At 40.2% G+C, this 115,343-nt stretch carries 73 protein-coding genes, 1 tRNA gene and 4 pseudogenes (2 of these 78 running past the window's edge); 32 read left to right on the forward strand and 46 right to left on the reverse strand.

Annotation, left to right across the window (positions count from 1 at the left end):
• The 13 genes from VCM39_RS14515 to VCM39_RS14575 all read right to left on the reverse strand — a co-directional run.
• On the reverse strand, positions 1 to 1,357 hold the 5' portion of the coding sequence (locus tag VCM39_RS14515; RefSeq protein ID WP_322932992.1) for a glycoside hydrolase family 3 N-terminal domain-containing protein. Its footprint begins 938 nt before the window's first position; 1,357 of the gene's 2,295 nt are visible here — the first part of the coding sequence; its start codon is at positions 1,355 to 1,357; its stop codon lies off the left edge, out of view.
• A 92-nt stretch (positions 1,358 to 1,449) separates the two neighbouring features.
• Positions 1,450 to 2,778, reverse strand: coding sequence for a trehalase family glycosidase (locus VCM39_RS14520; RefSeq protein ID WP_322932991.1), 1,329 nt, complete (start codon positions 2,776 to 2,778; stop codon positions 1,450 to 1,452).
• Entirely contained in the window at positions 2,775 to 4,982 is a 2,208-nt protein-coding gene (locus VCM39_RS14525) for a glycoside hydrolase family 3 C-terminal domain-containing protein (protein WP_322932990.1), read from the reverse strand. Before VCM39_RS14525 ends, VCM39_RS14520 begins: the two co-directional genes overlap by 4 nt.
• Positions 4,983 to 4,987: 5 nt before the next feature.
• Positions 4,988 to 5,809, reverse strand: a complete 822-nt coding sequence (locus VCM39_RS14530; RefSeq protein ID WP_195449802.1) for a LamG domain-containing protein — start codon at positions 5,807 to 5,809, stop codon at positions 4,988 to 4,990.
• Between the two features lie 8 nt (positions 5,810 to 5,817).
• Positions 5,818 to 7,830, reverse strand: coding sequence for a glycoside hydrolase family 97 protein (locus tag VCM39_RS14535; protein WP_221648854.1), 2,013 nt, complete (start codon positions 7,828 to 7,830; stop codon positions 5,818 to 5,820).
• Between the two features lie 19 nt (positions 7,831 to 7,849).
• Positions 7,850 to 10,948, reverse strand: a complete 3,099-nt coding sequence (locus VCM39_RS14540; RefSeq protein WP_322932989.1) for an FAD-dependent oxidoreductase — start codon at positions 10,946 to 10,948, stop codon at positions 7,850 to 7,852.
• A gap of 60 nt (positions 10,949 to 11,008) precedes the next feature.
• Positions 11,009 to 12,271, reverse strand: a complete 1,263-nt coding sequence (locus tag VCM39_RS14545) for a polysaccharide pyruvyl transferase family protein (RefSeq protein ID WP_322932988.1) — start codon at positions 12,269 to 12,271, stop codon at positions 11,009 to 11,011.
• Between the two features lie 109 nt (positions 12,272 to 12,380).
• The gene (locus VCM39_RS14550) at positions 12,381 to 14,387 is read right to left on the reverse strand and encodes a RagB/SusD family nutrient uptake outer membrane protein (protein ID WP_221648857.1); all 2,007 of its coding nucleotides are present in this window, start codon (positions 14,385 to 14,387) and stop codon (positions 12,381 to 12,383) included.
• A gap of 28 nt (positions 14,388 to 14,415) precedes the next feature.
• Positions 14,416 to 17,928, reverse strand: coding sequence for a SusC/RagA family TonB-linked outer membrane protein (locus VCM39_RS14555; RefSeq protein WP_322932987.1), 3,513 nt, complete (start codon positions 17,926 to 17,928; stop codon positions 14,416 to 14,418).
• Between the two features lie 131 nt (positions 17,929 to 18,059).
• On the reverse strand, positions 18,060 to 19,232 hold the full coding sequence (locus VCM39_RS14560) for a FecR family protein (protein WP_195349209.1): 1,173 nt from the start codon (positions 19,230 to 19,232) through the stop codon (positions 18,060 to 18,062).
• A 189-nt stretch (positions 19,233 to 19,421) separates the two neighbouring features.
• Positions 19,422 to 20,024 carry an RNA polymerase sigma factor gene (locus tag VCM39_RS14565; protein ID WP_002561814.1) on the reverse strand — a complete coding sequence of 201 codons (603 nt, stop codon included), beginning with the start codon at positions 20,022 to 20,024 and terminating at the stop codon, positions 19,422 to 19,424.
• Between the two features lie 293 nt (positions 20,025 to 20,317).
• Positions 20,318 to 22,330, reverse strand: coding sequence for a protein-disulfide reductase DsbD family protein (locus VCM39_RS14570; RefSeq protein ID WP_221648858.1), 2,013 nt, complete (start codon positions 22,328 to 22,330; stop codon positions 20,318 to 20,320).
• Between the two features lie 55 nt (positions 22,331 to 22,385).
• Complete coding sequence (locus tag VCM39_RS14575) at positions 22,386 to 22,682, reverse strand: Dabb family protein (protein WP_322932986.1); 297 nt, start codon at positions 22,680 to 22,682, stop codon at positions 22,386 to 22,388.
• Positions 22,683 to 22,790: 108 nt separating this feature from the next.
• Here VCM39_RS14575 and udk point away from each other — a divergent pair, with 108 nt between their 5' ends.
• Together udk and VCM39_RS14585 are read left to right on the forward strand one after the other, a co-directional pair.
• Positions 22,791 to 23,399, forward strand: a complete 609-nt coding sequence (gene udk / locus VCM39_RS14580; RefSeq protein ID WP_289292908.1) for a uridine kinase — start codon at positions 22,791 to 22,793, stop codon at positions 23,397 to 23,399.
• A 2-nt stretch (positions 23,400 to 23,401) separates the two neighbouring features.
• Entirely contained in the window at positions 23,402 to 24,799 is a 1,398-nt protein-coding gene (locus VCM39_RS14585) for a transglycosylase SLT domain-containing protein (RefSeq protein WP_289292907.1), read from the forward strand.
• A gap of 76 nt (positions 24,800 to 24,875) precedes the next feature.
• On the opposite strand, the gene VCM39_RS14590 is transcribed toward VCM39_RS14585, so the two are convergent.
• The 6 genes from VCM39_RS14590 to VCM39_RS14615 all read right to left on the reverse strand — a co-directional run bounded on the left by VCM39_RS14590 (position 24,876) and on the right by VCM39_RS14615 (position 30,716).
• Positions 24,876 to 25,448: a nitroreductase family protein gene (locus tag VCM39_RS14590; RefSeq protein ID WP_370634114.1), complete on the reverse strand. Its 573-nt coding sequence runs from the start codon at positions 25,446 to 25,448 to the stop codon at positions 24,876 to 24,878.
• Between the two features lie 38 nt (positions 25,449 to 25,486).
• Positions 25,487 to 28,246 carry a methionine synthase gene (metH, locus tag VCM39_RS14595; RefSeq protein WP_322932985.1) on the reverse strand — a complete coding sequence of 920 codons (2,760 nt, stop codon included), beginning with the start codon at positions 28,244 to 28,246 and terminating at the stop codon, positions 25,487 to 25,489.
• Positions 28,247 to 28,280: 34 nt separating this feature from the next.
• Positions 28,281 to 28,733 carry an SsrA-binding protein gene (smpB, locus tag VCM39_RS14600; RefSeq protein WP_002561821.1) on the reverse strand — a complete coding sequence of 151 codons (453 nt, stop codon included), beginning with the start codon at positions 28,731 to 28,733 and terminating at the stop codon, positions 28,281 to 28,283.
• 7 nt (positions 28,734 to 28,740) lie between these two features.
• Positions 28,741 to 29,286, reverse strand: a complete 546-nt coding sequence (locus VCM39_RS14605) for a Yip1 family protein (RefSeq protein ID WP_221648864.1) — start codon at positions 29,284 to 29,286, stop codon at positions 28,741 to 28,743.
• 32 nt (positions 29,287 to 29,318) lie between these two features.
• On the reverse strand, positions 29,319 to 30,134 hold the full coding sequence (locus tag VCM39_RS14610) for a hypothetical protein (protein WP_322932984.1): 816 nt from the start codon (positions 30,132 to 30,134) through the stop codon (positions 29,319 to 29,321).
• Between the two features lie 81 nt (positions 30,135 to 30,215).
• Positions 30,216 to 30,716, reverse strand: a complete 501-nt coding sequence (locus tag VCM39_RS14615) for a DMP19 family protein (protein WP_322932983.1) — start codon at positions 30,714 to 30,716, stop codon at positions 30,216 to 30,218.
• A gap of 408 nt (positions 30,717 to 31,124) precedes the next feature.
• On the opposite strand from VCM39_RS14615, the gene VCM39_RS14620 reads away from it, so the two are divergent.
• Positions 31,125 to 32,855 (forward strand): hypothetical protein, encoded by a 1,731-nt coding sequence (locus VCM39_RS14620; protein ID WP_322932982.1) that lies wholly within the window; start codon positions 31,125 to 31,127, stop codon positions 32,853 to 32,855.
• A 395-nt stretch (positions 32,856 to 33,250) separates the two neighbouring features.
• Here VCM39_RS14620 and VCM39_RS14625 read toward each other — a convergent pair whose 3' ends face one another.
• Entirely contained in the window at positions 33,251 to 33,655 is a 405-nt protein-coding gene (locus VCM39_RS14625; protein ID WP_221648867.1) for an HsmA family protein, read from the reverse strand.
• Between the two features lie 223 nt (positions 33,656 to 33,878).
• On the opposite strand from VCM39_RS14625, the gene VCM39_RS14630 reads away from it, so the two are divergent.
• A complete protein-coding gene (locus tag VCM39_RS14630) occupies positions 33,879 to 34,580 on the forward strand; it encodes an iron-sulfur cluster assembly scaffold protein (protein ID WP_002561828.1) in 702 nt (233 codons plus the stop codon).
• A 20-nt stretch (positions 34,581 to 34,600) separates the two neighbouring features.
• Positions 34,601 to 35,611 (forward strand): GGGtGRT protein, encoded by a 1,011-nt coding sequence (locus VCM39_RS14635; RefSeq protein ID WP_221648868.1) that lies wholly within the window; start codon positions 34,601 to 34,603, stop codon positions 35,609 to 35,611.
• A 565-nt stretch (positions 35,612 to 36,176) separates the two neighbouring features.
• Here the strand turns inward: VCM39_RS14635 and VCM39_RS14640 are convergent.
• The 8 genes and pseudogenes from VCM39_RS14640 to VCM39_RS14675 form a co-directional block, all read right to left on the reverse strand.
• Entirely contained in the window at positions 36,177 to 38,333 is a 2,157-nt protein-coding gene (locus VCM39_RS14640) for a glycoside hydrolase family 31 protein (RefSeq protein ID WP_407934707.1), read from the reverse strand.
• Positions 38,334 to 38,358: 25 nt separating this feature from the next.
• Positions 38,359 to 40,845: a glycoside hydrolase family 95 protein gene (locus VCM39_RS14645; protein WP_289293415.1), complete on the reverse strand. Its 2,487-nt coding sequence runs from the start codon at positions 40,843 to 40,845 to the stop codon at positions 38,359 to 38,361.
• 26 nt (positions 40,846 to 40,871) lie between these two features.
• A complete protein-coding gene (locus VCM39_RS14650; protein WP_323673992.1) occupies positions 40,872 to 43,856 on the reverse strand; it encodes a chondroitinase family polysaccharide lyase in 2,985 nt (994 codons plus the stop codon).
• A 132-nt stretch (positions 43,857 to 43,988) separates the two neighbouring features.
• Entirely contained in the window at positions 43,989 to 46,442 is a 2,454-nt protein-coding gene (locus VCM39_RS14655; protein WP_321028835.1) for a polysaccharide lyase family 8 super-sandwich domain-containing protein, read from the reverse strand.
• 186 nt (positions 46,443 to 46,628) lie between these two features.
• Positions 46,629 to 49,364: a glycoside hydrolase family 38 C-terminal domain-containing protein gene (locus tag VCM39_RS14660; RefSeq protein ID WP_322932979.1), complete on the reverse strand. Its 2,736-nt coding sequence runs from the start codon at positions 49,362 to 49,364 to the stop codon at positions 46,629 to 46,631.
• 56 nt (positions 49,365 to 49,420) lie between these two features.
• Entirely contained in the window at positions 49,421 to 51,805 is a 2,385-nt protein-coding gene (locus tag VCM39_RS14665) for a chondroitinase family polysaccharide lyase (protein ID WP_322932978.1), read from the reverse strand.
• 23 nt (positions 51,806 to 51,828) lie between these two features.
• On the reverse strand, positions 51,829 to 53,934 hold the full coding sequence (locus VCM39_RS14670) for an alpha-galactosidase (protein WP_221648874.1): 2,106 nt from the start codon (positions 53,932 to 53,934) through the stop codon (positions 51,829 to 51,831).
• A gap of 325 nt (positions 53,935 to 54,259) precedes the next feature.
• Positions 54,260 to 54,538, reverse strand: a pseudogene (locus VCM39_RS14675) (UTRA domain-containing protein); the annotation flags it as partial.
• Positions 54,539 to 55,145: 607 nt separating this feature from the next.
• Between VCM39_RS14675 and VCM39_RS14680 the strand changes: the two are divergent.
• The 3 pseudogenes from VCM39_RS14680 to VCM39_RS14690 all read left to right on the forward strand — a co-directional run.
• Positions 55,146 to 55,232: pseudogene (locus tag VCM39_RS14680) on the forward strand (GGGtGRT protein); the annotation flags it as partial.
• A gap of 114 nt (positions 55,233 to 55,346) precedes the next feature.
• Positions 55,347 to 55,979: pseudogene (locus VCM39_RS14685) on the forward strand (hypothetical protein).
• 113 nt (positions 55,980 to 56,092) lie between these two features.
• Positions 56,093 to 56,179 (forward strand): annotated as a pseudogene (locus VCM39_RS14690) (GGGtGRT protein); the annotation flags it as partial.
• 385 nt (positions 56,180 to 56,564) lie between these two features.
• Here VCM39_RS14690 and VCM39_RS14695 read toward each other — a convergent pair.
• The gene (locus VCM39_RS14695; protein WP_322932975.1) at positions 56,565 to 59,546 is read right to left on the reverse strand and encodes a hypothetical protein; all 2,982 of its coding nucleotides are present in this window, start codon (positions 59,544 to 59,546) and stop codon (positions 56,565 to 56,567) included.
• A 518-nt stretch (positions 59,547 to 60,064) separates the two neighbouring features.
• Between VCM39_RS14695 and VCM39_RS14700 the strand changes: the two genes are divergently transcribed.
• The 5 genes from VCM39_RS14700 to VCM39_RS14720 all read left to right on the forward strand — a co-directional run bounded on the left by VCM39_RS14700 (position 60,065) and on the right by VCM39_RS14720 (position 71,662).
• Positions 60,065 to 61,813: a glycosyltransferase family 39 protein gene (locus VCM39_RS14700; RefSeq protein ID WP_322932974.1), complete on the forward strand. Its 1,749-nt coding sequence runs from the start codon at positions 60,065 to 60,067 to the stop codon at positions 61,811 to 61,813.
• 211 nt (positions 61,814 to 62,024) lie between these two features.
• On the forward strand, positions 62,025 to 67,631 hold the full coding sequence (locus VCM39_RS14705) for an alpha-2-macroglobulin family protein (RefSeq protein ID WP_322932973.1): 5,607 nt from the start codon (positions 62,025 to 62,027) through the stop codon (positions 67,629 to 67,631).
• Positions 67,632 to 67,690: 59 nt separating this feature from the next.
• Complete coding sequence (gene pbpC, locus VCM39_RS14710; protein WP_323673990.1) at positions 67,691 to 69,973, forward strand: penicillin-binding protein 1C; 2,283 nt, start codon at positions 67,691 to 67,693, stop codon at positions 69,971 to 69,973.
• Positions 69,974 to 69,997: 24 nt separating this feature from the next.
• Entirely contained in the window at positions 69,998 to 71,173 is a 1,176-nt protein-coding gene (locus VCM39_RS14715; protein ID WP_321028865.1) for an MFS transporter, read from the forward strand.
• Positions 71,174 to 71,227: 54 nt separating this feature from the next.
• Positions 71,228 to 71,662, forward strand: a complete 435-nt coding sequence (locus VCM39_RS14720; RefSeq protein ID WP_321028864.1) for a hypothetical protein — start codon at positions 71,228 to 71,230, stop codon at positions 71,660 to 71,662.
• Here VCM39_RS14720 and VCM39_RS14725 read toward each other — a convergent pair.
• Positions 71,659 to 72,699, reverse strand: coding sequence for a sugar kinase (locus tag VCM39_RS14725; protein ID WP_221648882.1), 1,041 nt, complete (start codon positions 72,697 to 72,699; stop codon positions 71,659 to 71,661). The genes VCM39_RS14720 and VCM39_RS14725 overlap by 4 nt on opposite strands.
• A 157-nt stretch (positions 72,700 to 72,856) precedes the next feature.
• On the opposite strand from VCM39_RS14725, the gene VCM39_RS14730 reads away from it, so the two are divergent.
• From VCM39_RS14730 to VCM39_RS14745, 4 genes are all read left to right on the forward strand, one after another.
• On the forward strand, positions 72,857 to 73,729 hold the full coding sequence (locus tag VCM39_RS14730) for a VIT1/CCC1 transporter family protein (RefSeq protein WP_221648883.1): 873 nt from the start codon (positions 72,857 to 72,859) through the stop codon (positions 73,727 to 73,729).
• Between the two features lie 190 nt (positions 73,730 to 73,919).
• Positions 73,920 to 74,510, forward strand: coding sequence for a DUF4251 domain-containing protein (locus VCM39_RS14735; protein WP_002561860.1), 591 nt, complete (start codon positions 73,920 to 73,922; stop codon positions 74,508 to 74,510).
• Positions 74,511 to 74,904: 394 nt separating this feature from the next.
• Entirely contained in the window at positions 74,905 to 76,464 is a 1,560-nt protein-coding gene (locus VCM39_RS14740) for an ATP-binding protein (protein ID WP_322932971.1), read from the forward strand.
• A 13-nt stretch (positions 76,465 to 76,477) separates the two neighbouring features.
• Complete coding sequence (locus tag VCM39_RS14745) at positions 76,478 to 77,143, forward strand: LuxR C-terminal-related transcriptional regulator (RefSeq protein ID WP_221648885.1); 666 nt, start codon at positions 76,478 to 76,480, stop codon at positions 77,141 to 77,143.
• Positions 77,144 to 77,231: 88 nt separating this feature from the next.
• Here the strand turns inward: VCM39_RS14745 and mnmA are convergent, their stop codons facing one another.
• Positions 77,232 to 78,299 carry a tRNA 2-thiouridine(34) synthase MnmA gene (mnmA, locus tag VCM39_RS14750; protein ID WP_221648886.1) on the reverse strand — a complete coding sequence of 356 codons (1,068 nt, stop codon included), beginning with the start codon at positions 78,297 to 78,299 and terminating at the stop codon, positions 77,232 to 77,234.
• A gap of 123 nt (positions 78,300 to 78,422) precedes the next feature.
• Here mnmA and VCM39_RS14755 point away from each other — a divergent pair, with 123 nt between their 5' ends.
• Both VCM39_RS14755 and VCM39_RS14760 read left to right on the forward strand, forming a co-directional pair.
• Positions 78,423 to 79,838, forward strand: coding sequence for a S41 family peptidase (locus VCM39_RS14755; protein WP_322932970.1), 1,416 nt, complete (start codon positions 78,423 to 78,425; stop codon positions 79,836 to 79,838).
• Positions 79,839 to 79,857: 19 nt separating this feature from the next.
• Positions 79,858 to 80,691, forward strand: a complete 834-nt coding sequence (locus tag VCM39_RS14760; RefSeq protein ID WP_322932969.1) for a DUF4595 domain-containing protein — start codon at positions 79,858 to 79,860, stop codon at positions 80,689 to 80,691.
• Between the two features lie 337 nt (positions 80,692 to 81,028).
• Here the strand turns inward: VCM39_RS14760 and VCM39_RS14765 are convergent, their stop codons facing one another.
• A complete protein-coding gene (locus VCM39_RS14765) occupies positions 81,029 to 81,865 on the reverse strand; it encodes an alpha/beta hydrolase (protein WP_221648889.1) in 837 nt (278 codons plus the stop codon).
• A 30-nt stretch (positions 81,866 to 81,895) separates the two neighbouring features.
• Entirely contained in the window at positions 81,896 to 82,327 is a 432-nt protein-coding gene (locus tag VCM39_RS14770) for a DUF2007 domain-containing protein (protein ID WP_221648890.1), read from the reverse strand.
• 113 nt (positions 82,328 to 82,440) lie between these two features.
• On the opposite strand from VCM39_RS14770, the gene VCM39_RS14775 reads away from it, so the two are divergent.
• From VCM39_RS14775 to VCM39_RS14810, 8 genes are all read left to right on the forward strand, one after another.
• Positions 82,441 to 84,816: a TonB-dependent receptor gene (locus VCM39_RS14775; protein ID WP_322932968.1), complete on the forward strand. Its 2,376-nt coding sequence runs from the start codon at positions 82,441 to 82,443 to the stop codon at positions 84,814 to 84,816.
• A gap of 43 nt (positions 84,817 to 84,859) precedes the next feature.
• Positions 84,860 to 85,654 carry a M48 family metallopeptidase gene (locus VCM39_RS14780; protein WP_221648892.1) on the forward strand — a complete coding sequence of 265 codons (795 nt, stop codon included), beginning with the start codon at positions 84,860 to 84,862 and terminating at the stop codon, positions 85,652 to 85,654.
• A gap of 323 nt (positions 85,655 to 85,977) precedes the next feature.
• On the forward strand, positions 85,978 to 87,264 hold the full coding sequence (locus tag VCM39_RS14785) for a hemolysin family protein (protein WP_321028858.1): 1,287 nt from the start codon (positions 85,978 to 85,980) through the stop codon (positions 87,262 to 87,264).
• Between the two features lie 41 nt (positions 87,265 to 87,305).
• Positions 87,306 to 87,782: a copper resistance protein NlpE N-terminal domain-containing protein gene (locus VCM39_RS14790; RefSeq protein ID WP_007484795.1), complete on the forward strand. Its 477-nt coding sequence runs from the start codon at positions 87,306 to 87,308 to the stop codon at positions 87,780 to 87,782.
• Between the two features lie 165 nt (positions 87,783 to 87,947).
• Positions 87,948 to 88,634 (forward strand): response regulator transcription factor, encoded by a 687-nt coding sequence (locus VCM39_RS14795; protein ID WP_221648894.1) that lies wholly within the window; start codon positions 87,948 to 87,950, stop codon positions 88,632 to 88,634.
• On the forward strand, positions 88,631 to 89,998 hold the full coding sequence (locus VCM39_RS14800; RefSeq protein ID WP_322932967.1) for an ATP-binding protein: 1,368 nt from the start codon (positions 88,631 to 88,633) through the stop codon (positions 89,996 to 89,998). Before VCM39_RS14795 ends, VCM39_RS14800 begins: the two co-directional genes overlap by 4 nt.
• 122 nt (positions 89,999 to 90,120) lie before the next feature.
• The gene (gene mgtA, locus VCM39_RS14805) at positions 90,121 to 92,775 is read left to right on the forward strand and encodes a magnesium-translocating P-type ATPase (protein WP_322932966.1); all 2,655 of its coding nucleotides are present in this window, start codon (positions 90,121 to 90,123) and stop codon (positions 92,773 to 92,775) included.
• A gap of 16 nt (positions 92,776 to 92,791) precedes the next feature.
• Positions 92,792 to 93,865, forward strand: coding sequence for a carbohydrate porin (locus tag VCM39_RS14810; protein WP_322932965.1), 1,074 nt, complete (start codon positions 92,792 to 92,794; stop codon positions 93,863 to 93,865).
• Between the two features lie 101 nt (positions 93,866 to 93,966).
• On the opposite strand, the gene VCM39_RS14815 is transcribed toward VCM39_RS14810, so the two are convergent.
• The 9 genes from VCM39_RS14815 to VCM39_RS14855 all read right to left on the reverse strand — a co-directional run bounded on the left by VCM39_RS14815 (position 93,967) and on the right by VCM39_RS14855 (position 106,991).
• Positions 93,967 to 96,051 carry a hypothetical protein gene (locus VCM39_RS14815; RefSeq protein WP_321028853.1) on the reverse strand — a complete coding sequence of 695 codons (2,085 nt, stop codon included), beginning with the start codon at positions 96,049 to 96,051 and terminating at the stop codon, positions 93,967 to 93,969.
• Complete coding sequence (locus VCM39_RS14820) at positions 96,052 to 96,342, reverse strand: RyR domain-containing protein (protein WP_221648899.1); 291 nt, start codon at positions 96,340 to 96,342, stop codon at positions 96,052 to 96,054.
• 393 nt (positions 96,343 to 96,735) lie between these two features.
• Positions 96,736 to 97,098: a hypothetical protein gene (locus VCM39_RS14825; protein WP_221650819.1), complete on the reverse strand. Its 363-nt coding sequence runs from the start codon at positions 97,096 to 97,098 to the stop codon at positions 96,736 to 96,738.
• Between the two features lie 230 nt (positions 97,099 to 97,328).
• A complete protein-coding gene (locus VCM39_RS14830) occupies positions 97,329 to 98,288 on the reverse strand; it encodes a FimB/Mfa2 family fimbrial subunit (protein WP_221650820.1) in 960 nt (319 codons plus the stop codon).
• Between the two features lie 236 nt (positions 98,289 to 98,524).
• Positions 98,525 to 100,165 (reverse strand): Mfa1 family fimbria major subunit, encoded by a 1,641-nt coding sequence (locus VCM39_RS14835; RefSeq protein ID WP_322932964.1) that lies wholly within the window; start codon positions 100,163 to 100,165, stop codon positions 98,525 to 98,527.
• A 38-nt stretch (positions 100,166 to 100,203) separates the two neighbouring features.
• Positions 100,204 to 101,730, reverse strand: a complete 1,527-nt coding sequence (locus tag VCM39_RS14840; protein WP_322932963.1) for a DUF3868 domain-containing protein — start codon at positions 101,728 to 101,730, stop codon at positions 100,204 to 100,206.
• Between the two features lie 7 nt (positions 101,731 to 101,737).
• Positions 101,738 to 102,310 (reverse strand): DUF3575 domain-containing protein, encoded by a 573-nt coding sequence (locus tag VCM39_RS14845; protein WP_221650823.1) that lies wholly within the window; start codon positions 102,308 to 102,310, stop codon positions 101,738 to 101,740.
• Positions 102,311 to 102,335: 25 nt separating this feature from the next.
• Positions 102,336 to 104,039, reverse strand: coding sequence for a hypothetical protein (locus VCM39_RS14850; protein WP_221650824.1), 1,704 nt, complete (start codon positions 104,037 to 104,039; stop codon positions 102,336 to 102,338).
• Positions 104,040 to 104,078: 39 nt separating this feature from the next.
• Positions 104,079 to 106,991, reverse strand: coding sequence for a fimbrial protein (locus tag VCM39_RS14855; protein ID WP_322932962.1), 2,913 nt, complete (start codon positions 106,989 to 106,991; stop codon positions 104,079 to 104,081).
• A 494-nt stretch (positions 106,992 to 107,485) separates the two neighbouring features.
• Here VCM39_RS14855 and VCM39_RS14860 point away from each other — a divergent pair, with 494 nt between their 5' ends.
• On the forward strand, positions 107,486 to 107,809 hold the full coding sequence (locus tag VCM39_RS14860) for a thioredoxin family protein (protein WP_221650826.1): 324 nt from the start codon (positions 107,486 to 107,488) through the stop codon (positions 107,807 to 107,809).
• A 197-nt stretch (positions 107,810 to 108,006) separates the two neighbouring features.
• On the opposite strand, the gene VCM39_RS14865 is transcribed toward VCM39_RS14860, so the two are convergent.
• Positions 108,007 to 108,091, reverse strand: a tRNA-Ser gene (locus VCM39_RS14865).
• A 287-nt stretch (positions 108,092 to 108,378) separates the two neighbouring features.
• Between VCM39_RS14865 and pflB the strand changes: the two genes are divergently transcribed.
• From pflB to pflA, 3 genes are all read left to right on the forward strand, one after another.
• Positions 108,379 to 110,607 (forward strand): formate C-acetyltransferase, encoded by a 2,229-nt coding sequence (gene pflB, locus VCM39_RS14870; protein ID WP_221650827.1) that lies wholly within the window; start codon positions 108,379 to 108,381, stop codon positions 110,605 to 110,607.
• Positions 110,608 to 110,644: 37 nt separating this feature from the next.
• Positions 110,645 to 111,004, forward strand: a complete 360-nt coding sequence (locus VCM39_RS14875; protein ID WP_002561881.1) for a four helix bundle protein — start codon at positions 110,645 to 110,647, stop codon at positions 111,002 to 111,004.
• Between the two features lie 62 nt (positions 111,005 to 111,066).
• Positions 111,067 to 111,765, forward strand: a complete 699-nt coding sequence (pflA, locus tag VCM39_RS14880; protein ID WP_231373139.1) for a pyruvate formate-lyase-activating protein — start codon at positions 111,067 to 111,069, stop codon at positions 111,763 to 111,765.
• 96 nt (positions 111,766 to 111,861) lie between these two features.
• On the opposite strand, the gene VCM39_RS14885 is transcribed toward pflA, so the two are convergent.
• Together VCM39_RS14885 and VCM39_RS14890 are read right to left on the reverse strand one after the other, a co-directional pair.
• Positions 111,862 to 113,109, reverse strand: coding sequence for an outer membrane beta-barrel protein (locus tag VCM39_RS14885; RefSeq protein ID WP_221650859.1), 1,248 nt, complete (start codon positions 113,107 to 113,109; stop codon positions 111,862 to 111,864).
• 11 nt (positions 113,110 to 113,120) lie between these two features.
• Entirely contained in the window at positions 113,121 to 113,672 is a 552-nt protein-coding gene (locus VCM39_RS14890; RefSeq protein WP_007484765.1) for an RNA polymerase sigma factor, read from the reverse strand.
• Between the two features lie 217 nt (positions 113,673 to 113,889).
• Here VCM39_RS14890 and VCM39_RS14895 point away from each other — a divergent pair, with 217 nt between their 5' ends.
• Positions 113,890 to 114,645, forward strand: coding sequence for a NigD-like protein (locus VCM39_RS14895; RefSeq protein ID WP_221650828.1), 756 nt, complete (start codon positions 113,890 to 113,892; stop codon positions 114,643 to 114,645).
• Between the two features lie 374 nt (positions 114,646 to 115,019).
• Here the strand turns inward: VCM39_RS14895 and VCM39_RS14900 are convergent, their stop codons facing one another.
• Positions 115,020 to 115,343: the end of a hydrogen peroxide-inducible genes activator gene (locus VCM39_RS14900; RefSeq protein ID WP_223382029.1), read on the reverse strand. The gene runs 603 nt beyond the window's last position; 324 of the gene's 927 nt are visible here — the last part of the coding sequence; its start codon lies off the right edge, out of view; its stop codon occupies positions 115,020 to 115,022.

Consider the following 115,343-nt stretch of genomic DNA (forward strand, 5'->3'; position numbering starts at 1 on the left):
TAGTCCAATCTCCCATTATCGTCGGACTATCGGCATTGGGTCCTGTAACAAGAATCTTTTTATACCGCTCTTGTTTCAACGGAAGTAAACAATTATTATTTTTCAACAAAACAATTGATTGTCTTGCTGCTTCTAATGCAGTAGCTTGATGAGCCTCTGTATAGATAAGAGAACGGGAAGCCGGAATATCAACCAAAGGATTCTCAAACAATCCCAACCGGAATTTAGTCTCTAAGATTTTATAAACCGCTAAATCTATTCTTGTTTCCGAAATATATTTATTCCTGACTGCCTCTACAATCGCTTCCAAGAAGCCATCTCCCTGCATGTGCATATCAACCCCTGCTTTCACGGCCATACGAAACGCTTCTTCTTGGGAAGGAGCATAATGATGCATCTCATGCAAACGTTCGATATCCATCCAGTCACTTATCACAAATCCTTGAAAGCCTAATTCATTTCGCAGAATTTCTTGTAACAGATAATGATTGGCATGACAAGGAATGCCATTCAATTCATTATGAGCCGGCATAACCGTAGCCACATGAGCTTTATCGATAGCCTCAGCAAAAGGGGACAAATACAAATCGCGTAATTTCTGTTCAGACATATCCATAGGTGCAGCATTGATTCCACCGGCAGGTTCTCCTCCACCTACAAAATGCTTGGCACAAGCTAATACTCCGGAACCATCAAAACCATTCTCTCCCTGTAATCCGAGAATCAGTGCCGTCCCCATCTGTGTCACCAGATAAGTATCCTCTCCAAAGGTCTCTCCTACACGCCCCCAACGGGCATCACGAGCTAATTCAATATTAGGGTTAAAAGTCCAGTGTACTCCTGAAGATCGCATTTCAACAGCAGTTTGCCGACCTATTTCTTTCAGCAAAACCGGGTTAAAAGAAGAAGCCATTCCAATGGAAGTAGGATAAACCGTACAACCTCTATGCATACAATTTCCATGAACGGCATCGATAGCTATCAATAAAGGAATTTTCAGACGGCTCTTTCGGGCTATCATTTGCAGGATATTTGCTTCTTCAACACTATATACATGTAAACATGCCCCTACTTTACCCAAAGATATATTCCGGGCTATTTCATTGGATTCCAGCAGTTTCGAAATAAGGATATCGGGATCAGCGTTTTCAAATACAATCGATTTGTCTTTGCGTCCGTATTGTAATCCTACGTATTGACACAATTGAGCAACCTTCTCTTCCAACGTCATTTGCCGCATCAGGATACATATTCGTTTATCTATCGGAAGTGACGGGTCAAAATACCGTTCATCAATCGTCTCCTGACAAAAAGAAGAAAATAGCAGCCCAACCAAAAATAATAAAGCGTGTTTCATTTTGGATAAATCTTTAAAGTGTTTTTCCCTTTATATATGTATTACAAACAATAAAGGCTTTTGTAATCAATCCGGGCAAATCATCCCGATTATCATTTGTCTGAAGCCAAATATTGAGAAACCCAGACAAATGTTCCGGCGGTCCAACCAAGCATAGCAGGTAGCTTATATTCGTTTGTAACATTCACATTACCTTCATTCACATTATATTTCTCCCACAGATTACCCGTTGTCTTATAAATATTCACAACGGCCATTTGATATTTTCGGGCAATACGGAGTGCTTCTTCTTTGTAACCATACCGATCGAGCCCATTTACTGCCAGATAATTCAGTGGTGCCCACCCATTAGGATACGACCATTGATAAACAATCCCATACTCTTTATTCTCACATGCAGATATACCATACCGAAACTCCAATAGACACAATACCGCAGGAATCATCCGGCGAGCTTCTTCATCGGACAAAACTCCATTAAATAAAAGGCTGAATACGGCAGCCGAAAGAACATCGGAACGCTTCTCATTGAGAAAATCATAATCATAATAGAGTCCGTCATTATCATCCCTACAATATTTTCGTATCAATGCCTTACGTTGTTCCGCTTTCTGATACCATTGCTGTGCCTCCTCTTTAAGGCCTAATTCTTTTGCAAAAAACTCAAAGTTCTTTTCATATCCATAAAGGTTGGCATTCAAGTCTATCGGACAAAAATGTTCACAACGTGTCTGAAAGCGGGGACTAAAATCCCATCCGGATTCACACTCAGCAATATAGTGAGAGGCCACTTCCAGACGTTCTCCATCACTCATCCGTTCTATTTTATCACGAAAGCCATCACCCAAACGCCTTTGCAAAACAGAAAGGATTCTCTTTTTATCAGAAGTGGTTGCTTCATTTGAATATCGGTTCAATCCAATAGGAGTGAGACGTCGCGTCATCCAAAAGAAATATTCTTTTTTCAAACCGGGAAGTACTTTTTTCAGCCATTCTTTATCATGGGTCTTCAGATAAATATGTTCTACCATCTTACTCAGATATGGCGGTTGAGAACGGTTTTCAAAAAAAGTCCGGTTTCCGTTCAGCATCTTCCCATAGCGCTCAACCATATAGAGCATATTCTCTACATTCGACTGAGCCAAATCGATATAACCATCCGCTATCAATCCTTCCCCCGTAAAAAAAGTATCCCAATAGTACATTTCCTGAAAAGAGTCATTCATACTCGGAACGGTATAACGATACGGTAACCCAATCAAGGTTCCCGTATCTTCAGGGCTGAAACGGACCGTTTTATTCCATGAAGCCGCAATGAAATCATGCACTTTTTTTATATCTGCCACAGAAGCACATTGCTGCGCATCAGCTTTATTTCCTAATCCAAGCAACAGCCCGATAAAACATACAAGAAATTTCATTGCCTTACTTTTACCTTTACTGTACTCTTGATATCCCTTGAAGAAGCCCCACAATATAAAGTATAGTAATCTGGTTCCACAATCCAAACCTTTTTAACATCATCGAAATAGGCAAATTCTTTCACTGGTATTGCAAGAGATACTTCCTTACTTTCTCCGGGAAGAAGCCTTATTTTATCAAACGCTTTCAGTTCTTTCACCGGACGTAAAACAGAAGGCTTATTCTGTCCTACATACAACTGAACAACTTCTGATCCTTCCGATTTACCTGTATTAGTCAAAGTAAAACAAATTCTAACCGTATCACCTGAAAAATATTCCTTCTTATCGGTTGTTACTTTTCCATATTCAAAAGTGGTATAAGACAAGCCATAACCGAATGGGAATAATGCCGGAATTCTTTTAGTATCATGCCAGCGATACCCAACCAAGATATCTTCCTGATAAACCACATTCAGTGTATCACCAGGATAAGACTTTTGCCCATAATAATGAGCGCCGTTATCTGCCAGCTTTTCGGGTATACTGAAAGGTAACTTACCTGTTGGAATTACGTTTCCTGCTATCACATCAGCAATGGCATGACCGGCTTCCGAACCAAGATACCACGATTGAATCAATGCCGGAACTTTATTAACCCAAGGCATGGCTACCGCATTGCCACTGATTATTATTACACCGACATTCTTATTGACATTCAAAAGTGCTGTTAGCAAATCATCTTGTCTATAAGGAAGATTATAATCCAAACGATCTACCTCTTCGCAGTCTTGATATTGATTCTTGTTTAACCCACCGAAAAACAACACAATATCTGCATCTTTCGCTACATTGACTGCTGCCTGAATTAACGAATCAGCCTTCTGTTGAGGTAACAGATGCGGATGGAACTTACTGGGTCCGGAAGTATACCCGACAGAATAAATAATTTTATCATCTCCATAAAGTGCCTTAAGTCCTTCTAAAGGAGATATTTCTTTTTTTACTTTTAATTCGGAAGAACCGCCTCCTAAAGTCAAAGAACGCACTGCATTATCTCCAATCACTGCTATCTTTTGATACTTCCCGACCGGTATCGGAAAGAAATCCGCTTGATTCTTTAATAAAACAATCCCTTCTTCAGCAATACGGCGTGCTACATTACGATGTTCAGGAGTACTAAAACTACCATAACCACGATTACGATTCATATTGGTACGGAAATTTAATCTTAAGACACGCCGTACTTTATCATTAAGGTCCTTCATGGGTAGCTCTCCATTCCGTAACTTTACCAGATATGGTTTTGCCAGATAATAATTATCATATGCCATTTTCTCCGTATAATTCAACCCATCGGTACGGGTTCCCATCTCAATATCCAATCCATTGGATGCTGCCTCATCCGTATCATGAGTACTTCCCCAATCGGATACAAACACTCCATCGAACCCCCACTCTCCTTTCAATACCTTATTAACCAGCCAGTCGTTGTGTGTACAATATTGATTCTCATATTTATTATAAGACCCCATTACAGACCATACATGCCCCTTTTCAACTCCCGCTTTAAAAGCGGGAAAATAAATTTCACGCAAAGCTCTTTCACTGACTATAACATTGATACGTTTACGCCAAAGTTCCTGATTATTAGCTGCAAAATGTTTCAGACAAGCTGATACCCCATTCTGTTGCACTCCATGAATATAAGGAACCACCATTTGAGAAGCCAGATATGGATCTTCACCCATATATTCAAAATTTCGTCCATTCAATGGGGTTCGGTAAATATTCACACCTGGTCCCAGTAATACTTCTTTTTTCCGAAACCGTGCTTCTTCTCCTATAGCTTTTCCATATTCTAATGATAATGCAGGATTAAAGGTTGCCGCCAGACAAGTTAACGCCGGAAATGCCGTACAAGAATCATTTGTCCAACCGGCATGCCCCCAACTGTCCCAGCTGATTTCTGCTCTTATTCCGTGAGGACCATCACTCATCCAAAGTTCCGGGATACCCAAACGCGGACAACCGGGTGTACTGAATTTAGACTGCGCATGAATCATAGCCACTTTTTCTTCCAGAGTCATCCGGGACAAAGCATCTTCTACCCGTTGTTCTATACTCTTTGAATCATCCAGATAAACAGGAAGCTTCTCTTGACTCCATACATTAAACCCATAAAAAAAAGAGATAACCAACAATAATTGAATTTTCCGTATCATAATAATTATTTATTTATATTTGAAGATAAATAGCGCATTTCTTCCTTCGTCAAAGCACGGTCATATACAGCCAGTCCACCGATTTGTCCCACAAAAAAGTTTCCCATTTCCCCGGAACGATTGACTGCACCAACCGTAAAATCACTTCCCTGATAACCTCCGTCAAATAACCCCAAGTCATACTTATAAGGATTACGTTCATTTCGTACATCCAGATATCCGTTTACATAAACGCTAACTTGTTCCGTATCATAAGTAAATCCGATACACTCCCATTCGGAATACGGAATCTTACTTTTACCAATCGCAGCGTCCATACAATATTTATATCCTTCGGTAGCACCTCCGGTTCCGGACACATGTCCTCCTACTTGCTGACTACTGCCCCATATCCGTAAATCCAGAAACAAACAATATTGTCTCTTTTTCCGGGTTTCATCCCACATTCCGGCAACCGCTTCACATTGGCTGTATTGTTTCACATCACGCTTAATCCATGCAACAACAGTCACCTCTCCTTCCTTTCCATGAATGTTCAATGCAGGACATTGAGCACGAGGTATATAAAACCATTCTCCCTCTTTTATCCGTGCAGAATATTCACCAAAAACACCCTCTTTTACTCTTTCTATAAAAGGAGTTCCTTCTTGTAAGGCATATTGACAACGTCCGGAAGAAATTCTTTCGGTCCCACTCTCTTCCATAAAACTCCAGAAGCATATCAGATTATCGACGCTTTCCGGTTTTACTTGTGTTTGTGCCAACATGGGAAATATATTAAATCCCCAAAAACCAATTAACATAGAAATAATATTAATTCCTCTCATCCGGCTTTCTAATCTTTAAATATTTTCATTATATATCCGCCACCCGGAGCCATTGTAAACGACAACTTTCGTTCAGAAGGTATATCTACTACTTCCCGTTTATAGTCTCGCGCTACTTTATCGGCATTTAATCCGTCCCGAAATATCTCAGCCTTAAAGTTGCCTTCACCTAAAAAGCTCAAATCCAGTTCTATGCTACGTGTATCCCAGTTATTAATCGATGCGACATACCAAACATTCTCTTTTTTACGGGCCAGAGTCAAAAACTTCGTTATTTCTCCATTCAAAGCGAGAGTAGTATCCCATACAACAGGAATTCCGGCAATAAAATCGGTACATTCCGTTTCCTTCATATAAGCAGAAGGTGAATCACAAAGCATACTGAAAGGAGATTCAAAAATAACATACTCAGCTAACTGCCGACATCTTGTTCCCTGACTCATAGGTTCACTGTTCACCGGACGATAATTTTGCTTGCTCGCATTACGCATTGTGCCCTGAGTATAATCCAAAGGACCTGCAACCATACGTATATACGGCATAGTCACATCATAAGTGACCTGATCGACATTGGGAGCCGCCCATTTCATGTGTTCAAGCCCCTGAACTGCTTCAAAAGTCAATACATTCGGACAGGTCCGGTTCAATCCGGTTGGTTTATAAGTCCCATGAAAATCAATGATAAGGTTATATTTTGCGGCAGTCTTTGCTGCACTATAATGAAAATTAACCATAGACTGATCATCCCGATCCATAAAATCAATTTTAAAACCCTTTATTCCAATCTCAGAATAGTGCTTACAGACTTTTTCAATATCCTGCATAAACGGGTAAGAACCCGTCCAAAGGACGATACCGACATTACGCTCTCTTCCATACTCGACCAGTTCTTTCAAGTCCAGTTCATCTACCACATCCAGGATATCAGTACCTTTATACCATCCGGCATCTATTACAATATACTCTAAATTGTTATCGGCTGCAAACTGAATATAATACTTATAAGTTTCATTATTGATACCAGCAATAAAATCTACTCCATAAAGACTACAACTATTCCACCACTCCCATGCAGCCTTACCAGGCTTTATCCAAGAAAGATCTCCCAACTGATTAGGCGTTGAAAGACGATATACCATATCACTATTTGCCAATTCAGCATCTTCTGCAGAAACAATCAGAGTACGCCACGGAAAATTCGTGTGTCCTTCACACTTTGCTATATAGTTTTCACGTGTCAATACAACTTCCTGCATATTCTCAACTCCCCCTTGTTTCACAGTACGGGGATAAGGAGCAAAAACGCCTTCCAAAGTATCAGAATCTCCTGAATTATTAAGATACATGCCCGGATAGTTCAATAAGTCAGCTTCAGTCAGGCAAACCTTCTTTCCATGCCCCAGTTCTACCAATAAAGGCATAAAAGCAAGACGTTTCGGATTCCAGTCTGATAAATTCATATAAGAGTACGTATTCACAAATGACTTAAAAAACTGCTCCTCAAAAGTTCCTTTATTCCCTCTGTTATCAGCATGGTATCCATTCTCTCTGACATAAGCCACATACGCCCTGGATTGTTTCGGAAAATTAAAAACAGCCTGTTCATTTTGTACACAAAAAGACACTTTCTTTTCAGAAATGAACCGATAAGCTACTCCATCATCATATACCCGGAATTCCAGAGCATAATCTCCTTTGAATTTAAGGAGCAATCCATTGTAAATATCCGCAACGACCTTCTTTTTATAAATCGGAGCGTCTATGTATTCTTTGACCGTCTTGATCTCGGCTTTCCTAAGAACAGGATTCACCCCAAAAACGGTTCCATCTGTCAATGACATAGACACAGGTGATTTCTCTAAAACGGTATCTTCGCCATGAGAAACTGTATATTCTACCTTATCAGTAATATACACTTTCAGAGAGATCATCTTATCCGATGATTCTATATGATAGAATTTCTTTGCCGAAAGCTGAAAAGCCACCAAGGTGAAAAAAAACACCCATATAATTCGTTTCATGTTTTTATTAGTTTGTCTATTATACTTCAATTGATTTCTTTAAGGGTGATACCTTGAACGACTTTTTATCCTTGACTAACTTACGCCATACAGCCCTATCATACCCACCATCTTTTCCGTAAACATTACACAGTTCATTTCTTGAAAAGTACCGGAAGTTTGAATGGATATCTTCCAAATAGCTAATTAGACATTCGGTTCCTTTCGTTGAACCGCAACGGATAGCAGCAGCAGCTAATAAAAGTTCCAAATTGGCTCCGTATATTCGCCAGCGTGTCTGATTGTATTCGCTTGTTTTATATCCTCTAATATTAGGATCATCCATCAGCTTCTCGAGATTCTCGATAAACTTAACATCCGGGTTACGTTCCAGATAGAAACACAGATTCACAATCCGGTTATAATATGGGATTAATTGCAAATCGATACGCCCCTTGGTATAAGCATCATCGGATACAACCATTTCTCCTCCTGACTTAGTTTCTTCCAGTATATAGTTTATCGTCTTACTGCCATCCTCTGTGGCAGGCATCATTCCCAACAAAGCTATGTCTTTATTAATTTGCCAATAAAGTAACTTATCATCATATTTTTCAAAATAACTCGAAGCATGTCCTTCTTGCTGTTCCTGTTTATAGAGTGTCTTCAATTCATCAATAATATAGTAACTTCCCGACGTGTCACCAAACCATGCCAATGCCTTTGCCAGAAATACTCCCGGTCTCTTTTCGAAAGTGGCTTGCAAAAGAGGAAGAATCAGTTTTTTTTCCTGCATGCAACATTTAAATAAAACCGTTTCGTCTCCCGTACTCAGTTTATCCACTATATCCTGTAAATCGACTTTTCTGGCAACTGTTGCATCGGCTGGTAAATAAGAGCTTGCTATTAATTCTTTTTGTACAGGAGTTATATCAAGTTCACGCGCATTACATTTCTTTTTTAAAATCTGAGCAGCAAGCATGCCAGTCACATATCCCAATACAGTTATATCAGCAGACATACGCGTAAATTGTAAAGCCTTATATGACTGTCCGATTGATTTTCCGGAAAGCAATAAACCATCAATTTTCCGTGGTACAATCGATCTATAAGGAATATTCACCATGGACATATTATCAAAATGAGGCAACATAAAACCACAACGTGATGACTCTGAACTTGAAAAATAATGAGGATCATAATCACTCCTTGCCTGTGCAATCGTATCTTCATAACATGCATCGGAAATAATATCTCTGGTACTAAGATTGTACACGGCATTTATTCTACGCGACTCACGGATAGCCAACATAGGATAAAAATCATAAAAATGAGATTCATAATGAGATAAATACAAACCACGTTGAGTCTCCAGTATCTCACAGTTATTAATAATATCATAATCACGGTTATAATCCTTTATTTTAGGTTTAAAAGGAATGTCCCAATGACTATAATTCTGGGTAATTCCCATCCGTGAATCTCCTACACTATAATTTTCTCCTGCAAAATAAGCAACATCTCCATCGCCTGTTGCATCAATAGTCAACTCGGCCAAAATCTTATATAGCCTGCCATTCTGGCAAACCGTTACGCTTTTAAGTTTAGTCTTATCAACTTCTGCCGCACATAATATGACACCATTGATGACTTTACATTTATGTTCCAAAAGCGATTGTAAATAGTAATAACTCCGCGGTAAAGTTGTCACAAAATTTGTATCAGCAGCTACAGTCTTAATTTTTTGCTCTAACTCTTTTATAAACTTATGTTCCTGATATCCCCTGTAATAACCATTTACCCCTGCTACTGTTTTGGTTCCCCCAAGTTCATTAAAATATTCAACTATAACTGTCTGAATCTGTTTTTGAGAGGCTGAAAGAGCAGCCATTGCACCTGCCGTTCCGGCTCCTGCCACCAATAATGCAGTTTTGTGTTTATCCAACTTCAGAATATCTATCGGAAAGGGAGATAACGGAGTCATAAACCCATTTTCTTTATAGCATTCGGATACTACATTGCAGTCGGCTTTCCCTCCAATATAATAAACCTGAGAGACAGAATTCATGTCAGGTGATTGCTCTATTTTTCCTACCAAAGATTTTGCCTGTTCCTTTATATCACAAACTGTCTTACAGGTATAAAATTCTGATGAATTTTCCATATAGTAGTAGTTCTTTATCCCTATCTTTCGAGAATCTATTTCCCCTTCAATATTTAAAGAACATTCTAATGCGGCATATCGCGTCCGTGCTTTAGAAAAAGCCGGGTCCGCTTCCCGGATTTGCTTACTTACCATTGCCGAGAGTAGGCGGGCCCGTTGTTCAATATGACTTAAATCATTATCTTCCGTAGCAAACCGATATTCTACGAAATATTGATCTTTGTCCTTTTTACCTGCATGTACACTTACAGTATCATTTAGCAGATTAAGCCCTGATAAATGTAGTTTGCCAAGTGAGTTTTTGTGAACAGAATCCATTTCGAGAACAAATCCGGCCTCACTTATCTGGTATTTCTGAGCAAATAATTCCCGGGTAAACAAAACCCCATCAGTAGCATCAACAAAACTCCTGCATGGAATAGAAAAAACTCCATGTTTGGAAGCAACCACCACTCCGGAAGTCTCACTCCTGTCATTCGTTAATATACCACAGACATCATTCATTAACAACACATCCACCTGGTTAACTAATAAAGAGCGAAGCATACCCTTCTTTATACTACCGGCAAACAAAAGAAGTTCGTTTCCGGAACGACTCTTACGCGGAGATTCCAAAGTATTATTCAAACTCTCTTCCTGTTCATCTGTCGGAAAAAAAAGATCAAGCAGACTCTTATCCCACTCTTCAAGCCCTTCAACTGATAACCAAAGTTTTCTTTTGGCTGCAATATCAAATCCCGGAGAAGTACGTTTATCTACAATTAATACTTTCAACCCTTTTTTTACAGCTTCCAAAGCAATAAAAAAGCCACATAAACCTGCTCCATTTATGATCATATCATATGATGACGCAGGATCGGCTTTCCGAAACACTTCCTGAGTTTCAGTAAGTACATCGGCAAAAGCAAAATTCCTCCCAACCAATACACCGCCCAAAGTCAACAAACCAATATTTAAAAATTCCCGTCTTTTCATTCCCCTTATTTTTTATTCTTCAAATTACCAATTATATATAGATGTGTTTTGTGTTATTATTCACTGATACAATAGATTGCTAATCGGTACACATGCTTTCTTATATATATCCGAGATCTCTTGCTGGCTGGTTATAACTTTTCTTTTTGCATCGGGATAATGGATTTCTATTTCAGTCAATCGATTGGCTATTTGAGTTCCGGTTGTCTCTTCTATTTCAAATATCCAATCCGAATATCCTAAATCATAATACATTTGTCCTTTAATGGTATCATCCGGTTGCCTTAAATAAAAGAAGGGTATCCCGTTGGCAGCCGCTATTATAGGAGAATGACATTCAAAACTTAATACCGCAAAAGATGCAGCATAGACAGAAGCAGCCTCATCCGGTAACCAATATCCTCTTTTCACAACATATGGTTTTACATCAGCAGGTAGAGAATCAATCAGCAATTCATCCATAAAATCAACCTGATAAGTCATTTCAGGGCAAACCAACACTTTATTTTTCGTCTCACGTACCCAACTGATAATGGCTTCTCTCAATTTTGAATGATCTTCTTCTTTATATTTATTATTATATGCTTCCACTTCGCATATTTTGGCTTCACTCCACAGATGCCTGTTTTTTATCCGGTAATAAGGTGTACGGCGTAAACGTGGTACGGCACAGATAAATTTGCCCTTTTCCAGACCATTTGCTTTCAAAAAAGCATTTCCTTTTTTCTTATCATGCAGATTAAAGAAAAATGTAGCATCCGGTACAAACCCGATATGAGTACCTGTGATACCCGCCTGCTTTAATACATCTATGGAAGCCGTCTCACGGGTATAAATAAAATCAGCCTGTTCCAAAAGATTCTTTAAACGGTTATCTACCTTGGGAATAGTTGTTCCAAAAATGCCAAAAGGTTTTCCATTCGTATATTTCACCCAGGCTTCCAAATGATACTGCCCCACAACATAAGGTCCCGAACTATGTATCATTAAATCTGCCATTTGAAATGCTTTAAGAACTTCCAGAGCATCCACTTGTGCATTCTTATCAACAGTCCCATGTACAATCCTTATTTTAGGAAAGTTTTTATATAAGAATTCTTCCACCTCTTTACCAACATTCTTTTCCCAAACAATGATATTTGCGTCCGGGAGATAGGTTTCCAATATATGTAGTAGTCCCGGAGTATGAGCAATATCACCTATATTCACATCCTGCCACCCCGAGACAACCAATATCGTCTTAGGATCACTTTTTTTTGCATTCAGGGTTATACAACTCAATCCAACAAATAGAAATATTAATATTCGTTTTAAGTAATTCATCTTCAAATATGGATATATTGGGGGATACCAATAACAGGTATCCTCCCGTTTGGCAAATAAAATCAGATAAGATAGGGCCTGATGCCCTATCTTAATTTAAAAAAAGAGATTACAGGTCTAACGGCCCTTCTCCGGCCTCTAAAGACCATCCCGGGTTTTGATAAATAACCGAGTTTGCTGCCGTTTGAGAATCCGGTGATGTCAACAAGAAGTGCTTTCTTGCAATCGGATCCAGATAATGAGCACTACAATAACGTAAACCGTCAAAGAATAAATTATTGGTTTTAGTAACAGACAATGGTATTAAGTAATCACTCAAACTTGGAGACGACATAATATTCTTACTATCAGCAGCCTGATCATGCAATAATTGTTTTGATGTATATAGCGATTGCATCGGTCCCCATACTTTACAACCTTTCAGAAGACAAGGGTTCTGATTTAATTGGTCTAATGCTCTCCAACGGATTAAATCTTCATAACGACGTCCTTCTCCTATAAATTCACAACGCCTCTCCCGACGAATATTATACAATGTCTTATCCACAAGAACTCCATGGGAATAAGCTCCCCAATCATTCTGAGCTTCAATATCCATATTAGTATGGTCAATGGTATTCTGATAATTCACATCAACTCCCGCACGTCTACGAATATCTTTCCAATATTTCTCCGCTTTAGCATCAATCCTTCCAGTCTTCTCGTAACAGGCTTCCATATAGTTCAAATAAGCCTCAACAGCACGGAATACAACGAAAGCTGTTATATCACTGGACACCATATTGAAATCGTGAGATTGTCCTTTTCCCAACAGATAACCGGTCGTTGTAGATTTCGTATAATCTTTACTATAAATCTCGGCAGGACTTGGAAACTCATCATGTTCAACCAACATATTCTCCAATACACGTACCTCTCCCGGAGCCTTCATAAACAAACGCCAACGCCAGTCACGATTTACTTTAGTATCGGCTATGTAGTCGTCGCCTTTATAATTACTGCCAGTAGCATAGTACGGAAGACCATTCTCCATTAAAAAGACATCGGCAAACTGCTGGGTATATCCTACTGAATAACCATAATAAACTCCACCATTGTATCCATGTTTCACCGGAGTTGCCAAATCAATGGAATAAGTCCGGTACATTACAGCTTCCGGATATGCTGCAGGATTTTTACTTGCAAATAAATCATAGTAAGGATTAACAGCTTGAGAAGCAGACTCTCTGATTGTCTTATTGTTGACAGTCAATGTTACTTTATCAGCTACTTGTTGAGCTGCATCCATCGCTGCTTCCAGAAAAAAATCTATTTCCGCATCAATACTGCCACTTGGGTATTGATAATCTTTCAAATACTCTTTTTGGCTACCGGGCCAATTAGGTCCCAGAGGCACATGTGCCGTTCCTTTATGATGTTTCAGCCAAGTACCTTCAAATAGTGCTACTCTGGATTTCATTATCAGAGCCGCATTTTTATTCAAACGTGTACGACCTCCTTGCGGAGCTGTATTCTTCATCATATCAATCGCCTTATCCAAATCGCTCAGAATAAACCTGGCTACTTCATTACGTGGTCTACGTTTGGAAGCTTCTGTCAATGTTTCCAAATCATCCGGCAAAGTAGTCGTTATTATAGGAAAATCTCCTAAAGCTTTCAACTTTTTAAAATATTCATAAGCTCTTAAAAAATATCCCTCACCTATATAATGCTTAACATTGGTCGGATCTCCTTTCAACTCTCCTTTCTCATAACGAGGAACAACCGTCTCCAAATAAAAATTCAAAGGTCTGATATCTGTGAAACTCCATGAACCTCCTGTTGAACCGACTTTAATCTGTCCCGGCATAAATTTGTTATCCCCATTACGTCCTACGGCATTGTCCGTACATATATCACTCCAATAAGGAGAATCAGCAGGATTACCTGTATAGCTATCCAGATTTGTATAGTATTTAATCGTATATGCAGCAAGATGCGATTCTTCCCATAAATATTTCTCGGGAGATATAGTAGATGGAGGAGTTACATCCAGGAAATCATCACATCCAACCATAGCAAACAATAAAGTATTGACTGCTATTATCTTTGCAATAGAACTATATATATTTTTCATATTTGTAAATTTTCTGGTTTATATTCTATTAAAAGGTCACACTTAAGCCAAATGAATAGGTCTTTGACAACGGATATACCATACCACCCTTAAGACCAATGCCGGCAGTTTCAGGATCCATAGTCTTAGACAGTTTAGTAAATGTAAGCAGATTCTCACCAGAGACAAATAAACGCAGATTTTGTATATATGCCCGTCTCATCCATTTTGCAGGAAAAGTATAGGATAGTTGCAAGTTTTTCAAACGCATATACGAAGCATTCTGCAAATAACGTGTCTGAGTGGATTTATTCTTATTAGCCCACAAAGGCCGTGGATAATACGCGTCATAATTAGCTCCCAAACGACTATCTTCATCACGGAAATAATTCATATGCTCATCAAAAACGACAGACCAGGATTTTCCACCTGACGTTGCTCCCCAAAATACAAAATTCAGATCAGTAGATGCAGAACCTACCTTTGCGTCCGGATAGTAATCCCGTTTTAATACTCCTTGCCAAAACATTGAAATTGCAAAACCTCTCCAGGAGGCATCCAAACTAATGCCTGTACGGAAACGCGGAGTACTATTCCCTATTTTCCTCAAATCACCCATATCATAAATTGTATTTGAGCCATTACTTACCTTTCCGTCACCGTTAGTATCGGCATACATAATATCACCGGCAGCCCACTTACTGCCTAAGGCATTTTGTCCACCATTGGGTAATGAAGCTAAATGTGCTTCCATCTCCTCATCAGTTTTTGCTATTCCAATCGTTTCATATCCAAAAATATCTCCCAGAATTTGTCCTTCATAATAAGTACTCAATGAACCTGTCAGATTCGGATATTTCAATATTTTCGTTCTACTGTCTGATAAATTGAATGACACTCCATACTGAAACTCATTAATACGATCTTTCCAGCCAATCTGCAATTCCCAACCTTTAGTTACTAAATCTGTGTTATTGGTTGCAGGGGCACTTGTTCCCAATGTTCCGGGTAAGTCTACTCCAGGTCCCATCATATCTTTTGTTGTACGGCTGTAGATATCAAAAGAACCCGTCAAACGGTTATTTAGTACTCCCCAGTCAAGACCAAAATTCAACGTTTTAATCTTTTCCCAAGTTAAAGAAGTAGATATTAATCCTGGAGCAGCCGCTGTATTAGGACGTAAACCGTCAATTAACCAATCTCCCTTTCCTGCGGCAGTTGTCATTGTGAGGTAAGTAGGGTAATAACTTTTAGCATTCTGATTGGCCAAAACACCATAAGAAGCTCTCAACTTCAACAGTTGAATATAATCAGCCGTACCCTTCATAAACTCTTCTCGCGCTATATTCCAACCTAAAGAAGCAGATGGAGAAGTTATCCAGCGTTTGTCACGACGATAACGCGAACTACCATCTCTACGCACGTTTACTTCCAGTAGATAACGCTCTTTATAATCATAATTAATACGGCCAAAGAAGCCTACCGTGCACCATTCATTATAGTTACCCTTCAATGTAGCATTCTCAACATCAGTAGTTTGATCTAAAACCGGAATATCATCGGATATTAAATCATTGCGTTGTCCGCTAAGCATGCGATTTTTATAAGACTCTAACTGAAATCCTACCATTGCTGCCAGATTATGTTCTCCTAACGCAATATTATAATTAGAATAAAAATTAGGGGTCAAGTGAGTAGCACGATATGCATACTCATATACACGACTCTTCTTCTGGCTCAGATTGGATACATAAGTCTTCAAAGGCTCTGTCGCATAATGCCCGTACACCAGATTCCAAACTTCATGTTGCCAGTCATTAGTAATACGTGCATTCATTTCCGCCATTATATTCCAATTCTTAACCGGAGTAATCGTCAGTTTCAATTGCTGATATAAATCATCATTCTGCTCCTGTCTTCTACCTCCATTCTCTAAATGCTCTGTATATGTCACATCTGCCAATCGATATCCATTCGGATCAGTTACCGGAATCAACGGAACCGAACGACGAAGTACTTCATTATAAAAATTACTTGACATCTGACTCGGACGCCCATAATCAGTACGTGAAAAACGGGTTGTATAATCCATCTTAATAAAATCTGTTACCTGAGATGAAATCTTACCTGTTGTTGCAAATCGTTTCTGATTATCAGTGCCATAACGCAAAAATCCATCTTGAGTCTGATAATTAGCCGACACATAATATGTCAGCTTATCTGTTCCACCACTTACACTCAGATTATGCTCCTGAGATGGTGACCAATCCTTATAATACTCTCTCAACCAATCCACATTGGCATAAGCTGTACCGGTATCCCACTTTCCATTACTATTCGGTTGAATGCCTCCATCATTCAATGTACCGTGCATATAATCCCAAACATTTTGTACCTGAGTATCATCATAAAGATAAGCACCGGCATTATTAAAATTGGCATCATTGAAATAATTAATATAATCCCATGAATTAGCCATCTTTGGTAACATTACAGGAGTTTTAAAACGAAAGTTATTGCTATAATTCACAGTAGACTTACCTTTCTTTCCGGATTTAGTAGTTACCAGAATTACACCAAATGGCGCTCTGGAACCATAAATTGATGAAGCAGCCGCATCCTTCAACACTGAAATATTATCAATATCCTGCGGATTGATATTCGAAAGACTACCTTCCATACCATCAATAAGCACCAATGGACTACCACTCGATGTCGAACCAATAGTTGCCGTTCCACGTATATTAATAGAAGGAGTAGCATTTAATTCGGCACCATTATTAGAGGTCGTAATATTAAGTCCCGGAAGTAACCCCTGCAAAGCCTGTACTGCATTTCCAACCGGACGAGCCTCCAATGATTTAGATTCTATTACTCCTACGGCACCTGTTAGATTCACCTTTTTCTGAGTTCCGAAACCAACAACTACAACCTCATCCATCAAATTGGTTTCCTCATCCATTACTATATCAATAACCTGTTTTTTACCGTTAAAAGATACTTCCTGTTTTTTCATGCCGACAAATGAAAATACAAGTATATCACCCGGCTGGGCTTCAATTCTATATTTACCATCTGCATCAGTTACTGTACCGGTTTGAGTACCCTGTACAGCAATGGTCACCCCAATCATAGCTTCACCGGCAATATCAACAACCGTACCACTAACCCAGGATTTCTTAGCATTACTTTGCCTGAATTGTTGTTTAGTCTTATCTACCGTAACGATAATCTGCTTCCCGTTCAAATAATATTTAATACCACGGGGAGTTAAAACTTCATTCAAAATACTTTCTACACTTTTATTCTCAGCAAATACAGATATTCTTTCTTTCACAGGAACATCTTCCTCGTACAGAATTACATAATTTGTATGTTTTTCTATGGTAGAAAATAATTCTTTAATAGTAATATCACGTACTTGCAGCGAAATATTAGTTTGAGAAAGAGTGTTTTGCGCATTCAATGTGTTTCCTATAATACTAATTACGAAACAGAGCAATTGAAATCCAATATATTTTTTAATGGAATTACATTTATAAATACTTACTTGTGTCCTCATAGTTATCTATGCTTTTATTTTATAAATTCAAATCACAGCTCTAAAAAAGCTTCCAAAGAAGCATACGATCCCCTATACTAAGGTGGTAGACGATAGTTTCTCATAATAATAAAAAATTAATTAGATGTTATTTATTTGCTATAGCGTTTCTTTTTCTGATAAACCTTCACAACATTTGTTTCTTTACTATATTCAAATGTAAAGGGCGTTGAATGTGACAAATTATGTAATACTTCACTAATAGAATCGTAAAGATTAAGATTTCCAATATATTTCTTTTTCGATACGGAACTATCAAATATAATTTTCACTCCATAGTATTTCTCTAAACGGGTAAAGATATGCTCCAACGGTTCATTCTGAATTTGCATAATACCATCTTTCCAGCAGGTATAAGCGTAGGTATCAACCTTTTTGACAACCGAAGAATTCCTTGCATAAAAGAAGCCCTCCTTGGGAATCAATTTATACTTGTTATTATCCGATCCCACTTCAACACTACCTTCTACTAATACCACAGACTTTTGAATATCCTCTTTATATGCACTCACATTAAACTTCGTTCCTAAAACAGAAACATCAAAATCTTTCGTATGTACAAAAAATGGGCGGGATTGATCTTTTTCTACTTCCAGATATGTCTCTCCTTCTATATATATATCACGTCTGTCTTCTAAAAAGGTCTTCGGATACAACAACTTACTACCGGCATTAAGCCAGGCAACCGTACCATCATTAAATCTGATAGCAGTACGTTTGCCCACCGGCACAACCAACTGAATCATCTCTCCCTGCAAATCAGAGAATTTCATTTTCTTCTCAGTTCCCACAACAAAATCCCCTTGTGCCGTCTGATTTATGACTTCATTATTGGGAATAGCAGTTCTTAAACCACCCGAAATAATAAGAATTTCACTGGATGTACTTTGTATTGAGTCAAGTAAAGCCAATACCTCTTCTTTATTATCAACATAATCTTTTCCCATTAATAATAATGACGATACTACCAATATAACAGATATACAGGCTGCACATGCCGTTGAAATCCAATATAACCTTCTTCTGTTTTTTCTACGATCAATCCGATCCCAAAAACCTTTAAGGCTACGTTCAACTTGCAAATCAGAAACAACAGTTTCTTCAACCTTTATATTCTGCAATAAAAGAAATGCATTTTCAATGACTTCACATTGCTCAGGATGAAGGTCCATCATCCACTTCAGGGCTTCTTGATCATTTTCCTTAGCAATATTGATAAGTTTCTCATCAAAAATCCAAAACTCTATGTTGTTTCTATTTTCCATTCTATCTTTATTTCTATTAGTAGTACAATTCTATCTTTATTTTGTAATCACTACACAAGACATTTTTTATAGCTATACTACAAAAATATCTTCTACAGGCACAAATATATCATTTAATCACCTTATTATCAGCAAATAAACTTAATACATAAAAAATAATATTGTTTTTTAGAAAAGATTATTTTCTCATTAGAAATGATAGTCCGAGAACAAAGCGATCATGAATAGTAATACGAAGAAATCATTATTTTCTTTCCTGATCTTTTCCATAGCTCTATATGTCAGATTGCGCGCGGCCTGTTCAGACATATCCATAATCCGGGCTATTTCTTCATATTCTTTTTGATGTAAAAATCGTAAATAAATGATTTCTTTTTGTCGAGGAGTTAAACTATTAATTATTCTATGTATCTTTTCCTTTAAAGCCTTTAATTCTTCTTCATCTTCAATTTGGGTGTTTTCAACAAAATAAGGTAGTTCAAAGTTTTCAAATTCATCCAGATACAAATACTTTTTCCTTTGTTTTTCATGATTAACAAAGGCATTTCTCACAGCTGCATAAAGAAATGCCTGAATAGTAGAAAAATCTTTTATTAATTGAGGGCGAGTATAAAGTTTAACAAATAATTCTTGTATAATATCATCTATTAATTCACTGTCCATACCTAAACTTATACCATAAGAATAGAGTTTCCTATAATTGTGACGATAGAAGACAGAAAAGGCTTCCTTATCCCCTTCAAGAAATAATTTCCATAAGTCCAATTCATTATAAGATTCAAAGGTTGACATTCTTTATATTGTTAATGCTAATCAGTAATCGTAAATCATCTGCTGATTTAATAAGTTAAAACATTATTATTCAGCTATCTCATTCATCTCTTTTAAGTGAATTGAAAGTCAATATATTAGAATAGTAAATTTACTCACTATTCTAATTTATGACTTTCAAAAAGAGCTAAAATTTAGATGGAAAAAATTACCATCATATTCATTTATCTGATCTTATCTAATAAGGAATCAGAGGAAATTACTGATTCCACTATTAATAAATTATTCAATTGGCATATCGAATAATCAGCATATTATTTTTCCTTCCGATAGTTTTCAAGCCCTGTTCTCAGGAATTCGATGTATTTAGGAATATCTTCATTATAAGCATAAGACTTATTCAAAGGTTTTCCTTCATTATCTATCAACACATAGAAGGGTTGGGCATTGGCACCAAACTTCACACGTTGCAGATAACTCCATTTATCACCTACAGTACGCAAAGTTCGTTCAGTGCCATTCTCCATAATCTTCACCGGTTCAGAAAGCGGAGTCTTGTTGTCTACATATAGAGTGATCAATACATAGTCATCATTGATGATTTTACTTACTGTCGGATCAGTCCACACAGCAAGCTCCATTTTACGGCAGTTAACACAACCATAACCCGTAAAATCAAGCATGACCGGCTTATTGTGCAATCTGGCATACTCCATCCCCAAATCATAATCATCAAATTTAGCATGTACCTCATTTGTATACAGATTGAAATCCTGCGTTTTCATAGGTGGAGCAAATGCACTAACGGCTTTCAACGGTGCTCCCCATAAACCGGGTACCATATAAACTGCAAATGCAAGTGATACGAGCGCCATAAAGAAACGGGATACGCCTATTTTAGTATCATCATCATCGTGAGGAAATTTAATTTTACCCAACAAGTAGAAACCAAGCAATGCAAATATCACAATCCATAAAGCCAGGAATGTTTCACGATCAAGAATTCTCCATCCGTAAGCCAGATCGGCAACAGATAAAAACTTCAAAGCAAAAGCCAATTCGAGAAAACCAAGTGTTACTTTTATCACATTCATCCAACCACCAGACTTCGGCATAGACTTCAACCAGGAAGGGAAAAGAGCAAACAAAGTAAACGGAAGTGCCAAAGCAATGGCAAAACCAAGCATACCGATGGCAGGAGCTACCACACTACCTGTAGTAGATACCTGTACTAATAAGAATCCAATAATAGGGCCTGTACAAGAGAAAGATACCAGTGACAGAGTGAAAGCCATCAAAAAGATACTAATCAGTCCTCCTGTAGCTTCTGCCTTACTATCCACTGCATTGCTCCACTTTGAAGGAAGCGTAATCTCAAATGCACCAAAGAAAGAAGCTGCAAATACAATCAGCATCAAGCAGAAAAGAATATTAAAGACAGCATTGGTAGACAAAGCATTCAATGCACTTGCACCAAAGATAGCCGTAATAGCAAGTCCCAATGTAACGTAAATCACAACGATAGAAGCACCATATGTCCAAGCGTCACGGATACCTTTCTTTTTATCTTTACTACGTTTCAGGAAGAAACTTACAGTCATGGGGATAATAGGCCAAACGCAAGGTGTAAACAGTGCAAGTAGTCCTCCCAGGAATCCGGTAATAAAAATATAAATCCATGACATATCTTCCTGAGAATGTTCTTCTCCATAAGCATGCAAATCATCAATAACCGGCTTCCAAAGGATGTCAGCAGAAACAGCAGGTTTTACAATTGCAGTAGTGTCTGCAGATGTAGTAACTGTTTCTGATTCAACTTCTGCGTCTTTTTGAAGCTCAGCTTTAGAGTCTCCTACCGTTTCTGTAACCTTTAAGGTAGTTTTCCCTGATAGATTAAACGGAACCTGTGTCGGTGGTAAACAACTTTCGTCATCACATGCCCCATATTCCAGATATCCTTCAATAGTATATGTACCGGCAATAAACTTTATCTTCTGAACAAACTGTGCAGTATTCTCAAAATAACGCACTTTCATTTGAAAAAGTTTATCAAATGTTGAGATTTCATTTCCTACCGGCTTCAGCTTGCCAACCAATTCCAAACCATTCTTTTTATCGACATTGAATGTTGCCGAAATAGGCCCGCCATCACCTAAGTTAGTAGAATATACATGCCATCCCGGATCAATGGCGGCAGTAAATATTATTTCACCTTCAGTATCCGACAATGCCTTTAATTCTGTCTTAAACTTTACAGGATCTTGAATCTGTGCATGAGCCGCCAAGACAACAAACATCAGCAACAAAAAAGAACATAATTTTCTCATTCTCTATTCAGTATTTTAAATTATAACAGTTATGTAAACGCTCTGGTTCACTTACTTACTCGTAGTCCACACAGGCACGGCTCTCTTTTGCCTCAGCTATAATTTTGCCGGCAGCTACATGAAGAGGATGAGTAGCATAGAACTTCACGTCGTCCAGATTATCAAATTCACTATACAACGCAATATGCCACGTCTCACCCGGATTGGTATTTAATCCCACTTCGATTTTACGAATAACAGGAATTACGGAAGGAAGAGCTTCTATCGCCTCTTTAAATTTATTCATCACAATGAGTTTCTCGGCTTCCGGTACTTCATCCTTTAACTTAAATAATACAATGTGTTTCACCATAACGTTGCTATTTTAATTTATTGTTTATATATTTGTCAGCCGAAGAAGCTGCATTATCTTTATCAATGCAAAATTACTCTATTTGTTTTAAATATACACTATGAACAGATGTTAATAATAGGAATAGCAGGCGGAACGGGTTCGGGAAAGACCACCGTCGTAAGGAAAATTGTTGAGAGTCTACCCGCCGGTGAAGTTGTATTACTTCCACAGGATTCATATTACAAAGACAGTAGCCATGTACCTGTTGAAGAACGGCAGAATATCAACTTTGACCATCCGGATGCATTTGAATGGAACCTGCTCTCAAAACATGTTTCTATGTTGAAAGAAGGTAAAAGCATAGAACAGCCCACTTATTCCTATCTTACTTGTACCCGCCAATCTGAAACCATACATATTGAACCGCGTGAAGTGGTTATTATTGAAGGGATTCTTGCCCTTTGCGATAAAAAACTGCGTAACATGATGGATCTTAAAATTTTTGTAGATGCCGACCCGGATGAACGTCTGATACGTGTAATACAACGGGATGTAGTGGAACGCGGACGTACTGCTGAAGCTGTTATGGAACGTTATACGCGCATATTAAAACCAATGCATCAGCAGTTTATCGAACCTTGCAAAAGATATGCCGATCTTATTGTACCCGAAGGAGGTAATAATAATGTGGCAATTGATATCCTGACAATGTATATTAAGAAACATTTGAAATAAGAATGACAGTCCGGCGCTCTATACTGCCTGTCTTCTTCATCATCCTCTTTTCTGTATTGGCCTGTAGACACAGACACCACCCGACAGAGAAAGTGGGAGCATATGATTTGGCACAGATTAAAGACAGCGGTGAACTGGTTGTACTGACATTATACAGCTCAACAACCTATTTTATTTACCGCGGACAGGAAATGGGGTTCCAATATGAGTTGAGCGAACAATTTGCCAAAAGCCTGGGTGTAAAGTTACGCATTGAAGTAGCACGAAATGTACCTGAATTAATTGAAAAGCTTCTCGCCGGTGAGGGTGATCTTATTGCATACAATCTTCCTATAACCAAAGAATTGAAAGATAGCCTGATTTATTGTGGAGAAGAAGTGATTACGCATCAGGTAATTGTGCAGCGAAACAATGGTAAAACAAAACCAATAACCGATGTAACGGAGCTTGTCGGCAAAGATGTATATGTAAAACCCGGTAAATACTACGACAGGCTCGTCAATCTGAACAGTGAACTGGGAGGTGGTATACAGATTCACAAGGTAACAGGCGACAGCATCACAACCGAAGATCTCATCACACAAGTAGCACAAGGAAAAATCCCCTATACAGTGGCAGATAACGATTTGGCAAAGTTAAACACAACTTATTATCCGAATCTGAATATCAAACTCTCTATCAGTTTTGATCAGCGGGCCTCATGGGCTGTACGGAAAGACTGTCCTCAACTGGCTGCTGCCGCAGACAAATGGCACGAAGATAATATGACTTCACCGGCTTATAGTGCCAGTATGAAGCGATACTTCGAAATCAGTAAAGCAGTTCCTCACTCTCCTATCCTCTCATTACGTGAAGGAAAAATTTCTCATTATGATAAACTATTTAAAAAGTATGCCAAAGAGATAGATTGGGACTGGCGTTTACTGGCATCACTGGCCTATACAGAATCTAACTTTGATACAACAGCCGTATCATGGGCAGGAGCCAAAGGCTTGATGCAGCTCATGCCTCAAACAGCACGTGCGATGGGATTGCCTCCCGGCAAAGAACAAAATCCGGAAGAAAGCATTAAAGCAGCTGTGAAATATATAGCAAGCACCGACAGGAGTCTTAGAATGATTCCCGATAAACAGGAACGTATTAAGTTCATTCTTGCATCCTACAATGCCGGATTAGGACATATATATGATGCCATTGCATTGGCTGATAAGTATGGAAAAAATAAAAATGTATGGGACAATAATGTAGAAAACTACATCCTGCTGAAAAGTAATGAAGAATACTTTACCGACCCCGTTTGTAAAAACGGTTACTTCCGTGGAATAGAAACATATAACTTTGTGAAGGATATCATGTCGAGGTATGAATCGTATAAGAAGAAAATAAAAAGTAGTGATTAGTGATGAGTGATAAGTGATTAGTGGGCTGCGCAGCTTGCTAATCACTTATCACTCATCGCTAATCACTAATCACTATTTACCACTTCTCATAATGTATTTTCTTCTCATCATATTTCTGTTTCGGTTGCTGCTGAGTAGCAGGATATCCGAAAGGAATAACACACAGTGGTAAGATATTTTCGGGCAGAGCAGTATACTTACGGACTACCTGCATACGGTCTTCATAGGGATAAGCAGCAGTCCAGACAGCACCAAGCCCCAGACTCTCAGCAGCCAAAAGTATGTTTTGCGTAGCAGCTGAACAATCCAGATACCAGTAAGAAGAACGGGTGGAATCGCCACATACAACAATGGCATAACGAGCCTCTGTTAGCATTTTAGCATAAGGCAAAGCAGCAGCCATAGAATCGAGAGAAGCCCGTTCGGTTACTACAATGAACTCCCACGGACGCTGATCTTTCCCCGAAGGAGCAGCCATACCGGCACGCAGCATCAAGTCTATCTTTTCTTCTTCTACCCCCTTATTCAGATAGGTACGTACACTTTTGCGGGCAAAAATATTATCCAAAGCCGCATTACCGGAAGCAGATGCTGCACCTTGCGGAGCAGAAGAACAGGAGACAATGATAGTCAGTAAAACAGCTGCCATCAACAACAAAGCGGAAATCCTTTTCATACTCATATCAATTAAAACAGGTTTAATTTATTTTTTTGTGCTTCTTCAAGCGATACTGTTTCTCGACGCATCATGCCACTCTTCTCACGCAATTCCTGATATTCTTTTGCCAACTCCCCAACAAGTTCCTCTTTTGCTTTCGGATTAAGTAAACGCGCTGCTACACCGGCATTCAACGAGGCATCTTTCAGATGAACCACCGGAGCATGATAAACAGGAGCAATCTTCAAAGCAGTATGCATTTTGGAAGTCGTTGCACCACCTATCAACAAAGGAATGTCCAGACCCACTTTCTCAAGTTCCATAGCTACATGAACCATTTCTTCCAAAGAAGGAGTAATCAGCCCACTCAAGCCAATCATATCTACTTTCTCCTCAATAGCTCGCTGCACAATCGTTTCAGCAGGTACCATCACCCCTAAATCTACAATGTCATATCCGTTGCAAGCCATCACTACGGCAACAATATTTTTTCCAATATCATGTACGTCCCCTTTTACAGTAGCCAATAATACTTTTCCGGCCGGAGGCGCTCCTTCCTGTTTTTCCGATTCTATAACAGGCTGCAAAACAGCCACAGCTTTCTTCATGGTACGAGCCGTTTTTACTACCTGAGGTAAAAACATCTTTCCGGCACCAAACAGTTCACCAACATGATTCATGCCCTCCATCAATGGCCCCTCAATCACATCCACTGCCTTATCATACAGTGGCAGTGCTTCCGCCAAGTCTTCTTCCAGAAAGTCACCAATACCTTTCACTAATGCATACTGCAAACGTTCCTGCACAGTCCCCTCTCTCCAGGCTAAATGGGTTGAAAGCTGAGAGTTAGAAGTTGAAAGTTCACCATTCTTTTCGGCCTTCAACGCTTCGGCAAGTTCGATCAGACGTTCGGCAGCATCAGGACGACGATTCAGAACAACATCCTCTATCTTTTCGAGCACATCGGCCGGAATATCCGTATAGAGTACGGAAGTAGCCGGATTGACAATTCCCATATCCATCCCTTGCTGAATAGCATGATAAAGAAAAACAGCATGCATTGCTTCACGGATGTAGTTGTTCCCCCGGAAAGAGAATGAAAGATTACTAATACCACCACTCACATGTGCACCGGGAAGATTTTTACGAATCCAGCCGGTTGCATTGATAAAGTCGACAGCGTAATTATTGTGCTCTTCGATACCCGTAGCTACAGCAAGAACATTCGGGTCAAAAATAATATCATGCGGATTGAATCCTATCTTATCAACCAACAAACGGTAAGCCCGCTCACAGACTTCTATTTTACGGGCAGCAGTGTCTGCCTGTCCTTTCTCATCGAAAGCCATTACCACAGTAGCAGCACCATATTGTTTAATAATGCGGGCATGCTCTAAGAACTTCTCTTCTCCTTCTTTTAAAGAGATAGAATTCACTACCGATTTACCTTGCAGGCATTTCAGTCCGGCTTCAATGACCTCCCACTTAGAAGAGTCAATCATTACAGGCACACGAGCTATATCAGGCTCCGAAGCTATCAGATTGAGGAAAGTTGTCATCTCCTGACATGCATCCAACAACCCATCATCCATATTTACGTCAATGATCAACGCACCATCTTCTACCTGCTGACGGGCTATAGAAAGTGCTTCATCATATTTCTTCTCATTAATAAGCCGCAAGAACTTACGCGAACCGGCTACATTGCAACGCTCACCGATATTTACGAAATTGATTTCCGGTTTCACCTCCAGCAATTCCAGTCCCGAAAGCCAGAGACAATCAGGCTTAGGAGCAGGTACATGAGGCTTTGCTCCTTCTATTAAGGCCGGATATTCTGCAATATAGGCGTCAGTAGTACCACAACAGCCACCAATGATATTTATCAATCCTTCATGGATGTATTCTTTTACTTCATGAGCCATATCGGCCGGGGTCTGATCATATTTACCCAGACTATTAGGAAGCCCGGCATTCGGATAAGCACTGATGTAATAAGGTGCACGGTTGGCAAGCTGCTCAAGAAATGGCTTTAATTGCTTGGCACCAAAAGAGCAATTCAGTCCCACCGAAAGTATATTGGCGTGTTGCACAGAAGCCAGGAAAGCATCCAATGTCTGCCCCGAAAGTGTACGTCCACCCGTATCGGAAACAGTAACAGATAGCATAATGGGAACTTCAATACCTGTCTTTTTCATCGCCTGCTCTGCTGCATAGATGGCCGCCTTGGCATTCAGGGTATCAAAGATTGTTTCAATCAGAATGGCATCCACTCCTCCTTCGAGCATAGCTTCCATTTGCTGCTGATAAGCGGTAGCCAATCCATCATAGCTTAATGCACGAAAGGCCGGATTATTCACATCAGGGCTCATAGAGCAGGTCTTATTGGTAGGACCTACCGAACCTGCCACAAAACGAGGTTTTTGCGGATTCTTTGCTGTATATTCATCCGCCACTTCACGTGCCAGTTTCACAGCAGCAAGGTTGATCTCACGTACATACTCTTCTACGTGATAATCGGCCATAGAAACCGTAGTCGAACTAAAAGTATTGGTTTCGATGATATCGGCACCTGCCTCCAGATATTTACGGTGAATATCCTGAATTACATCCGGACGGGTCAGGCACAACAAATCATTGTTCCCTTTCAGTTGTCCGGGAATGTGTGCAAAACGTTCGCCACGGAAATCTTCTTCCTTTAAGTTGTATTGCTGAATCATAGTTCCCATCGCCCCATCCAATATAAGGATACGCTGGGATATTAATTGTGGAATAGTCATCTTTTTCATTGGTGCATTGGCATATTAGCACATCGGCACATTATTATCTCTTAAACATCCGGTCCATATCACGACGATCATCTTTTTCCTTCAAAGACTCGCGCTTGTCATATTGCTTTTTACCTTTAGCCAAAGCCACAACAACTTTAGCTAATCCTTTTTCGTTGACGAACATACGAACGGGCACAATGGTAAATCCTGTTTCCTTCGTTCCCCGTTCCAGCTTCTTCAACTCCTTCTTATTGAGTAACAGCTTCCTGTCTCTACGGGCTGCATGATTATTGTACGAGCCATAGAAATATTCGGCAATGTGCATATTCTTTACCCACAACTCACCTTTTGCAAAGTAACAAAACGTATCTACCAGACTTGCCTTTCCTAAGCGAATAGACTTTATCTCCGTTCCGGTGAGCACAATACCCGCAGTATAAGTATCCAGTAACTCATAGTCAAATGTAGCACGTTTATTCTTTATATTTACAGGAGCCAGTTTCATTATTTTCTTAATTTAATATTGCTGTTAGTTTATTGAACACAAATTGAATCACTGCCGGACATAGTATTAACAACAAAGAGGACAAAATGGTGAATCGTAACCGGTTCTTTTCTTCAACCTGCATCACAATCGGAGCACCTTCCCATACCACATAAACGATATAGAACTGCAACAACCAGCCGATGATGCTAAAGTCAGGCAACAGTCCGGTAATTATTTTCAGCAGGAAACTGACAACCAGTGCATATCCTGCAAACTGCTGAGTCAGAGAGATATCATCTGACATCCCAAACATCTGTACCCTCAGTTGGTTGATGGCATAAGCCGCCAAAAAGTAACCACCGAACAAGGCCACAGCCACAGCACAGCATTGCGTCATGGCTATCTGAAAACTTTGCGGACCTCCCCATCCATTGGCCAATAAAGAACCAATAAAGACAGCAAGACCACATAAACCAATCATAGGATAGACAAAAGCCACAAAGACTTTTCGCCTATCCTCTTCCAAACGAATTTCCTCCCAGGCCTTGGCCGGAGAGGAAATTAATGACATTGCTATTTTAAATAACTCTTTGTAATCCAAATTTATTCTTTAGCCTTAATTTGTACTTCGTATGTTTTAGATGACGTATTATTTTTATCTTCCAGGTCTATATTAGTATTATTCACCTGTGTCTCAATAATAATTTTTGTATCTGTATCAATAGGCGTCACATTGAGCTTGCTTAGATTAAATGCCTTATAGAATACAAATGGATATTGCCCTGAGAAATTTACGCTTGTATAATTGGTAGAAGTATCCTTTCCGTTGTTATGACGCAAATACAATTTTATGGTATTCTCTTCAGCAGGTTCATTAGGATAATGAACGAGTGTAAAATAGTGAGATAATAGACCATCCACTCCCATAAAATAATCTATCTGAAGCAGTAGCGTGCTTTCGTCAAACATAAAAGGTTCATATTTATAAAAAGAACCAATTGTCCCATCTAAGCTTCTGATAGGAGCCTTTGCTATCGAATCGTTAGAAGCTCCTTCTTCTGATACAGATTCTACAGTGGCATCCAATCCCATTGCATACATCAACTGCAAATCCTTCAAAGACTCTGTATTTTCTGTAACCGTCTGTGTAGCGGAGTCATACTGATATATAATATAAGCCATATCACCTGAACTCGGATCAAAGCCATAGGTACTTTTCATCGTAGCCATAGAAGTTGCTGACGGATAATACTTAAATCCATTAGCGTCCACAAAATAAGTACTTCCAAAAGTGGAGGTATGTACTTTAACAAAAGCATCTTGTCTCACTGTAGTATCATCATCTCCATTCATACATGAAGTAAATCCAACGCCCATCAATATAACCAGGGCTAACATCAAAAATTTCACTTGTTTCATAAATCTATTATTAGAGTTTGCAAAGATATAAATTCCAATTCACAATAGGTAAATGCAGATACTTAAAAAATACTGCACCGACTACTTTATTATTTTTGCAAATAACTCCAAATGATCATCCAAATACCCTGCTACTGTCACAGTTACCTGTTCTTCCATTTCAAAATATTCTTCTTCAAGTTCGTCAAAAGCTTCATACTGCTCATACATTGCCATGAATTCATCTTCGGTTCGCTCTTTTTCAAGATCAGCACGATGAGCATCATATACCTTTTTCGCCCGGTAAATCAATTTGGAAAATTCTTCAGCCCCCCACAGACGCATCACTTTGGCAAAAGGATTATCAAAAATATATCCCCCATAACCATTCTGTATCAATTGACAAAAACCTCCCGTCATAATCTCATCACGAAAAATCTGATAGGCCAACAGCGAATGTTGTTCACCTGTAAGCAAAGCCATCGTTTCGGCAGTCAGCTCACCCCCTATCACTTCTTTATATTTATCAGTAAATACCTGGATAAACTCATCCATCCCTTCACCCGCAGCTTTTTGCAGAGCAGCATCTGTTACTTCTATCATAAATGTGTTCCTGTTTATACAATGTTGCAAAGTTACGAACTTTATCAATGAAATACCTTTTTTTGTCCATAAATTTTATATTCACATTATTATATATGCGCGCAGGCGTATTTTCTTCTTTTTTTAAAAGAAAAATCCCCGTGTAATTAATAGAGGGTAGGGTACCCTACCCTCTATTAATTACACGGGGATTTTATTATAAGAATATTCAAGTTATCGGTAATAGGATGCAGATGTAATGGCGCACATCAATATATGTAATGCTCTGCCACAGATATTGTTACGGTCCATTACATATATTGGCTTTTTGCTTACAAAAGCCAAAACTTACACATAGAAGAATAATATATCCACATACACAAAAGAAATAATGCCGATTTTTGCAGAAAACAAAAGTATTAATCAGTTATGAAACGAATCATTACTCTATTTTCCATATTAGTTATGGCAACGGTAGCCGGCTGTGGACTCCATGCACAAAACACACCTGCTTTTCCGGGAGCAGAAGGATTTGCCCGGTATACCACCACAGGTGGACGAGGAGGAACAGTTTATCGTGTTACCAATCTGAACGATAGCGGAGCAGGATCACTCCGGGAAGGACTTAAAAGTAGTAACCGTATTATTGTTTTTGATGTATCAGGAACTATCGCTCTGGAAAGTACGCTCGAAATAAAAAATAATAATATAACCATTGCCGGACAAACAGCTCCCGGAGATGGTATTTGTATCAAGAACTATTCCGTAGTAATAAAAGCCAGCAATGTGATCATCCGCTTCATTCGTTGCCGGATGGGCGATGAGAAAAAAACAGAAGATGATGCGATGTGGGGACGCAATCAGAGTAATGTAATCATAGACCATTGTACTATGAGCTGGAGTACCGACGAATGTTCTTCTTTCTACGGAAACAAAAATTTCACCATGCAATGGTGCATTTTAAGCGAGAGCCTCACTAATTCGGTACACGGTAAGGGTAGTCATGGATACGGTGGCATTTGGGGAGGCGAAGGAGCATCTTTCCACCACAACCTATTGGCACATCATAAGAGCCGTGTACCCAGACTTTGTGGTAGCCGTTATACAGGAAGACCTGATGATGAAATGGTAGATTTACGTAATAACGTATTTTATAACTGGGGACCTACCAATGGCGGATATGCCGGAGAAGGAGGTAACTATAATTTCATCAATAACTACTATAAGCCGGGGCCTTCAACAGCAACAAAAGACAACATTACTTACCGCATCTTTTCACCGAATGCCGACGACGGGACACAAACCAATGCGCCCGGTGTATGGGGAGTATTCTATGTATCAGGAAACTATTTCGATGATAGCTGTTCTAAGCTAAGCAGTAAATCAAAAACAAATATTGCCAAGACAAATGCAGACAATTGGGTAGGCATTCACCCGAACACCAATAATGGTGCATTGCCCGAAGGAAACATCGAAAATATCAAAAGTCCCGTAGAGTTTGAAACAGCTTCTACGACTACCCATACTGCAATCGCAGCCTATGAAAAAGTACTGGACTACGTGGGGGCAAGCCTGAAACGTGATGTAATAGACGCTCGTGTTATCTCTGATGTCAGAAATGGAAATTATACTTTCGAAGGTTCTAATGGGAGTAGTAACGGACTCATTGATTCACAAACTAATAGTGAAGGTTACATCACATATCATTCGACAACTAAGCCTGTGGACAGTAATAATGACGGAATTCCCGATGATTGGGCAGCGAAATATCTTCCACAAGGAAAGACCTACAAAGATATTGATCCTGAAACCGGATACTGTTATCTGGAACTATATATCAACAGCCTGGTAGACGAACTCATGAAAGCCGGATATGAAAATGCCGAATCGTCGCCAAGCAAAGATGACTTCGGGCTAACAGGAACACCAACAGGAATAGAAAAAGCGACAGACCTTCCCGGCCTGTCTCTCCATAAAGAAGGCAATAAGATTGTAATTTCAGGATTAGAAGGAAAAAGTGTCATCGAGATTTATGACTTGATGGGACGGTTTCAAAGTTCACAGACAAGTAACAGTACACTACAAGAGTTCACTCTCCTTCAGCCTGCTATTATCAGAGTAACTGATAACAGGCAAACAAAGAGTTTTAAAGTCCTTTAATGAGGGACTAAGGGATTTACGATTGGACGATTTACTATTTACGATTGAAGAGTTACTCTTAATTACAAATAAAGTAATTTCAATCGTAAATAGTAAATCGTCCAATCGTAAATCCTTTAACACTATTAATACAAGAATCTCCATTCCTATCTTTATCAAACAAGAATACGTACTTTTATATCCTAAAAATACGATAGTTTATATACATAAAGTACGCACTTAACATCCTATTAAATACGTACTTTTACACTCAAAGAATAGTATAGTTTGTAAACTAAGAATCAACGTATTACACAGAAACAGACGATAAATCATCGTTCTTCTTTATTCCATCCGACAACAGATAATTACTTTTTTGACAACTATCCGTCATCCGAAAAAGAATACACTTTAGCTTAATGATGTAGCGACATACCTAAGTACATTCCAATAAAATAAGGAATCAACCAGATGCACCATACAAAAATACTGAACCTGTTGAAATGAGCCTTCGCCGCAGCAGATCCCTTCGTATAAGTCCAGATAGCCCACATAGCGTGTACCAGCATCAACAGAATGGCAATAACACCTGTCACAGTATGTATCTCATCATGTAAATGAGTCATATGAGCAATACTCTTCATCAATCCCGTCCCCACGGTATCTGCTACCAGCCCGAAGAGAAAAAACAATATGTGCCAGAATTTAAGTTTCCCCTGCACATGTTCTCCCCACACTCCTATCGTGTAGAAAACCAAAGCAGCTGTTATAACAGAAATAGCTGCTATTAAATAGTGTATATCTATCTGATTAAGTTCCATAATTACATTTTTCAAAAAACAACAAACTCTGGGAGGAATAGTTCAGATATTAAAATGTAATCTCCACATTACAATATACGAACCCCGTCTCTTCTATTTCATTCTTTTCATAAAAAAGTAATAAAAGCCGATTTGCAAAAACCAATAAAACGAGTACCTTTGCGTGCGATTTGAGAATCGTGACTACGTATTTTTAATTATATCACTTAAAAAAGAGCTAATTATGACTTATTCACACGAAGTGGAACACATGTGTGTTGTAAAGAAGGGTCCTAACCACGGACCGGCTCCCATACCCGAAGAAGGAAAATGGGTAAAATCAAAAGAAATTGTTGATATTTCAGGTCTGACACACGGTGTAGGTTGGTGTGCTCCTCAGCAGGGTGCTTGTAAACTTACTCTGAACGTAAAAGAAGGTGTAATCCAGGAAGCTCTGGTTGAAACTATCGGATGTTCGGGTATGACTCACTCAGCCGCTATGGCTGCTGAAATTCTTCCGGGAAAAACTATCCTCGAAGCATTGAATACCGACCTTGTTTGCGACGCAATCAATACTGCTATGCGCGAACTTTTCTTACAGATTGTTTACGGACGTACTCAGTCAGCTTTCTCAGAAGGTGGTCTGATCATCGGTGCCGGTCTGGAAGATTTGGGTAAAGGTCTCCGTAGCCAGGTAGGTACTTTGTATGGTACATTGGCTAAAGGTCCTCGTTACCTTGAAATGGCTGAAGGTTATATCAAGAATATTTTCTTGGATAAGAACGATGAAATCTGCGGATACGAATTCGTACACATGGGTAAGTTCATGGACGAAATCAAAAAAGGAACCGATGCTAACGAAGCTTTGAAAAAAGTAACCGGTACATACGGACGCGTAACAGCAGAACAGGGAGCAGTTAAACACATTGATCCACGTCACGAATAATATAAGGAGGAAAAGAAACTATGATTAGAGAAGTAAAATTTGAAAGTCAAGACCGTCGTATCAAAGGTATCATTGAAGCCTTGAACGCTAACGGCATCAAAGACATCGAGGAAGCTAACGCAATCTGCGAAGCTGCCGGACTTGATCCTTATAAAACGTGTGAAGAAACCCAGCCTATCTGTTTTGAGAATGCAAAGTGGGCTTACGTAGTAGGTGTTGCTATCGCTATCAAAAAAGGTTGCAAAAATGCTGCTGATGCTGCCGAAGCTATCGGTATCGGTTTGCAGGCATTCTGTATCCCGGGTTCAGTAGCCGACGACCGTAAGGTTGGTATCGGTCATGGTAACCTGGCTGCTATGTTGCTGCGCGAAGAAACTAAATGTTTCGCATTCCTGGCAGGTCACGAATCATTCGCTGCTGCTGAAGGTGCAATCAAAATCGCTGCAAAAGCTGATAAAGTACGTAAAGAACCATTGCGTTGTATCCTGAACGGTCTTGGAAAAGACGCTGCTCAGATCATCTCTCGTATCAATGGCTTTACTTATGTTCAGACTCAGTTTGATTATTATACAAGCGAATTGAAAGTAGTTCGCGAAATCGCTTACTCTGATGGCGAACGTGCAAAAGTAAAATGCTACGGTGCTGATGATGTTCGCGAAGGTGTAGCTATCATGTGGAAAGAAGGCGTAGACGTATCTATCACAGGTAACTCTACTAACCCTACTCGTTTCCAACATCCAGTTGCAGGTACATACAAAAAAGAACGTACACTGGCAGGTAAGCCTTACTTCTCAGTAGCTTCAGGTGGTGGTACAGGTCGTACTCTTCACCCGGATAATATGGCTGCCGGTCCTGCTTCTTATGGTATGACAGACACAATGGGTCGTATGCACTCAGACGCTCAGTTCGCTGGTTCATCCTCAGTTCCTGCTCATGTAGAAATGATGGGATTCTTAGGAATTGGTAACAACCCGATGGTAGGTTGTACTGTGGCTTGTGCTGTTGACGTAGCTCAGGCTTTGAGCAAGTAATTATAACGATTACGACATATTAAATCCCTGTAACTGACAAGGTTATGGGGATTTTTCATTTTAAGTTATCTACAATATTCATCCCCTATTCCGATACTCATTTCCTCTTGCTATTCTTCTTATAATTAGCTGTGATCGGATGCTGGAGTTCTATATGCGTGGAGTCTTTTGCATTCAGTGTAAAACAATTTTTCTTTACAATCTTTTGCTAGTACATCAATCAGGCAGTCGCCTTGCAACTTCTTACCTTTCAATTTGATTTCTACAATACGTCCAGGCGTTCCATCCAGCCTGTATCCGTAAACAGGCTGGATGTTATAATTAATAGTAATCAGGTCATCTGCCCGGGTATAAGATGAAAACACCCCCAAAAAAATATAATATTACTTTTTTCCACATATAATGTAATAGATTAAACTTATCCCACTAACAAATAAAGAACTGCAGGATATAAATCATAAGTATACAACTATTCTATTATTCATTGGGATTATAACAAAATTAATGATCAATAAAATCCACACAATCAATCCATTTCACCGATTTAATACCAAATATCATTTTATCAAAAAGTATCCGTCATGAAACGCCATGTAATCTTCCCTATAGAATTCGGTCTCCCTTTCTCGGCTTTTGAAATATACCCCTTAGGTTTTCCGTTTCTATCATGTGACACGCTGATTTCTCTCCACGAATACATTCCTTTCTCATAATCAAATGTCTCTCCATCATCGTCATACAAATGGTAAGTACCATCCGCTTTACCGTAATGACGGATTTCCAAACTTATCTTTTCGCCTGGTTTCGGCGCATGAAGCCTTGGTTCCATCATCGGAATAATTGCACCGTCTTTTACATACACAGGGATACGGTCCAATCCTGGTGCAACAGTAATCGTCTCTCCGTTACCCACGTATGCACCGGTATAAAAATCATACCAATTCCCTGTCGGAAGAACAACTTTACGTTCTGTCTGTCCGGTAAATAACGGAGCAACCAACAAATATTCACCTGCCATATACTGGTCTTTTATCTCTTTGGTCACCGCCTCAAGATACGGATTATTTTCCAAACTTTTCTCTTTCAGTTCAGAGGTTATCATCCCATCCAAAGTAAACCCCGGTTCTAAACTCATCCCCCGAAAAGGAGGTATACCATCAAAATGATACCGGGCAAATTCTGTATACCAATAAGGCATCATCTGCATACGAAGCAGTGCATACTCTTTCACTTGTTCGGCCACTTCCGGAAATGTCCAAGGCTTCGTATCACTATTCCATGCATCGATCATTGCCATCGGTGAAAATACAACTGTTTGAAAACGGCGCAACCATTCTTCCGCAGAATGAGAACTACGTACTTCCGGAGTCCACAACACACCGCAATAACCAGAGTTAATCAATGCTGTTATAAAATCAGAATGGTTATAATAATCATTATACAACACATAAGGGAAAGAATTTGCTCCGGCATTGGATGCACGTACCAATCCATAAGTACGTTTATTATACTTTCTAAAAAGTTCGTTTGTTGTACGTTGTGCCAACACTCCATACGTTTGTCTCATTTGTTCAGCCGAAATTCCCGAAGGAAAGGTTGCTACATCCGGCCAAATCCAACGGTCAAATCCATCCACTTCATCTATTTTATACCCGCTGACTCCTATACCGATATGTTCTTGTATCAGTTTGTCCTGAAACAACCGTTTTGCCTTGTCATTTGCCAAATCCGGCACAATGCCGTTCCATACCGTATGAGAACCGCTAACCGGATACATATCTTTGTATAATTTTGAATCAGGTGAAATATAAGGATTGGTCCATAAATTAACACGGATACCCTTATCCATAAGCCTTTTTACAAAACCAACCGGATCGGGATAACGTACAGAATCCCACTCCAAAGTACACGGATAAGCTTTACTTTGCCAACCAGGTTCCAAACCGATAAAATCAAGCGGATAACCATGACGCTCGAACTCTTCCACTTCATTTTCCACTTGTCTCGATGTATAAAGTGTCGGTGTACGTTGTGTAAATCCCAATCCCCAACGAGGAGGCAAAGTACCGCCACCACATAAAAGGTTATAACGTCTGACCACATCCATGGGGGTAGGACCTGCAAACAAATAAATTTCGGCACCGGGAGCAGGCACCAAAATGGAAACTGCATCCGAATAAGGTTGTGCAGTCCAAGTTTTATCCGTATTACGATCTTTTGCTTTCTCTGCATTGGGGCTGTCTTTTTTAATACCATTCCCTGCATAAACGGTTAAATAACGGGCCGAATTCACCAAAATACCGTATCCTTGACTGGATATGTAAAACGGAACCGGAGCATGTGTTCGACCATTATCTCTGCCACCATAATGATCCACATGTAAATTCAAAATCTTACCCCGTTGATGTATTGTTTGAAAATTAAGTCCGAACCCATATAATTGTTCCTTTGGCTGCAAAGGAATATACAAAGCAGTTTTTCCATCTTGTACGTTCCCTCCTATTTCAAAAGCCAATGCAGGCAGTGTCATTTCCGGTAACCGATTAAAGCCATCCAATTTCGGAGCAACACCTGCCGCTTTCAATAAAGAATAATTTTCAGGGGTTCCCACCACTCCTTTCCATACACCGGGAACCACCTGCTCCCAACTGATTTGTGCAATAAGTTGTATCTCTGTCCCCAAAAGCAGCATAACAACCATCATACACTTCTTCATGATCATACATTTCTTCATGATAACACAAACTTTATTTTTTATTCAACTCAATTAAATAAGACTCATCTTTACGGGTTTTAAAACAAATCTTATCTACTCCTTCAATTCGATATTTTATAATATTTCCTTTAGTATCAGTCACAGTCACTTTCTCAAATCCCGGATAACTTATAACACAAGGATTTCCTTTCCGAGAATTAATACTTATTCTTTTCAATTGTTCTTCTTCCCAAGAGACGGATACCTCAAAATTCCCCCGGGCTACCAAACCGCTATATTTTCCTGATTTCCAAGCTTTCGGTAACGCCGGCAATGGGAAAATAGTTCCATCATGGCTTTGTAACAACATCTCCGCTATACCAGCCGTACTACCCAAATTCGCCTCAATTTGATAAGGAGAGCGCAAAACTGCAATACAGTTGGTCCACAAATTATCCAATACAGACGTTTTCAACAAATCCTGCAATATTTGATGGGCATGATTCCCGTCTTTGAGACGCGCCCATAAATTCAACTTATGGGCCAGTGACCAGCCCGTAAAATTATCACCCCGCAAATCCAATGTTGTCTTAGCAGCTTTCAACCACTCAGGAGTATTACTGTTAATTATCGTACCAGGATATAACCCGATTAGATTAGATATATGACGATGATTCTTTTCCAAGACAATATCATCATAATATTCCTCCTCACGATATTCCTTTATCTGACCGGACTTGCCTACAAGTACCGGATCCAAATACTTAATTTGCTTTTTAAGTTTACTCAAAAGCGGATCTTTATCCTTCAATATTTTGGCTGAAGCCAAAACATCTGCATAGTTTTCATAAATCATCTGCTGATCAAATGCACAACCTAATGAAGGATAAGGCTTTCCGGTAATTTTACTAAACTGTTCGGGAGAAGAAGAAGGATAAGCCAAAACATACCCCAATGTATCACAGACAGTTTTACTAAGAAAACGTGCCATACCCGATAAGGCCGGATATGAAACTTCTTTCAGAATATCGATATCGGAAGTAAATGCATAATAATCCCAAAACAACTTGGAAGTAAGACCACCAGTTCCCGGTCCTGAATGTCCACCCGGTGCTCCGATAAAAAAAGCACCTGCCCCGGCTCCGACAATCCAACCATTCCCTCCTTTTTCCGGCGAATAAGCTTCGGGATGATATTTTTTAATATAAGTTGATGCCACCTGTTCAGCCGTTTCCCGATAAGCCTTATAATAATCAACATAGCTTTCAAACAATTCGGCCAAATTGGTATTAAAGACAGGCCAGTAATTCATCTGTATATTGATATTATGAGTATAATTACCGTTCCAGGGAGCCAGCTCATACTGATTCCATACCCCTTGCAAAGTAGGTGGAAGGGTGCCTTTCCGAGAAGTACTGATTAATAAATAACGCCCATACTGAAACAATAACTCTTCCAGATAATTACTCTGTTTCCCCTTTTTGTAATCAGCCAATAACCGGTCAGTCGTTATCTGCGGCAACTCTTCACCCAAATCAAGGTAAACCCGGTCGAAAAAGGATTTATAATCTGAAAGATGATTTTCTAACAATTCCTTATATCCTTTTTCCTCTGCTTTCCTTAATGTTTTCACAATCTGTTCATGCGGATCTATACCATTAACCAGTTTCTTCGCAGGAGGATTAGAAAAAACAGCATGGTCCAATTGGTAATTCGTTCCTAACGTAAACAAAACAAGTGCCGAATCTGCGCGTTCAATACGAATCATTCCATTACCACCATCAGAATCACTGTATGAACTCAGCTTTCCTCCATAGGGAATCACCTTTATGCCTCCTTCATAAATCATACGTAAATACTCTGTTTCCCCACGCAAAGTTATTCCGTTTCCTTCCGCACAAACCTTCCCACTACGCCCGTTATTACTAAAACGGGTTTGTGTCGGGCCGCTCAAATAACCTATAGTTACAGAATCGGTACGCTGAAGCGCTCCAAAAGGTACCAAATAAGGTATCTGGGCACGGACATTAAAAGTCAGTTTTCCCGGTTGATCCGCAGTCAACCTAATAGCCAACACATTATCCGGATAGCTCGCAAAATATTCACGCTCATAAGTAACTCCATCATGTTCATAACTTACCCTGCAAATTCCGTCATTGAGTGTCAAACTCCGTTCGTACCGGGAATATGTGGTATGAAAAAAGTCCAGATACAAATCAGCAAAAGCCGTCTGTGTCTCTACTCCCCACAACCCCTTTATATGCAAGGTCTTATCAGTTATCTGTATTCTTTCAGTATCCATACGCCCAAAGATGGATGCTCCCATATACCCATTTCCGATAGGTAAAGAGGAGTTCTCCCAATCAAGGTCAATAGGACGGTCACTTTCATTCGGACGAAAAACCGCCCCATTGTTCGGGGCCGGTGAATCATACCATAGTTTATAAATCTTTCGATGAAAATCAACCGACCGGTCTCCAGCCATTGCCAAAACCGGCAGTAAACAAAATAAAACGACTATTAAAATTCTTACTTTCATACTTTACTTGAAACTAATTTCTAATTCTATTTTCGCAATACCACATCAAAACCGGCTGCATTCCGACAACTAAAACGTAATACAGTCTGTTTCTTATCAGCAGAAACAAGCTTGCAATAAGGTGTTTCAGTTACTTTCCACTGCCCTTTCAACGTAATGGTAACAGAAATTTCAGCACTTTCATTATTAATCCAAGGACGGGAGTAAATACTGCGTTCGATACGTTTTCCCTGTTCGTCGTATATATCGTCTGAAGGACCGCGATATAGTGCCAAGTCCGGTTGGCATACGGTAAGTATTGCTTCTTTTTTATTTTCACGCAACATAACGAGACAGGAAGTATCGACCTTTTGTACAAGGCCTTTCGGAAGTACATCCGGAGTTTCAAACAAGATATAAGAAGTAGTATTACTCTTCAGATCACGTACGATATGGGCATTACGGTCTTTCTGCAATACCTTATAAGATGGTTTTTTAATAAATGCTTCCATTACCGCCTGGTCGGTTTGAGGAAGAACGGCATATTCATAGGATGCTCCCTTAGGGGCTTTACCATGGTCTACTGTCAATGTAACCCAGTCACCGGAGTTTTCTTTACCAGTATTCTGCATACGGGAATATTGTGGGAAATTTTTCTCGAATTTGGTGGCTACGGGCGTATAATAACCTGTCCCGACAGGGTCTATCCAATACTTTTCATTTCCTTCATAGGCTTTCCAGAAATTACGGTCGGTATCATTCTTTACGGCAAGCTGGAAGATGGTGGTTTCCGTCGGATAATCATTGTTGGTATTTTCGATATCCGAACCGAGACACACGATTATGCCGTCGAAAAAATGGTAAGATTTACGGGCACGATGGGAACCGTTGTACTTGTCATGTTCGTGAAGTTTCATGCCGAAATTCCCGTTCATCCCTTCCTGTGACAGACCACCGGCAAAAGCCTCGTCCGAGTACAGCATTTCTTCATATCCTGAGAATACGTCTACGTTGAGAACATTGGCTTCCAATTGGTCTACAGGAAGATGAATCGCTGTAGTTCCGGGAATACGTCCCCAATCAAAGCCCTCTTCCTGCCAATCGCCACTGGTAGAGGATACTTCTTCTCCTTGGGGAGCTGTCATGATTTGCAGGCTACCATGCCCTAAGTAACGTCCGAAAAGATTTGCTCCCAGATATTGTTCGGCTGCCCATAAATAACGGGAGTGCCCACGGGCTACAGCCGACCAATTGTTCCGACGTTGCACTGATACACATGCATACCCCATTGCTTTGTTACCTTCGGGATCTTGCTCCGGGGTAAATCCTTTAGCAGACAATAAGTTTGTGAACTGCTTTTCTTGTTTACTACATTCGTAGGGCTTTTCTATCAGACGTAAATAAGCTCCGGCCATATCGGCATCTATTTCCTGTTTACGGTCGGGAGAACCCGCAAGCGCCATAATAGCATAATGTTCGGGAATCAATTCCCCTTTCCCGTTCGGATGGCGTCCGGACATGGAAAGAGGGAAGCTACGTTTGTTACAGTAGAAACGCATGGTAAGAAGTACTTCTTTAACAGTCTGATGGGCCAGTTCGGAAATGGCGAATCCAGTACGACTTAACAGATAAATCATATCGATAGCTCCGGTTAATCCGCCTGTGGCATAAGCCGGATAATTATTGCAGTGATGGAAAGCGCTCCCATCCACCTTAAAACCACCGGATAATCCATTTGATGGCCGACAAGCATAATCCATCCAACGTGAAAATGACTTCAGATATTGAACCTTTTCGGGAGTATCATTCATAATCAATATACTTGCCAAACGACCGGTAATCTGTGTATTGAGCACGTCAATATTGATACCATTGCCAACCGGTTTAGGAAATACATCATTCGTAATGGCATACCATTGAAGCATTTTCATAGCCTCGTCCAGACGTTGGTTCTCATGCAGCACCTCCTTCATCAGGAAACATGCAGTATATAAATTCCGCATCGAATACCCGTAATGATGAATATTCCCCCAACAACTGCCATAGTTTATCCCTTGATCTATAGCATGATCATACATTGCCAGAAATTTATCTTTCATCTCTGTTTTAATCAAACTGTCAGGAGCATTATTATAAGCAACCGCAACCCGTTTCATCCAATTAAAATAATCTTTTATCGCAACACCCAATTCACTTGCTTTTTGAGAAGCATCTTTTCCTGTTAAATTAAACAATCTCTCGAAAGCCTGAATAGCATTAAAAAACAAAGGTACTCCATGAATACATCCGTCCACATATTCAATTCCATATTCCTGATATTTTTTTCGGATAGCCGTTATCTCTTGTTCCGATAAATCCTGAGGTTCATATATCTTCTTTCGAAAACGGCTTTCAATCTCTTTAAAATCTTGTTTATCCGTTGCCGTAACGGGACGGAGTACAATATCCGGCCGTAATTTTGATTTATTATACAGAACCATCCAATGATTCATGGTTTTCTTGTTGACAAAAGGAACCTGTACATCCGGTGTCTGATGGCGAGGATCGACTTTTGCTGCAGTAATCAAATGGTCGATATATAGTTCACCCTTCATATCAGGGGCCGTTATACGGATTTCATTCATACCTTCTTCCGGTGTACCTTGCATATCGCGCTCATAAGCTACCCACGCAGCTCTCCATCCGGTGAAATTAATATAAAAAGGGAAAGAAGTGCAGACCTTCCCATCTTTCAAAAACTCAAACCGGACAGTCTTATCTACCGCATGTTCATTATACACCCATACAATAAAAGTAGATAAATATAAATCCTCTCCCTTGGGATCTTTTTTCTCAAAACAGAGATTTTTTTTGAAAGATAAACTTCCATTGGGTTTAAACTCCCAACGTAATGATTGCTTTCCGTCTTTATTGTGCTTAGTAGAAATAGAGAAAGTGGATTGTCGGCTTTCAATACAATCAGACACAGTATGTTCTTCAAAAGAAAACAGTCTCTCATGTTTGAGAATCTGTGCCGAAGCCATAAATGACATCCCCCACAAGAAAAAGATAAGCACTTGAATATATTTATTGATTATTTTCATAATCTGCTACATATTAATTTTATTCGTTTTATACAATAAGTTCACTGCCGAACATTTAATCCTGACAACAATATTTCTACTCTATTTACTACATATTACCGTTGAAGGTTTCCCTCCGAGTTCACCCTGAGGAACAGAAATATTAATAATGCGCCCATTAAAATACAGCGTAATTTCATTCAAGTCAGTATTCATACAAGCATCGGTCACTGTTATAATAAAGTTATCCGATTCTTCCTTTATCAATACCGCACAAGGCGCAGAAACGGTCAAAGACACATTATCAGCTTCCAGTCCCCGGTGTCCCGGATAAAATATACTTTCAATAATCTTCCCATCAACAGAACATGCCGCTTGTACCAATGTATCGTTCCGTAATACACGGAAAGGGAGTTTGTCTTCCGGCTGTCCTTTACCGGCATAAACAACATATCCATAAGTATCATTCACCGGAGTCTGTCCGTGATCTACCCACGCATGCAATATATCTATCCGCTTCGGAAGTCCTTTCTTTTTCTCATTATTATTATTCATCTGTTCCCATCTGGCTTTTATACTTTCACAAGTGACAAACGCTTTCTGCGTAAACTCCGGTAAAATACGGTAAGCAAACTGCCCTTCCTGTATTATCCACGTATTTCCATTCAGAGAGTTACTCCCCTTACCAAGCTTCTTCTTTATTCCATTCTCAAGAAGATAAACTGCCGACAGATGACTGGTCTGATCAATGGTAGTCCGTATATTTCCCTCCAGTTCCGGTTTATCATTGGTCACTCCCGCTCCAAGGGCCAAAAAATAGTCTCCAAACATAAAATATCCTTTATAAGCTTTGAAGTCGTACAATATAGCATTTTGGATTTCCCTGTTTCCCCGATCATTCACCCCATCTTTATCCGATGCATTCATCTTCTCGAAAATATATCCCCCCACTGCGTAATCTCCACCATCTGTAGCTCCGGCGGCAAAATTATGTTTACTACAATATCCACGCCAATTCTCAGCCGGATTCAGCTTTTCCATTCCTTCACGGGCCGTCACTCCGGGATATCCTGTCACATCCCAACCACCCATAATTCTAAAATACTCATCACCGGAACGTTGGAATAACGTCAGTCCGTCTGTTGTATAGAAGTTATAACAATCAGCAAAAGAAGGAGCACTCTCCAAACCGTCACAACGAATAGAAGCCATATTTACCATGATATGGTAATCCGGTGTTTTTTTTATCAAATCGTCATTATTAAAGAACCATCTTGTACCTTGATACATACCGGAACAATAATTTCCCATCCTGATATCATTCCGGTCCACCTCCTGTTTCAACTGTAACAATTCCTGTTGTTCTTCAGGAGAAAACGAGTCTTTCCAATTCATCACGACATTATTCAGCAGTCCAGCATAAGGTATAGCCCTCCTTTTCGGATCATAAACCGCTGAATATCGATCTAAGCATGGCAAACGATATCCTTTATAATAGTACCAGTTACCTCCCCGGAAAAAGTTCATTAGTGCAGCCGTATTCTCCGGTTTTAACTTCTTCTCCCATGGCGTTCCTTTCAAGGTATTCAAAATATTCAATGCAGAGCCTGTCCCGTCAATAGGATATCCCCAAATAAGGCACTGATTACCATGTCCCCATCCTGCACCGTCAGCAGTAAACCCTTCTCTCCAAAATGCTTCATAATAAGTGTTCTGTGAAGTAACGCTGATAGCACCTAAACAAACCTCGGCCACTACGTCAACCATCGGTATAGAACTAAACATAGCTGCTACCGGCAAGAGTGCACGGTATCCTAGGCCATTACCTCCAACCCACCATACATGGTTACGAAAGCGCTCTGCTGACACTACATTCTTATCCGTCTCATCTTTTCTATAAGGCTGTGTCCAAGCTTGCAGGCCTACAGTTTTTAACATTTCACAAGCTTCAGTCACCAAGCGTCCTGCTTTTCCTGCTTCCGCTTTGTCCATTTCATTAAGATAACAAAAATAAATATTGACAGCCATAGTAGGAGTGCCAAAACAAGAATCAAGAAAACGGGTGGTTTCATTAGGTCGTCCTGCCTCCAAAGCGGTATAATGAATGATTGATTTCCATACCTTATCCGAGGCAGCCACTTCAGCGGATAATTCTCCTCTACGATAAGCATCACCGATTATCCAAAGGCGGCTCAAAGCTGTACCTACTACATCGGCAGCAATATTCTGCACCTCTCTTAAAGGTCTTTGGGTCTCACTTTTCTGCTGATATTCCTGTTCCTTTTTCTTTAAATCTCCAAAAAATCCATTCGTATCAATCATATCCAAACACTGTTCAGCAGTAAGAGACTTCCCCAATTGGTGATAACGGTAAGGGTGCGTTGCAAAACCAACACGAAGTTTTTTCATTGCTTCTTTCTTTTCTTTATCACTTACTCTCAAGCCTTCATTATAGTAACGACGGCAATTATCAATAGCACTTTGCTTTTCTGCTTTTTGTCCATAGCCTGTCAAGCTAATTACCAAAAACGATAAAATCAAAAATCCCTTTTTCATTTCCGTATCTTTGCTAATATTTCTGTTTTTACTAAAAAATATCAAAGTTAAATAATAAAATTGGTTAATATTTATCCCAAAATTTAGATTGACAATTTGACACAATACACCAATATGCTGCATGGTAAGTAATATACCGGTATATTGGTGTATCGGTACTTAAGTAAACAATATACGTTTATTGTTTTACCAGATTAGATAACTATGAGGAGCAAACTTATTCAATTTTATTTTAAACGTACCTTGTTTTATTGGAATAGGCATTCCTTCAGGCACCCCTCTCAAATTGACAGGTTGCGCTATTCCATCAACAAAAGTCGGCAAAGTTACTTCACATCCTCCTGAGTTACCTGCATTTTCCCAAAGGCGGAGTAATTTTCCGTTACCATCTGGATTCTTGCCATATGCAGTTACTAACACTCCTTTTTGAGAAACCTTTATTCCTTCTCTACTTGTAGGTAACTTTCCACCAGGAGTAGTAGCAATTCCTATTTGTAGCGGTAAGCGAGCCTCCCACGCTGGAGTAATTAAGCCGGATTCATCGTTATCCTGTTCATAATTTACCCAAATACGAACCTCCGAAGTCAGATTTCCACTCCAAAAAGAAGTGAAATTGGTATTCCAACGATTATTAAACAGGTTTAAGTAAATATGAGATTGGGGATTCTCATATTTGGGAGAAAAGTGCATGAAATTCAAATTCCCCATTACAAAGGCCGGTGCGTCCAACGGACAAATACCGACTGAATAATCCGTATCTTTTATCATAATCCCGGAATTCGACCAAATGTAATTAAATTGACTACCTTCAATCAAGTCTTTTGTAGGATCAATGACAGACCCGACCCGTCCGATACGATATTCCGGATTATCCATTTTGAAAGGCAAAGACAACCATCCGGCTTCAGCTTCTTCTGTTGCAGGTTTATTCACCACATTTAGTTTTAAATCAATATACGGAAGATTTTCATACAACGTAACTACCAGACCGGCCGTATGCTGTCCTTCACCAAGGGATAAAGAAGGAATTAACATACCTTTAATGAATGATTTGTGGTTTTCCACATAGAATTCCATCTGTCGTGGAGATTTGTGACATGCTTTTGCCTGTTTGTCCAAATACGAGCTTTTACCGGTAATCGAATAATGCGATTTTTTATAACCATCAAAAATATACTCTTTCAGATATTGTAAAGACTGTTTCTGATCATATCGTTCATATATATATGAGCCGAATTTATTAGTTGATTCAGTATCGATCAGTTCCCTACGATTAATTTTGTCCCATACACTTTTAATACACCCTTCGCGAACATCAAAAGTAATCTTATACCACTTATTTTCAATATAGTTATCCCGTTCATTACCTTTCAGTGTACTGTGTGTCTTTTCGGTAGTTCTATCTGTCAGGACATAGGTTTTGTAACCATTGGCGGGAATATCTTCTGCAAAAAATGTACCCAAGCGGTTTGACGTATTTCCATACACTTTCAATTCGTATATTTTATTTGTACCAACTTCTTTTATATACTCCGCCCGAATGGATCCTTGAGTTGGCATTGCAAAATTGACCATACCACTTCTTCGCCATGGTAGAGGATTGTAAACCACGAAGCGAAGACCGTCTTGTGCCACATTGTCAGCCAAAGTATATAATTCCCGTTCCAGTTCAGGGCGTAGAACTTGTTCTGCATGATTGATGTAATTAGCATGTTCCCTCCACGATTCCTCCATATGTGCATAAGCGGGACTTAAACCGGATAAATACATTTTATTCCACTCTTTTCCAATCATACCCGGTACGAAATGCTGATTTGCCAATCCCCATGTATGTTCTCCGAACATCAAGCTTTGGTCATAAACATAAGCTAACTCTTCATCTATTTCATAGGACATAATTCCCCATTCTTTTACTTGAGTATGCAATGTTTCTAATGCCGGAATGAGAGGGCGGACACGACGGGCTATACGAGTTGCATTGGGACTGGACATAACTCCATGTACCCAACTATCAGATATATCTCCTCTAATTATTGGAAGAGTTGGATTTTCTGTAAAGATGGCTTCTGCAAAATCCGCCATTTTCCCAATATGGATTTTGGCCTTCGGATATTTTTCTTTGATATGTTTGATAGTTTGTTCCACTTTTTCAGCAGTCGGTGGACCAGCATTATCCCCTGCATGTACAAATGTTAACCAAGATTTATGTTTCCAACCTTCCGGTGGGAACATTCCTCCTCCATATCCTTTTGAAAACATAGTCAGCACTCGCGAACCATCCGGTCCTTCCCACCAAAAAAGTGTCGGAACATTTATTTCCTGATTTGTTGGATTAGCTCCCATGTGAAAGAATTTGATACCTGCATGATGCAAAATAGTTGGTAAAATCCATGTATGCCCCGGCACATCAGTCATTTTTGCGTCTATTGGAAGTGCCAACCCATACTGCCTTGCCAACATTGATGAATATCCCAGTCCACGAACCAAGTCTTCAACCTCTAAAGTTTCAGTATGGGTTGTATAAGGTAGTGCATGTGTTACCAAATTACCATTTTTCAAAGCTTTTTCAATACGCAATCTACGCTCAGGAGTTTGTTTATCCCAAAGCATTTGTTTTAATGGCCATCCGGGAATTGTCCACACAAACTGCTCGTCTTTCATTTTATGGGTATTCCTGTCTATTACATCCATTGCCTTGTCGATCATGAATGTACGGTACTCATTAATTACATCACGTGCTAAAGCCGAGTATCCTATGTCAAAATGACTCTTGAACACTAAATAAAAGTCCATTTCCTGTGTTGATACTTGTTCAACATCGTCATTTTCATGTTTCTTGTAATTGTCTGCCTGTGCATTTATATGTCCAGTATAGACACAAAAATAAGTTAATAAAAACACAAACCATTTTATTTTTCTCATAATATACAATAAATTAAGCAATACACATACATTTATATTAACAAGAATTCTAAAATTTACTCTTCAGACTTCAATGTAATGTAAAGCGGTAATCCGTCTTTCAATATTAAGACTAATTCGGTATTATTCCCTACCTTTGAACAAGATGAAACACCCTTCGGAAACGATCCGGTTAACTTCCATCCCCCCCTCAAAATCAAAGTAGAAACCGTGGGAGCAGAATGCCACTTCTTACCGTCTTCCGTCATTTCAGGCCTCAAATCCGGACTACACACGGCAAGCTTTAAAATCTCATTTTCTGGTTCTGCCCTCTCCATCAGTAAAAGTGGAGAATCTACCGAACACAACATGCCTTCCTGCAAAAATTTTGCAGGAGCAAATAACGCATAGGCCAACGTATTAGAAGCAATATGCTTTAACACATGCAGCGAATCCTGATGTTGCCTTACGTCAAAAGCACCATTTTCTTTACAAAACAATTGCCTGGCATAGGTTGACATTCTCTTTGGAGTCGCTGTAGGAACAACGGCAAAACAATACTTTTTACGTATCGGCTTTATACCATGATTAAAATATGCTTTAGTTGCACAAAGAGTACCAAAAGACGAATCCGTAATACCTTCCGGACCAGGTGTATACTGATCTTTATAAGAAACCTGCAAAGGATCATTTCCGGAAGGAATGATATATCCTGTGCTACAAGGAGTTATCAGCCAGTTATTCTTATCATTATACAAAATCAAGCTTTCTCCCTTCTTCAATTTTTTTCCATTTACAACGGGAGTTTTATTTTCTTTATAGTCTATTGCCTGAAACAGATTTGTAGCAGTAATCCAGTCATCAGAATAGTTTCCGTATGAACCGATACCACTCCCCATACTTACCAATATACCATCAAAAGCAAAAACCGATTTACAGAACGACAAATTGGTAGGCTCAAACCGTCTTCCTCCCCAATAATCACCCTGGTCGAATGAAGCGGCAAATATACCGCAGTCTCCCCACGACAAAGCACCGGAAAAATTGGTCGTTTTAGCCCACTGGTCAAAACGGGATGTATTGTCCTTATTGGGAAGCATCTCATTCCAATTGGTATAATGTACCGTTGTCGCCCCAGGAATAACGTTCCAGTCCCAACCACCTCGTTCTCCACTGAACCGTTCCCATCCATCCGGATATCCCGACTTTTTCAAAGATCCGTCGTACATAATTTCCAAGGTACCATGACTTTGATAACGACCAAAACGATTCGTACCACTATACAATTCCCCCCCCCAAAAGCGGGTCGTCGGACACCTCATAGTAGCGAGCCAGTTATCATAACGATAAACAGCTGCCGGGCTGTAATTAAATTGATAAAATCCATCCAATTTATGAGGACGAATTCCTTTATAATAATTCGTTTCAAAAAAAGCATTGTAATAAGCTGCCAAATCTTCATCTATCTCTTTTCCTTCCAAATCTCCTCCGATCTCTATCAAATTACGGAACAGTTCAGCACCAAAATCAACTTTCAAGCCCGCAAACGGATGACGACCTGCCATACTATTAGCAAAGTAATGTGCATCACCGGACGTTGGTAAAGTAGCCATCAAATACTCACTGACTACAGCCTTTTTCATCCTCCGATAAGCATCAACCTGAATCTTAAAAGACGTTCCTCTTAATCGGTACATGTATTCCACCCAAGTTTTATAAGCATACATATAACCATTATAATGTGTTCTATGATGAAAACCTGTCCCATCAACTTTGAGCCCATCCCGATCACCGCATGTGTATTGCGTACAGGCCGACAAATAATCCGAGAAAGCCTTCATGTCTCTGACAGCCAGATTTTCATCAGGCTGATACAATGCACAAAAAAACAAATGTGGCAACATATTATACATATAATCCGTATTCACATTCTGCCTAATTATAGCCTCATCTTGATGCAGACGATCAAATTCCACTACTTGTTTAATTACTTCAATCAACCGACTTTTCTGTTCGTCACTGCAAGCCGGCAAAGCTGCCAACAAATGAAAAGGAATTTGTCTCACCATTCCATAGTCGCTATATACCAATTTGGGAATACGGGTAATAACACCATTTTCCAAAATAGCATCCATATATTCATTAAAATGAGCTCCTTCGGGATGTTTTAAGATAGCGGCAGAAGCCCAGGCATGTACATACTTCGAAAAAAGGATAGCCTCTTTCTTATCCAATACTTCCGTCGCACGAACCTTAATCAGTCCAACCATACGTTCAGAGTCCTTCCAATCCAAATCTGTTACTTCGTTGCAAACCAATGGAAACTGTTTCCTCAATCGATATAAATCCCGTTTTCCCTCCGGTACATTTTCCAAAGAAGATGTAAAAGAAAAAACTGTGGAAACAGACAAAAAACAAAAACAAAGTAAAAGAAAACATCCATTTATCTGTATACGTTTCATAAATCTATTTATTTAATAATCAATTATCTACTTTCAAAGTCTATCAATACGATCTCTCCGGGATTCAATTCAATAGAAACAGTTTCTCCATAACAATATAACTCTTTCATATTTTTTTCTTTAAGTTGGCTTATAGGTGAAGAGACACGAAAAGCTGTCGAGTTATCCGGATTCAGCCCAAGGACACGATCCAATGTAAATGTATACTTCTGTGCTTTGTCCGATGGATTGTGTATTGAGATATACCCCATTTCGTCACTCCATCCGCTATATCCGTATATTTCTTTATATTTTGGAGAACCTCCGTGCATCTTTACATGTTGGAATGTTGGAAAGAACTTATGACTCCATTTCAATCCTTCCGCCAATACATCCCAATCACTTGACGACAATTGATGCGTTTTAATATATAATTCAATAAATCCCGTACCACGACTCAAATTCATATATAAGTATTTTTTAAATGAATCTGCCGTTTCATCGAATTTAGTTTTCTTAGGTTCGTGGTTGAATATGGCATTTATAGGAAACTTCGTATTCTCTTCTGTCCATATTTGATAGTAAATATTGTCTCTATACACTAATTCATCCGTACGGTTACTGCCTCCTGCCGCATCGTCTGCATTAATAAGCCACACAACATCAATATATTGCAGCCACCACGAACTAAGATAAGCACCATTCGTAATGGCAATAAATATCTCAGGATTAATTTCAGACAAACGATCAAACATGTGTATCAATCTTTCCGTAGCAGCAGTCATATAATATAATTTCACTTCATCATAACGGGAAGTATTCAACCTACGATCGTTAGAAGCAAATTCCTCCGTGTTAAGCTGAGGAACAGCAGGAGTCCCCCTACCATTGAGTTCAAAATCACGGATGTTGAGATGTCCGAAAAGTCCATCGAATTTGAAATAAGAAATTCCTTTTGCCGCCAATTGACACACACGCTGTTCTAACTTATCCATATACGTTTTTCCAGTCATGGACATGCCATAAGAAAGTGACTCAAATCCATATTCTTTCATTCTGGGAACCATAGAAAGTCCTCCTAATATGGAAGCCGGACTTAACCAAATACCCAATCGAGAATTAGCTTTGTGTACAGCACTGACACTTTCGGAAAAATAAGGAGAAAATTTCGTCTTATTTATTGTCCAAACGGTATCTGACCAGTCAGCAGTAGCACTAATATCCTGCCATCCATCATCTATCACATACGCACTAAGAGAAGGACATTTACGGTCAACCACCAATTCTTTCTGTATTTTCTCAATACTTGAAATAAACTGTTTCTCTGTTACACGATTTCCATAATCAAACCAACTGTTATATTGAATCTGCAAGCGAAGAGGACGTTTCCTAATTCGTTTAATATAAGTATAGAAAGCATCGTCTATATATTTGACATCATCAGCCATACCTACCACGCTTTTATATGAAGTATAAATTTCTCCTTTTTGAAGTGTTTTTCCAATCAAATAGCTACAAGATATAAGATTATTGCTTACGGTGTTATAAGCCGCCGGAAACTCCATCCCCCAAAATGTACCGGTCTGCAATGTGTAAATCGGTTGTCCCAGCCCCGGTTTCCACTGCGAAGGGGCTTGTGCAGTAATACTTTTTATTGTATAATTCTGAAAAGCATCTTCCAAAGCTATAGATTCCACATCAACTTGCTCAATGGTCACCTCCTTGTTTGGTATAATTTGAATAAACTTACGACAGTAAGGTTCCTCCTCTTTCAATTCGTAATACAAGATTATTTTCATATCTTCTTTACTATTATATAATACGAACTGATAACTCTGTTTTTTTTCTTTATCATTAGATGAATTTTGTACCTTTTCTACTCGAAAATCTTCAGTATTGACCAAACGATCTGTACCGATTTTATCGGTACCATCAGACAAGCGTAACGCAAATTCATTACACGAAAGAGGAGATAGTTTTACTCCAACAAGTTTGTTTTCAATAAATAAAGTTCTCAATTTACCATCTTCAATACTTAGCTGTCTGGAAAGAAAGCGGTTCTCAAGCTTGAAAATATTCTCTTTACCCTGTACAACCGTTCCCGTCGCAAACAGAGTAATTAGTACTGCAAATATTTTAGTTATTCTCATGACATAAAAACAGTAAAAAAACAATTACATTACAACACCGGTGTATTCTATATAGCCGGGGTTACATTTCATTTTGTAAATGTACAAACAAGAAACTCGTTTAATACACCTTTTTTATTCAGTAATATTACAATATTGTATACTCCTTTAAATAACTCTTTTTATTTGAACAAAAGAATATTCCTTGTTTCGGCATATCTTTCAAATGTAACAAACTACTGCTACAAAAGAATAATGATTTTGATAACAAGTAAGTTAGAACCCAGTTTTGTACAAAAGTACATTTGTATTGAACAATAATAAATAATATGTATGAATATATTTTCTACCTTTCCACTTCTATTGTGTAAGTAAAGCTATCCGCCCGGTAATATCCGATGTTATATTCAATAGGTACTCCGTTCACATCATAAACAAATCTTTTCCTTATTAATATAGGATCACTGGATTGGATCTCTAGTTTTTCTGCAATAAATTCCCCTGCAAGTCTCGCTGAAATCTCCTCCTTGCTGGTCTTTACCACTATATTATATTGAGTTTCCAGCATATCGTATAATTGGCGTGTATAATCTTCCTCCCCGGTCAATGGAATATTTGGGTTGAATATGAAGAGGTTTATTGCTGTTATGGTCTATTTTCATATCTATCCGGATTGGTTTATTTTCAGCAAATATAAGATTTATCAAAAAATAATCTAATTTTTTGATATAAAAACAAAATCTATATATTTACACAATATAAAGTATGTGCGAACATATAAATTTAAAAACAAGTATAAATACGAGAAAAGCTAATTATGATAAATTTCCTTCTACGAAGTCGACGGGGATGCTTGTTCAGGGTTGGGATGTATTACAAGAATAATTACCTTTGTACTTGATAATTTAATGCTTCACAACTGTTTCATTAAATACAATCGAGAGATGATTAACATACTGGAAATATGGAAATAGCAATAGTTACACAGGTGTAAATCAAGAGTTCTAACAGAAGCAGAAGGTTACTTTGTAATCTTAGATGGTCAACACAGGAGTACTCTAGTACTCGAACAGTAGAAGCGCTTAGACTATCAGAGAGCCATAAGAGAAAATAATCAACTGAATAACAAAGGTTAGTGGTCAGTTATTTGCGACTTATTCACGACCATTCAATAACATAACGATCTATGATAGATTAGTAAGTGGTTACAGGGATGCAATACTATTATTTATCATAGTATGACAGATACGATGGGCCGTATGCACTCAGACACTCAGTTCGCTGGTTCTTCATCGGTTCCTGCTCACGTAGAAATGATGCAATCCCGTTCAACATATCACTTGTAAAGTTGTTCAATAACCATAAATTGATTACATTTGCATAAACTCATAATCATAACAAATTATGGAATACATTAATGAATTTCACAAGCAATGGATAGAGCGTACTCGCCAATCAATAGCATCTTGGAGCAAGCAGCCTGCATCGTTAGAAGAAGCAAAGAAGCAGCAGGAACGCTTGAACCAACAGAGAGCTATAAGAGAGGGCAAATCGAAGAACTAATTTCATTCGCCAATTCAAATGATTTATGGATAGACTTCAATCACATCCCTACCATCTATTTAGATAAAGGAGGTGAGAATGAAGTCTTTTACGATGGTGCAGCAACCATATATAAGCTGAATAACTTTGAATATGCAGGCGATGATTTAGGAAATTTCTTTATTCGCATCTCTGCACATAACAAGTTCTTTAGTAATGTACCCTATCAGATGATAGGCTTTGCCTATAATAGCCAGCAAGAGTTTTGTGCTGTTCTAATCCAACCTCACATACAAGCAGAGCGTGAAGCTACAGAAGATGAAATCGTAGAATATATGACAGCTCTTGGCTTTGAAATGGATTACATAGACGAATTCCATAACTAAGAATACGAAGTGTTTGATGCTGTCCCTAACAATGTGCTTTACGGAATAGACAATGACTTATACTTCATTGATACGCAAATCAGATTAAGGCCTCAATCCTATAAAGATTACTCTCGTCTAAAGGGAATTAGCCCATAATGCAGCCCTTTTTGATAATTCGTTCTTTTACTTATTAACAAGGAGTTTATCTTTGACTATTATAGCATTGATTAATAGCTAATTGCTAAACCTTGCAGAGATACTGAGTCGCTGCTTCTTACGGCATGACGGACACTATGGGCCGTATGCACTCAGACGCTCAGTTCGCTGGTTCTTCATCGGTTCCTGCTCACGTAGAAAAGTGATTGAAACAAGCTCAACTTATCTTCAATAATTAAATTAGACAGAAGAAAAGAGTTATTAAAACTTGGCTTGCATAAGACCACAAAATTATAGAGTTTCACCCTAAAATGTTATACAATATATTAACTTGAATTATCGTTAAATACAAACCAATCAACAATCTCTGTCACAAAAGTAGTCTCCCCTTAGGAGGTTGATTGAGCATACAGATATGTGCGACTGGAGAGATATAGAGTATGCCATTGAATTACTGACACAAACTATTTTGAAAATTGATAAAGAATCAAATAAATATTTATTTAAATAAAAGAGAAGACATAGATAAAAACGACGCCTTCTCCACAGAATATTATTAATTAAAAACTTATCATAGAATATACTTTACTCTCTCACACAACGGATAGCCTGAGCAAATCCCTGATATGAAAGTCTCATGTTATGAGCATTATAGGAAGATTCAAGTGACCAGGCTCCATAACGCATTCTTCTATCACTTGTTCCTGATATCAATTCACTCCGATTGTATCCAGGTCCTACACTTGACGACCAATAATAACCGGTACTACCTGCACTTTCCAGATTACCTGTCATATTATTCAAACGACCGGTAGCCGGAAAAAAGACAGAACGATATATCTTCTTTGAAGTATCAAAATTATAGTATAGTACTCCCTGATAAGCAGCTCTACTATTGTTTAATGACACACCATAGTTGCCCGAAGAAGCTTCTTTTATAGGTCTTCTGTCAAAAAAACCATCCGAATAAAAAGTAAAAGATGTGTTTTTCAATTGTTTACGAGCTGTTCCACTTTTACCATAAGGATACGTTCCCGGCCCTGTATTGGTTGAAACAACATTGTCATAGGTTGTTTTATAATCAGCATTTGAAGAAGCATTCCCCGCAAAAGGCACTAAGAATAAAGAAGTTCTGAATTCAGAATACTTTATATCCGCTTTCTGATTTTCAAAATCAGTGGCAGAAGAGCCTGCAATCGGCAAATAAGGATAATATCCATTAGTAGATATCTTATTCGTATATCCATCTGTAGGCCGACGATATCCCGGAGGACAGACCTCAAATTGATTTTTATACACTGATATGCCGGTAGCTCCATCCCACATAATAGGGAATTCACCGTATCCCCACGGGAAAGCCGTACTGTTCAATGATTTTGTTGGATTATAAGCTCTACGATAATAACTACTATAATCAGTAGAAGATCCCAGATCTATCGCCCACTGAAAAAAGGCACCTGCCTGCGAAGGAAAATCAACGAAACGAGCCCCCCTTATACCAACATTTTCATGGGCAGGATTTCCATTTCCAGCCAATCCTTCCGTTGTTAAATTAAGAGGTGAAAACTCCGTAGCCCCAAGATTGCGCGAATCTGCAGCTAAAAGACGCATATCCTCTCTGACTTCTGAACTTATCAAAGTTCCACCATTCCAGCCATTATACACTTCTCCCGGAATCGGATCATCCGGACCATATATATAATGTGGCGCTTCTCCCTGCCGGACATAGATAATCATAGTCGGTGACCACGTAGCAGAAAGGCGATATTTCAAATTAACATATCCAAACTTTGGAGTTGCATCTTTATTTGCTACAAAATTAGCGCTTTCTTTTACGCCAATACGGAAATAAATACGACCTTTAAGACCTGTAATATTATAACCTGTTTCCCCTTTATATTGATTTGGGACTACATGGTATTTTTCAGCATCTTCCGGTGATTCGGTTCCTACCCCCGGATCAAAACTGGGGGTTGCACTTACTACCAGCCAATCCCGAAACTCAGCAGGCACCTCCACTGACCAGTCCCAGTTTACACCATGTTGCCCAGTAATGATACGTTCACCTTTCTGATTGTGTTTAAAAAAGACTCCATTAAACAAACCTTGTCCGTTTTTAGTGGGATCATTAACAAAGCGTAAACCTTCTTGTGTTACCACCACTTTTATTTCCCGCTGCAAAGCATTTTTTCCATCTTGTTCCTCCGCTGACAAAGTCAACGTATACGTACCAGTCATATTCTCAGTTCTGATATGTGGAGAACCGACAACCGTATTTGTACCATCAATCAACAAATCCATATAACCACTACCAGTCAGCGGATCAAAATAAAACCGGTAAGGATTGGAATTATTGATTTCATCTATTGCCAAACAGTTAAAAACCTCATTAGTAATACGTTTCGTAACCTCTCCCTGCTTTTGCACAGTATTCAACACTCGTACCACCGGCATATTCGACCAGAAAGAAATACGAACCCCGTTCAAGTCTGTCATTTTAACTTCTTTATGAGATACATTTAAGATACGATTATCCACTATCTCCCAATCATTATCATCAGGAATCCATAGAGAAGGCTTTATATTTACCTCCAAAGGTGCTTTTATGACAGCCGTTAAATCGAGCCGGGCATTTGCCGGCAATCTATAATCCGGATCAGATAAAATTTGCAATTTACATGAAGGGCTATAATCTTTTATCATATTAACTGTAAAATCAACTGCATTTGCTTCCATCGTTTTTGTCGCAAAATAACTGGAAGGAACGATTACTCTTTTTATTCTGGCTGCCCAAACCAAATCATTCGCTTTATCCGCAGAAGTTAGAAAAGCCGGATTTATCTCAAAATAACCGGCATTATCATTAAGTGTAAATTTACGTATTACATTTCTGGTTATCGCTGTTCCATTGTAAGTTAAAGTTGGATCATCATATACCCAACCAGATACAGGATCACTGGGTAAGCCATGTACCAACGACACGCGATCTGGAAGATTCGAGAGAGTAACCCCTTCGAATACAGTAGAATTGAAATCTCCCAAATCTATTTTAGATTTTAAGACAACATCAATACGGGCAGCAAGTCGTCTTAATTTTACAACCAGTTCTGTACTTACAACGCTGTTTATTTCGATTTTTCCTCCGGCCAACACTTTTACACCTCCGTTTTCTGCTATCATAGGAATAATATAATCCGAATTAAAAAACTCTGCCGGATATGCAATTGACTTTACATCATCATAGTGATTAATACCATCAAGTAATGTTTGGATATCCTGACGGAGAGGTTCATTACACAGAAAAATAAAATTATATTCTCCTTGTTTAATAGGATGCTGCAAGGTAGTTCCGGCCAACACAGCACCATAATAAAAAACATTACTTTTACATATATTAGTAGCTTTATCAAATGCCAATACACGAAGCGTTTCAACTTTATCATCAATGCCATCTCCCGGCTTCGAGCCCTCATAACTACGGGTATTAATACCCGTTATCGTCACATGGCCCTCCTTCGCATTCGTTTCAAACTTCTCGTCAAAACAAGAAGTTAATAATAAAAACATAAATAGAACAGATAGAGGCAAATAAATTCTTTGTCTATTAATAAACATATAATCCTTGGTTTTAATTCTTCTATGTACTGGTTTTTGTCTCAATGACACCTAAAAAAGAGTTTCTCTCTTTTCCAAAATATTCGAACATAAAGATGTATCTTATCATCCTGCATCATTTCAAATGTACAAAAAATAAATGTAGCTTATGGTTAAAAAAAAATAAAAAGTAAAATTAGTGATGGCACATAGCTCTAATTTATTAACAAAAAAATCATTAAGAAATGCAATTAGTATATTTTATTATTTAACATATATCTAATTTTTCAAACTCTAGTTCACGTATATCATGTCTGTTATTTCTCTTTGCCAACAATACATAGCTACATTAACAATACACTGATAATCTACTCTCCATTGTGTTGCTATGTTAACAACAATGACTATATTTGCATATGATTCTTATTAAAGAAGTATAAAGTTAAATCTGAGTTCTCATTTATCAGGGATATATAATAAACTTCTCTCTAATGAAAACAATCTCTCAATTATATCATCTTATTGAAAACAATCCGGGAAAAGCTTTCGGAATTACTTGTCTTCTCCTTATAGTTTATCAATTAATATCTGTCTTTTGGGGCTTCGAGTTATGTGATTCAGGATTCTATATGACTTTCTACGATCATATCTTCAAAGCTCCTGAAAGTGTGGAATATAACTTCATGTACTATCTAAGCGGAGTTGTAGGAGGAACTTTCATTACTTTATTTCCCGATGCAGGAATATTCGATATACGTTTGTTGGGAGTAGTAAACAATATGATTACCGTTTATCTGGTATATAGACTGCTCCGCAGACATATCCATGTATCGGCTATAATCATTGGAGTTTTACTGGTTATTATTTCTTATGTAGGTCTACCTATGGCTTTCTACAATGATCTGATGACATGCCTTCTATATGTACTTGCTGTGTTTTATTTATTTAAAGGGCTAAGAAGTAATAATAATCTATGGTTCATTATCAGTGGAATTATAGTTGCATTAAACACCTTTGCACGTATTCCGAATATACTCGATTATGGCATTATTCTGCTTATAATTCTGCATAAACTTTATTATAAAGAGAGCGCTCGTCGTTGTGCCGGCAGATGCCTGATCTTTACACTTTCGTTCATCACAGGAATTATAGGTATTATTTTACTAATGAAAATTTTAGGGCATTATGAATATTTCATTCATAACTTGCACGAACTGACCTCTGCTGCGGGAGACGATAGCGGAACCAGTTCCCATACCCTGGCCAATATGATATTTGCTCAGGTGAGAATCTACTATCTGGTTTTCAAGTTCGGAGCGAAAATACTCTTACTTTATGCTGTTCTTCTATTCTCTCTTAAATATGTAAGAAATGCTCTGTTACAATTACCTATCCGAATCATTGCTTTCATAGTACTGGGCATTCTTTTCTATAGAGAAAATGCCGTAATTATCCTCTGTGCTTTCAGTCTGATAGGGTTAGCAGGAAATATCTTTTTGAATAATGACAAAACAGTCAAGATGTTATCATGGGCAGGACTTTCTATGATCCTGATCGTACCACTTGGCAGTGATGGGGGCATGTACAATAACGGAAGTATTATCTATTGGTTAGGATTACCTATGGCCATCTCGTTTTACTTTTCCATAAAAAACAAAATTCTTCCTCCCGTTTTATCTGTACAAATGGTAAGGAAGACGTTATTGCTTACCTTGAGTATATACATTCTAATATGTGGAGTAAAAACTGTAACAGAAGGAGTATACTTTGACGGAGGACCACTTTTCGAGAAGCGGTTCTCTATCCGGAACGAAAGAACGAAACATGTTTATACTTCTCATGAAAGAGCCGGGATAATAAATGACTTGTTAACAGGAATAAAGCCATATATTAAAGAAGATGACTGCCTGTTTGCTTACGGCAGTATACCCGCCATTAATTATATGACACGAACCAAGCCCTTCATCGGATGTTCCTGGCCAGAATTACTAAGTGCACCGCTACTAAAACAGAAATTAAACAATTACAAAGGTCCACTTCCAGCTATATTAAGACAAAAATTTGATAGCATAGGAAAAGAGTTCGGAGCACCGGATGAGAACTATCTGATTGATTGCGGAGTGGAAGCAGGTACTTTTAAAAGTAATAAAAAGAGCCAGGTGGTAAATGAATTTATAGAAAAGAATAATTATAAGATAGTTTTTGAGAATCAATATTTTATTTTATTCTTGCCGCAATAAAGAAAAATCCTTCAGTTATTTATCAGTTTTGAGTGCTTCCCGCACGGGGAGGTACGCCAAGCGATGGTCAATTGAACCTAAAATTGGTGCGATTGCCCTGATAAAAGATATCCCCCCCCAATCAAAGACTGTTTTATTTTTTTAGATGAATCAATATAGTAAAAAGCATATTTTCATTATCTTTGGTCACTAAACTTTTAATACCTTTACCATGAAACGAACAACAATGATTCCAGCCGCGTATTCTGTTCTTCTGTTCATCATCATAAGCCTGAGCTCATGTGCAGGCAGTCAGAAAGAACTTGTTCCTTCTTCGGAATTTACACCTTATGTAAATGCCTATACAGGCGGGGTAATATCGCAATCCTCACCCATACGAATAGAACTGACCCAAGATCAGCCCGTAGTAGATTTAAATAACGAACTCAAAGAGAATCCATTCCGCTTTTCGCCTTCACTGAAAGGAAAAACATATTGGATAAGCAATAACACAATAGAATTCCTGCCCGAAGAAGGAGCGCTTAAACCAGGAACAATGTATGAGGCTTCGTTTCAACTGGGAGACTTTGTAAAAGTAGACAAACGTCTGAAAGAATTTAATTTCTCATTCCGGGTACAGGAAAAGGATTTCTCATTGGCAATGGAACCACTCGACATAACTGCCGCTACCCCCGAGTACGCCTCTGTTAAAGGAGAAATACGTTTCAGCGACAAGATTGACAACGTACAAGTAGAGAAAATGATCTCAGTTAATGGAAATGGTTCTTCAGATTATGCCATTTCTGTAGGAGGCACAGGAAATCCGATGCGATACAGTTTCAACATCAACCGTATACCGAGAGCACAGGAAGATTACGATCTGGAAATAACATTGAACGGAAAAGTGGCAGGTATAGACCGGAAAATTGTTGAGAAGGTGACCATTCCGGCAAAAGATATCTTCCGCTTCATGTCTGCACAACGCATAGAGCAACCAGAGAACGGAATACAAATTTCGTTCTCCGATCCCGTATCTACCACACAGGACCTAAAGGGACTCATTGAAATCGCGGAACTCTCTTCGTACACATTTCAGGTAATCAATGACAAAGTAAACATATACTTCGAGCCCAATCGCTCCAATAAACTCACACTGAGAATCTATGAAGGTATAAAAAATAGGAAAGGAAAAAAACTCGGCACCTCCCATTCTATCTCCTTCAGTCAACCCAGCCTGAAACCACAAGTGGAACTACGTACAGATGCTGCCATTTTGCCCGACTCCAAAAATCTGATTATCCCTTTCCGGGCTGTCAGCCTGCATGCTGTTGACTTGAATGTGATCCGTATATTTGAAAGCAATGTACTGATGTTTATGCAGACAAACACTCTTTCATCTTCCAACGAATTGAGACGGTCTGGACGGTTGGTTTATAAAAAGACATTACATCTGGATAAAGACCCGTCTAAAGACATCCGCAAATGGGAAGATTATTCTATTGACCTCTCCGGACTGATCAATCAGGAACCGGGAGCCATCTACCGGATCACCCTTTCGTTCAAACAAGCCTATTCGGCCTATCCATGCGGAGAAGATGACAAAGAATTACAATTCTCCGAAAGTTCGGACCAGTTAACAAAACTATCCTCCGAACAACTGTCAGAAGAAGATGAAGCTGTGTGGGATACTCCGCAGACCTACTATTATTACAACGGTTCCGAAGGAATGGACTGGCGACAATATCGTTGGGAAGAGCGCGACAACCCCTGCCATATATCTTACTATATGGGAGCAGACCGAACAGCTGCATGTAATGTTCTGGCATCCAATCTTGGTATGATTGTAAAGCGAAACTCGGTCAACAAATTGTGGATTACTGTAAATAACATATTAGATACTACCCCAGTAGAGAAAGCTATAGTAACAGCTTACAATTTTCAGCTACAGCCAGTGGGTAAAGCCGAAACCGACAAAAACGGATTCACTGTCATTGAGACTAAAGGTGTGCCTTTCATTGTTGTGGCAGAAGCCGGAAAGCAAAAAGCATATGTACGGGTGGCAGACGGGGAAGAACAGTCAGTCAGTCGTTTTGACGTAGGCGGTAAAGATATACAGAAAGGATTAAAAGGATTTGTATATGGCGAAAGAGGCGTATGGCGTCCCAGCGATACACTACACATCTCGTTCATGCTTGAAGACCGCAACAACCGGATACCGGATAAACACCCCGTAGCATTGGAAATTTACAATCCGCGGGGACAATTCTACAATAAATTAATCTCCACTAACGGAGTAAACGGGCTGTATACTTTCGCCGTACCAACAAGAGCAGAAGATCCTACCGGACTATGGAATGCTTACGTGAAGGTTGGAGGAACGGCCTTTCACAAGTCACTACGAATAGAAACGGTAAAGCCCAACCGTCTGAAAATCAATCTACAGCTTCAGGGAGAGATACTCAAAGCCTCGGATGGAGAGATACGTACTACTTTGTCGTCAGCATGGCTAACAGGTGCCCAGGCTTCAAGACTGAAAACAAAAGTCGAAATGTCACTCTCCAAAGTCAATACGCAATTCAAGAATTACGGGCAATATATATTCAATAATCCGGCAACAGAGTTCACCTCTTCACGCATGGACGTATTCAGCGGCATGCTGGATGCGAACGGCAATGCATCGTTCACCCTCAAACTACCCGAATCGGGAAATGCACCGGGTATGCTACAAGCCAATATTACCACCCGGGTATTCGAACCGGGCGGAGATGCAAGTATCAACACAACAAGTGTACCGTTTTCTCCTTTCAATTCGTACGTAGGTATCAATCTCAATCAGCCCAAAGGTAAATATATCGAGACAGATAAGGATCATGTATTTGACATCGTCACCGTGAATCCGGAAGGAAAACCAGTGAATCGTTCGGGACTTGAATATAAGATTTACCGCATCAGTTGGAGCTGGTGGTGGGAAAGTTCCAGAGAATCATTTGAGACTTATGTCAACAGCAGTTCTTATACCCCTGTGGCCAGCGGAAAGCTGAATACCATAAACGGAAAGAGCAGTTTCAGATTCCGCATCAACTATCCCGATTGGGGACGTTATCTGGTGTATGTGAAAGACACAGAAAGCGGACATGCTACCGGAGGTACAGTCTACGTAGACTGGCCCGAATGGCGTGGACGTTCCAGTAAGACTGATCCGAGTGGTATCAAAATGTTAGCTTTCTCTCTCGATAAAGAATCTTACGAACCAGGTGAAACGGTAACTGCCATCATCCCCGCCTCAGCAGGAGGCAGAGCACTTATCGCTCTGGAAAACGGCTCAGAGGTATTACAACGTGAATGGTTGGATGTATCCGGTAAAGAAGACACCAAATATCAGTTCAAAGTGACCCCGGAAATGGCACCTAATGTCTATCTGCACATCAGCCTGCTGCAACCACATGCACAAACAGTAAATGATTTACCCATCCGCATGTACGGAGTAATGCCGATATTTGTGACTAATAAAGAAACCGTACTCCAACCCCAAATTCAGATGCCCGATGTACTTCGTCCCGAAACGGAATTCAATGTGACGGTAAGCGAAAAGACAGGTAAACCAATGACGTATACACTGGCTATCGTAGACGATGGACTACTTGACCTTACCAACTTCAAAACACCTGATCCGTGGAATGAATTTTATGCACGGGAAGCATTAGGCATCCGTACATGGGACATGTATGACGATGTGTTGGGAGCCTATACAGGTAGTTACAATTCACTGTTCAGTACCGGAGGTGATGAAACATTAAAACCGGCAGATACCAAAGCAAACCGTTTCAAACCGGTAGTACGTTTTATCGGTCCGTTCAGTATTGGCAAGGGTAAAAGCCAGACACACCGAATCACGCTTCCAATGTACGTAGGTTCAGTACGTACCATGGTGGTGGCAGGAGAAAACGGAGCATACGGACGGGCAGAAAAGACAACTCCGGTACGTACCCCACTCATGATTCTTTCAACATTACCCCGCGTACTCAGTACACAAGAGGAGATATCACTCCCGGTCAATGTATTTGCCATGGAGAAAGAAGTGAAGAATGTAAAAGTATCCGTTTCAGCATCGGGTGGTGCACAAATCAGCGGTGCCTCCCAACAGTCGGTTTCATTCGTAAAACCGGGTGACCAGTTAGTTTTCTTCAAACTAAAGACTGGTAGCAAATCCGGTAAAGCAACCCTTCGCGTAACAGCCGAAGGAGCCGGGAAGAAAGTTTCGGAAACAATTGAGATAGAGGTACGTAATCCTAATCCGGTGGTAACACTGCGTGAAAGTAAATGGATAGAAAACGGGCAAAGCTGTGAACTATCTTATAGGTTAGGCAGTCGTTCACCGGAAAACAGTGTCAAGCTGGAAGTATCCCGTATCCCGTCGGTAGATATCAGCCGTAGATTCGACTTCTTGTACAATTACCAGCACTACTGTACAGAACAGCTAACTTCCAAGGCTCTCCCACTCCTGTTTATCAGTCAGTTCAAAGCAGTAGACGAAGCCGAATCTCAAAAAATAAAGGCAAATGTACAGGAAGCAATCAAACAACTGTATGCCCGTCAGTTACCCAACGGAGGATTTATTTACTGGCCAGGGAATGCTTCTGCCAACGAATGGATAACCTCCTACGCCGGAATGTTCCTGGTAATGGCACAGGAAAAAGGATATGCCGTAAATGCCAATGTACTCAATAAGTGGAAGCGTTTCCAACGTTCGGCTGCACAAAACTGGCGTACACCTCAACAGGATACCGGATATTACTGGCAATCAGATTTGCAACAAGCGTTCAGACTATACACACTGGCATTGGCAGGAGCACCGGAACACGGGGCCATGAACCGCCTGAAGGAGATGGAACAAATTCTCTCTTTACAAGCTAAATGGAGACTGGCGGCAGCATACGCCTTAAACGGAAAAATGAAAGCAGCTAATGAGTTGGTATTTAATGCCAAGACTACAGTAGAGCCTTATTCCTCTTCTGCGGGAAGTTATGTATACGGATCTTATGACCGCGATGAATCTATGATACTGGAAACGTTGCTATTAATGGGACGTGAACGGGAAGCGTTTGCACAGGCACAACGAGTGTCACAAACTTTATCCCGTGAAGAGTGGTTCAACACCCAATCCACAGCATTTGCTCTAATGGCAATGGGCAGATTGGCCGAAAAACTATCAGGCACACTTGACTTTTCGTGGACACTGCATGGTAAACAACAACCCGCTGTAAAATCTGCCAAAGCCGTGTTTGAGAAAACACTTGCCACTGCTCCCGGTGGAGGTGAAGTTACAGTGAAAAATAATGGAAAAGGAGCATTAAATGTAGATCTTATCACCCGGACACAATTACTGAATGATACTTTACCTGCAATGGCAAACAATTTACGTCTGGATGTGAGATATACTGATATGAACGGTACAGCTATCTCCATAAATCCTATCAAACAAGGTACAGACTTTATGGCAGTAGTTACGGTAGCCAACATCAGTGGAACTTCCGACTACAACGACCTGGCACTGACACATATCATACCATCGGGTTGGGAGATATATAATGAACGTATGATAGACTACCCGGAACAAGCCACAAGTACTGATACGAACAACAGTTATACCTATCGGGATATCCGTGATGACCGTGTACTTACCTATTTCAATCTGAAACGGGGACAGTCTAAAACCTTCACCATACGATTGCAGGCAACCTATGCAGGAACCTTCATATTACCTGCTATCCAGTGCGAAGCAATGTACGATTCCGGAGCACAGGCAAGGACTCAGGCCGGAAAAGCGATGGTTGAATAGAGAGGGGAAGAGAAGGGAGAATGGAGAAGGGAGAAGGAAAGAGAAGGAAGAAGGGTAAAATGATAGGGGGAGGGGTTATTACACTCCTGTTAATAGGGTATATTTTTTGCCTTCCCCGGCAACTATTCCATGTACCCTACTCTACTGTTGTGGCCGACCGGAATAATGAGCTTCTCGGAGCACGTATTGCCCCGGACGGGCAATGGCGTTTTCCTCCCCGTACTACGACTCCGGCAAAGATACAAGCCTGCTTCGTTGAATTTGAAGATAACCATTTTTTTCACCATTGGGGAGTAAACCCAGTGTCAATAGGAAGAGCAGCTTATCAGAATCTAAAAGCCGGACGAGTTATCAGTGGAGGTAGTACAATTACGATGCAGACCATCCGTCTGGCTCGCAACAATCCCCGTACCTTCAGCGAGAAATTTATCGAAATGATATGGGCTACCCGGTTAGAGTTCCGTTATTCAAAAGAGAAGATACTCTCTTTATATGTCTCCCATGCTCCGTTTGGAGGAAATGTAGTAGGATTGGATGCCGCTGCCTGGCGTTATTTTGGCCATTCGGCAGACGATCTGTCATGGGCAGAAGCAGCTATGCTCGCCGTACTTCCCAATTCTCCTGCTATGATTCATCTTTCCAAAAGCCGGCAGGCATTGCTCGATAAACGTAACCGTCTCCTCACACGGTTGCACACAAAAGGAGTGCTGGATGATTCAAGCTACGAACTTGCCCTCAGCGAGCCATTGCCCCAAGAGCCCAAGCCACTACCACAGATTGCTCCGCATCTCACTGACTACTTCTACCAGACGAGAAACGGTAACTATTCTGTAAGCACCATCGACCGGGGAATACAGCTGCAGATAGAAGAACTGATAGAGCGTTGGAATGGTGAGTTCTCCCGTAGTGATATCCGCAACATAGCCATACTGGTCATTGATGTTCAGAAGAATCAGCCCATAGCCTATTGCGGTAATGTACATTTCAATAAAGCAAACAGCGGCAATCAGGTAGACATCATCCGTTCCCCCCGCAGTACGGGAAGTATTCTCAAGCCTTTCCTTTATTACGCTATGTTACAGGAAGGCAGTATACTTCCACATACTTTATTACCTGATATCCCGATCAATATCAATGGTTTTGCTCCACAGAACTTCAGCCAGCAGTTTGAGGGAGCCGTCCCTGCTTCCGAAGCACTGGCACGTTCACTCAACATCCCTACCGTAACAATGTTGCAACGTTACGGTGTCCCAAAGTTTTACAACTTCCTGAAACAAGCAGGAATCAGTACCCTTACCCGCCCTGCTTCCCATTATGGGCTTTCCCTTATTCTGGGAGGTGCCGAGGGAACCTTGTGGGATATCACCTGTGCCTATACAGACATGGCACGCTGCCTGAAAGGATTGGATAAAACCGGCTGCTCTTTATTACTCTCCGACTCTACCTACAATGTCTCATCTGCAGTTTCAACCTCATCCTTTTCTCCCTGTGCCGTATGGCAGACTTTTGATGCCATAAAAGAAGTAAACCGACCGGAAGAAATTGATTGGCGCACTATTCCTTCCATGCAAACTATTGCATGGAAAACGGGAACCAGCTATGGTTTTCGCGATGCATGGGCAGTAGGAGTCACCCCTCGCTATGCCGTAGGTGTATGGGTGGGTAATGCTACCGGAGAAGGTAAACCGGGACTTGTCGGGGCACGCACTGCGGGGCCGGTCATGTTCGACGTATTCAATCTGTTACCATCGTCTCCCTGGTTCGTCAGACCTTCTGAAGGATTTGTAGACGCAGAGGTTTGTCACCTATCCGGACACCTGAAAGGACGCTTCTGTGAAGAGACAGACACTATACTGATACTTCCTGCCGGACTCAGAACCGAAGCTTGCCCCTATCACCACCGAATCAACCTATCGGCAGACGGCACTCAACGTATCTACGAAAGTTGCATCAATACAGAGGCTACCATTCAAAAGAATTGGTTCACCCTACCGCCTGTTTGGGAATGGTATTACAAACAACGCCACCCGGAATACAAACCTCTGCCTCCCTTCAAATCCGGATGCGGGGAAGATATTCTCCGTCCGATGCAGTTTGTCTATCCCACCATGAATGCCCGCATATTTCTGCCCAAACAAATGGACGGGAGCAAAAGCCAGCTGACTTTTGAACTGGTGCATAGCGTTCCCAAAGCTACTGTATATTGGCATTTAGACAATAACTACCTGGCCGAGACACAGGATTTTCACAAGATATCCCTACTCCCCTCGTCAGGAAAACACACAATGACGGCAGTAGACAATGAAGGAAATACAGTTTCGGTGACTTTCTTTGTAGAGTAGGCTCAATTCTCTATCTTTGCGCCCATGAAACAGACTTTAAAAGAAAACGGAGGATTACCGGCATCCATACTTTGGACGTTGGCAATTGTTGCCGGTATATCAGTAGCCAATCTTTACTACAACCAGCCTTTACTGAACATGATACGCCACGACATGGGTGTATCAGAGTTTAAGACAAACCTGATCTCTATGATTACACAGATCGGATATGCACTGGGGCTTTTATTTATCATCCCGTTAGGCGACCTGTATCAACGAAAGAAAATCATCATTATTAACTTTGCAATACTGATTGTTTCGCTATTGACTATTGCACTGGCACCGAACATACATGTTATATTAACAGCATCTCTTTTTACGGGTATTTGTTCAGTAATACCACAGATATTCATCCCGATAGCTTCGCAATTCTCCAGACCTGAGAATAAAGGGCGAAACGTAGGTCTTGTCGTTTCAGGCTTGCTGACCGGCATTCTCGCTTCCCGGGTAATCAGCGGGTTCATCGGCGAAATCTTCGGATGGAGGGAAATGTACCACATAGCTGCTGCCCTGATGCTGATATGTGGAATTGTAGTTGTTAAAGTACTGCCGGATATAAAACCCACATTCAAAGGGAAATACAGTGAATTAATGAAATCACTGTTTCTGTTACTGAAAGAATACCCACAGCTACGAATCTACTCCATACGGGCAGCACTGGCATTTGGCTCTTTTCTGGCCATGTGGTCATGCCTGGCATTCAAAATGGGGCAAGCTCCCTTCCACGCCGGAAGCAATGTTATCGGTATGTTAGGACTCTGTGGAATAGCCGGAGCATTATCAGCATCACTGGTAGGTAAATACGTAAAAAGAGTGGGCGTCCGCCGGTTCAACTTTATCGGTTGTGGATTGATACTTTTTGCATGGTTTCTGCTCTTTGCAGGAGAAAACACCTATTTGGGCATCGTAGCAGGTATTATTATTATCGACATTGGCATGCAATGCATTCAATTAAGCAACCAGACCAGTATCTTTGAGCTTTGTCCTAATGCTTCCAATCGCATCAATACTATTTTCATGACTACTTACTTTGTTGGCGGTTCAATGGGTACCTTTCTGGCAGGTACTTTCTGGCAGGCATTTGGTTGGTATGGAGTTATAGGTACGGGTGTTTTGTTGACCAGTTGTTCATTATTTATCACTTTTTTCTCACGTAAGTGAACCTAAATGGTAGTTCTATTTGTTGTTTAGTGCATCAATCTATAAATTTAATGTATGAAATACGGAGTCAACAGACAAGTTTTACTGATTACTGCCGGTATCGTATGGATAGTGGCAGGGGCAAATATACTGCGAATAGGAATCGTGACATGGCTTAATGATTCTCAATACTGGCTGTTCAAAATGGGTGAAGCCACAGTAGTGTTCCTTCTATTCTTCATTCTTATATTCAGAAGACTATACTATAAACATACCGAACGCATCACCCAAAAGAAACAGGAAAAGAATTGCCCCTTCTCTTTTTTCGATGTAAAGAGCTGGATTGTCATGATCTTCATGATTTCATTAGGCATCAGCATACGAAGTCTGCACCTGTTACCCACCAGTTTCATATCCGTATTTTATACCGGATTGTCATTGGCTCTGATCGCAACCGGAGTACTCTTTATCCGTTACTGGTGGCAAAGACGCCATCTACTTCGAAATTAACGCTGTACCCTGCCAGAAGAGTCACCATTCATCAGCGCTTCTACTTCGGCAACAGTTGCCAGGTTGAAGTCTCCATAGAAAGTATTCTTCAGACAGGAAGCTGCCAACGCAAAATCCAATGCTTTCTGATCGTCATCGGGATAAGTGAGCAGACCATAAATGAGTCCGCCAACAAAAGCATCTCCCGTACCTACACGATCTACTTCGTGAGTAATGTCATAAATCCCCGTATGCTTTAACGATCCATCGGAATAAAGCACAGCGGCAAGCAAGTTGTGATTGGCAGATAAAGAATTGCGTAGCTCAAGAAACATCTTCCTGCAACGGGGAACCAGCTCTGCTACTTGCTTTCCTACCTCTTCAAAACCTTCAAGATTGAGTCGATAATCTGTATTTACAGCCTTAAAGCCTACGGGAGCAATACCTAATATCTCTTTATATTCAGGTTCCGCACCAAATATCACATCACTATACTGTACTAACGGTTTCATCACATCAGCTGCCGTACGTCCATATTTCCACAGGTTCTTCCGGTAGTTCAAGTCACAAGAGATTGTTAGTCCCATCCGGTCTGCCATCTGAAGAGCTTCCAGACAAGTATCGGCACCGTCCTGTGACAAAGCGGCGGCTACTCCCGACCAATGAAACCATCCGGCATCAGCAAAAATAGCCTCCCAGTCTATCATACCCGGGCGAAGGGTAGAGAAAGAAGAACCCGATCGGTCATATACTACTTTTGAGTTACGAAAAGAAGCCCCGTTTTCAAGAAAATAAATTCCCATACGATCGCCACCATAAATAATACCATCCGTACGGAGTCCATGTGAACGAAGATCACTGATACAGGCACGGGCTATATCATTATCGGGTAAACGGGTTACAAATTCGGTCGGTATCCCAAAGTTGGCAAGAGAAACCGCTACATTCGTTTCACTGCCACCAAAGGTAGCTACATAGTCACGGGATTGTGAGAAACGCAGATTACCGGGAGTGGTAAGACGCAAAAGTACCTCTCCAAAAGTTACTATCTTCTTCATGATATCAATAATTTCAATTAATGATCAAATGTACTATCAAAAATCCAACAGAGCGCAAATTTTTAATAAATTTTATTGCTATACTAACAGATAGAGAATACATTTAGTCTATTTGTAGTACCTTTGCCCGAAAGCTAAAATATAGAAATAAGATAACATGAATTTAACCTCAAAAGATCTCGAGAAGTTTATTCGTTTCCAGCGAAATGAGTATACTGAAAGTATTGTGTACGACCGACTGGCTTCTATTGAAAAAGATACATCCAACAGCAAGGTACTACGCTTGATCTCTGCCGAAGAGAAAGCCCATTACTATACACTCAAAAAGTATACGAATACCGAAGTGAAGCCCAACCGCTGGCGTATTACCAAATACTACTGGTTAGCGCGTATCCTGGGTATCACATTTGCCATTAAACTTATGGAATCCAGCGAAAACAGTGCCCATCAGGACTATGCCCGGTATACGGAATGTGAGGATTTGCAGCGTTTGTCACGCGAAGAAGAGATACACGAAGAAAAGCTCATCGGGCTGATAAACGAAGAACGGTTGGAATATATGGGTTCTGTGGTACTGGGACTAAATGATGCTTTGGTAGAGTTTACCGGAGCATTAGCAGGTTTCACCCTGGCACTGAGTGACCATAAACTGATAGCACTAACAGGAAGTATTACCGGTATTGCTGCTGCACTGTCTATGGCATCATCGGAATACCTGTCTACCAAATCGGAAGGCGATAAGAGCAAACATCCGGCAAAAGCAGCTATCTACACAGGTATTGCCTATATCATTACGGTAGTTGCACTGGTAACTCCTTTCATTCTAATCAGCAATGTACTGATAGCATTGGGAGTAATGTTGGCTATGGCACTTATTATTATAGCATTGTTCAATTATTACTACTCGGTGGCACGTGGTGAAAGTTTCCGAAAACGTTTTATGGAAATGGCCGTACTCAGTTTCAGTGTGGCCGGAATAAGCTTTCTTATAGGGTATGCCCTGAAAACATTCACAGGTATTGATGTGTGAATTAATCAGGAGTCAAGTGGCAAGGTTATCCACTACTTAACTACTAATGAAGTGATAACCACTAAACTACTTGCCACTGATAGACAAACTTAACTACTTCATAAAATTGTGAAATGTTCATGAACAATCTTTGATATATGTTGTTTTTGCAATAACGAACAACGTTATTAAACCTAAACAAAAAAAAGTTATGAAAAAGTTTATTGCATTATTAGCATTAGTATTGGTAAGTGCATCTACCATGATGTATGCACAGGAATCAGAAAGAGCCGTACGTCGCGCCGATCGTAAAGCACAAAGAGACGCAGAAAGAGCAAGACTGAAAGCAGAAGAACAAGTAGCCGACGCAGTAGCTTATCAGCAGGCTGTACAAGCACTGAAAAACAAACAGTTCGTGCTCGAAGCCGATCAGGTGATCTTCCGTAACGGACAGAGTGCTTTTGTATCAACGACTACAAATTTTGTGATGATGAATGGTCAGAAATCTACTGTACAAGTTGCTTTCAATACTCCATACCCCGGTCCTAACGGAATTGGTGGTGTAACAGTAGACGGTAACGCATCGGATATGAAAATTACAACGGACAAAAAAGGTAATGTTAACTGTTCATTCAGTGTACAGGGTATCGGAATTTCAGCTCAGATATTCATTTCACTGACCAATGGAGGTAATAATGCCACTGTTACTGTAAACCCGAACTTTAACAACAATACAATTACACTGAGCGGTAATATTGTACCATTGGATCAGTCAGACGTATTCAAAGGACGTTCTTGGTAAGAAGATGATATAACATAAAGTTATAGAGTAATAATACTATAGGGTGATAATAGATAGTTTCTATTTATCACCCTATTCTGTTTTATTAAAATCTGTGTAATTTAAGTTATCTGCATTCATTAAATGAAGAGAGATTGCAAAAGTGTACAATCATATTATGCAAAAGTGTACAACCTTGTACTACAAGAATGTACACTTTAGTTGTACAAGAGTGTACACTTTGACAAACACTGATTATCAATACGTTACCTTAATCCATTCACTATTTACAAACACAGATTATCAATAAACCAATTTTGTATGCTTACTATTGTATTTTAAATTTAGCCCAAGCAGGAAATGGTTTATGGAAATAATGAGTATCTTTGAATGGTCAATAAATAAAAAAATAACCATGAACAGTGTATTGCGTAAACTCCCTATCGGGATACAGACTTTTGAAGATATTCGTAGAGATGATTACCTATATGTAGATAAGACTGCTTTTGTGTGGAGAATAGCGAATACAGGAAAGCCCTATTTTCTGAGCCGCCCCCGCCGCTTTGGTAAAAGCTTGTTGCTTTCTACCTTTGAGTCTTACTTCAAAGGGAAAAAGGAATTGTTTGAAGGGCTTGCTATTGAACAAATAGAGACAGAATGGAAACAATACCCGGTACTTCATCTGGACTTAAATGCCAAGAAATATGAAACACCCGACGATTTAATTGCTATACTCAACCAACATTTGGAGAAATGGGAATGCCTGTATGGTAATGAGAAAAAAGATCGTAGCCCCGAAGAACGATTTGGTTATGTCATTAGTCGTGCCAGTGAGCAAACGGGATGTAGCGTAGTGGTACTCGTAGACGAATATGACAAGCCTTTGCTACAAGCATTGGACAATATGTCTTTGCTGGATAATTATCGCCAGACGCTAAAAGCCTTTTATGGTGTACTAAAAAGTTACGACCGCTATTTGCGTTTTGTTTTCCTCACCGGAGTGACAAAGTTTGCACAAGTAAGTGTATTCAGTGACCTGAACCAACTAAATGATATTAGCATGAAGCCTCAGTATGCTACAGTATGTGGTATTACTAAGCAAGAACTAATCGATACTTTTACTCCGGAACTACAGAAACTGGCAGAAACGAATCAGTTGACTCCAAAAGAGACACTTCATAAGATGAAAGCTTTGTATGACGGCTATCATTTCTGCGAGTTTACAGAAGGAGTATTCAATCCATTTAGCGTTCTCAACGTTTTTGACGGATATAAATTCAGTAATTACTGGTTTCAGACAGGTACTCCTACTTTCCTTGTGGAACTGTTGCAAAGAAGTGAGTACGATCTGCGTACATTGATTGACGGAGTAGAAGCCTCTGCCTCTTCATTTACAGAATACAGAGTAGATGCTAATAACCCGATTCCATTGATTTACCAGAGCGGCTATCTGACGATAAAAGACTATGATAAAGAATTTGGGAACTACCTGTTGGAGTTTCCGAATGATGAGGTACGATATGGCTTCATCAATTTTTTAGTACCCTTCTACACCTCTATGGCAAACAATGACCAAAGTTTCTACATCGGAAAATTTATCCAGGAGTTACGTGCAGGTAATTATAACTCCTTCCTCACCCGCCTGCAAGCCTTCTTTGCCGATTTCCCTTATGAATTGAACGATAAAACCGAGCGTCATTACCAAGTAGTGTTCTACCTTGTCTTTAAACTAATGGGCCAGTTTACTGACGTTGAAATACGCAGTGCACGCGGACGGGCAGACGCTGTAGTAAAAACTCCCAAATTCATCTATGTTTTTGAATTCAAGCTCAATGGCACAGCCGAAGAAGCCTTACAGCAAATAGATGATAAAGGATATCTGATTCCATACCAGGCAGACGGACGTGAACTGATAAAAATAGGTGTAGAGTTTAGTGCTACCGAAAGAAATATCAGCCGATGGTTACCTTTATAAAAAGGAATGAAGTATGAGAGAGTATATCATTGCAGATAATCAAGACATTACCAAAGCAGGAATGATGTTTCTGCTCAGCAAGCAGAAAGATGTATCTCTGCTACTGACAGCAGATAATAAAGCAGAATTAATCAGAGAATTACGTCTGCATCCACAGGCCGTAGTAATTTTAGATTATACCTTATTTGATTTTGCCGGGGCAGATGAATTGATTGTACTCCGCGAACGTTTCAAAGAGGTAGATTGGTTATTGTTCTCTGATGAATTAAGTATCGGTTTCCTTCGTCAGATACTGTTTAGTAGCATGGCATTCGGTGTCGTGATGAAGGATAATTCTAAAGAAGAAATACTCACTGCCCTGCAATGTGCTTCGCGCAAAGAACGTTTCATCTGCAATCATGTCAGCAATCTGTTACTTTCGGGTAATAGCCAGCAGACCTCTTCCGGTACTCACACGCAGGAAGATCATCTGCTGACAATTACAGAAAAAAACATCCTTAAAGAAATAGCGTCAGGTAAAACGACCAAAGAGATTGCAACCGAAAAGAACCTGAGTTTTCATACCATCAATAGTCACCGTAAGAATATATTCCGGAAACTTGGCGTAAACAATGTACATGAAGCAACCAAATATGCAATGCGGGCAGGAATTGTGGATTTGGCAGAATACTATATTTAATTAATGGAAAATTGAAAGTTGAAAATTGAAAGTTACTATGCAGCGTGCTAGTGGCGCAGCTAACTTTCAACTTTCAATTTTCCATTAATTAAATAATTTCACCACTCCCGATACATACTTCAGCCACATCATCATACACCACCCCAAATTGTCCGGGAGCAATGCCTTGCAGCTTTTCGGAAGAAAGGATACGATAACGCCCCTCTTCCCTGAAAAGCTTTCCTTTAATAAACTCCGGAGTATGGCGTATTTTGAAAGTAATATCCACTCCTTCGGCTTTACTCTCCCGCCATGGATTATCGGTTATATAATGAAAATCACCTAAAGAAAACTCATTACCAAATTGTGTCTCCACTCCATAGCCATGAGACACATAAACAATGTTATCCTGTATATCTTTCTTTATCACAAACCAGGGACCTCCACTCAAGCCCAGTCCCTTGCGTTGCCCAATGGTATGAAACCAATACCCTCGGTGAGTACCAATCTTTTTACCTGTTTCCAATTCTATAACAGCTCCCTCCTTCTCTCCGAGAAAGCGACGCACAAAATCATTGTAATTTATCTTTCCCAAAAAGCAAATACCCTGGCTATCTTTCCGACGGGCACTGGGAAGCCCGGCTTTCAGAGCTATCTCCCGAACTTCATTTTTCATCAGATGCCCAATGGGAAACATCAACTTAGACACTTGCAGGTAATCTATTTGTGCAAGAAAATCGGTCTGGTCTTTTACCGGATCTTTGGCTGTACCCAGCCAGGTTTTACCATCCCTTTGCAAGGTTGTAGCGTAATGCCCGGTAGCGGTAAAATCAAAATCTTTGCCTACGCGCTGCTCAAAGCAACCAAACTTAATCAGTTTATTACACATCACATCCGGATTGGGGGTCTGTCCTTTCTTTATTTTATCAATGGCATAGGCTGCCACATTATCCCAATACTCTCGATGCAGGTCGACTATAACCAAAGGCAAACCATACTTACGGGCAGTGACAGTGGCAAGTTCAATATCCTCCTCGGCAGAACAATCCATATATTCTGCCCCGTCCATACCTATCTTTATATAAAAAAGAGTCGGCTTGTAACCCTGCTCACAAAGAAGGTGTACAACCACCGAACTGTCTACACCACCGGATAATAAAGCTGCTATATTCTTCATACGTGCAAAGATAGGTACGAAAACATTTACAGGCTATCACACATTAAAGGCATTTTTATACCACAAATGTGGTAGATAAGCGAAGTATTTCCTACATTTGCAGCTTCTAAAGATGATAAAGATATGAAGATAAGAAACATACTGTTCACCCCTACCCTGTTCATCGTGATGACTTCTGCCCTGTTTTCATGCGGAGTAGACCGCTGGCCGGAATATGCAGCCGAAACAGAACTGGATACCTGGATAGACAGCGTGATGCGCCAAGAGTATCTTTGGTACGAAGAAATACCAACAGTGACTCCCAACAAATACTTCCTTGCCCCCGCGCAATTCTTAAAGGAATTAATTTATACCACTCTCGATAAGAATTATTCCTACATAGATACATTGAACAAAGTGGAGTTACCCAATTATGGATTTGACTATACACTAATAAAGAATTCAAATGTAGACACACTCTACAATGCATTAGTTACAAATGTTTTGCCCGGTTCTCCGGCTGCAGATGCCAAACTGCAACGTGGTGAATGGATTATAAAAGTAGACGATAAACACATCACCAAAAAGAATGAAACCTTGCTCCTGCAATCGGGTAATGCTTTGAAACTCACTTTGGGCAAGTATGAATTACAAAAAGACAGCGAAACTAAAAAGGATAAAGGAATAGTGGTAGAAACCAGAACCATAAACATGGGAGCCGAACGAATGGTAGAAGACGACCCGATTCCTGTCTACAGAATAATAACCAGTGCCACAGGGGTAACAGTAGGCTATATAGTCTACAACCACTTCACAGCAGGCACTGCTACTGAGAAAGATAAATACAATAATAAACTTCGTGAGATATCTCACGTATTTGCCAGTGCAGGGGTAACCAAAGTAGTGCTCGACCTGCGCTATAATACCGGAGGCTCATTGGAATGTGCCCAGTTATTAGCTTCTTTACTGGCCCCCAAGGAGGCGGTAGGTCATATTTTTGCCGAACTAAAGCATAACAACAAACAGTCCTACAAAGACTTTAGCCTGCTTTTCGACCCGGATTTAATAGGTAGTGGCGTAAATATGAACATTGAAGGAGGATATATACTGACCAGTAGCACTACTACCGGAGTTGCAGGAACATTCTACGACTGTTTGTATCCGGTTGCCAATTGGGAGATCCTCGGTGCAGCCTTACCTTCCACGGGAGTAGCAACAGAAAGTTTTATTAATCCGAAGCATGGTTGGTCATTGAATCCGGTAGTATGTGATGTTTATAATATTGCCGGAGAATCGCATGGTGGAGGTAGTTTCCCTGCTAAGTATACTGTGGATGAAACTTCCCTAACGAATCTGGTCACTTTTTTGCCTTTAGGAGATAAAGAAGAGACATTATTCAGTATGGCCCTTGGCATTATTGACGGCACATATCCACCCAAAGAAGAAGAGAAACCAAAACCGGACGAAGGAACAACGGAAGAAAAGCCCGAAACCCGTACGCTTAAACATGTATATCACTCACAAGGCTACAGGGTAAAAGGAGGAATAAAACTAAAATAAAATCAGAACCCAATAATCCATGAAACAAACACGACTCTACTTGTCTATATTGTTTCTCCTATCTTTAGTAGCTGCCTGCAATAAAGACGAAGAAGAGACTGAAAACAGAACAAAACTTCTCACTGTAACGGAAACCACTGGCAGTGGTTCAGAAAAAGTAACCACGAAACAAGAATTTGCCTTTAGCAACGAACTCTTGCAGAAACACACTACCACACAAACCTATACAGACTTGTGGTTGGAAGCAAAATACACACACACTGTAGCTACACAACTTAGTTATGAAGCAGGAAAAGTAATCATTACAGATGAAGTAGGAAACGAATCAACTTACATTATGGATGATGAAGGACGCGCTACGAGCTGTACCCGCAACGAACCCGGGGGAAATATCCGTACCTATACATTTAGTTATTCTACCTCGGAAAACGGTGTTCTCACCGGAATTAAAGAAAATATTAATGGAAAACCATATTCTGAGATCACAATTACATTCCTACAGGAGGGAACAATCAGCATCTCAGAAAGTACCAACAATTATCAGAATACATTTATCGCCAGTACTAATAGTGCTTATCCCGGTATCTCCAATACGATGAGCCAGCTTCCCTGGTTGTTTTTAGCAGAACGTTATCCGCTATCTCTTCACACAGAAGCTTTATATGCCAATATTCTCGGAGTACCTCTTCCTATACTTCCGGGACGTTTAGACATAGAGGGTAGTGACGAAATCACAACGTACAGCTATAGTGCAGATAAGAATGGATACATTATTGACTGTACAGGAAGAACAAGCGTATCATCCGGTCGTAGTTGGAGCCGCTACGTTCAATACGCATATACGTCTTATTAGAATTCTTGTCAAGAGCAGATTTATTGATTCTTAACTAAAAAGTAGCTATTTCTCAACAAAATACCTGTTACGTCACAACATAATATGAAATGCATCGCAACATACTATGATATGCATCATAACATAGTATGTCATGAACCGTAACATACCGGAAAAATTACATAAATATCGGGGAAAATCTTGTCAACAGCCTACTCACACCGTTTGAGAGGCGTATATAAAAAAAGAAAGGAGAAAGCCCTCGCTTCCTCCTTTACATCCAGTTTATCTGAATCTACTTTATGATTACATCTATAAAGATACTGCTTTAAAATGTAAAAGTCAAGCTTTTCAGTGATTATTTCTTCCCTGCCGGCAGTTGTTTCTTAAAGAATTTACTAAAGAAGAGAATCTGATAATCAATAGAATTATTCCAGTATTGCCCGTTGTGTCCTCCCGGACGAGTGATAAAGTCATGATCAATCTTCAACTCCAACAGACGCTTGTGCAAATTCTTATTCACATCTAAAAAGAAATCGGCTTCTCCACAATCTATTATCATTGCCAAATCATCCTTCTGTAGTTTATCAACCTGATTAATAACCGTATGTTGATCCCACACCTCTTTATTCGTTTCCATTTCGCCCAATTGTTCGGGCATCATCCAATTCTTCGGAAAGGGACGGATGTCTACCCCACCACTGGTACTTCCGGCAGCACCAAATACATCGGTATGGCGGATTGCATTCCAAAGCGCACCATGTCCACCCATACTAAGTCCGGTAATGGCCCGTCCACGAGGTGCGGCTACTGTCTTGTAATGCCCGTCTATGTACCTGACCAGCTCTGAGGAGATAAATGTTTCATAACGGACATCTTTATTCTTCGGACTGTCCCAATACCAACTGTTCTTACCATCTGGGCAAACGAAAATGATCCCTTTTTCATCGGCAATCTGCGGAAGCTCCGGTTTCGTATTAATCCATGTCTTGGCATTGCCACCAAAACCATGAAGCAGATAAACCACCGGACACGCTACAGCTTTCTTCCCCAAAGCAACATCGGGAGTAACTACCACTACCTGTACCCCCTTATTCATAGAAGGACTTTGCACCATCACCGTGTCTACCTGAGCTGCATAAAACGGAAGTGCCAGTAACAGCAAACAGGCAAACCATAAACTTTTTCTTTTCATCGTATTAAAATTTCTGTATTTAAATTGAAGTTATGATTCCTCATCTTGTTTATACGCAGCCGAAACAGGTCTCTCAAAAAAGGCTTTACACTGCCTGCATTCATACGTCCAATGATTATCTCCGGGAGGAGTGGCGGCCAGCAAAGAGAAAACAACGGCACAAGCCGCTTTCACATATCCATCCTTTCGTAACTTAAATGCAATATCCGCCGAACCGCAAAACGGGCAATATTTCAATTCTTCTGGAAGACTCTGATTGTCACGCAATACCTGAAGAGCATGATCATAATCTTCTTCATTGACAAATATATCAACACCGGAGATGTTGCTTACATAGCTCTTCAACAACGACGAAAAGTTCTCATTATGCAACAACGAATCTATTCCTTCGTTCTCTAAAGCTCCCTGCAAGATATGTGCTTGCATGGCATCATTGCATGTAATTAACCGGACTGTCTTCATAATTATACCCGACTTTAATAGTTAAGAGGAAACAAAAATACCAGATAAAAACAAGAAGCAAACTATTTTTTATATAATTTTGCATTTCAATCAGAAAAAACAAACCCGAGCTAATGAAAAAACGATTCCTATTTATCTTGTTCTGTTTCTGCCTTCTTGCTACAATAACAGCACAACCAGTTCACCAAATTAAGGGAACGGTCATTGATAAAACCAGTCGTAAACCGTTGGAATTTATCAATGTATTAATTACAGGAACAGGTATGGGAAGCGTTACAGATTCCATCGGGCATTTCATCATCGAAGAGGTCCCTCCCGGTATCTATCGTTTGCAAGCATCTGCCGTAGGATATAAGACCACACTAACTTCCGAATATATCCTTTCTACAAGAAACCTCAACATTGATATAGAGATAGAAGAAAACCCGACCGAGCTGGAGGGCGTCACTATTACCGCCTCTCCCTTCCGGCGCGACCTGGAAAGTCCGGTAGGACTACGTATTATCGGATTGCAGGAGATAGAGAAAAGTCCGGGAGCCAATCGTGACATCTCGCGTGTAGTGCAGTCGTATCCCGGTGTAGCCTTTTCACCTGCCGGATACCGTAACGATCTCATCGTACGGGGTGGTTCGCCCTCCGAAAACCGTTTCTATCTGGATGGAGTTGAAATACCAAACATCAATCATTTCAGTACACAAGGTGCCTCGGGTGGTCCTGTAGGCATTATCAATGCCGATTTTATCAGGGAAGTAAATTTCTATACGGGGGCTTTTCCTGCCGACCGGGGTAATTCACTCAGTTCGGTACTCGATTTCAAACTCCGCGACGGAGATATGGAACGGAACTCTCTGAAAGCTACCCTCGGTGCTTCAGAAGTATCGCTTGCCTCCAACGGACATCTGGGCAATAAGACTTCTTACCTGGTTTCCGTCCGTCAGTCCTATCTGCAATTCTTATTCGATATGTTAGGATTGCCTCTCCTCCCAACTTTTACGGATGCACAATTTAAACTGAAAACCCGCTTTGATGAACGCAATGAGTTGACAGTGCTGGGGCTTGCCGGTATTGATAACATGAAACTCAACACCAGTCTGGAAGGCGAGAAAGCAGAATACATATTAAGCTATCTCCCCAAAATACAACAGGAAACATTCACGTTAGGAGCCGTCTATCGCCACTATGCAGGAGCACACGTACAGTCAGTGGTTATCAGTCACAGCTATTTGAACAACCGTAATACCAAATATCTACACAATGACGAATCCACTGAAGAGAATCTTACCCTCCGGCTCCGTTCTGTAGAGCAGGAGACAAAATTAAGATTAGAGAATAGCTCTGCTTTTGGAGCATGGAAAGTGAATTTGGGCCTGAATCTGGACTACAGCCAGTATACTAATACCAGTTTTCAGCGTGTCTATATTCAGAAAGGAGAAACATTCGACTATCATACGGCACTGGGGCTTGTACGTTGGGGAATATTCGGAACAATGAGTTATGCATCACCCGATGAACGATTTACCGCATCGTTAGGCGTACGTACGGATGCCAACAATTATTCGTCACGAATGAACAAACTTTCGGAGCAGCTTTCTCCCCGCTTGTCTCTCTCCTACCGTCTTATAGACGGGTTATATGCCAGTGGTAGTGCCGGATTATACTACCAGTTGCCTCCTTACACCGGCCTTGGCTTCAAAGGTAACAGCGGAGAATTGATAAATAAACGGCTTCGCTATATGAGCGTCAGCCAGGGTAGCTTAGGGCTAAGCTGGCAAACAAGTAGTAATTTTGAACTATCCGCCGAAGGATTCTATAAGGAATATGACCGTATCCCCTACTCTGTATCAGACGGAATCCCACTTGCTTGTAAAGGCAATGATTATGGAGTGATAGGCAACGAAGAACTGACTTCAACCGCACAGGGTCGCTCATATGGTGTAGAAGTATTATTGAGATGGCTCATTGCCAAAAAGTTAAATTTAGCCTCCTCTTTCACACTCTTCAAGAGCGAATACCGAAACAATAAAGAAAACGAATACATCGCCTCAGCATGGGACAACCGTTACATCTTCAATCTGAGCGGAACATACAACTTCCCACACCATTGGAGCTTCGGAATGAAAGTAAGCTGCATCGGAGGTGCCCCTTATACACCTTATGATACGGATAAATCTTCTTTAGTCACTGCATGGAATGCACAAGGCAGACCCTACTATGATTACAGTAAATATAATACGGGACGTTTACCGGCTTTCGGACAGATAGATGTACGGGTAGATAAAACATTCTACCTTAAACGCTGTATGTTGGGATTCTACATCGATTTGCAAAATGTGACAAAGAGTACTTTCAAACAACCGAATATATATATGAGTACCGGAGTCATTGAAAACCCGTCAGCACCCATACCCGAACAACGTTACAAAATGAAATATATCGAACAAAAAAGCGGTACACTGATGCCTACACTTGGCATTACATTTGAATATTAACACGAAAATCAACTATATTATTAATTAAAAACCAGAAAATTATATGAAAAAGAGATTTGTATTAATGGCTGTACTGATCTGTGGAGTAAGTTTTAATGCTTCGGCTCAGTTCAAGATCGGAGGAAAGAAGATCAATGTAGGCAAAGTTATACAGGCCGGAACCGATGCTGCAAAAGCCATCACCCTGTCGGATGCCGACGTAGCTGCTATGAGCAAGGAATATATGCAATGGATGGATACCCACAATCCGTTGACTGCACCGGATAGTGAATATGGCAAAAGACTGGAAAAACTGGTAGGCAATATAAAAGAGGTAGACGGACTGAAAGTAAACTTCGGTGTTTATGAAGTAATAGATGTAAATGCATTTGCCTGTGGTGACGGTAGTGTACGTATCTGTGCCGGATTGATGGACCTGATGACAGACGATGAGGTAATGTCTGTAATTGGCCATGAAATAGGGCACGTCATCCACACCGACTCTAAAGATGCTATGAAAAGCGCCTATTTACGTTCGGCAGCTAAGAATGCTGCGGGTGCCGCCAGTGAAACGGTAGCCAAAATGACAGATTCTGATTTGGGTGCACTTGCCGAATCATTGGCAGGAGCACAATTCTCACAAAAACAAGAAAATGAGGCTGATGATTATGGCTTTGAATTCTGTATCAAAAATAACATTGATCCGTATGCCATGTACAATGCTTTGAGTAAGTTACTCAAACTTTCGGAAGATGCACCTAAGTCTTCTAAATTCCGCCAGTTATTCTCTTCACATCCCGAAACAGAGAAACGAGTGGCACGTATGAAGGCTAAAGCTGATGAATATACAAAGAAATAAAAGTAAGTAATCGTTCTAAATTATATGATATTATTATTGAAACGCAGATTATCGCAGATTCACGCAAAGAATATCATCGCTCAAGTATAGCGCAGCCATTTAATCTGCGAAAATTTGCGATCATTTGCGTTTCAATAAAACGCTGTCATAGTATGAACTAAATTTGAAATACTACTTAAAAAGAGTAGTCGTAGAGACTACTCTTTTTGTTTAATTAGACGAATCCCTCCGTAAAAGTTAAATATTCATTAATATACATTCCATATCTAAACTAATTCAATAGATTCTTGTAATTTTCGGAACAGAAATCATTCATATATTATATGGAATTTATAATTATTATTCTTTTACTTCTCTTAAATGGCGTCTTCGCCATGTACGAAATCGCCTTAGTATCTTCAAGTAAAGCACGTCTCGAAACTCTTGCCGGAAAAGGGAACAAATCTGCACGCGGAGTTTTGAAACAATTGGAAGAACCCGAAAAGTTTCTTTCTACTATTCAGATCGGTATTACATTAATCGGTATTGTATCCGGTGCCTTCGGTGGTGTAGCTATCGCCGATGACGTAGCGCCACTCTTCGCTATGATTCCGGGAGCAGAACTTTATGCTAAAAACCTGGCAATGATTACTACTGTAGCCGTCATCACTTATCTTTCATTGATTGTCGGTGAGCTGGTACCCAAATCTATCGCTCTGAGTAATCCGGAACGATATGCAACGATGTTAAGCCCCATCATGATTTTACTCACCAAAATCTCCTACCCTTTTGTATGGTTGCTGAGTATTTCAACCCGCCTTCTCAACAAGCTCATCGGACTTAAAAGCGAAGAACGCATGATGACACAAGAAGAGCTTAAAATGATTCTTCACCAAAGCTCCGAACAGGGTGTGATTGATAAAGATGAAACAGAAATGTTGAAAGATGTGTTCCGCTTCTCGGATAAACGGGCCAATGAACTAATGACACATCGCCGTGACATTGTTGTATTGTCTGCCAATGAAACAAAAGAAGAAGTATTGCGCATTATTGACAATGAGCATTTCAGCAAATATCTGCTGGTGAACGAAAATAAAGATGACATTATAGGCGTTGTTTCGGTAAAAGACATCATACTGATGATAGGAAGTCATCAAGAGTTCGACTTGTGTAAAATAGCCCGCCCGGCGTTGTTCATCCCCGAAAGTTTGTATGCTAAAAAAGTTTTAGAGCTATTCAAGAAGAACAAAAACAAGTTCGCAGTTGTTGTTAACGAGTATGGCAGCACAGAGGGTATCATAACCCTGCATGACCTCACCGAGAGTATCTTTGGAGACATTCTTGAAGAAGATGATACGGAAGAAGAAGAGATTGTGCGGAGACAGGATGGTTCTATGCTGGTAGAAGCCTCGATGAATATAGGTGATTTTATGGAAGAGATGGGTATCCTCTCTTATGACGATATAGACTCGGAAGACTTCACCACTTTAGGCGGACTGGCAATGTTCCTCATAGGACGTATTCCGAAGGCGGGAGATACCTTCGCTTATAAAAATCTGTTGTTTGAAGTAGTAGATATGGACCGCGGACGAGTTGATAAGCTGCTTGTCATACGAAAAGAAGAAGAGTAATTAAGCAACTCACTTTTTATATTAACTTAAAGCACTTAACAATGAAAAAAGTAATTATGTTGGCAGCCGTCGTAGCTGCTTTGGCATCATGCCAATCAAAAGCAAACAAAGCCGCAGAGGCTGAAGCAGACAGTCTTGCCATTGAGGCAATGTCACCCACAGTAGAAGCAACCGAAGTTTATGAAGGTACCCTTCCTGCTGCTGACGGTCCGGGTATTCGCTACGTATTGACTCTCAATATGCTTGCCGATGCAAATGATACTACCTACACACTGGATATGACTTATCTGGATGCAGAAGGCCAGGGCAAAGACAAAACATTCAGTTCAAAAGGTAAGCCGCAGATGATTCAGAAAACGGTTAAAAACAAAAAGAAAGCCGCTCTGAAACTAACCCCAAGTGATGGTAGCGAACCCGTATACTTCGTCATTGCCAATGATACGACTCTGACATTATCAAACGATAGTCTGCAAGAAGCTGTCAGCGACTTGAACTATGACATCGTAAGAGTGAAATAAAAGAGACAAATAAAAGCCAGAAAGGCTCCATGAGTATATACTCATGGAGCCTTATTTTTATCCCAAGAAAGTATTTACTCCCTAACTGTTAAATAATAAATAAGTTGCATTAAAGTCAGCAAAGTATGAGTTAACTTTGTATACTTTAATAATATCCATGAAGTTATGTATCAGATATTGGTTATTGAAGACGAACAGAGAGTTGCCGAACTCTTAAAAAGAGGACTTGAAGAATCTGGCTATCAGGTTGTTGTTGCATTTGATGGAATAATGGGGTTACGGATATTCAAGTCAAACACATTTCATCTGGTCATTTCGGATGTAATTTTACCCAAGCTAGACGGCTTTGAACTATCCAAAGAAATAAGAAAGATTAATCCGTCAATCCCCATTCTCATGCTTACTGCTCTGGGCTCTACCGATGATAAACTGGAAGGATTTGATGCCGGAGCAGATGACTATATGGTGAAACCTTTCGATTTCAGAGAGCTGAACGCACGTATCAATGTACTGCTAAAACGTTCTGCCGAAAACGTCCGGCAGGCACCGGAAGAGTTGAATTATGCCGATTTAAAGATTAATCTCAAAAGTAAAACCGTATACAGAAATGAGTATGAAATAAAACTCTCTCCTAAAGAGTATAATTTACTGGTCTATATGGTAGAAAACGCAGAACGTGTATTAAGCCGTGTAGAAATAGCAGACAAGGTATGGAACACTCATTTTGATACAGGCACCAACTTTATAGATGTGTACATCAACTATTTACGTAAAAAGATAGACCGTAATTTTGAAATAAAGTTAATTCAAACCAAGGCAGGAATGGGCTTTATATTCACTGATAAGACATGAAAATCAGAACCAAATTAACCTTACGATACACCAGCGTGACAGCAGCTATCTTTCTGTTGTCAATGTTGGCTATTTATTTTTTCAGCGAACATAGCCGCAGTAAAACCTTTTTTCGTGATTTAAGGCAGGAGGGTATAACCAAAGCACATCTATTTCTAAGAAATCAGGTGGATGCAAGGACGATGCAATCTATTTATATTAATAACACGGCGTTTATCAATGAAGTGGAGGTAGCTGTTTATAGCCCTTCTTTCGAGATGATATATCATGACGCCTATCAAAACGACATCGTAAAGGAAACACCGGAAATGATAAGTCAAATTCTGAAAAAGAGGTCAATAGAGTTTTATCAGGGTGAATTTCAGGCTATAGGGATGGTGTATATTTTTCAGGATCAAACCTATATTATTACAGCCGCTGCCTATGACGGCTACGGATACGAAAATCAAAAAGCACTAAAAGATATTCTGATTATCCTTTCGGTAATGGGGCTCAGCATACTCATAACAGCAGGTTACCTGCTGGCACGCAGTGCGTTGACTCCCGTATCTAACATCGTAAAGGAGGTTGAAAGTATAACAGCCCAGCAAATCAACAAAAGATTGCCGGTTGAAAAGAAAAGAGATGAATTGGGAGAACTAAGCCTCACATTCAATCAAATGCTCGACAGACTGGAAAAGGCTTTTCGTTCTCAGAAAATGTTTGTCAGCAATGTCTCTCACGAACTCCGGACACCAATGGCAGCACTGATAGCCGAACTGGAGCTTGCCCTATTGAAAGAGCGTACACCACAAGAATACGAAATGGCTATAAATAATGCTATACATGACTCTCATCGTGTTGTGAAACTCATAGAAGGATTATTAAACCTGGCTAAGGCGGACTATCTGCCCGAACAGATAAAAATGGGAAATAGCCGCCTCGATGAATTATTGCTGGATGCACGGGAGTTGGTTATGAAAGCTAATCCCAACTATAAAGTAGAACTTATTTTTGAACAGGAGGCTGAAGATGATTCAGTGATTACCGTCCTCGGAAACAGTTATCTGTTAACGACCGCTTTTGTTAACCTGATAGAGAACAATTGTAAGTTCTCCAAGAACCAGACTTCTTTTATCCAGATTTCTTTCTGGCAAACAAGTTCCATTATCCGCTTTTCAGACAATGGTATAGGTATATCAGACGAAGATAAAACCCACCTGTTCACTCCGTTTTACAGAGGAGCAAACCGAAGTTATACTGACGGACACGGTATTGGCATGTCACTGACTCAGAAAATAATAACACTGCATCATGGTAAGATTGAAGTAAACTCCCAGTTGGGAGAAGGCACCACTTATACGGTAGAATTACCACACATCTGAGAAAAACTCTAATAGTTTTCTAATTCCACTCTAATAATACTCTAACGGCTCCTTTACGGAGTCGTTTCTACTTTTGTGCCGTCAAAACTTTAATATGAACCGTTTAAAACAGAGAAAGTATTATGATCCGGAGAAAGAAAAAGAACAATCAGAATTTGCAGTTTAATGCCGAGAAGGTATTTCTGGCTGCTACCCAACCGGTAAAATTGGCATATTCATACTTCCAGACTACGAAGTATGGCTTGACGGACGATGAAGTAAAAGTACGGCAACAACTGTATGGTAAGAATGAGGTGATTCATGAACAGAAAAAACGTCCGATCATCGTGTTCTGCAAAGCGTTCATCAATCCGTTTATCGGAGTATTAACGGCCTTGGTCGTTATCTCACTGGTCATTGACGTATGGATGGCAGAACCGGGAGAACAAGAATGGACCGGAATTATTATCATATCCTCTATGGTAATATGCAGTGCAGTACTACGTTTCTGGCAGGAATGGAAAGCCGGAGAAGCAACCAATGCCCTAATGAAAATGGTAAAGAATTCCTGTAGTGTGAAACGAATCGGCATACCGGACGAAGAAGAAATAGATATCACAGAACTGGTACCAGGAGATATTGTATACCTGGCCGCCGGAGATATGGTTCCGGCAGATATACGCATCATCGCATCCAAAGATCTCTTCATCAGTCAATCTTCTCTGACGGGAGAATCGGAGCCGATAGAAAAATATCCCGAAGCAAAAGACAACAAATACCGCAAAGGAAGTGTGGTGGAACTGGATAACATCTGCTATATGGGATCTACTGTAATAAGCGGATCGGCTAAGGGGATTGTTTTCCAGACAGGAATAAACACTTATCTGGGTACTATTGCCAAAAGTATTACAGGAGTACGGGCACAAACCGCTTTTGATAAAGGAGTCAGTAAAGTGAGTTTCCTGCTGATTCGTTTTATGCTGGTCATGGTTCCTTTCGTTTTTCTGATAAACGGAGTGACAAAAGGAGACTGGTTTAGTGCATTCATTTTCGCCGTATCGGTAGCAGTAGGGTTAACACCGGAAATGCTTCCTATGATTATCTCTGCCAACCTATCTAAGGGTGCAGTTACTATGTCCAAGAAAAAAACGATTGTAAAGAACCTAAATGCCATTCAGAATTTCGGAGCAATGAATATCCTTTGTACAGACAAAACAGGAACGCTCACCTGTGACAACATTGTATTAGAGAAATATATAAATGCTGACGGTAGTAGTGATGAAAAAAAACGCATTCTGAGACATGCCTACTTCAACAGTTACTTCCAAACAGGGTTGAAGAACCTGATGGACAAAGCCATCTTGTCACACGTAAAAGAGTTACAAATGGAGCACTTGAAAGATTCCTACAAGAAAGTAGACGAAATACCTTTCGACTTCACCCGCCGCCGTATGTCTGTAGTTATTGAAGATAACCAGCAGAAACGACAGATCATAACCAAAGGAGCCATGGAAGAAGTACTGACCATCTGCTCATATGCCGAATTTGATGGAACCGTACACCGGATGACGGACGAAATCAGACAAAAGGCAATCACTATCAGCGAACAGATGAATAAAGAAGGAATGCGGGTACTGGCAGTAGCACAAAAGAGTTTTATCGAGAAAGAACATGACTTTGCGGTCGGGGACGAAACGGAAATGGTTCTTATCGGATACCTGGCTTTTCTGGATCCTCCCAAAGCATCTGCAGCCAACGCCATCAGGCAGCTGCACGAACATGGAGTAGAAGTAAAAGTACTGTCGGGTGACAATGAAGCTATTGTAAAAACCATTGGAAGACAAGTAGGAATCAATACATCTCATTCACTGACAGGAATGGATATTGAGAAAATGACGGACGATGAACTGAAAAAGCATCTACCGGACACAACTCTGTTTTCTAAGCTCACGCCGCTACAGAAAACAAGAATCATCCTGTTATTGCAAGAACAAGACAATACAGTAGGATTTCTGGGAGATGGAATTAATGATGCGGCAGCGTTAAGACAATCGGATGTCGGTATATCAGTAGATACAGCTGTAGATATAGCAAAAGAAAGTGCTGATATCATCCTGCTCGAAAAAGATCTGATGGTATTGGAAGATGGGGTACTCGAAGGACGGAAAACTTTTGGCAACATCACCAAATATATCAAAATGACAGCAAGTTCTAACTTTGGGAATATGTTTAGTGTATTGGCAGCAAGTGCTTTCCTGCCTTTTCTACCCATGTTACCCATTCACTTACTGATACAGAATTTGCTATACGATATATCACAGACAACGATCCCATTTGACCGTATGGACCCGGAATACCTACGCAAGCCACGTAAATGGGATGCTTCTGATCTAAGCCGTTTCATGATATGTATAGGACCTATCAGCTCCATATTTGATATTATCACCTATCTGGTTATGTGGTATGCCTTTGGATGTAATAGCCCTGAACACCAGACCCTATTTCAGTCCGGCTGGTTCATTGAAGGATTACTCTCACAAACCCTTATTGTACACATGATACGAACAAGAAAAATTCCTTTTATCCAAAGCCGGGCAACATGGCCGGTAATGGGACTCACTTTCTTTATCATGGCTGTAGGCATCGTGATACCCTTCACCAGGTTTGGTGCTTCAATAGGACTTATGCCACTGCCATTGAGCTACTTTCCCTGGCTGATAGGTATTCTGCTCAGTTATTGTGCATTGACACAAGTTGTAAAAGTGTGGTATATTAAACGATTTGTACGTTGGCTCTAAAACTTATCCCGAAAGTATGAAAAAAATTATTCTGTTATTGGCCGGATATACAGGGATAACTCCCTGTATATCTGCTCAAACAATTGGTACTACATATACGACAGAGGTACAATACAATTTCAAGAGTTCGGCGAACTGGGTCAATCTCCTGAGATTTGAGACTTCAATAGATATAGGAAAGAGTGGTAGATTTAATTATGCTTCAATCCATATATTTAAAACCAGTGCCCAGCCCATTGCCAGCAACTGGCAGACATTCTCTAATATAGAAGAGACCAATATGGCTTACGGATTAGCTATTTTAGGATATACACAAAAAATCAGAGATATATTACTGTTTACCGGGATTCGCAATGTCAATGAAGATTATTTCGTGTCACCTTGTACAGCTCTGTTTACCAACAGTTCCTGTGGTATTTTCCCTACTATTTCGGCCAATTATCCGTTAGGAAATTATCCATTGTCGGCAATGTGTATACATCTGGATTATAAAATAAATAATCACTGGCAGCTACAGTACAGTCTTTATAACGGAGTGGCTCACAAAGTATTTGAGAAAGGAAACAGCGTGTTTTCTATCTGTCCTTCTCGGGAAGGTATTTTTAATATATCAGAACTTTCTTACCAACAAAACCGAACTTATCATGGCTTGTATTCTGGTGGTTTTACTATACATAATAGGTTGTATAATAATAATGAGAATGGAGAACAAACATTGGAAAAAAAGAAAATAAACTTTTCCGGATGGTTTTATCTTGAACAATGCCTGTTCAAAAAGAATCAAAAAGAGATAAACCTCCTCGCACAGTACTCCGCTAACCTATCAATAAATATGGGATGCAAACGATATACAGGATTTGGAGTAACACTCTCAAATATCGTATTCAGTTCTAAAGAGAACGCATTGGGAACGTTTATCAATTGTGCCCGATATACATATGGACGCGAAGTTACTTGCGAGTTAACCTGGAAGATCTGTATGAAAAGAAATTTCAATCTGCAACCGGCTTTCCATTTAATCAATAACAGAGAAGGGACTTTCTCTATTGGAATGTTGCGAGCTTCATATGCATTCAGTCTGCCACTTTAACCACACCAATGTGATATGCCCAACTGATAAGAGAGGAATCCGTAAATCAGTTGGGCGTTTGTTTTCTTTAAAAGGACGAATTAAGAAAAGAGACAGTAACATTAAACCGATTGCAACTCCACAATCTCATAGCCTGCCATTTGTACCAGTTTAGGCAAAGCATCTATCACTCGTTGATCATTCATCAGAACCTCTTTCGACAGTTCACAATAGGGGCGGATATGCGGATGTATTTTATATACCGAATCTCTTACTTCACCTGCCTTGTATCCGGCAATTGTACGTTCGGCATTCCAGCGTAGGTGCTCTGTCTGCATAAATCTTTTCATGCACTCTTCAGACAGAGACAATTTAAATCCTTTATATACTTTGGAGGTACTCTTCTTTAAATCATACCCCATCGAACGCAGGTAAGTACGATAAATATCTACCTGATACCGATTGGACCAACGCATCACTTCCTGCAATTCAAACCAGTGTTGCTTTGCCGTCTCCTCCAATGCCCGGTATTCCACATCATTATTCCCGGTATATGCCCGGTACAAATCTGAAATAAATCCTTTACGATTGTAGTTTTCGTTGATGAACATCGGAATGGTATCATTCAGCATTTCCATATTAAGTCCTTTATCGAGCATGCCAAATATATGTACGTACTCAAAGCGGTTCTTTTTTTCTCCTTTCTCTTCATCAACCGATTTAACTTCGGAGTCAAAACGAATCAAATCACCCAGCCCCTGCAGTAACTCCTGACGAATAAGAATCCGTGCCTTACACTTATACATATTGATAGGCAGGTTCAATCCAACAGACAAACTTAAATCCGGTTCTTTAATAGTAATGGCCACGGTCAGCAACTGATTGGGATCACATGCCGCCTTTGCCAATTGCTCCCGCAACTCCGGATTGCAAATATCCCTGTCCTGAAAATCAATATCGATATCCTTGATCTGACTTTCGATGTAGGGGTACTGAGTCCGGAAATAATCCAGAAGACAATGCATATTCTTATCAACAACCGTTATTTTAGTTTTAATACGTTGATCATCCGGCAAAGATTCATCGTAATTGGGATAATGACAAATACGCAGGGCTTCGAGCAATAAAGCACGCCCCATGCGATTGAACCCAACAATAACCAAATGCACATATTGTTTACTCTCTTTGGTTATAGGAACATAATCGAGAGGGGCATACGGACTTCCGGTATCTTCAAGTGCATAAAGGCTCCACAGACGACGCGCCCAGTTTTCATAGAAGTTAAAAGGACGGAATACAATCACCTGTTTGCTAACAACCTTACCTGCTGCTTCCGCTTCACCTGTTTCTTCCGTCGGCCTATCCCTCTTCCTATTCTCTTGCTGCTTCGTATAATAAAGGTATTCTTTGGGTAAAGAAAGCTTCTGAATATTAGAATAAGAGGGAATGCGGTCTATCTGAACATAAACGGGAAGCAGCTCGTGCCCCTCACCACGTAATTGGCAAATGAGCTTGATGCTGGTTATATTCTTTGAATCCCGCCCAAAATCATTCTGGTCTCCCAAAACATACACTTCCTTTACTACATCCAAGTTTAGCCTGGAAAGATCTTCTATAGAATCCGACTCCCCAAAGTAGAGCTTCAAAAATTTCTCTTTACACCTATCCAGACGGGTATTGATCTTTGCCCGGACAGTATCAATGGGTTGTGAAGTCATTAAAATAACAGTATGACATTCTCCTCCGGCAGTAGTGCGTTCCAATAATCTATTTATAAGCGTACAGGTCACTTCACTATATCCTATAACGACATAATGATTCCTGATATCTTTATAATTCATCTCACCTTTTCGAACCCTCTCTACCCGACGTTCAATAATATTTGAAACGGTAGAGATAAGAACACCGCCCATCAATACGGAACCAAAAAGACTCACAAAGAATGCAAAGAAACGATTACCGACTTCATTTTCGACAATCTGGTTGCCCGAATCAACAAAGTTGTTGTAGATAGCCCAGATATTATCCCAGAATCCATCACTGGTGTTCAGGTTAACCCTCAACAACAAAGCCCAAAGCCCGGCAAAGAACAAGACAACAACAATAACAGATACCAATAATCCAATCTGAGGCCAGAGACCTCCACAGATGATCCGATCTATTCCCTGTTGGGAAAAAATTTCTCTGATTCTTCGTTTAACATCCATCTACCTGGTAATTTTAAAGCCCAGTGAAAGTATTAATTTAAGTGTTCCTTCGGCAGTAATCCGGTCATAAGCCTTTTCCGAATCCGGCAGTTCTTCAAAAGGGATAAGACACGGATGTTCTTTTGCGGCATCATTTCGTTCCGGGCCAAAACGCCATCCCTCCTTCATCCGGGCTTCAGACCAGGTTTCGTGCACATTCTTCGCTAAAAGTTCGGATAGTTTTTTCAATTCCTCCGGCAGCTGAACATCGCTGACATCTATAGGAGACGGTGTGTATTCTTGTTTCTTCATAATTAACAGATCTTTTATTCAATCATTATCGTATTGATCTCTCGTGTCTTAATAAAAAAACGTTAATGTGAAGGATATATTGCCAACCCACTCGTAAAATGTGCTTCCCGCACAGGGAAGTTCGACAGGCGATGGTTCGTTGGAACGCGTTCAGGTTTGTACCAAATGCCGTCTACCGCTATCGTCTATTTCTTTCTCCGGTATCGGTAAAGTCCTGTCTCATAGAGGAACATAGGAATCCTCGGTATGCAACGTTGTTTTAGATGTACATGTAAAGCAGTACGACATGTACATGTGGGCCAGTACGACATGTGCATCTCATACTGTTTTAGATGTACATGTAAAACAAGGCTATGTACCGGGAAAAGGAGCGTTCCTTTCTGAGAAAGACAATTATAGTGAACTTACAAAGATACTATCGCCTGGCACACCTCCCCATGCGGGAAGCAAAGGATTTTGCTGGTGAGCCAAAGGAAGTTCTGTGGCCAATTCCATTATATCGTCTCCCAACAATGTACAGTAGGCTGGTAAGTTATAACGATCCATTTGCTCAAAGCTAATAGCAGCATAGCGAAGACGTATTTCCGCATCGGAGAATATCTCTTCATCGGGTAACAACAGAGGAGCAAGCGACAGCAGATTCAGTGCCGACTGCTCATAAGCTACCCAATGCTCGTGCTGCGGGCGATAGTGTAGATAGATACGGTTGGTATTGGATGCTTCTTGCATCAGAATTTTTTCAAGTTTTGAATTCATTATTATTTTCCTCAGTTGGTTTTGATTATTAATATTCGTTTTTCTTATTGCTTTGTAAAAAAGCCCCTATTACACATCTACACTTAGAGGAAATAGGGGCACACACAAACAAAACAAACAATATAATATACCCCGCGATTCACATCGAAGAAGTATAAGTGCCTTTAAGAGAATGCTATATACATTCTCTTTATCTTTCTACTCAAATATGTCAGTCTATACCCTTTTTATCAAAAATCGTCTTCATCCTGAAAGCGATACGTCCAGCCATTGATATTAATCTGTACGGCCAGCCACGATTCAGAGAAGAAAAAGGATATCTTATATTCATCTTCACGGTCCAGATATTCCTGTGCATTAGGAAAACTCCCTTCCATAGCAGACATTTTCAAATAATTAGTCAGATTGATATTGAAAACTTTCCGTCCCGTAGCTTTCTCCGTCACGATAAAACGGGTGGGACGATCTGCCATAAACCGCATTGTATTGAGTTCCACTGCTACAAGTGAAATATCATTCTGTTCCATATGGTAGGGACGGAAACTCAGAACATCATCAACCAGCAAAGAATTATCGTAATTCAGATGACCATTTGACTCGATAATCTCATAATCATAATCATTCATGTTCAACGCCCAGTCGTCATCTGAATAGCCCTGGAACAGGAATCTCACTTTATTAGTGTCTTTTATGAGGTTTATCAACTCCGTCTGGTTACGGGTACCTGTGAACTCTACATCAATAATCTCACCATACCACAACGGCTCGAGTTTCTTACTCATAATAAGAGATTCTTCACGTTTCAGTTGCAATTTCAAATCCGTAAGGGTAGAAACTCCTGCCGTCAGTGAAGTTATGTCGTATGAATCACGTGCTCCTGCCCATGCCATAAGCTGATACTTTCCCACAGGCAGTTCTACAACCATGCGGTAATAACCGGTTCCAAGTGAAGCGCCTTCCTCTGCCTGCTTGAACATGAATTTACCTTCTTCATCAAATACATAAAGTTCCACTTTATCTACTTGCGTATGGAATGCATCGGCAAAAAGCATATTATAATCATACTTGAATTTAACGAATAAACGGCACTCCGGCAGATCTTCGTTAAAGCTATCGCATGAGGTCATCATCCAGGAACAGGCTACAAGAAGTCCCAGGGCAATGTAATGTATAAGGCTTTTCAGATTCATATTTTTTATTTTTCTAATTTAATCATATATAGAGTGGAAAAGAAACGGGTTCTTTTCTCGTAATTTCCAATTTTGGGGATAGAACCAAACAGTCGTTCTATCAAAACTATAATATCCCGGAATTTTTTATAGAGGAGTTTCCGGAAACTTCCTGAAGTTGAAAGTAAGGTTGTGGGAGCAATACTTATCTCCCACAACACTTAAATAAAGAATTAAATAAAACTACTAATCTGAAATTAGAATTCTACTTCCTGAGTATACCATGTCCATGGGTTAACATCAATCAGAATAGACATACGGAGATCATCATCTTCATCCTTATCTGTTACTATAGGAGGAATAGTAGGATATCCGGGATCATTGAATTTAGTGACACTAATATCGTAAACAGAATTACGAACTACACCAAACTCACCCAATTCATTGGTAGCTAAACTGGTATCGTCATGCTTAATCATCGCTTTATAGAAGCTATAACCTCCCTTATAATAAGTAAGAACATCTACCGTTTTTGCTCTGTCATCCACACCCAATATACCAGTTTTCGTATCCTTGAAATCCTGCATAAGAGTTGTAATAGCAGCAGCATCTGCAGTAGCAGGAAGAGGCACAGCAGCCAGACTTATTCCTACCAGATATTTGTTAAACGCAGTGGTCAAAGGTGTAGTGATGACAATAGGATCCGGATGAGTACTGAGATACTTATACTTCAGTTCTTTTTCAATCCAGTCCATCAACGTAGTAAAGGTATAGAAACCACCATCAATCAGCATCCAGTCTCCATTGGTTTCCTGATCAGTAGTAGTTGTACCATCTGCTTTCTGATACTCTTTAGGCATATATTTAGCTTTCACCAATATCTGCGTTGTATTATCATGCGTATTACCAGCCTGATTCTGAGTATTTTCAAGACAATATTCACTTTCTGTAGTCAGATGCCACGGAATCACTGTAGCACCTGCATCAATATGGTTTTCATCATACACATTGTAAGATCCTGCCGGATGAGTCGTATAATTAGGGTCTATTCTATAAGAACCTTTCTTATATTGGTCAAACGGAGCACGGAAACCTCCTGTAGGAACATTCTGTTGTTCCAACCATGTCGGAGTTCTCTTAGAGAGAGGATAGTAGCTCTTGTTCGTTGTATTCAATACCCATTTAGCTTCGGATATATCCGCCTTAGAACTTGTTTGTGTAATAGTAACACGAACTTTGGCAACGACACGGTCAATATTGATAGTCAACGGATTGGCCTTTGCTCCGGCATCTGTTTTATAAAGACTCAGATCTTTCGGATCACCCAAAGTAGGACCGTCTTCGGTAATCGATGGTTCCAGGTCTCCTTTAGCATTTGTCATCATAAAACCATCGGTTGAAGAGATGCTGGCTGCCGTATTAGTAAGAGCTGCATTAACAACGGAATACTTTGTACCGGTAATCCATTTACTATTGACAGCATCATTCTGGAAGGTTGCAGAAGGATTGGCTACAATCAAAATACGCTTAGAAACTCCCGGTACTTTAAACGCAGTACCTGCACTTCCTGTAGGTTGTCCGGTAGCATCCACACCTGCCTCAGCATTGGTCAATAAAATATCAGCTGTCACTTCAGGATCAGCATCAGCCGTAAAGAAAATAGCTCTTACTTTCTTCAGTTCCGATTCAACAGCAGTCCCGTTTTGATGATCCGGAGTATTCAAGCCACGAGACTGAGACGGAGTTTTAATCCCCACAGCTACCCATGCATCCCCCTTAGGATCGGTTACCACGCCATAATCGATATCTTCTTCGACCACCGGCACGATGTCTTCATTACTACATGCCACAAATGCCAAAGATGCAAGTGCCAGCATAAAAAGATTCTTCTTTTTCATTGTTTACAATTAACTTAAAGTGTTTATAACTAAAATATTTATCTCTTTTGTTTTTGGTTTTTATTTTCAATCTCAGCTGCATTCGCTTTTTTCGTAGCCAGTTCCTCCAAATTGTGTCCGGCAGCTTTCAGACCCGATTCAGCAGCGGCTTTCAAATACTTCTCCGCATCATCATACTCTCCTTTTAATAACATTAATACACCCATAGCATTCGTATATTCCGGTAAATGCTTTTTAGAATTTACCATACCCAAATAGCGCTCTGCAGAAACCAGGTCATTGCGTGAAAGAGCAGCAGCAGCGGCGTTCATATTAGCAACCTCATCTTCAGGATACATCCTGACAGCTGTTTCAAACACATCAATAAACTCTTGCGAACCTGTCGGATAAGTATTAGCCACCAGGAACATTTCGTTCAGGCTCAGGTTCTGAGGACGTTTCTTTATCACCTCCCGTGCCTCGTCTACATCGAAGTTCTTGATGTCATAATTCACTTTACAAATAGCAACACGCAGGCTCGGGAATATATTTTTCAACATATAACGGTAAGGTACACCTCCGCGAAGCTTCATCAGTTTTGCTTCTCTCCCCTGTTCAAGAGAAGTATACTCAATAATATCCAATATCTCATCTTTATACTCTATATCTATCGTATCAAGTGCCTTCACCAGCCCCTCCCAGTTTTCGCCACCAAAGATGATGTAATACTGATTCCGGGAAAAATCATACCGGGTTGCCAGATAATCACGCAACGCCATAGCACGTCCTTCAGACAAGCGTTTGTTATTCGCCAATGATCCTTCGGGCGAAGCATAACCAATAATATCCAGTCTGTTTACCTTGATACTCGGATCGGCCTTCAGATCGTCAATCATCGTACGAATCTTAGCCAACTCTTTAGGATTGTTCATGTATTCGGGACGAATATTTACTTTATTCACCTCAAAGTCCAGGAAACATTCTGCCTGTATATCACGACGCTTCACTTCTTCAGCTACCGGCTGTAAATAAGCCAGGTAAGGTGCCACAACATACGGGAATAGTATGCGTTCTAATGTAACCTTATCAATCAGTGGCTCTACACTCATCAAGGTCGATTCACCGCAACCACACTCATCACGCTGTAAAACCAGTTTAGCATCTTCCATCCATGCTTCATAAGGCAATATGTATCTATATTGAATGGTATCATTTTTTCTTTTGTTACCCTTTTCCACGACATAAGGACGCACATAACTCTTTCTCTCTTTAGCACTCATCACCGCCAGTCGGCGTTCGTAAGCCATATATTCGTCACGTCCTTTGATAGATACTTTCGGAAGATCATAAGTACGTTCCGGGGCAACCAGCTGCGGAATAAAATCGACTCCCCGGGCTATTTTAACCTTCACATTATTCATGATAAAGTCGATATCTATATGAAGAAAATCACCCCGTTGTTCCAGCTGCATCGGTTTTACTGACACAACACCCTCATAAGAGCGGTCCTGAGCCACAGCCAGATTCATACTCTGACATAAAACAGCTAATACAAATACGATGAATTGTAGATTCCTTTTCATCATTCTCTTTTTATTTTATTACGTAAATAAGTGACAGACTCGCTTTGGTAGGACCGAAATAGTTCTTACTCGTATCCTTTATCTTAGTACCACACTCTGCACAAGGGTATTTTTCATACACAATACGCGCATATCCTACTCCGACAGATGCTTCTAAACTCCAGCGTTTTTTCAAGATCCACGAATGCCCTACGGAAATACCACCACCGTACAGGTGTCCTTGATATCGGTTGTTCTGCATATTCTCACTGATAAACGACCAGCCGGGAAATCCTCCTACATTGAAATCGGCGTAATGACCATGTACTCCTATAAATGTACGTCTGAAGCTTTCGCAAAACCAGTAACGGACTTCCGGCTGAACTCCCCAATGCCGGAGTCTGGCTCCATCATTAAATTTCCACGGATTATAGTTGAATGGTACGTCGAGCGTCCACTTGCGTGCCAGACCAACCTCCAGACCAAGATTCAGGGTAGTAGTAGCATCATAAAGCAGATTACTTTTGACAGCAATTTTCTGCGCTTTGCTGTTTACTGCAAAAGTGCAAAGTATGACTAATATGAGTATGAATACTTTCTTCATTATCAAGTTTTTATTTTTTCTGTTATCAAGATCCTCGTTGATATAAATATACTTTAATTCGTCTCGGTATATCTTCATTATCATCCTGAGGTTCTTTCGGATTTTTTATAGTTGTAAGATAGATCACCTGGTTTCTTGCAGAAGAAGTGGAAGCCACGTTTATATCAATTACTCCATCTTCTACCAGAATACTATTCGGATCGGCACTAACCACACCATATTTGTTTTTCATTGTAATCCACGGTACATTGACTGAATTATCCACTTTTGCAGTAAGAAGATAATATTCAAAATCATAGGCACCGGAATTCTCCGTGTAATAGTTTACAATCATTCCTGCAGCCGGAATAATAGGTTTTCTTATCACGCTAATTGTCTGCTCGATGTTACCAAGCTTTATATTAATGCTTGAGTTAGCGGCACTGCCGGCAGGAAGCTTTACTATCACATTCATCGTGACCGGAGAATTCTGATTTGAGGCAGAAGGAATTCTTGCGGGCGATGGCGAAACGATAGTCATCGCACCATTGGCGACCTTCAGATAGTTACTTCCATCCGAGAATTGATGTGCGTAAGTGCAATCCGTCGTCAGTGTAAAAGCAACATACTGATTGCCTGAACTCTCCGTATTGTCATATATGATACAAAGCCGGTTACTTACAGCAAGAAAATATTCGCTATTGGCTTTAATTTCATAAGAAGAAATATCTGTTATTGTAACTTTATATTTCAAATTCATGTTATTAGGTTTCGACAGCATAGCGTCACTGTAAGTTGCAAACCCCGGAGAATTAGCAGATAGTATCGTAAACTCATATTCATGATTACGCTTTATATCCATATAATTGAGGCCATCATCGGCTATAGCCATCTTATAATAATATTGAACCCCTTTATAGAATGCGCGTATAATCATATAAGTATAAACATTGCTGTTTGCCTTTGCTTCATACACATATATAGGATCGGCTACATTAGTAACAGCAGAGACAAAATCTTCATTTGTATTACTTCTAATATAATTCAACATAGTTGTTGCCATTGTCAAATTGCCGGACAGATTATGCAGTACCGTATTTTTATTCAGATTATACACCGAATGTACACCCGATAAGGTGAAGTCTGTAGCATTACTCTTAACAACGATTTTGGCTACTGCACGCGTCAACTCCAATGGAACATCATCTGTACCTATTTTCGTATTTACATTAATCCCTCCGGTAACTTTATACAAATAGCTCATTGGCAACGTTTTTCCCACGAATGGAGGTTCATTTACAGTGTTTAATGGTATAACTGAAATCTGAGATGTCACATTAGCAAGCCTCTGACCTGTAAACAGGCTTTTAAAATTAGCAATCGAAAAGTCATAAGGCATATTGCCTATATAGAACTTTTCTTGCGGATTGGCTACTATTAAGATCCATGATGTGACACTTTGTGGCTTAAGCAAAACATAACTTTTATTACCAACATTAATGTTTGCTTGTGCCGCTTCTGCAAACACAGCATTATCAACTATGCCATCACCAGCATCTGTGAATACAAGTACCCAAGGATCTTTGGATACTACATCTTCCAGCGCTTCCGCTCTGGACACAGGAGTATCGTATGATCTCAGCCTTGTAAACAGCTCGATGCTGACCTGGTCGGCTTCCTCGGTTTCTACCGGATAAATCTCCTTCTCCAGTACGCATGAAACCATACAGAAAAGTAACCAGAAGAGCATATATATCTTTATTTGCAATCTCATTCTTCACTCATTAATTCATTCATTCTTTACACACCTCAAAGAAAAACCACCCTTAAACGAAGTGCTTATAGGCGCTGTTCCCATATAGCTTAGCTCCATATTCCATACAGAACTCCAATCAGGATCAATTGAGCTTTTAGTCTCAGGAACATCAGCAGCCGATGCCGTCATATAAAATCCGGCACTCGGATGTTCTAACATGCCAGCCTCGTTTGCTCCTTTCACGCCATAGTTCCGTCTGCCCGCAGCAGGGAGAAACAAAGACTTATTACCATTAAAAAAGAGACATCCCCAGTATGCGGCATTCGCACTGTTTATTGTAACTCCATATTGTACATTATTGCCTGGAAGAAAATTCTGTTCGATAGGACGCCTGTCAAAATACCCATCTGCATAAAACCCGAATGTCATATTGTCGGGGAGAGTTACAGGAGTATAATATGAAGGCGATGTCATCTGACCATCGGACGGAGGATTCGGATTATAATCCGGATGACTTGGATTATACAATTCATTTCCATCACCAGTCATCGGATGTGCAAAAATGGATGCTCTCCATTCTGACGCATTCGCTTCCGCCTGTGAACTATTATGTGATGCCACACGCCCTCCGGATATACTTCCATCATTCGGCCGATGATAACCATTAGGGCAGATTTCATAATCAGTACTATAACTTTCAGACGCATTTCCATTATCCCATATCAGGTATTCATAGTTTTTATAATAGCTCCATCCCCAGCCTATAAGACCAATCGCATTCTTATCAGGACGCGGATTCAATGCTCTATAGCCAAAATTGTCATAGTCTGCGTCTGTTCCCGCTTCATTGGCATAACTACCATATGACCCCGATTTTAGTCTTGTCCATTGGAAATGCGCTCCCGCTTTCGTCGGGAAATCGACTTCCGAAGCATTTCCTCTATTCACTACAATACTAAAAGGGCTCGTTACAGGGGCAGTTAGAAAACTGCTATGAGTCATATTGTAAACAGCAAATGCTCTCGATCCTGTGCGTCCTGTATATAGATAATCCGGTTTTTCACCTTGTCTTAAGTAAATAGTCGCCTCTATAGGATCTCCCCATCCCCACAAGTAATATTTCAATTTTACTGTTGCATATCTTGGGGTATTCGTCGTATTTGTTCCCGTCAATCCGATACGGAAATAAATACGTCCCTTGCCAGTTACACTTTTACCATCCTCCCCTTTCTGGGAATTGGGTATTACCAGAAAATCTTCGGCTTGTCCCGGATTAGCAGTCCCAACATTAGGATCGAGGCTGGGCGTCGTACTCAAAACAACCATTTTATTAGGATCATTGTCCACCCATGCACTCCAATTCACCAGTGTCCCAGCATATGTATCGACTCTGGCATGTTGCCCCATGATAATACGTTCTCCACGCTGATTATCTTTCCAAAAGGCACCGGCATAACCCGTTGCACCGTTTGACGGTTCCGCAGCCGGATGATAAAATTGAAGACGTTTACCATTTTGTATTATCTTAACTGTAATCTCCCTTTGTAGAGCATTACTGCCATCTTCATTTTCTGCCGACAACGTAAGTTTATATGTACCGCTCACATTTCTGGCCATACTAAAATAATCATCTACTCCACTTCCCCAATATTCTCTTTCAACCCATCCGTCAGCTAATAAGTCCATGTATCCTGTACCCGTTCTCTGTCCATTTTGGTATTGAACTGTATACATGAACCGTTCGGGAGCAGTAGTCTTGTCTATGGTGTATTGAGATGCCAGGCTATTAAAAATACGGTTAGTTTCCACCATCTTACCAGCATCTACATCGTACACTTCGGGCAGCACTTTGACTACAGGCATGTTTGACCAGAATGAAATCCGGCTGCCGTTAAAGTCTGTTATCGATGCATCCACATGCGAGATTCTTAATATACGTTGATTATCTATGTTCCAATCACTATCCATGTCCACCCATTTGGAAGCCTTGATATTCATTTCCAGCGGTTCCTTAATGATACCATGCAAATCCAACATTGTATTACCTGGCAGACTGTAGTTCACCGGACTCGAAGCTATCTGTAGTTCACAAAAAGGACTATAGTGGCTCCCCATATCTACTGTAAGAACCACAGCCTTTGTTTTGTCCCCCACTGTACTCAGTTCCTTAGCTGGCAAAATAATTCTGCTTATCCTCTTTGCCCATATCCTCCCACCGGTCGGAGCCTCATCTGAAAAATAACTCCCATCATCATCTTTAGAGAAAGTACGGATATTGTTCTGCCCGATCGTACCTTGATAATTGGAAGTAAGAGGTACTACATCCGGAATATTCTCGAATATAAGTCCCGAGAAAATATCTTCCAGATCATCTTCCGACTCTAATACTACATCAATCCGTACTGCCAATCTTTCAAGAGCCAGTTGCAACGGATCCACTGTTGTATTATCACTTAATACAGCACCTTGCCCACCCGACAGAACTTTTACATCTTTAATCTCCTGTATCATCGGAATAACCTGTTCGGATGAGAAAAAATATTCAGGATACGCAATCTCATCCAAATCAGCATACTTCGTGATTCCATTCAATTTATTTATGATAAGCTCGTGGGGAGGTTCATTAGCAAGAAAAACAAAATTATAATCTCCGGCATCAATAGAGTGCTTTATAACATCCCCATTCTCAGCAGTATAACGTTTATTTGAAACACATTTTCCGTTAGCTTGTTCAAATGCCAGAACACGAAGTGATTTAACGATGTAGTCATCAGGAACAGTTCCCGGATTCGTTGCAGCCCGCGTCATTGTTCCTCCAATCATTATATATGAATTACCGCTTGTTTTATTATCAGTGAAAATATCATCAAAACAAGATGAAAACATCATCAATAATAAAAAATAGAGTAACCCTTTAATATATATGTCTCCACTTTTCTTCATCATCCTATAAAACTTTCCTTTCTAAGTTTAGTGTATGCATCCGCCAAATAGCGATGCATTCAAAGGAAGTTTCTTTGCGTTCTTTATGTATCACGCGGTGCAGAAACTTACCTGATCCTCACATTACAAAGATCGTGATATTGTAGGAAATGCAGAATTGTATTCATTTCTAATATAGTCAATTAAGCCCTCATGCTACCAATAAAAAGGAGAGTAAAAGCCAGCGAAGTTGCTAAATATAAAAAAAAAAGGTTAGATAAAAAAGGTTTTGCACAATTCGCACAAACAAAATAGGGGAGTTTCGATATTAGAAAATGATATAACTTTTAAAAGTAAAATTAATTATATAGAATAACAGGCGTTTAAGTAATACCCTATCTACAAAATAATATGAAGAGTAATTAACCTCTAATCTATGTTTATTCTCCCTCCTCCCGCAAACATTTTTTCTTTCTTTATTGTTGGAACAACAATTAATCATTTAAAATATTATCGATATGAAAGAAAAGAAGGAAGCCCGTGAAGAACGGAACAAAGAAAAGTTGACTCACGGCGATTGGATAATGGTCGAATTTTATGCCCACTGGCAGCCTGAAAACAAGAGAATGCATCCTGTCATAGAGGAGTTTAAAAAATTAATGAAAGGGACTCTTGAGGTAGTACAAATTGACATCGATCAGGAACGTGCTCTTGCAGAACTGTATACCATTGAAAATACTCCTACCTATATATTAATGAGAAAGGGCGAAGAACTGTGGAGACAATCCGGAGAATTAAGTCTGGAAAGACTGGAAAGAGCAGTGAAAGAATTTAAACCCTGACACAGGTATTGCTGATATAGACCACAGTCAAAAGCAATTCGAACAACAGAGTGTACAAATAAGAAGTGAGCTCAACTGATTGCGATAAAAAAACATTAACAAATCCGAATTAAAGCAACATCATTCTATTGTTCAATAAAAACAAACTCCCTGTAAAGTAATGCTTTACAGGGAGTTTCATGTTTTTTACTTCTCAGCGGAGAGACAGGGATTCGAACCCCGGGTACCTCGCAGTACAACGGTTTTCAAGACCGCCGCAATCGACCACTCTGCCACCTCTCCAAAATGTCCTTTTTATTCCTCTATAATGGCTTACATTATCAGCTTACCAAGACTCATATAAAGGTGCTTGTTGTTAAAAGCGGTGCAAAGATACAAAGAGATTTTAAACCTCCAAACGATTTTATAAAAAAAAAGAATAAGTCTTTTATTTTCTCTCCTTATTTATAGGTATTTTATGCTATTAAACACAAAATAGAGGATATTTATACTTATAATATGAAAAATGCTTGTAACTTTGCGTGCTCTAAAGAAGAATGGATAACCCAACCACTAACTAATATTTAAGTATGGAATTGAATAAAACCTTTAATGACGGACTTTGGAGTAAAGAAATCAACGTAAGAGATTTCGTTAGTAATAACATTACTCCTTATTATGGAGATGCATCCTTCCTACAAGGACCTACAGAACGTACAAAGGCAGTGTGGAACTGTTGCCTCAAAGCACTCGAAGAAGAAAGAGCCAACAACGGTGTGCGCTCCCTTGACTACCAAACCGTTTCAACCATCTCCTCTCATAAAGCCGGATACATTGATAAAGAAAACGAGCTTATCGTCGGATTACAGACAGATGAACTGTTGAGACGTGCCATCAAACCGTTCGGTGGCATCAATGTAGTAGCAAAAGCCTGCCATGAAAATGGTGTAGAGGTAGATGACCGTGTAAAAGATATATTTACTCATTATCGCAAGACTCACAACGACGGAGTATTTGATGTATATACCGAAGAGATCCGTTCATTCCGTTCATTGGGATTCCTTACCGGGCTTCCCGATAACTATGCCCGCGGACGTATCATTGGTGATTATCGTCGTCTGGCCCTTTACGGCATCGACCGCCTGATTGAAGCCAAGCTTGAAGATCTGAAAGGATTAACCGGTCCTATGACCGAAGCACGCATCCGACTTCGCGAAGAAGTGGCCGAACAGATCAAGGCACTGAAAGAAATGAAAATAATGGGTGAATACTACGGACTGGACCTCAGCCGCCCGGCATACAACGCGCAGGAAGCTGTTCAGTGGGTGTATATGGCTTATCTGGCTGCCGTAAAAGAACAGGATGGAGCTGCAATGTCACTGGGTAACGTATCATCTTTCCTTGATATTTATATTGAATACGATCTGGCTCATGGCAATATTGACGAGACATTTGCACAGGAACTGATTGACCAGTTCGTTATCAAACTGCGTATGGTACGCCACTTGCGCATGCAATCTTATAATGACATCTTTGCCGGAGACCCAACCTGGGTGACTGAATCCATCGGTGGACGTTTCAACGACGGACGTACAAAGGTGACCAAGACTTCTTTCCGTTTCCTGCAAACACTATACAACCTGGGAGCATCTCCGGAACCTAATATGACTGTATTGTGGAGCCCCGATCTACCGGAAGGTTTCAAGGAATTCTGTGCAAAAGTTTCTATCGACACCTCCTCCGTACAGTACGAAAATGATGACCTGATGCGTGAAGTACGCCAGTCAGACGACTATGGTATTGCCTGCTGTGTATCTTATCAGGAGATAGGAAAGCAGATACAGTTCTTTGGTGCACGCGCCAATCTGGCAAAAGCTCTGTTACTTGCTATTAATGGCGGACGTTGCGAGAACACGGGTACTGTTATGGTGAAAGATATCCCTGTGCTGACAGGTGATGTACTGAAGTTCGAAGAGGTAATGGCCAACTATAAAAAGGTGCTGACTGAAATTGCCCGCGTGTACAATGATGCAATGAATATCATTCACTATATGCACGATAAGTATTACTACGAGAAGGCACAGATGGCACTTATCGATACCAATCCCCGTATCAACCTGGCATATGGTGTAGCCGGACTTTCTATTGCTATCGACTCTCTGTCTGCCATTAAATATGCAACAGTAAAAGCCCGCCGTAACGACATCGGCCTGACAGAAGGTTTTGACATCAACGGCGAGTTCCCTTGTTTTGGTAATGACAACGATAAAGTAGACCACTTAGGTGTAGACCTCGTTTACTACTTTAGCGAAGAACTGAAGAAGTTACCGGTTTACAAGAATGCTCGTCCTACCCTTTCATTGCTGACAATCACTTCCAATGTGATGTACGGCAAAAAGACAGGTGCCACTCCGGACGGACGTGCCAAAGGCATTGCTTTTGCTCCGGGAGCCAACCCGATGCACGGACGTGACAAGAATGGTGCTATTGCCTCTCTCAGCTCTGTTGCAAAGTTACGCTATCGCGACTCTCAGGATGGTATCAGTAATACATTCTCCATCGTACCGAAATCACTCGGAGCTTCTGCCGAAGATCGTATAGAGAACCTGATAACAATGATGGATGGCTATTTCACCAAAGGTGCACACCACCTGAATGTCAATGTATTGAACCGTGAAATGCTTGAAGATGCCATGGAGCATCCGGAGAAATATCCGCAACTGACTATTCGTGTATCAGGTTATGCAGTAAACTTCATCAAGTTGAGCCGTGAACATCAACTGGAGGTTTTGAGCCGTTCGTTCCACGAACGTTTTTAATTGAAAATTGAAAGTTGAAAATTGAAAATGAATAGTTATGCCAATAAATATTATAGGAGATAAATCGTACTCATTTGCACTTAGGATCATAAAAGCTTATAAGTTTTTGTCTGAGCAAAAAAGGGAATTTATTTTATCCAAACAATTATTAAGAAGTGGCACTGCAATAGGAGCTTTATGCCGGGAGGCTGAACATGCCCAAAGTAAAGCAGATTTCCTCAATAAAATGAATATTGCTTTAAAAGAAGCAAACGAGACCGAATATTGGCTTATGTTGCTCAAAGACAGCGATTATATTTCAATAGACTCTTACGACTCTATAAGAAACGATTGCAGCGAATTAATAAAGCTATTAGCCAGCATTGTCAAGTCAACCAAAACATCACTCAATAAATAGCTATGAATTTTCAACTTTCAACTTTCAATTTTCAATTAATCAAAGTTCATTCTTATGAAAGTATGGGAACATTCGACGGGCCGGGTCTACGGCTCGTCGTTTTTCTTCAAGGTTGTAATTTCCGTTGCCTTTACTGTGCCAATCCGGATACAATTGCTGTAAAAGGCGGAATACCCACTGACCCGGAAGAAATTGTCCGCATGGCTATCAATCAGAAACCTTTTTTCGGAAAACGTGGAGGGATTACTTTCTCCGGAGGTGAACCAACGCTACAAGCAGAAGCTCTGTTACCCCTGTTTCACCGATTGAAAGAAGAGGGTATCCATATCTGTCTTGACAGCAACGGCGGATTATGGAACGAACATGTAGAGAAACTTTTGAAACTGACAGACCTCGTTTTGCTGGATATTAAAGAATTCAATCTGCCACATCACCAAAAGCTTACCGGACGGAGTAACGAACAAACGCTACACACAGCTGCCTGGCTGGAAGAGCATAAACGTCCCTTCTGGCTACGCTATGTGTTGGTGCCGGGATACAGTGATTTTGAAGAAGATATCCGTGCAATGGGACAACAACTGGGTAGTTACCAAATGATCCAAAAAGTAGAAATACTCCCCTATCACACATTAGGTGTACACAAATATGAGGCAATGAAACAAGAGTATCTGCTAAAAGGAATAAAAGAAAATACACCGGAACAAATCGAACAGGCTGCCAACCTGTTCAAAGAATACTTCAAAACAGTACAAATAAATTAGGTGCTTCCCGCACGGGGAGGTACGCCAAGCGGTATGCTTCACAAAAAACGGAGACTTTAAAAAAGCCTCCGTTTTATTTTATATTTAATGCTATTTTTAATAGGTGAAGCGAATACCTGCCTGTATATTGAAGTTACACGGCGTTTCCTTACGAATGGTTTGCACATTGGAACCATCATCGAAGAAATATGCTACTCCAGGTTCTACGTAAATACCCACATGCTTTGTCGCATTGAATTGTGCGCCCACTGCACCGGCTACCGAAAGCTGCACCGGCTTCACTGTTTGCTTTTCACTCCCTAATTTTCCATATACGCACTTCTCTATCATTCCGCCGGCAGCCACATACAATGTGAAACGGTCCTTATCGAAGAAGTTCCAGTTAGCCCGGACAGGAATACCTATATAATGCAGTTTCTGATCGATCATGGCATTACCGCCACTCATCTCGACATCCGAAGAAAGTAATGTATACGTCAATCCGGTTTCTACCGAAAAACCTTTTGCCAACCCCTTACGTACCGACAAGCCAAAAGAGATAGGCTGATGATGTTTGATGTCCACTATTTCATCCATACGTTTCAGGTAGGGTACCCCTTCTTTGAATACCACCATTTGATTATCGGGGATGCGAATAATCTCTCCCTCGGCAGAATTGGATACCAGGTTGAGCCGTTGTTCATTAGGCATACCACCACCTGCCAGATCATTGCCTGTAAGGGAGACTCCTCCTGCATTGCCTACCGCTGCACCAAGTGACCAACGTCCTTTTTTAGATTCCGTTTTTTCTACCGGGATATGCAGTTTATCCTGCCCGGATCTTTTATGTGATCTCACCACAGGTGCTTCTTCTTTCGTTACTACCGGTTCTTTTTCAGTTTCCTCTTTCTCGTTGGCTATCTGCTGCACAGTCTCCTTTCCATCGGCTATTTCACGAACAGCCTCAGCAGGTACCGAGGGTTCGGTTCCCTGTCTCTCCGCTATTTTCTTCGCTTGTGCAACTATCGGACGGATAGCACGTGCCGGCTCTACTTTCGCCACCTGTACATCGGGCGCATCTGTTTGAGGCAATATATCCGGATCAGCAGCCAACATCGGGGTAGCTGTACGACGAATTTCTTCAGCGGTAGGAGTATTCAGGAAGTAGATGCTCAAGGATGTAGCAGCCACCAGCAATACCGCCGCTGCTGTTGCCACCCATTTGCGATAAGGATACAGTATCCGCTTTTCAACAGGCGATACCAATTCCTTCTCCAGTTGTTCCCAACCGGAAGCGGGCATAGGCTCGGAGTAGTCCTGCAACTTCTCCTTCAGCTTGTCCATCCACATTTCTTTATCTTTCATCTTCTCATCTTTCATCTGTCATTCACCATTAACCATTCTTTCACTCTCCTGGCCAATACACTCTTTGCACGAAACAACTGCGAAGCCGAGGACTTTTCATTTATACCCAGTAGCTGGGCAATCTCTTTATGCGACTTATCTTCAAACGTGTATAAGTTGAACACGGTACGATAGCCTGCGGGTAACTCTTCAATAAACTGCATCAGTACTTTTTGCGGTATAGCCTCCACTGCCGCAATATCCGGCTCTTCATAAGTTTCGGGGGCTTCATCAAGCGCCATTGCCTGATTCATCACATCATTTTTACGCAAATACTGTAATGCCACATTTACCATCACACGCTCCATCCATGCTCTGAGAGAACCTTCGCCCCGCCAGGTGAACTTATCAAAAGAAGCAAAGATTTTCAGGAAACCGTCATGTACCAGGTCCTGTGCCGTGTCCCTGTCTCCGGCATACCGGAGACAGATGCCAAGCATCCTCCCTGAATACTGCTCATAAAGTTCTTTGCGGGCACGGTTATTTCCCTGCCTGCATAGCTCTGTCAGCTCCTGTTCTTCCATTCTCTTTAACACGTGTTTATCTTATAAATGCAGCAAAGATAGAAATACTGCATAGAGAGAGCAAGTCTTTTATTGCTTTTATTTCTTTAACAATCTGTCGTGCAATATTCTTTTATATCCTGCATTTTTCATACAGTGTGCTTCCCGCATGGGGAGGTACACCGGGCGATGATAGCCATTAATAAGTGTAACAGTAAAAAGAAAACCAAACAAACTTATGAAGAAATTAAATTTTATTGCAGCAACAATGATTCTGGTCCTTACTCCTTTCCTCCAGTCATGCCTGGACGATGACGGACCAAGCTATTCTGATTTGACCATTGCCACCCTCAAAGCCACTGATGCCGACAGCTATTATTTTGGTCTGGATAGTGGCAGAAAGATGTATCCGGGTGATGACTCTGCAGTTCGCAACTATCCGATTGTAGATGGAAAGCGTGTATTTGTATGGTTTCACCAGCTCGAAGAGCAAGTTCCGGGATATGATTATAACATTCAGGTAGTACAAATGGATTCTATCCTGACCAAAGGTATCATCCCGCTTACGGAAGTTACAGCAGATAGCATCGGTGATAATAAGATAAACGTCACTTACCATTGGATTGCACAGGGATATCTTACGATGGAATTCCAGTATTATGGAACACGGAACCCCAACAAGAAACACATGCTCAATCTGGTTCACAACGAAGACACGGAACTTGTGGACGAAGAAGGTTACATCAATCTGGAGTTCCGCCACAATGCATTTGATGATAATGGTGGTAACTTGGGTGAAGGTATTGTCTCCTTCAACCTCGATAAAGTAGCCGAAGAAATGAAAACAGCCAAAGGACTGAAAGTACGTGTAAAAACGATATACGACAATATACAGTTTATAAAAATGGACTTTAAAGAATCCAAAAACAGCAGTCAAATACCTACTGCACAACAACTAAATATTTCTGCATACACGGCTGAAACGAACTACTAATTCTGATATAATAAAATGTGACGAACGATGACAACTTCCCATGATTGTCATCGTTCTTTTTTTATCCCATCATTTGGGTTAAAGCTGATACAGGAATGAATCAGTTCACCACAGAGGACACGGAGGGCTCAGAGATATTATTTTCTCTGATGAAACGCGGATGATCGCAGATGAACGCAGATTAAAAAACTGTAGTTCTTTATTTTATCGTTATTTCTCTTTGCGAGAATTTGCGTTCATCTGCGTTTCAATAAAGATTAAACTCTGTGCCCTCTGTGTCCTCTGTGATGAAATACCGTACAATAATGAAGTAATTTACCGATATACCAATTAGCTACACCGCCCACTGTCAATTGTCAATTGTCCACTGTCCATTAAACCAAGCACTGTACAGCCTGCAAACTAAGCATCTCCTTAGGCACAGCTGCACGTATCTCATCTTTCAGTACAGAAAGTAAACTACCACGAATAAAGTCTTTATTGGTGGTCAGTACAATGGGTCTTGTAGGACGGGGAATGGCAAACGGACGTACCAACTCTTTTTGTTCATTGGAGAGTTGAGACACTGCCAGTTCCGGGACGAATGTAATTCCTTTCCCACTCTCTACCATACGCATAAATGTCTCCATACTTCCCAGGTGATATGCCATCTGATGGAGTTTCACAGCTTCCATCTGGCAGAAACGCACCAGCTGATC

It is taken from the genome of Bacteroides mucinivorans (genome assembly GCF_034654355.2).
GTDB lineage: Bacteria > Bacteroidota > Bacteroidia > Bacteroidales > Bacteroidaceae > Bacteroides > Bacteroides nordii.

Bases quoted from the DNA above. Each gene is read 5' to 3' on its own strand.
- VCM39_RS14755 (WP_322932970.1), top strand. From the start codon at position 78,423: ATGAAGATAAGAAACATACTGTTCACCCCTACCCTGTTCATCGTGATG.
- pbpC (WP_323673990.1), top strand. From the start codon at position 67,691: ATGATAGGGGGAGGGGTTATTACACTCCTGTTAATAGGGTATATTTTT.
- VCM39_RS14765 (WP_221648889.1), bottom strand. From the start codon at position 81,865: ATGAAAAGAAAAAGTTTATGGTTTGCCTGTTTGCTGTTACTGGCACTT.
- VCM39_RS14610 (WP_322932984.1), bottom strand. From the start codon at position 30,134: ATGAAACAAGTGAAATTTTTGATGTTAGCCCTGGTTATATTGATGGGC.
- VCM39_RS14665 (WP_322932978.1), bottom strand. From the start codon at position 51,805: ATGAAACGTATACAGATAAATGGATGTTTTCTTTTACTTTGTTTTTGT.
- VCM39_RS14885 (WP_221650859.1), bottom strand. From the start codon at position 113,109: ATGAAAGATAAAGAAATGTGGATGGACAAGCTGAAGGAGAAGTTGCAG.
- VCM39_RS14660 (WP_322932979.1), bottom strand. From the start codon at position 49,364: ATGAGAAAAATAAAATGGTTTGTGTTTTTATTAACTTATTTTTGTGTC.
- VCM39_RS14620 (WP_322932982.1), top strand. From the start codon at position 31,125: ATGAAACGAATCATTACTCTATTTTCCATATTAGTTATGGCAACGGTA.
- VCM39_RS14790 (WP_007484795.1), top strand. From the start codon at position 87,306: ATGAAAAAAGTAATTATGTTGGCAGCCGTCGTAGCTGCTTTGGCATCA.
- VCM39_RS14540 (WP_322932989.1), bottom strand. From the start codon at position 10,948: ATGAAAAGACGGGAATTTTTAAATATTGGTTTGTTGACTTTGGGCGGT.
- VCM39_RS14695 (WP_322932975.1), bottom strand. From the start codon at position 59,546: ATGTTTTTATTATTAACTTCTTGTTTTGACGAGAAGTTTGAAACGAAT.
- VCM39_RS14800 (WP_322932967.1), top strand. From the start codon at position 88,631: ATGAAAATCAGAACCAAATTAACCTTACGATACACCAGCGTGACAGCA.
- VCM39_RS14530 (WP_195449802.1), bottom strand. From the start codon at position 5,809: ATGAGAGGAATTAATATTATTTCTATGTTAATTGGTTTTTGGGGATTT.
- VCM39_RS14845 (WP_221650823.1), bottom strand. From the start codon at position 102,310: ATGAAGAAAGTATTCATACTCATATTAGTCATACTTTGCACTTTTGCA.
- VCM39_RS14655 (WP_321028835.1), bottom strand. From the start codon at position 46,442: ATGAAAAAGGGATTTTTGATTTTATCGTTTTTGGTAATTAGCTTGACA.
- VCM39_RS14820 (WP_221648899.1), bottom strand. From the start codon at position 96,342: ATGAAGAAACAAGAATACACACCGTCTCCTATAGATGTCAGCGATGTT.
- smpB (WP_002561821.1), bottom strand. From the start codon at position 28,733: ATGAAACTGGCTCCTGTAAATATAAAGAATAAACGTGCTACATTTGAC.
- VCM39_RS14545 (WP_322932988.1), bottom strand. From the start codon at position 12,271: ATGAATTACTTAAAACGAATATTAATATTTCTATTTGTTGGATTGAGT.
- VCM39_RS14795 (WP_221648894.1), top strand. From the start codon at position 87,948: ATGTATCAGATATTGGTTATTGAAGACGAACAGAGAGTTGCCGAACTC.
- pflA (WP_231373139.1), top strand. From the start codon at position 111,067: ATGGGAACATTCGACGGGCCGGGTCTACGGCTCGTCGTTTTTCTTCAA.
- mgtA (WP_322932966.1), top strand. From the start codon at position 90,121: ATGATCCGGAGAAAGAAAAAGAACAATCAGAATTTGCAGTTTAATGCC.
- VCM39_RS14525 (WP_322932990.1), bottom strand. From the start codon at position 4,982: ATGATACGGAAAATTCAATTATTGTTGGTTATCTCTTTTTTTTATGGG.
- VCM39_RS14815 (WP_321028853.1), bottom strand. From the start codon at position 96,051: ATGGATGTTAAACGAAGAATCAGAGAAATTTTTTCCCAACAGGGAATA.
- VCM39_RS14520 (WP_322932991.1), bottom strand. From the start codon at position 2,778: ATGAAATTTCTTGTATGTTTTATCGGGCTGTTGCTTGGATTAGGAAAT.
- VCM39_RS14645 (WP_289293415.1), bottom strand. From the start codon at position 40,845: ATGAAAGTAAGAATTTTAATAGTCGTTTTATTTTGTTTACTGCCGGTT.
- VCM39_RS14575 (WP_322932986.1), bottom strand. From the start codon at position 22,682: ATGGTGAAACACATTGTATTATTTAAGTTAAAGGATGAAGTACCGGAA.
- VCM39_RS14720 (WP_321028864.1), top strand. From the start codon at position 71,228: ATGAAATACGGAGTCAACAGACAAGTTTTACTGATTACTGCCGGTATC.
- VCM39_RS14615 (WP_322932983.1), bottom strand. From the start codon at position 30,716: ATGATAGAAGTAACAGATGCTGCTCTGCAAAAAGCTGCGGGTGAAGGG.
- VCM39_RS14585 (WP_289292907.1), top strand. From the start codon at position 23,402: ATGACAGTCCGGCGCTCTATACTGCCTGTCTTCTTCATCATCCTCTTT.
- VCM39_RS14730 (WP_221648883.1), top strand. From the start codon at position 72,857: ATGAATTTAACCTCAAAAGATCTCGAGAAGTTTATTCGTTTCCAGCGA.
- VCM39_RS14725 (WP_221648882.1), bottom strand. From the start codon at position 72,699: ATGAAGAAGATAGTAACTTTTGGAGAGGTACTTTTGCGTCTTACCACT.
- VCM39_RS14535 (WP_221648854.1), bottom strand. From the start codon at position 7,830: ATGAAACGAATTATATGGGTGTTTTTTTTCACCTTGGTGGCTTTTCAG.
- VCM39_RS14810 (WP_322932965.1), top strand. From the start codon at position 92,792: ATGAAAAAAATTATTCTGTTATTGGCCGGATATACAGGGATAACTCCC.
- VCM39_RS14760 (WP_322932969.1), top strand. From the start codon at position 79,858: ATGAAACAAACACGACTCTACTTGTCTATATTGTTTCTCCTATCTTTA.
- VCM39_RS14635 (WP_221648868.1), top strand. From the start codon at position 34,601: ATGATTAGAGAAGTAAAATTTGAAAGTCAAGACCGTCGTATCAAAGGT.
- VCM39_RS14605 (WP_221648864.1), bottom strand. From the start codon at position 29,286: ATGTCATTAATTTCCTCTCCGGCCAAGGCCTGGGAGGAAATTCGTTTG.
- VCM39_RS14825 (WP_221650819.1), bottom strand. From the start codon at position 97,098: ATGAATTCAAAACTTGAAAAAATTCTGATGCAAGAAGCATCCAATACC.
- mnmA (WP_221648886.1), bottom strand. From the start codon at position 78,299: ATGAAGAATATAGCAGCTTTATTATCCGGTGGTGTAGACAGTTCGGTG.
- VCM39_RS14560 (WP_195349209.1), bottom strand. From the start codon at position 19,232: ATGGAAAATAGAAACAACATAGAGTTTTGGATTTTTGATGAGAAACTT.
- VCM39_RS14860 (WP_221650826.1), top strand. From the start codon at position 107,486: ATGAAAGAAAAGAAGGAAGCCCGTGAAGAACGGAACAAAGAAAAGTTG.
- VCM39_RS14895 (WP_221650828.1), top strand. From the start codon at position 113,890: ATGAAGAAATTAAATTTTATTGCAGCAACAATGATTCTGGTCCTTACT.
- VCM39_RS14705 (WP_322932973.1), top strand. From the start codon at position 62,025: ATGAAACGAACAACAATGATTCCAGCCGCGTATTCTGTTCTTCTGTTC.
- VCM39_RS14640 (WP_407934707.1), bottom strand. From the start codon at position 38,333: ATGATCATGAAGAAGTGTATGATGGTTGTTATGCTGCTTTTGGGGACA.
- VCM39_RS14835 (WP_322932964.1), bottom strand. From the start codon at position 100,165: ATGAAAAAGAAGAATCTTTTTATGCTGGCACTTGCATCTTTGGCATTT.
- VCM39_RS14840 (WP_322932963.1), bottom strand. From the start codon at position 101,730: ATGATGAAAAGGAATCTACAATTCATCGTATTTGTATTAGCTGTTTTA.
- VCM39_RS14550 (WP_221648857.1), bottom strand. From the start codon at position 14,387: ATGAAAAATATATATAGTTCTATTGCAAAGATAATAGCAGTCAATACT.
- VCM39_RS14565 (WP_002561814.1), bottom strand. From the start codon at position 20,024: ATGTCAACCTTTGAATCTTATAATGAATTGGACTTATGGAAATTATTT.
- VCM39_RS14745 (WP_221648885.1), top strand. From the start codon at position 76,478: ATGAGAGAGTATATCATTGCAGATAATCAAGACATTACCAAAGCAGGA.
- VCM39_RS14855 (WP_322932962.1), bottom strand. From the start codon at position 106,991: ATGATGAAGAAAAGTGGAGACATATATATTAAAGGGTTACTCTATTTT.
- VCM39_RS14785 (WP_321028858.1), top strand. From the start codon at position 85,978: ATGGAATTTATAATTATTATTCTTTTACTTCTCTTAAATGGCGTCTTC.
- udk (WP_289292908.1), top strand. From the start codon at position 22,791: ATGTTAATAATAGGAATAGCAGGCGGAACGGGTTCGGGAAAGACCACC.
- VCM39_RS14780 (WP_221648892.1), top strand. From the start codon at position 84,860: ATGAAAAAGAGATTTGTATTAATGGCTGTACTGATCTGTGGAGTAAGT.
- VCM39_RS14570 (WP_221648858.1), bottom strand. From the start codon at position 22,330: ATGAGAAAATTATGTTCTTTTTTGTTGCTGATGTTTGTTGTCTTGGCG.
- VCM39_RS14770 (WP_221648890.1), bottom strand. From the start codon at position 82,327: ATGAAGACAGTCCGGTTAATTACATGCAATGATGCCATGCAAGCACAT.
- metH (WP_322932985.1), bottom strand. From the start codon at position 28,246: ATGAAAAAGATGACTATTCCACAATTAATATCCCAGCGTATCCTTATA.
- VCM39_RS14775 (WP_322932968.1), top strand. From the start codon at position 82,441: ATGAAAAAACGATTCCTATTTATCTTGTTCTGTTTCTGCCTTCTTGCT.
- VCM39_RS14830 (WP_221650820.1), bottom strand. From the start codon at position 98,288: ATGAATCTGAAAAGCCTTATACATTACATTGCCCTGGGACTTCTTGTA.
- VCM39_RS14735 (WP_002561860.1), top strand. From the start codon at position 73,920: ATGAAAAAGTTTATTGCATTATTAGCATTAGTATTGGTAAGTGCATCT.
- VCM39_RS14630 (WP_002561828.1), top strand. From the start codon at position 33,879: ATGACTTATTCACACGAAGTGGAACACATGTGTGTTGTAAAGAAGGGT.
- pflB (WP_221650827.1), top strand. From the start codon at position 108,379: ATGGAATTGAATAAAACCTTTAATGACGGACTTTGGAGTAAAGAAATC.
- VCM39_RS14740 (WP_322932971.1), top strand. From the start codon at position 74,905: ATGAACAGTGTATTGCGTAAACTCCCTATCGGGATACAGACTTTTGAA.
- VCM39_RS14590 (WP_370634114.1), bottom strand. From the start codon at position 25,448: ATGGCAGCTGTTTTACTGACTATCATTGTCTCCTGTTCTTCTGCTCCG.
- VCM39_RS14890 (WP_007484765.1), bottom strand. From the start codon at position 113,672: ATGGAAGAACAGGAGCTGACAGAGCTATGCAGGCAGGGAAATAACCGT.
- VCM39_RS14715 (WP_321028865.1), top strand. From the start codon at position 69,998: ATGAAACAGACTTTAAAAGAAAACGGAGGATTACCGGCATCCATACTT.
- VCM39_RS14555 (WP_322932987.1), bottom strand. From the start codon at position 17,928: ATGAGGACACAAGTAAGTATTTATAAATGTAATTCCATTAAAAAATAT.
- VCM39_RS14670 (WP_221648874.1), bottom strand. From the start codon at position 53,934: ATGAGAATAACTAAAATATTTGCAGTACTAATTACTCTGTTTGCGACG.
- VCM39_RS14700 (WP_322932974.1), top strand. From the start codon at position 60,065: ATGAAAACAATCTCTCAATTATATCATCTTATTGAAAACAATCCGGGA.
- VCM39_RS14850 (WP_221650824.1), bottom strand. From the start codon at position 104,039: ATGCTCTTCTGGTTACTTTTCTGTATGGTTTCATGCGTACTGGAGAAG.
- VCM39_RS14875 (WP_002561881.1), top strand. From the start codon at position 110,645: ATGCCAATAAATATTATAGGAGATAAATCGTACTCATTTGCACTTAGG.
- VCM39_RS14625 (WP_221648867.1), bottom strand. From the start codon at position 33,655: ATGGAACTTAATCAGATAGATATACACTATTTAATAGCAGCTATTTCT.
- VCM39_RS14650 (WP_323673992.1), bottom strand. From the start codon at position 43,856: ATGTCATTTATGGCTTCGGCACAGATTCTCAAACATGAGAGACTGTTT.